Here is a 115,343-nt window from a genome sequence, read left to right as displayed (position 1 = left end):
GGCCGCTCTGCACCGATCTCCAGAGGAGGATTGGGAGCGCAACTGGACGTGTCCGCGCAACCTGTCAGGCCGGGTTCCGGTTCGGGTTCGGGTTCTACGTAAGGGGGTCCGTCACTGCCGTCACTACAAGCCGACAGCAACAACAACACTGCAATCCCCTGCAGGAGCTTGACGAAACCGGGCGCCCCCCACCGGGATTCGAGCTTCCGTTGTCCCCCAATTGGCTGATCTGCACTCACGACGCGTCCCCTGTGGCCAAGGCTACCGTTAGAAGGTAATGAATATCCTAGCAGGAGCCGGGCGCCCGGGACACGCTCGCCCGTGTCGTATTGCTGAGCACCGAACTCACTGGGACAGGTTACGCTGCGCCGGCAAGTCACTCAGGTACTGTACAAACTCGACCTCAAACCCGTTGGGATCAATGTAATAGACATTGCGCCGATGGGGTTCCTCGGCGCCGTCCTTGCTTATCGCAAAGCCGGCTTCCTGCAGCCTTGCCATCATTGCATCCAGGTTGGCGGTCACAAAAGCAAAGTGAGCGAGACCTGTCTGGTGTCCACCGAGGTCGCGATTGTCACCGACCCCGTTGTCATTGAAGGTGAGGTACTGGTAGTCATCGCCAAAATGCAGCCAGCGGCGGGGCTTGCCATTCCAGTCGCCCCGCCCCTCTTCGCGAATCCGCCAGTGGGGAAAGGCGGCGCGATAGAACGCCAGGCTGGCTTCGATATCCCTCACAACAAGCTTCAAATGTTCAAGCTGTATCATTTCCGTTCCTCCTGTAGTGAACGAAAACGAGTCTATGACCTCATGTTAACTTGAGGTAAAGGATTATTTTTCATCACCGGGCTTGCGGTACAGCGCCAGGGTAAAATCACAGGTCAGCAGCGGCGGAGGCGATGCCAGCAGTTCCGTCTTCGCAGCCGCACTGCCGTGGTGGGCGAAGGGCGTCATCGCCAGCACATCCTGCCAGGCCTCACTGTCATGTATGCCGGCGCTGTATTCGAGGCTCTTGCTGGCCATCGATTCAAAGCTCTCCGGTGATTTCGTCTCCGCGTAACTTCTGACCTCGCTGTAAATCGCCCGCTTGATTTCCAACAGGTGCCCCGGACCCGGGCCCACCACCAGCAGTGCACCGCCCGGTCGTACAATGCGTTCAATCTCGTCAAATTGCAGCGGCGAAAAAACGCTGACAACCACATCGACACTGGCATCTTCCAGGGGGATGTTCTTGCTGCTGGCACAGACATATTCGTGCTGACGATTCGATTTTGCCGCCATCAACACAGCATCTTTCGCGATATCAAATCCGCCAAAGTGCCAGCTACCCGGCAACTGTTCATCCAGCTCCCTCAAGTAGTAGCCCTCGCCGCAACCCGCGTCGAGTAGTGTTCGGGAAGAGGCACCGGGCGCTGCCTGCTCGCCTATGAGCTCAGCCATTGCACGGGCCAGGGGCTGGTAGAAGCCGCGCTGCAGAAAGCGCCGCCGGGCCTGCAACATGGCTTTGGCGTCACCCGGGTTTTTGCTGCGCTTGTGATGGGCGAGCAACAGGTTGACATGGCCCTGCCGGCTGATATCGAAGCAGTGATTGTTTTCACACAACCACTGCCGCTCACTGGCAGCCAGTGGCGACTGACAACTCGGGCATCGCCAGGCCAATTGCAAGGATTCAGCGCTCACCGGTTCACCATCATTTTCTCACTACATCCGACATCCCTGGGCAGCGCCTGCCCCCTCCAGAAGGTGCGACCATACACCATGAATCGGGCCGGCAAAACTTGCCACGGGGCTTACAGGGTAAAAGCATCGCGCGGGCCGCTGCCGGCCAGCACCTCACGCAACAAACCCAGGGACTGCTCGAGCTCTGCCACACTGGCCGGCGCGCTCGCGGCAATGCGAATGGCGGGGGGCGCTGGGTAGCCCGGCGGCGTAAACAGCTCGGCGGACTTCACGTCGAGACCGCGGGCCCGGGCCTGGATCAGGCATTCACTCAGGGGAAGTTCGTCGGGCAATTCGAGCCAGCCGTGGAAGCCCTGGGGGTGGAATCGCAGGCGGTAACCCGACAGGCACTGGGCCGCCCGCTCCCAGCGCGCCGTCATTTCCGATTGCACCGTTTGCAGCAACCGGTCGGCGGCGCCCTGCTCAATCAACAGCGCGGCCAGGGCCGTGAGCAGCGGGCTGATCATCCAGCTGTGATTCTGGATACCCGCCACCAGCGCTTCGCGATACACCCGCGGCGCCTGCAGATAGCCCAGGCGCAGGCCCGGCGCCAGTGTCTTACCGAGTCCACCCACGTGAATGACCCCCTCCGGATCACGGTTGACCAGTGGTGCCGGGTGTTGTCGGGGGAGCAGACCGTGCACGTCGTCCTCGAGGACCAGCACACCGTGCTCCCGGCATACAGTGATCAACGCATCGCGACGCGCATCACTCATGGTCGCGGTAGTGGGATTCTGGATTGTAGGGGTAACGTACAGCAGTCGCGGGTGGTGTTGCCGGCAGGCGGCATCGACGGCCTCTGGCAGCAGGCCTTCCTCGTCCATTTCCACCGGGCGGGCGTGCAGATGCTGCTGCCGCGCCAGGCTGAGCAAGCCGGGGTAGGTCAGTCGCTCGCAGAGCACGTTATCCCCCGGCCGGCACAAGGTCTGCAGAGCCAGCTGTACCCCGTGCTGGGCACCGGAAGTGAACAGCAGATGCTCAGGGTCCAGTTCGACACCCAGGCTGGCGAGCCACCCCGCCAGGCTGTGGCGATGTTCTCCGATGCCTTCCGGAGATTGATACAACATGAGCTGGTTGAGCGTGGGGCCATGCCCCGCCAGTTGCTGCAGCGCGCGCTGCAGCACTTCCGAGCGGTCGATGGCGGGTGGAATGTTGTAACCCAGGGTACGGGTGTTCTTGTCGTGCTGCTCAAAGCTCCAGCTCGGTGACTCGGGGCGCCGGACGTAGGTACCCGCCCCGACGCGGGCCTCCACCAGGCCGCGTCGCTCGGCCTCGGCATAGGCCCGGGTGACCGTGCCAATCGTGACACCCACCGCATCGGCCAGGGCCCGATGGGTCGGCAGGCGCTCCCCGGGGGCGAGCTCGCCGCTCCCTATGCGCTCCGCCAGGACATCCGCCAATTGTCGGTAGAGAGGCGTTTCGCCTTTGGTCAGTGAGATTTCCGCGATTGTCATGGTGACAATAAACCTTTTGCACCGGTATTGATTCCCTGATAGCGTCGATCATCCGGCTTTGAAGCCCAAAATTCAAGCGAATTTTCATATTGTATGGATACAATTTAGAGGTCAATGTTGTGGACACCACCACCCTGCAGCTGCTGCTTTCCATCGCCGTATTTGCCGCCGCCATGACCGGCACACCCGGCCCGAACAACATCATGTTGACCGCCTCGGGGGCCAACTTCGGCTTCACCCGCACCATACCCCACCTGGTGGGCGTTTCCCTGGGCGTCGCCAGCCTGATCGGGACGGTTGCCGGTGGCCTGGGGGTACTCTTTGAGACCTTCCCGGTGCTGCAACAGGGCCTGCGCCTGGTTGCCTGTGCCTACCTCCTCTACCTGGCCTGGCGCATAGGCACCGCACCGCCCCCTGCGCGCGATTCATTGCAGCCCGGGGAAAGCGAAGGTCGACCCATGCGTTTTCACGAGGCGCTGTTGTTCCAGTACGTGAATCCCAAGGCCTGGGCCATGGCCATCACTGCCGTGAGTTCCTTCACTGCCGCCGGTGAAGGCTACTGGGTGTCGGCCGCGCTGATCGTCGCCGTATTCTTGCTAGTCGGCTTTCCGCTCACCACCAGTTGGGCCGCCTTTGGTGTACTGCTCGGCCAGGTGCTGTCGTCGCCGCGAAGCTGGGTCTGGTTCAACCGCTGCATGGGAGTGCTCACGGCGAGCTGCCTTGCCTTCATGTGGTAACCGGCACGCCCGGCCGCGGCGGTTTTCACCCCGCTGGCCGGGCACTTCATCGCATCGATTGCCCCGCATGCTCCCCCTTGGCGTAGACTGTGCCGCTGGAGCGGTTCGACGCCAGGCGTCGCAACCCGCACGCAACTGTTCAGGGGGATGCATGACCTTTCCAACCGTGTCACGGCCGTCACGCTCATTGATGGCGCAATACACTCTGCTTTTCACGCTGGCCAGCGGTGTGCTGACGGCCACTACGGCTCAACAGGCTGACGCCAATACCGGGCGGAATACCAGCGGCGCCGAAAGCGCCGAAATGATCGACAAGCTCGCCGACCTCCAGTTCGACCAGCTCGGCCACCCGCAAATCAAGAGCGACTCGATCAAACCGGTATTGGCAGGCCACGAGCGGCCCCATCGCCTGCTGATCCTGCCGGTACAGTTCAGCGACAAGGGCTACGACCGCTACGCCGGTGACCCGCGGCAGGACGGCAAGAACCGGGAGTACTTCCAGGACCTCCTGTTCGCCGGCGGCGTCGAGCAACCGCGCCCAGGCACGCTTTCCCATTACTACTGGCATCAATCCCGCGGGCGTTACAACATTACGGGCGATATTGTGCCGGTAGTCCACCTGGAACACCCCCTGAGCTACTACGGGCGCCCGGTGCAAAACTCCGATGGCTCCTGGCGCAACGACGAGCGAGCCACAGGGCTGGTCATCGACGCCCTGCAGGCTGCCTACAAGGCCGACCCGGACTTCCCCTGGCAGGACTACGACCTGTGGGACCCCACTGACTTCGACGGCGACGGCGTGCGCGACGAGCCGGACGGCTACCTGGACCACTTCATCATGATTGTCGCGGGCAAGGGTCAGGCCTCGTGTCAGGGCCTCTACAAGCTCGATGAAAAACTGAATGTCACCGCCAGCAACGACGCCTTCGATAAACTGAATCCTGCAGAGCAGGCCTGTGCGGATCGCATCTGGCCCCACCGTTTCTCCCTCAGCCACAACCTGGGTAAAGGCCCCGAGGTAGAGGGCACCACCAACCCCCGGGGGGGCATCGATATCGGTAACGGCCTGTGGGTGCTGGATTACAATATGCAGTCCGAGTACACCGAGGTGTCCACCTTTATCCACGAGTTCGGGCACTCCCTGGGCCTGCCGGATATCTACGCCCGCCAGACCAGCAACTCGACCGGGAGCTGGGAGGCCATGTCGGCCACTGCCGGCCCCGAACCCCAGGAACTGAGCGCCTGGTCACGCATGGTCCTCGGCTGGCTTTCCCCCTGCGTGGTGCGCCCCGCTGCAAACGGGGGTACAGCGCAGGGCAGCCTGTTCCTGAAAACCATGAATGACTGGAGCGGCACTCCCGGCACGGCGGACAACGCCGGCGCCTGCGACGCAGCGATGGTCATCCTGCCCCCCAAACAGCGCAATATCGAACTGGGCCCATTGGCCGTGGGCAACGGTACACAGGCGGCCTACAGCGGCCAGGGCAATGACATGCTGCGCAGTCTCGGGCGCACCTTCGACCTGCGCGAGGCGGGCTCCGATGAACCGGTGCTGCTGGAGCTGGATGCCTGGTTTGAAATCGAAGCCGAGTGGGATTACCTGTACGTCGAAGCCGCGGCGCCTGGAGAGGAGTTCGAGCGCCTGCTGCCAACGGACAAGTCGGAGGTGGCAGACAAACAGAGCGTGATGCCCGCCAACAAGGGCCACGAGGGGCCCGGCTCCCGCCCGGGCTTTACCGGCCTCAGTGGTGACGCCGACGGCGACGGCAAGGTGGAGTCGGCTCCGGGCTGCGACCCGGGCGCGGCTCGGGTGATGGCCGAGGACCGCATCGGCCAGAGCGCTGACGACCCCTGCAGCGCCGCCCAGTGGGTGCACGCGCAGTTCGACCTGTCGCCCTGGCGCGGCCGGGAAGTCACCCTGCGCTTCAGCTACTTCACCGACGGTGCCGCAGTAGAGAATGGCGCCCTGCTCGACAATATCACCCTGGCTGCTATCGGCTTCAGTGAGAATTTCGAATCCGCCGCCATCGAGGGCTGGGACAACAAGGGCTTTACCCTCTCTGGCGGCAGCCATCACCTGGCGGTACCCCACTACTACCTGCTGGAGTACCGCGATCCCTACGCCGAGTTCGCCGCGGTGCGCAATTACGACGCCGCCCTCACCAAACCGGGCTTCAGCTTTTTCCCGCTGGGCGGAGAGGGCGAGGAGATGGGCGCGCTCAACGTGAACTACCGCCCGGGTGTGGTGATGTGGTACTACAACGGCGAATACCTGTGGAGCCAGAATGAGCCGGCTGAGACCGGCCCGGGCAATGGCTTTTTGCTGGTGGTGGACTCCACTCCCCGGGAATTCGCCCTCGACGCAATACCGCCGCAATACTTCCGGCAAGAGGACGGCTGGAGCTGGTGGGAGTTCGACGATGCCGCGCAACCCTTCCTCAAGCGCGGCTTCGTCGACACCATGTGCTTCCAGCGCCGGCTGGACTACTACGCCAGCGATGTTCCGCCGGCGGATAGCGAACACTGCCGGGACAGCCTGTCAGACGGGCTGCCGCCGATGGAGCAGCTAGGCTGGGAAGGACGATCGCTGATCTACGGCTACACCCTCATCAACGAACTGTTGCCCGGCCCCGAACGTGACGCCCGCAAGTCGGGCTCCACCCTGTTCGATTTGCGCATCCGCGACGGGGAGACCCAGTACCGGCTGTACGACCGGGCACTGCGCAACCTGCACTCCGCCGACGCGCCCTTCGCGCTCGAGCCTTTCCCCAATGGTGTGGAGATTTACCAGGCAGAGGACGGTAACATGGCGGTGCAGACAACGCGGCCACATAGCGCTGTCAGCCGGTTTACCGACGCCCGCCCCAATCGCTACCTCAACCCGCACCTGCCTTTCGGTGGCGCGGCAATTCCGGAAGCCGGTTTCAGCTATGCGCTCGAGCCCGTGGGTGACGAGGCGCCTGATGGCACTCGCGTGAAAGTAAATTACCATTGGCGCAAGCTCCCCGCAGGAGCACAAGACCACTGACAGGAGCACAACCGACATGCCCGAACTCATTCTTCACCATTACGAGATATCTCCTTTCTCGGCGAAGATCAGGGCCATGCTCGGTTACTGCGACCTTCCCTGGCAGTCGGCGCGCACTGCGCCGCTGCCACCCAGACCCGGCGTAGACACGCTGACTGGCGGTTATCGGCGCATTCCGGCGGCCCAGTTGGGCGCGGACGTATTCTGCGATTCGCGCCTTATTGGAGAAGAGGTTGCCGCCATGGCCGGCCGTCCCGAACTGTCCCTGGCACAGGCCGATGATGCCCAGCGTGAACTCGCAACGCGGGCGGAACTGGAGGTGTTCTTTGCCTGTGTCAGCAAGGCGGCCGGCTGGCCGCTGTTACGCCGTGTCATTGCTGACTACGGACCCGTCACCCTGTTTCGAACGCTGCGCGACCGCGCCGGCATGACCCGCTCCATGAACGAACCGCGTCTGCAGAAACGGGGGCCCGGTGGCGACGTCAACGGCTACCTCGACGACCTCGAGGCACTGCTCGTTGCAGATTTCCTGTTCGGCGATCAACCCACGATCGCTGATTTCGCCGCCTGGCACTGCCTCTGGTTTGCTACCGAGGTGGGAGGGCGCAACCTGGCTGCCAGGCTCCCCCGGGTACAGGCCTGGATGCAGACCGTCGCCGCATTCGAAACTGTCCCCACGGAAGAGTTGTCAGCTGACCAGGTACTAGCGATTGCCGGATCGTGCGAGCCGCGGGAACTGCCTGCAGACATCGGCGAAGATGACCTGCTGGGCAAGCCGGTCACGATTGGACCTGCCGACTACGCCACAGACACCGTCACCGGTATCCTGGTGGCCAGCCAGCCGGATCGTTTTATCCTCCGGCGCGATACGCTCACCACCGGTACCGTGCATGTCCATTTCCCGCGGGAGCGGTTTGCAGTCACGTCGGCCGCTGGCAGGTGAACCCCGCCGCTCCCAAACGCCCCCATCCCCTCGACCGTTTCGCCCGGGAGCTGGCCCCCGGGGAATTGACCTGGATCGGTCTGCGCACGGAGCGCAAGGGCCTGGTGCGTGCAGTCACCTCGGCCCGGGCGGTCGCCTCCCGCGGCCTGGAGGGAGATCATCGTCTGGGCAAAAGTCCCGGTTCCGCGCGGCAGGTGACCCTGATATCGGAGGAGTTTATCCGGCAGATCTGCCACTTCACCGGCCGGGACGAGATTGACCCGGCCCTACTGCGGCGCAATCTTGTTGTGCGCGGGATCAATCTCAATGCCCTGAGGCACCAGCGATTCGCTATTGGCGACGCCCTGTTCGAGGCCGCCGCCCTGTGCCACCCCTGCTCGCGGATGGAGTCCGCCCTCGGTAAAGGCGCCGTCGCGGCCATGATCGGGCACGGTGGCCTGTGCGCCCGAATCCTCAGAAGCGGGGCACTGCACGTTGGTGACGCGGTTATCGTGCGTCCCGAAGGGGAAAACCTCTCCCTGTTCTAACCGACCCAGGCAAAAAATAGTAATACGCCCTCCGCAACATGAACTAAAGTTAGCACTACCGACCGGTTTGATCTGGCTTGAATCACGCCGGTCGGCTCGCGGGAGCTAGCGCCCCGCACCGCAAGCCGCCCTGACCCGGCGGCGACAAACGAGACAGTGTCCCCTGGGCCGGATCGCCCGAGGACACTGTCTTTTTATTGCAGCGATACAAACCAACCGATACATTCAGGACATCGATCAACCCTGTCCCCGGCACGGAGAATCGCGTGGCTGAAAAATGCAGCGCCGGCAGATCATGGCATTCGTTGATTTGCGGCCTGGCGTGCTTCGTCGCGTTTACCGCCGGCAACAGCCCCGATACCAACGCCGCCGCCTGCCCCCCGGATTTCGGCAGTGTCGACCGCTGCACCTCCAATGACCTGCAACCGACCGGCGCCGAAGTCATCGCGGGGCCCGCCGCCTGCACCGAGGGCGAACTGGTCACCGCCACTGTCCGTATCTATTTCGAGAATGGGGGTGGCGCCAGCGAACGCTACAACGTGGGCTTCTTTGTGGGTGACAACGGCGAGTCACCCGTCGGTGGGTCCAGCTGTACCTTCGAGTCACTGCAGCCCATTGGCACCCCCACCGACCTGACCTCTGGCAGTGGCCCCTACCTGGAACTGAACGGGGACAACTGCGGCGATATCAGCCCCAGCACCCCCACCTACCGGGATATCCAGTCCACCCAGTTGCTGTGCAAGGATGACGACGGCGATGGCCGCCTGGACGTGGCTTATGTCATGAGCTGGGACAACAACGGCAACACCGCGAGTTGTGCCGACCCACTCGACCCCGCGGAGTTCACGCCCGACCCGCCCAAGTGTCGGGGGGACGTGGACGTCGAGCTGCCGATTACCGTGGAAACACCTCCCGAAATCACAGTGGCCAAGGCGGCGGTGCCGGAAACCCTGACCGCCCCGGGCGGTGAGGTCACCTACTATATCGCGGTGCACAACGACTCCTCGGGGACCGACCCGATCACCATCACCTCGCTGGTGGACGTCCCCTACGGCGACCTCAACGGGCGCGGCAACTGCGTGCTGCCGGCCACGATCGCTCCCGGGGAAATGCGCATATGCAGCTTTACCACGACTGTGTCGGGGCCAGCGGGTACTACCGTCACCGATACCGTCACCGCCGAGGGCACCGACAATGAGGGCAACCCCGTCGCCGGTAGCGCCAGCGCCACGGTAAGCATTGTAGGCATTGCACCCACGACGGGCCGCCTGGGCCTGTTCAAGACCGCCTTTCCCCGCCGGCTTCCCGAGCCCGGCGGCCCAGTACGCTACAGTGTGCTGGCATTTAATCTCTCCCTGGTGCCGGTGGAATTGCAAAGCCTGCAGGATGACCTCTACGGCAACCTGGATGGCCAGGGTAACTGCTCCCTCCCCCGGACCCTGCAGATCGGCAGCCCGGCCTACTTCTGCCAGTTCAGGGCGCCGGCCAGCGGCGTCCCCGGTGACGTGATCACCGACACCATCGACGCCACGGGCACCGACGCCAACGGCAATACGCTCCAGGCCCAGGCCAGCGCCAGCGTCACCATTACCGACCTGGGTTCCGAGATCAGCGTATTCAAAACACCGCGCCCCTCCCAGGTCCGCGAACCGGGGGGAGATGTCACCTTTGAAATCAGGGTGCGCAATCGCTCGGCGGTAGACGAAGTGACGCTGACCTCGCTGAACGACAGCATTTACGGCAACCTGGACGGCCAGGGCACCTGCGCGTTACCGCAAACCCTGGCCCCGGCGGGCGGCAACTACACCTGCAGCTTCACCGCTTTCGTCAGCGGTAGCGCCGGTGACATCGAAACCAATGAAGTCACCGCTGCCGGCGAGGACGACGACGGCCAACCCGTGGAAGACATCAACTCCGCCACGGTGCGCATCCTGAGTACCGCCTATCCACCGGCACAGATAGATATCCGCGTTATCAAGACCCCTTCGACCAACGTCATCACCGAACCCGGAGCCGGCGTCACCTTCACGCTTGAAGTGGTGAATGATTCACCGGTGGCTGCGGTCAGCATCACTTCGTTGGTGGACAGCATCTATGGCGACCTGAATGGCCAGGGCAATTGCGTCCTCCCCATTACCATCCCCGCTAGCGGCGCTTCGTATAGCTGTGCGTTCCAGGCCATGGTCATGGGCCAGGGCGGCACCGCCGAAACCAACGTGGTACGCGCTGAAGGCGAGGACTCCACAGGCAACAATAGCAAGCTGGTCTACGATATCGCCACGGTGGTGATCCGGGGCACCCCAGCCAGCCTCGAGGCGACCAAAACGCCGTCCCGGACCGAGATACCCGCCCCGGGCCAGGCCGTGCAGTTCACGGTGACTCTCAGCAACACCTCCGTCAGTGACACGGTGACGGTCGATGCCCTCGACGACTCCCGGTTCGGCGCGCTCGGCGGCCAGGGCACCTGTGTGCTGCCCCAGAGCCTGCCAGCGGGCGGGCAGTACACCTGTCGCTTTGCGGGACTGGTCAACGGCGCGGCGGGGGATGTTCACGTGAACCAGATCGTGGCCAGCGGCACCTCGGATGACGGCGAGCCTGTTGCCGCCCAGGCGGAAGCTGCGGTGAGCCTGATCGACGCCCTTATCGGCGTTGCCATTCCCCTTGCCGGCCCCGGGCTGCTGTTGCTTGCCGCCATCAGCCTTCTCACCGCGGGCGGACTGCGCCTGAGACAACGACGCCGGTAACACGGGCCACCACCCGGATAATGCTGGTAGAGCCACTTCCCGCTTGCTAATGTAATTCCCGATACAAGTTGAGAAGTGGCTCCTCAGGTGATGGCAGCAAGCGGCCAATACGCACCCGCTCCGGCGGCAGCAAAGCGCGATCCTCGACGCCTGCACAACCGGCTGGGCTGTGTAGTGGCAAGCCTCTTATGGATAACTGCTACTGCCAGCGCCGCTCCAGCCGACCCCAGCCCCTGGGCCAGGGAGATCCGTGACTACGCCGCCAACTCCCTGGACAACGCCGATGCCCTGAGCGTGGCCGCGGTGCCGCTCAACGGCCCGGGCGAGCCCCAGTTCGTCAACGCCGATACTCTGATGGTGCCCGGCTCCATCATGAAGGTGGTGACCACCTTCGCCGCCCTGGAGCTACTCGGCCCGAACTACACCTGGGATACCGACGTCCTGACCGACGGGCAACTGGAGGGCAGCACCCTCAAGGGCAACCTCTACCTGCGGTTTGGCGGCGACCCGAAACTGACCATCGAACGCCTGTGGACCAGCCTTGGTGAACTCCACGGCATGGGCATCGATACCATCGAAGGCAACCTGGTGCTGGATGGCAGTTATTTCCAACTGACACCCGAACAGCCAGTGTTCGATGACAAGGGCGGCAACCCCTACGCGCCCTTCCTGGTGCAGCCGTCACCCTTTCTCACCAACCTGAACCTGCAACAGTTTCACCTGCTCGCCGACGAGCGCGGCCTGCGCAGCTGGGCGACACCGCACCTGGACAGCGTGCGTATCGACAACCGGGTCATCATGACGGCGCCGGGGCGCTGTCCCGGGCGGGATGCGCTGGAGTGGGAGCCCATTTTCCAGGACAACGGCCAGGTGGTGTTGCGCATTTCCGGCAAGCTGCCAAAAGATTGCCGCACCAGTAACTATCTCTCTCTGCTACCGCCGCAACAGTACGCCTTCGAACTGGTACGCGGCCTGCTGGCAGAACGGGGTATTACTGTGAAGGGGAGCAATCAGCTGGCGGCGACGCCTGAGGATTCACGGCGCCTGGTTCGCACAACCTCGCCCGACCTCGCCACCATGGTCCGCGATATCAACAAGTGGAGCAGTAACGTGATGGCGCGGCAGATGCTGTTGTCCATCGGCGCAGAATTCAGGAGTGACAGCGATGACAGGGCGTCCGGCGTGCGCGGGGTGCGCAACTGGCTGACGAAGAAAGGCATCGACACTACCGGGCTGGTCATCGAGAACGGCGCCGGGCTGAGCCGGGACGGGCGCATGACAGCGCGCCAGGGCGTGCAATTGCTGCAGGAGGCCTGGCAAAGCCCCTACGCCGCCGACCTGATGGCCTCCATGCCCATCATCGCCCTGGACGGCACCATGGCGCGGCGGCTGCGCAATACCGGCCTGGTAGGCGAGGGCAGGATCAAGACCGGCTCCCTCGACAACGTCCGCTCTATCGCCGGTTTTACCCGGGACGAACACGGTACCACCTGGGCCGTACTGGCCATTGTCAACAACAAGCCCGCCTGGAACGGCAGGGCCGTGCTGGACCGGGTGCTGTACACCCTGTACTTCCGGCCACCACAGGGCACACCGGTCAGTCAGTTGGAACAATAACCTGCCGCAGCGTTTTCATTCCTGTTGTCATGAATATCATGTGCTTGCACTACCGCTAGTGTCTTGACCCAAAGTCCGTCCCATATTGTGTTGGGCCATTCACTCGACGAAGGGTTTTCATCTATCCTTGGGGCGCATCGCAGCGGCACCCCCGCCCTCCCAGCCAGCAACAACGGAACCACCATGAGCGCACACGCAACTATTCTGGAACTTCGCGAGCGACTGGCCGCCGGCATTATCGGCCAGGAAGAAGTCATCAATAATCTGCTGATCGCGCTGCTGGCCAACGGCCACGTGCTGCTGGAAGGCCTCCCTGGCCTCGCCAAGACCCGTACCATCAAGATGCTGGCGGCCAACCTGGAAAGCGAGTTCAGTCGCATTCAGTTCACCCCGGACCTGCTCCCGAGCGATATCACCGGCACCGAGATCTACATTGCCGAGGCCGTAGAGAACAAGTTCCAGTTCCAACCCGGGCCCATCTTCGGCAACCTGGTGCTGGCGGATGAAATCAACCGCGCCCCGGCGAAAGCCCAGGCAGCCCTGCTGGAGGCCATGGAGGAGCGCCAGGTGACAGTGGCCGGGCACTCCCATGTCCTGCCCGAGTTGTTCCTGGTGCTGGCCACCCAGAACCCCATCGAGCAGGAGGGCACCTATCCCCTGCCGGAAGCCCAGATGGACCGCTTCCTGCTGCATGTGACGGTTGACTATGCCAGCGACGAAGACGAACACAGAATCCTGCGCCTGGTACGCGGTGAAGAGGCCGGAAGCGCGGACAGCCGCCCGGCGCAAATTCCCGCCCAGGCGGTACTCGATGCCCGCCGCGAAGTGCTGGCGGTGGAGGTGTCCGATGCGGTGGAACGCTACATGGTTGCCCTGATCGCCGCGACCCGGCGACCGGCCGAGTACAACGACGCACCCTTCGCCGACTGGATCCAGGTGGGCGCCAGCCCCCGGGGCACCCTGGCCCTCGACCGCGCTGCCCGCGCCCATGCCTGGCTGGATGGCCGCAACGCCGTGACGCCTGACGACGTGAAAGCCATCGTGCCCTGCTGCCTGAGCCATCGCCTGATACTGACCTATGAGGCCGAAGCCGAGGGAATAACCCCAATGCAGGTACTGAGCAGCATCCTGCAGCACGTCGCGGTGGCCTGAGCGCGGACGGCCGATGCCTGGACAACCCCGCAACAAGCAAGCCGAGCCCGCCGCGCCCGCTGGCGCCTACGCCCGCATGGAGGACCTGCTGGCCATGCGCCACCGCGCCCGCGGCTTCAGCTTCCTGCCCCGCCAGCCAGTGCACTCCCTGCTGGCCGGACGCCACAATTCGCGGCTGCGCGGTCGCGGCCTCAATTTCGAGGAAATCCGCCGCTACCAGCCCGGCGACGATATCCGCCAAATCGACTGGAAGGTCACGGCGCGTACCCGCCGCACCCACAGCCGCGTGTTCACCGAGGAACGGGAACGCAGTACCCTGCTGCTGGTGGACCAGCGCATGAGCATGTTTTTCGGCAGCCGCAAGCGCATGAAATCGGTCACCGCCGCCGAGGCTGCAGCGCTGGCCGCCTGGCGAGTACTGGCCCAGCAGGACCGCGTTGGTGCCCTGGTATTCAACGACCATGAGCTGGTTGAAGTGCGCCCCCAGCGCAGTGCCGCCACCGTCATGCGCATCCTGCAGCACATCCTGAAGCAAAATCACGCCCTCTCCCTGCAGGCCGGCATTCGCGGCAATCCGGGCATGCTCAACGAAGCCCTGCGCCACTGCGACCGGCTGGCCAAGCACGATAACCTGGTGTGCATCATCAGTGACGGCGCCGGCCAGGACGAGGAAAGCCGCCACCTGCTCACCCGCATCTCCCACCGCAACGACGTGCTGTTCGGTTTTGTCCACGACCCGCTGGAAGCGGAGCTGCCGGCCGCCGGTCCGCTGGTATTCGAAGCCGCCGGCAATCAACTGGAGGTGGACACCCACCACCAGCCGTTGCGCGACCGTTACCGCGAGGACTTCGAGGCCAGCCGCGCCAGTGGTCGCCACTTCCTGCTGCAACGGGAAACCCCTGTCATCCCCCTCAGCACTGATGAGGATGTTGCCGATCAGGTGCGGCGGCGGCTGGGCGGAGTGCGCCGGCGATGAAGGACGACCCCGCCAGTCTCGCCAATCTGCACGACATCATCGTGCCCGGGCCTGTGCCCTTATGGCCACCGCCTCCAGGGTGGCTGTGGTTGCTCGGCATACTGGCACTGGCGCTGGTCGCCGTCCTGTTGCGCGCGCTGGTGCACTGGCAGCGCAATCACTATCGCCGCGAAGCGCTGGCGCAGCTGAAGCAGCTGAGCACTACGGTGACCGGGGCGCAGGCGACCGAGCGTGAACAACAACAGGGGCTGGCGCAGCTGAGCGTGCTGCTGAAACGCACTGCGCTCACCGCCTACCCGCGGGCCGAGGTGGCCGAGCTCACCGGGCGCGAGTGGTTCGCCTTTCTCGACCAACGTGGCAACACCCGCTTCTCGGGCAGCCTGGGGCAAGCCCTGGAGAACGCCACGTATTGCTCCTCAGGCTCACCCCTGGATGCGGAACAGCTCAGCAACCTGTTCGACCAGGCACGCCGGTGGATAAAGCACCACGCTCCCGCCCCCGAACACGTGGCCGGGGAGACACCGGCACAGTGAGTAACCTGACCCTGGCCTATCCCTGGCTGCTGCTGTTGCTGCCCCTGCCGCTCCTGGCCTGGTGGTTGCTGCCGCCGCACAGCGAACCGCGCCGCGGCCTGGTGGTGCCCTTTCTGACTCGGCTTGCCAGGGTGGCAGGCCAGCAACCGGGAAATGGCGCCGCCGTCGCGCGCGGCAGTGTGTGGCGCTCTCTGGTGGTGTCGCTGTGCTGGCTGTGCTGTGTCCTGGCCGTCGCCCGCCCCCAGGTCATCGAGCCGCCCGTCACCCGCGAACTGCCGGTGCGTGACCTGCTGCTGGCAGTGGATCTTTCGGGCTCAATGGCTACCCGCGACTTCCAGGATACCTCCGGGGAAACGGTGGACCGGCTCAGCGCCGTCAAAGCGGTGCTGGACGACTTCCTGGCACGCCGCCAGGGCGACCGGGTCGGACTGATCTTTTTTGGCAGCGCCGCCTTCGTACAGGCGCCCTTCACCGAGGACCTGCAGGTGTGTCGCGAGCTGCTGGGCGAGGCGCAGGTACGCATGGCCGGGCCGCAAACCGCGTTCGGCGACGCCCTGGGCCTGGCCATCAACGTGTTCGAGCGCAGCACGGTGCAAGAGCGCGTGCTGATTGCGCTGACCGACGGTAACGACACCGCCAGCCAGGTGCCGCCGGAGAAGGCCGCCCAGATTGCCGCTGACAAGGGTATCGTGATCCACACCGTGGCGGTGGGTGATCCCCATGCTGCGGGGGAGGATGCCCTGGATGAAGTCGCCCTGAAAAAAGTCTCCGCCGCCACTGACGGGCTGTACTCCCACGCCACTGATCGCCAGCAACTCGAGGCCATCTACGAACAGCTCGACGCCCTGGAGACCCGCAAGGTCGAAACCCTGTCCCACCGCCCCCGCCGGGACGTGTACTGGTGGCCACTGACACTTTCGCTGCTGGTTTCCATGGCCTATCTCGGGACCGGGCTGGCGCTGCGACGCCGCCTTGAGGCCCGCCGCAGCGGGGCCGCGACTCTGGCCGCGGCGGCCCCGATGGGCCTGGTGACAGCGCTGGCCCAGTTCCACTTTATCCGCCCCCTGTGGCTGCTGGCGCTGCTGCCGGCGCTGCTGTTGTGGTGGGCACTGCAGCGCCAGACCGACGCGGGCCGCGCCTGGCGGGGCATCATAGACCCCCACCTGCTGGAATTCCTCTGGGGCGGTGAGCGACGGCAGCGTCGCTTCGGGCCACTGGCGTGGATTGGCCTCAGCTGGCTGGTGCTGGTCGTGGCCATTGCGGGGCCCAGCTGGCACCACGAACCCTCCCCCTTTGCCGATGACACGGCGGCGCTGGCCATCGTGCTCAGGGTAGCGCCGTCGATGGAGACCGAGGATGTGCAACCCAGCCGCCAGGTGCGGGCTGCACTCAAAGTTCACGAGTTGCTGAAAGCCCGTGGCAATGCCAGGGCCTCACTGATCGCCTACGACGGCACCGCCCACGTGGTCATGCCCGCCACGGGTGACGCCGGCATTGTCGACAACTTTGCCCGGGCGCTGACGCCGGAAGTGATGCCCGAGAGCGGTGACGCTGCCGCCGAGGCCCTGGCACTCGCCGACCAGACCCTGGCGGCCGCCGGTGGTGGCTCGATTGTCTGGCTGACCGACAGCATCTCCCCGGAACAGACCACGGCAATTGCACAGTGGCGGAAGAACTCTGCCACCCCGGTACGTCTGTGGCCCCCCCTGCTCCCCGGCGGGGAGCGGGATGACCTTGAAGCGGCTGCCCGGGCGGTGCGCGCCAGTGTCCAGTACCTGACAGCAGACGATAGCGACGTGCAGTCACTGGCCAATGCCGCCCGTTTTGCCCCGGCCATCGCCACTGACGAGGACACACGGTGGGCCGAGAGCGGTTACTGGCTGACGCCTCTCATTGCCGCCATGATGCTGCTGTTCTTCCGTCGGGGGTGGATGATTCCCCGGGGGATCGGGACATGAACGCAATTTCCCGCAAACAGCGCGCCGTCCTGGTTGCGAGTACGGTGGCGGTGTTGATTCTCGCCGTGGGCAGTTGGCGCGACCCCGAGTTCTGGCGCAGCAACGACCAGCGCGGCGATGCACTTATGCGCGACAAGGCCTACCGGGAGGCGGCGCGGGTCTACACCGACCCCTGGCGGATTGGAGTCGCCCAGTACCGCAACGGTGATTTCGAGGAAGCCGCCCGTACCTTCGCGCGGGTTCCCGGGGCCACGGGCGCCTTCGACCAGGGCAACGCCCTGCTGATGCACGGGGCCTACGACGACGCCATCAAAAGCTACGACCGCGCCCTGGGTTTCCGCCCCGGCTGGGAAGAGGCCGAGGCTAACAAGGCGCTGGCGCTGGCGCGCAAACAAAAGATCGAGAACGCGGGCAAGAATCGCGACAAGGAGCAGACGGGCGCCTTCACCCCCGATGATGTGGTGTTCGACCAGAAGGGCGACAACCAGCAGGGCGAACCGGAACTCCTGAACAGCGAGGAACTCTCCGACGCGGAACTGCGCGCCACCTGGCTGCGCCGGGTGCAGACCTCACCGGGCGATTTCCTGCGGGCCAAGTTCGCCTACCAGGCGGCGCACCGCGGGCAGGACTCCGACACGGAGGAGGGCACGCAGCCATGAGCCCCTCGGAAACAGCCATGAGCCTCCTGGAAACAGCCATGAGCGCCGCGAAAACAGCCATGAGCTCCTGGAAAACCCACCCCGCACGCTGGCTGGGAACCTGGCTCGGGCTGATTTGCCTGCAGCCGTTTGCCGCCGCCGGGGAGGGCGCACAGGTACGCACCCACCTCCAGGCCAGCGACCCGATCTGGGCCGGCCAGCGCATCGCCCTGTTCGTAGAACTGTTGGCGCCAGGCTATTTTGCCAGTGCCGCCAACTTCGACCTGCCCGACCCACAGGGGCTGCTACTGATGCCCCCGGCGGATCACCCCATCGTCGACAGCGTGACCATCGACGGAACCCGCTACTCGGTCCAGCGCCACGAACTCAACGCCTGGGCCATGCGCGACGGCGAACTGCGAATCCCGCCTGTTCACGTGCGCTTCAGCTACAAGGCCAACCCGCTGGACAAGGAGGAAATGTCGGCGGCGGTGACCACCGACCCGGTGACGCTGCAGATCGAGCGACCTCCCGGCACCGAGGGCATGGGAATTGTCATCAGCGCGCGCAATCTCAGGGTGGAGGAAACCTGGCAGCCAGAACCGGGTACCGAGGCGGTGTTGGCGGGCACGGCGTTCAAACGCAGTATCCGGTTGAGTGCTGCGGACCTGCCCGGCATGGTATTTCCGACCTTTCCCGCCACCGAAATCGATGGCCTTGGCGTCTACAGCAAGCAGCAGGTACAGGACCGGATCAACCGCGGTACCCTGACCGGCATGCGCACCGACAACATCACCTACCTCGCCAAGCGCCCCGGGCAGTACACCATCGCTGCGGCACGCCTGCAGTGGTACGACCTGGATGCGCAGCAACTGAAATCGGTGGAATTCCCGGCCCGGACCCTGGACGTCATCGCCAACCCCGAACAGGCCGCTGCCGCCGGGAGTAGCCATTCCAGCTCCCGCGCTGACCGCGGTAGTGTGGCCATGGCGCTGGGGTTCGCCCTGTTGTCGGCGCTGGCGGGATGGCAGCTGTACCGCCGCCGGGAACAACTTATCGCCCCCTTCAGGCCCGTCCATCTCCAGCCCCTGAACCCCACCGAACGGGCATGGAACCGGAACAGACGCGACGCAGCTGGCAATTAATCCTCGCGCTGCTGGCCCTGGTCTGCAGACGGGGCAAACTCGATAATCGAACCATCGGCCATGGTCGCCAGGTAAAGCTGACCGTCTCGCAGGACGTAGGATCGAACAAAATCCAGTTCCTTGAGAAAGCGTCCATCGATCGACTCCGCCGCGCACATCTTGCGGGTGACCGCCAGCGGGCCAAAGCGCAACTGCCCCTGTGACGCCGACAGCCACTTGCCCATCCCCCGGTTACAGTGCACCTGCAGGGCCGCCCGACCATCGGCCTGGAAGCTGATGCTGAATACCGCGTCGGGGGCCGGCTCGGTCACGGTGTCATCCATGGATTGGATCCTGACCAGTTGCCATACGGTGCCGCTGAGATCGGCAACGGTTTCCGCAGCGGGCGTTTCGGTTTCCGCGGGGGTTGCGGAGGGTGCGGGAGGCGCCGGCTCGGGCGGCGGAGCGGGCTCAGTGGCGGCTGGCGCAGGCTTTGGCGCATTAGGGGGCGCAGCGGGGGCCGCAGCCCGTTCGCTGTCGCAGGCGGAAATCAACAGCGCAGCCATAATGACCATCAGGCCAGATAGTTGTCTCATGGGGAATCTCTCAAATCCGGACTCGTCGTGGGTGTGCATAGTTGTTTACACTGTAGGCCTGTCCGCAGCAAACGCCAAATCCGGCTGGTCTCAAGGCGAGTAAAACGCTCTCGGCGGACAACTGACACACCGGTGTCGCCCACAGGGTGCCACCAAAGACAGGAGGAAAGATTCGCAGGATGCGCCCTGTTCTGATTGCCAGTATCGCGACCATCGCACTGCTCTTGTGGCTGGCGGCCGACGCCGAGTTGCTGCAGGGCACAGGCCCCGCCTCCACCGAACACCGCTTTCACGCCGCCGACCTCAACCCCGCAACCGGGCGCCTGCATTCCCTGGGCAGCGACCGCTATCGCGTCACCCTCGACGGCAACGGCTTTGCCGTGCTCGAGTTGCGCACCGCCAACACCCGCATTGGCGATTTCGGGCAACTGGTTTTTCTGCTGCAGCCCGGACCGGGCCTGGTCCGCAGCGACTTTGTCTGGCGCACCCACGGGCGCCAGTTCCGCATGCTGGAACTGCCCATCAGCGATGGAGAGCGCAGCGTCGACCTCAACTCGCTCAATGATCTGCCGCCGGCCCTGGCTGCCGTTGCCCTGCGCTTCCAGGGCGATGCCGGCAGTACCCTGGAAATCTCGGGGCTGGCCCTGGAACCCGATACCTTCTCCGCAAAACTCGCCGCCACCGTGGGCAACTGGCTGAGCCCACTCGGCTGGAACCACGCCTCCATCAATGCCCACCTCGGGGTGGCCAACGCAGGCATCGCTTCGTGGCCGGTGCCGCTGACGGCCTGGTTGTGCGGCTTGCTCATTGCCGTGGTGGTACTGCTCATGGCCCTTGGGGTGCTTTCGGCACAGCAGGCACTGACCCTGGCCACCACGGTGTTCATTGGCGGCTGGCTGTTGCTGGACGCCCTGTGGCTGCGCCAGTTGCTGCACCGCGCAGACAGTGCCCTGCAGGCCTTCCGCGGACAACCCGAATACGCCCGCCGCGTGGCCATGGGCGACCAGTCGATGGCGGAGCTCAGCGCCCGCATCCAGCCCCTGATCGGCGAGTCCGGGCAGCGCATCTTTGTCAGCTCCGCCGGCGACTACCAGGGCATGCGGTTGGCCTGGTACCTCTACCCCCACAATGTGTACTGGCTGCGAGACGGGCCGGAGCTGCCCGGGCAGGAGTACCTGCACAAGGGCGACCTGGTGGCCGTGATCGCCCCTTCCACCCTGCGCTACCTGCCCGAGGAAGGGGTACTGGCCTGGCCCGGCCACTACCAGGTGGCTGCAACCCCGGTCGCCTCCACCTCTACCGGCGCGCTGTACAGGGTGCTGTAGATGATGGCATTGAAACTGGCCCTGGCCATTCTCATCCCCTGGATTGCCGGCGGCCTCTGGCTGCAGTGGCTGATGCCCCGGCCACAGCCGTGCCGCCCCTGGCTGGTCGCTGGCTACGGCCTGCTGCTGGGTCTGCTCGGCGCGACGCTCATCACCCGCCTGCTGGTCCCCCTCGGCCTGCCCCTGTCGCCCCTGGCCCTGTCACTGGTACTGGCGGTTGTCGCCCTGTTCCCCCTGCAGGCGCTGTGGCGCGGCCGCGACAACCGCCTGGCAGCAGGAACAGCCGGCAGGTCAATCCCGTTTACCGACAAGTGCGGCGTCGCGTTGCTGGCCATGCTGCTGCTGGCTCATCTGGTGCTGCTGTTACCGGACGTGTTGCTGCGCCCGATCTACCCCTTCGATGCCACCAGTGCCTGGGTCACCAAGGCGCGAGTGTGGTTTGACCAGGGGACACTGGTACCCTTTGTGGACAAAACCCTGTGGCTGGAAAACCGGGGGGCGCTGCAGTTTACCGACCACATGCCCGACTACCCCGTTACCACGCCGCTGCTGCAGCTGTGGATGGCGGTGTTTGCCGGCCAGTGGGACTCCAGCCTGATCAACCTTCCCTGGCTGTGCTGTCTGCTCGCCCTTGCCCTGATGCTCTACGGCCAACTGCGCGCCGCCGACCTCTCCGCGCTGGCGGCACTGGTGTTTGTCTACCTGCTGGTCTCGATGCCCCTGATCAACACTCACGTGGCGCTGGCGGGCTATGCCGACCTCTTCATGGGCACCTTTTTTGCCGCCGCCTTCATGGCCTTCTGCCGCTGGTGCGCCGAACGCGAACCGGGTCAGGCTGCGCTGGCCCTGGTGTTTGCCCTCGCCTGTCCGCTGATCAAGAACGAGGGCCTGTTCTGGGCCCTGAGCCTGGTGCCGGGGGTCATTGTCGCCACCCAGCCCTGGCGGCGGGCCGCGCTCATACTGTTGGCCCTGGGGCTGCTCGCCTGGGGACTGCTGCAGGTGTTTCCCACCGACATCGAGATCGCCGGCCACACCCTGGAGGCGCTTAACCTCGGCTTTCGCGCTGAGGTGCTCGGCAGCATCCTGCGCAGCTTCGCCGGCTTCGACAACTGGCACCTGTTCATCTACCTGCCGGCCCTGCTGGCGTTGGGGCTGTTCGGGGCCCGTCAACTGCCCTCGCAACTGGCGGCTCCGGGGGTGGCCCTGCTCGCGGCCACAGCCCTGCTGGTGTTTCTGTTCACTTACACCGGCTACGCCGGCGGTGCCACCGGATTTACCGCGGTGGGCCGCACCAGCATGGCCCTGGTGCCGGCCTGGCTGTACTATTGCGCCCTCCTCTACCGGGCGTTGCAATCGTCCGTAACCGGCGCCAAAAAGGTAAGTACTTGAAACTTTCCCTGTGCATGATCGTGCGCGACGAGGCTTTCTTCCTGCGCGACTGCCTCGCCGCAGCCGCGCCCCACGTGGACGAAATGGTCGTGGTCGACACCGGCTCCAGCGACGCAACCCCGGATATTGCCCGGGAATTCGGTGCCCGCCTGTTCCACTACACGTGGCACGACGACTACGCCGCTGCGCGCAACTTCTCCCTGCAGCAGGCCACCGGCGACTGGATCCTGGTGCTGGACGCCGACGAACTGATCACCGCCCAGGACTACAGAAAACTGCGCGAGCTGATCGCCGACACCGAGTTTGACGGCTTCTACCTGGAGCAGCGCAACTACACGGAGGAGCAGCGCAGCACCGGCTGGCAGCCCACCCCGCCGGACGCCCCCGGGCGCGGCTTCAGCGGCTACACCGTCAACCCGATTCTGAGACTGTTTCGCCGCCGCCCCGACATCCACTACCAGAGCCCGATTCACGAGATCGTCGACGGCACCATCGCCGAGGGCAAGCGCCAGAGGCTGGACATCCCCATCCATCACTACGTGGATGCCAACCCGGCGCGGCCCCGCGCCCAGCGTTCACTGCGCTACTTCGAGTTGATGGAACAGGCGCTGGAGAACGCGCCGGATGGCCGCCTGTTCAATATCGCCGCCTCCTCCGCCATGTACCAGACGGGCGACTTCCGCAAGGCGCACGAGTACTACCTGCAGTCGGCCCGCATGGGCTACGAGCCCGCCCGCAGCCTGGAGGGAGCCGCCGAGGCCAGCTATCGCCAGGGGGAATTCGGGGTGGCCCTGGACCACTACCAGCAGGCCTACGACAGCGGTCACCGATCGGCTTCCATGTGCCTCAATATGGCGAATATCCGGGTGCGCCTGGGTGAGCGGCGCCGGGCCATCGCCCTGCTGGAAGAAGCCCTGGCTGTCGGCGGCCTCGGCCCGGAGGTCACCGACGTGATCCGCAAGAACATCACCATGCTGAAGCAGCGGGAGGGCCTGGCCTGAGGCCCGGGAGGGCTCGCTTCAGAATTCCGGGCCGACCGTGATGTAGATCTGGAAGGCGTCCTCCGCGTCGTCCAGCGGAAAACCAAGATCCAGCCGCGCCAGCCCTACCGGGGAGCGCCAGCGCACCCCGAAACCAGTACCGACCTTGGCCTGGTAGTCCTCCCAGCGGTTGAAGGTGTTGCCGGCATCGACAAACACCGCGGCACTGAAGTTCGGCATGAACTCGTATTCGTACTCCACGCTGCCCACCAGCTGGTGTTTGCCGCCGGTGATCGCATCCTCCGGAAACAGGGTTTCGAAGCCATAACCGCGCACACTGCGTACGCCACCGGCGCGGAATTCGTAGTACTCGGGCATCGCGTTGAAATCCACCCCGAGGACTTCACTGCTTTCGGCGTCGCTATAACCCAGCGCCGTGCGCAGCAGCACCCGGTTGTGATCGCCGAAGGAGCGGATCTGCCAGCTGGAAAAACGCGCCTGCCAGAAGCTGATATTGGAACCGAGCGCTTCGTCGGTGCCCAGCAGGTACAGGTCGAAATAGTCGCCATCGCGGATATACAGGGTGTCGTCGCTGCGGCGCAGCTTGAACCGCAGGCCGGGCACCACCGCCTGGAAGTCCGGCGCGAGGGTGTCGTAGGCCTCCGGCCCGATGGAATCGATGATGGACTGCTGGGCGCCACTGCCGAGGTTGCCGAACAGGACTTCGAAGACATCGTAGGTCTCGTTGACCAGGTTGAGCTCGACCAGGGAATCCAGGGTAAAGTCACCCAGCGTGTGGGTGGGGCGCTGCCAGAGGGACGTGAGCAGGTTGGTGGCGATGCGGGTTTCGCCGCCTTCGTCGAGCTCGACGTCCTCGAAGGTCAGATCCTTGCTCTCGTGGCGGGCACCCACCACGATGCGGGTGCCCTCGAGCGGATCGAGCGGGATCTGGTAATTGAGATCACCTGCCAGACGGCGCCGCTCCTGCACCAGGCCCGTCCTGAAATTGAAATTCTGGCCGCGCCCGCCGAGGTAGCGACGGGTCCAGTCCAGCTGGGCACCGACACCGGTATCGGTCCCCCAGCCCAGGCGGCCACGATAGCGGTTGGGCAGGAGGGGGTCGAGGCTGACCACCAGCGGAACGGCATTGTCGACCGGGTCCTGGGGCTCGATCACCACCTCGCGAAAATAGCCGGCGCCGCTGTACAGCCGCCGCTGTTCAGCCAGCCTGGCGCTGTTATAGGCATCACCCGGCGCGAGGATGAGGTAGCGCTCGAGGAACTCCCGGTCGAACCGGGTATCGTCAAAACGGATCTCCCCCACCACGTAGCGCGGACCCGTCGCCACCTGCAGCAGGGCTCGCGCCTCATAGGCTTCCAGATCCACCTCTACCCGGTGCGCAATGAGACTGGCGTCGGTGTAGCCCAGCCGCTGCAACGAGGCCAGCAAGTCCCGTTTACTGCGCTCATAGGCGCGGTGATCCAGCACCGCGCCCTGTTGCAGCGGCAAACTGTCAGCGAGCTGCGCCAGATCAGTATCGCTCTCCCCCGGCCCCTCGAATACCAGGCTGAGTTCAGCCACCGGCAGCGCGGGCCCGGACTCGACGCGATAGCGCGCCTGCCACAGCTTGTCCCTTCCCGCCGGTCTCTCCAGCTCGGCGCTGATCACCGGCGCATAGAAACCGAAGGGTTGCAGGGCCCGGGCGATTGCCGCAGCGGCCCCGGCGTGGTCCTCGCGGATTATCGAGGGCCTTAATTCAGCGTCACTTTGGTGACGGGACAACGGAATCGCCGCCTGTACATTCTGACGGGCCTCTTTCAGCGCCACCGCCTCCAGGCCGGTGACCGTGACCGCAACCGTGTCTGCCCGGGCGACAGATCCCAGTAGCAGGAGCAGCAGTGAGACGCGTGACAACCAGTTAACGTTCATAAGTAATGGTCAGGTTGAGGTTGTTGTCGGCCTCACCGAGGTTGGCCTCGATGCCGTAGCGCGGCGTAATGGTGTAGAGCGCGTCGAACTCGCTGGTTTCCTCCAGCAGGTTATAACCGTAGCCCACGTACAGTTTGGGATGCAGGTAGGTGCCAATACCCAGAACCCGGTCGCTACCGGAGGCGGAGCTCCCGGTCAGCAGGTAGGACTGGATCTCCGTCGGGTCCATCAGCGGGCGCGAGAACAGGTCCATGCGCGGCTGGTCCAGGGTACCGATCACCTCGATCCCGGCCGCGCTGACCACCGGGTCGTTGTCGATCCAGCGCACCGCCCGCAGATTGATTTCGGGTTCGGTCACCGGCACCTTGTCGAAGCGTACCTCGCCCGTCTGGATCTCCAGGTCCTGGCCGAAGGCGCGGAAAGTCCCGTCCTCCAGCGCCAGCTGGCCGTCGGCGAGGGGCAGCAGGTCACGCTGCTCCGGCCGGTTGATAAAGCGCACACCGCCAGTTACGCCGGCCTTGAGGCCCACCGCATCGACCCGCACACGATCGCCCAGTACCAGCCGGAGGTCGCTGTCGAGGCGGAACGGCAGGGCCGGGCCGGCAGTGGAGGGGTCGTCCTCGGCACCGAGGACGACCACGTCCGGCGACGGTCCGATAACCTGCACGGTGGCCTGGATGTCTTCCTCCGTGGCCACCGCCCCACCGGCCGACAGGCTGGGGGTGATACTGATCTGGGGAGTCACACTGGCCCGCGGCACCAGGACCTCGCCGCGCAGGCGCAGGGTCTCGCCAGCCCAGTCGATTTGCAGGTCCGGGGATACCAGCGCCCGGCCATCGGCGGTATTGAACACTTCGAACTGCTGACCCTGCAAAGCGAGGCTGGCCTCGCCACTGCGCATACCCAGGGCGCCGCTCAGGGTCAGCTGCCCCGGCCCCGAGCGCAGGCCGCCATCGATAGCGAGCCAGCCGGGGCGCGCCGGATCATCGTTCAGGCGCAGCCCCAGCTCGCGCAGGGACAGGCCCGCGACCGGCACGTCCGCCGCGCCGTCGGCCAGGGCGATTTGCCCCTTGAACAGGGGCTCGGTCAGGGTACCCGACAGCAACAGGTCGGCATCAAACCGCCCCGCCACCGCCTGCAGCTGCGGCACCCAGGCCTGCAGGCCGCTGAGTTCTGGCAGGGTGGCCTGGAGGCTGCCTGACAGGGGCTGGGGCTGCGTCAGGGGCAAGCGGTCAAACGACGGCAAGGCGACGGTCAGGCCGACGTAACCGTTCTCCAGGGGGTACAGGCTGGCGAAAGCGGCCAGGCCCTCGGCGCCCACGTCTACCCGGACGCGGCCGCCGCCATGGGCCAGCACCTTCTGCCCGGAGGACGTTTCCACACGGACTTCACCGGGGCTCACCACAAAGTCTCCGAGCCCCTGCAGCGATCCGTCCACGGCCAGCAAACCGTCGAAATCCCCGGATAATTCAGCTTCGAGGTCGGGCAACCACTGGCCCAGCGGCAGGGAAGCGATATGGCCACGGGCCCGGCTGCCCTCTGTGGCAGACCAGCCTGCCGACAGACAGGCGCTGCCCTCGCTGTCGCCACTACCCCCCAGACAGGCGTCTGCAAGACTGGCCTGCTGCGCCGCCAGCACCAGGTCGGCGGGTTCCACCAGGCGCCACTGGCCCAGCCCCTCCGCTGCCACCTCGAGACTCGCAAGCTGCCCCTGCCACTGCTGGCTGTCATTCAAGCCACCTGCAAGGCGGGTTTGCAGTTGCTGCATTGCACCCTGCACAGCGAGTTGCAGCTCGTGCTGGGCCGTCGACCCCTGGGCGGTGAATTCCACGCTTTCCAGCAACACCATACCGTCCTGTTCGACCGGCCCGAGGGACAGCTTGACTGCCAGGGGCGCCGCGGGCGCCAGGCCCGCGCCGAGCTGCCCGTCAATCCCGGCCAAGGTGATGTCCTGCCAGTGCAGGGCACTGCCCTGCAACGTCGCCTCGATCACGGGAGCCTCGGCACTGCCGCGCAAACTGCCATTGGCATGCAGGTCTCCTGCGGCTTCCGGGACAATGTTCTCTGGGTGCGGCAGCGCCAGTGACCAGTCCAGCGCCAGCGCCTGGGGCGATAGCTTGCCCGCTGCCTGTATCCGGTTGCTGCCGTTGTCCACCGACAGGCCCTCCAGATTCAGCACGTCGCCGGCCAGTTGCGCCCTGGCCCGGGCGCTCAGGGGCCAGCCCCCGAGAAACCCGCGCAAATGCTCCAGCACCAGGTCCGCCTGCGGGCCGCCCTCTTCCAGACTGCCGGCACTGTGCAAGGCGAAGTCCATCTGGCCTGCCAACTGCGGTTGCCACGTTCCCGGCTGCAGGGCATCACCCGCTAACGCCATATCCCAGCGCACCTGTGGTGCCCAGCCGGCCTCACCCTGAATCACGACCTCACCCTCCAGGGTGGAACCACGCAATGCATCCAGCCGCAGCTGTTCGGCATCCCCTTCCGCTTCTGCCCGCCACTCACCCGGTGGTAGCTGGCTACCCGCCACAGCTGCGTCCAGCGCCAGTCGCCACTGCTGCAGACCACCCTGGACATGAAGTTCTCCGCGGGGGCTGGCAAACGCCGGCCCGGTTTCCTGTGGAGGTGCGGCCGGCTGAGGTGTGGCCGGCTGAGGTGTGGCCGGCTGAGGTGCGGCCGGCTGAGGTGCGGCCGGACCGGGCAGCGGCCAGGTTACCTGGCTCCACGCCAGGCGGGCATCCACTACCGGATCGGCATTCGCCGGCAAGTCGACGGTGCCCTGCAGGGCCAGCGTCAGCGGGGTCTGCGCCAACGCGAGGTCCAGCCCAGCGAGCTCGACCCGCTGGTCGAGGTAGCGGGCATTCAGCGAGCCACTGAGGTCAAGCTGCGGGGGTAGCTGGGGGTTGAGCTGATCGGCCTCCGCCACCAGCGCCGCCAGGGCGAGTTGCACGGAGACACCGTCGCGCCAGTCGATGGGTCCCTTCACCTCCAATTGGTAGGGGCCGCTGTCCAGGGTCAGGGGAGCCAGCAACAGTGACTCGCTGTTGCCACTGGCCTCCAGGGTGACCGTCACGGCCTCAGGAGCAAGGCCCGTCGCCCCGGTATTCAGGGCGAGCTCAAAGGCCTCCAGCGAACCGGTCGAACGGAACTGGCCGGCGGTAACGCGCGGGCCGTCCGCTGTGGCATCCACAGCCAACTCCGGCCAGGTCATCGATACAGTCCAACCGGCCTGTGTCAATACATCGCGCACTTGCGCCTGCAGGTTGATCGGTATGTCACCGGCACCCCGGTGGTCTATTTGCAGGGTGCGTAAATCGCCGCTAACCGCAAGCCGTCCGGCGACCTGGCGCTGATCGGGGAGCTGCCACTCCCAGTCCAGGGTAAGCGTCAGTGGCAAGTCCCGGGTGAGCTCCGCCCCTCCCTCTGCGGTAATACCACCCTGGGGAGCGACGACTACCAGTCGCTGCAGGTCAAAACGGGGCCCCGTCAGCCCCGCGTTTTCCAACTGCAGACGGTCAATACGTTGGGCTTCGCCGCCGACCGGCATGACGTCAACATCCTCCACCACCAGGTGCTGAATCAGCAGGTCGACCGGCAGATTCAGCGCTTCGGGGTCGAAAGGGGCAGAAGGTGATTCGGGCGTATCGGTCTCACTCAGGCTGGCGCGCAGGGTCTGCAACCGCAATTGTTCCACGAGCACCTGGGCACCCAGCAGACGCGACGGTTGCCACCGCAGATCGAGCAATGCCAGGCTCAGGGACAGGCCCGGTTGCTCCACGCTGAGACCGCGTAATCGCAGGTCCCCGAGCAAAGTCCCGTCCAGCGATTGCCAGTGGACGCCCTCGGGAATGAAGGGCTGGGCCCGCGCGACCAGCCAGCGCGTGCCCGCCTCCGTAGAACCCAGCCACAGCGCGCACACAGCAGCCAACAGTGGCAGCAGGAGCAGGCCCGCCAGGGGAAGGAACAGCCACTTTTTGGAGAATCGGGGCACTTTTTCCGGGTTTCCGTGGTCTATGCTGTTAGTGGTCCGCAGGCCGGCTGGTCGGCACGGCGGTCATAATTACGCCTGTCAGGCGATCATACAGTGAAAGGATAACGCTCATGAAACATCGCTTCCTCATCCCCGGCCTGCTGGCCCTGTGCACCGCCGGTGCCTACGCCATTGACCTCAACAAAGATGCCCTGAAAAAGATGCAGGAAGAAGGTCACAAAATCGCGGAAGGTGAGGGTAACTTCCGCTCGTTCGGTCTGCCGAACGGGCAGTGCCTGCAGGCCGCCGGCGACCCGTCCAAGGCCGGCGTGAATGTGGTGGTGCGCAAATGCAACGACAGCGCCAACAACCAGAAATGGCAGCTGGAGAACCAGCACCTCAAAAGCCACGGCAACCTGTGTGTTGCCGTGGGTAGTGAAGCCCAGAAACCCGGCAGCAATGTGGTACTGAAAGCCTGCGGTGGCGGCAAGGAACAGAAGTGGTCACTGGATGGCCAGGGCCGATTGAAAAACGGCTTCGAACATTGCCTGCAGGCCAACAATGGCAACGTGGTGACCGCGGCTTGCAGCGGCTCCGGCCAACAGAAGTTCGGCTGATCGCCGACCGGAGACCCGGGCGGCAGGGCTGACCGGCGTCAGCGCCGCCCACACCTTCAGGCGATATCGGCGGCGCTGTGCCGCTCGGGCACCCGCAGTTCCTCGGGGCCCCACACCCGGTTTACCCGCTCACCGCGCTGCACTGCGGGGCGTCCGGCTATGTCGTTCGCCCAGCGCTTGACATGGATGTAGCTGTCCACATCGAGGAATTCCTGGGCCTGGTAGATGTTGCCTATAACCACCTGTCCGTACCAAGGCCATGTGGCCATGTCGGCGATGGTGTACTCGTCGCCTGCGAGATAGCGACGCTCCGCCAGGTTGCGATCCAGTACATCCAGCTGCCGCTTCACCTCCATGGTGTAACGGTTGATGGGGTACTCGAATTTTTCCGGCGCATAGGCGTAGAAATGCCCGAAGCCGCCACCCAGGAAGGGGGCGCTGCCCATCTGCCAGAACAGCCACGACAGACACTCGGCCCGGGCCACCGCAGCCTCGGGCAGAAAGGCGCCGAACTTCTCTGCCAGATAGACCAGGATCGCACCGGACTCAAAAATGCGCACCGGTTCCGGGCCGCTGTAGTCCACCAGGGCGGGAATCTTGGAGTTGGGATTGGCATCGACGAAGCCGCTGCTGAACTGGTCGCCGTCGGAAATATTGATCAGCCAGGCGTCGTACTCGGCTGCGGTAATACCCTGCGCCAGCAATTCCTCCAACAGGACGGTGACCTTGACCCCGTTGGGCGTCGCCAGGGAGTAAAGCTGAAGTGGGTGCTCCCCGATCGGCAGGGCCTTGTCGTGGGTCGGCCCGGAAACCGGCCGATTGATATTGGTAAAGCGACCGCCGTCCTGCGCGTTCCACTCCCACACGCGGGGCGGAGTATAAGTGTTGCCGTTTTCTGACATAAATCGGGTTCCAGTGCTTGATTCGGCCACGCGAAAGACCAATGCCTGCGCAAGTGGTCGATTATCGCATTCCCCTTCACAGACCGCACAGGCCTGCTCGGGTTCCCCTAAGGGTAGTCGGTGTCGTCGGTGAAACGCGCCCGCAAACCGGGTTTGTCCACCTTGCCGGAGGCGTTGAGAGGCAGCGCAGGTACCCGCATCCAGCGCCTGGGCGTCTTGTAACCGGCCAGATGCTGACGACAGTAGTCGCTCAGTTCCGAATCGCTGGCCTCACCGGCCAGCTGGATCACCGCAGCCACCACTTCTCCCCAGCGGGCGTGGGGCAGGCCGATCACGGCACAGTCGCGCACCGCGGGATGCTGCCGCACCACCTCCTCCACCTCGCGGGACGCGACATTCTCGCCACCGCTGATAATCATGTCTTTCTTGCGATCCACCAGGTAGAGGTAGCCGGCCTCGTCCAGGCGACCGATGTCGCCGGTATGCAGCCAGCCACCGGCAAGTGTTGTTTCGGTGTCATCCGGCTGTTGCCAGTAGCCGAGCATGCACTGCTTCGCCTGCACCAGCACTTCTCCCGCCAGCCCTGGCGGGCAGTCGCTGCCGTCATCGGCCACGATGCGCACCCGGGCGGTGGGCAGGGGCCGCCCCACCGAACGCAACAACTCACCCTCACCGGCGGCGGCCCGGGCGTGATCCTCCGGCGTGAGGAAGGAGATACTCCCCGCCAGCTCAGTCATACCGTAACTCTGACAGAGTCCCACGCCGGTTTCGTCCAGTAGCCGGCGCAGGAGGGTCTGGGGCATGGCAGCGGCACCGTAGCCAATGGAGCGCACCGAGGCCAGGTCCTGCGGGGAAAAATCCGGATGCTCCAGCAGCATCGCAATCATGGTGGGCGCCAGCGACATCGTCGTTACCCCCAGGTCCCGGCAGGCACGCAGCGTATCGCCCGCGTCGAAGCTGCGAGCGAGCACCACCGCTGCGCCGTGGCGGTGCTGCAACAACACATTGTGGGCGGCGACATGGAACAGAGGGAACGGGTAATAGTAGCGGTCACCCGCCAGCACCGGGCGCCCCAGCGCCGCCGACTCCAGGCCCGCCAGAAAGGAGAGGTGGGACAGCACCGCCCCCTTGGGCCGTCCGGTGGAGCCGGAGGTGAACAGGATCCAGACCGGGTCTCCGGCTGCCAGCGTCGGCAGCTCACCCTGCAGCCCGGCGCTGCACCAGGACGCGAAGGCGGTGCCCAACGCGACCAGTTCCAGGCCCGGGGGCAGGTCCGGGTGCCCGCGGAGTTTGGTCAGCAACGCCTCGTCCCCGATCAGGGTCCTGACGCCGGCGCGCTGTAGCTGGTACAGCCATTCCGCCGGCGCCAGCCGCGCATTGAGCGGCACCAGTACCTGCGCGGCCAGCGGTACCGCATAGATCAGCTCGACAAATTCGGGACAGTTCCATGCCAGAACTCCCACCCGCTCGCCCGGCATTCCCCGGCCGGCCAGCACCCGCGCCAGCGCCTCGACCCGCGTTTGCAGCTGTCCATAGGTCCTGGCGTGGCCCTGCCACCACAGGGCCGGTGCATCGGGAGTCCGGCGGGCCTGGGCGGCCAGCAGTCCGGGCAGGGTCCGGGGCGACTCCCCGGGTTCAGGGTCGAACCCGTCATTCACTGGCGTATCCTCACTGGTAACCGATATTTCAAGGTGAGCGCAGGCTAACACGCCAGCCCCCTACCGGCACCAGAGCCCCGCCGGGGGAGGAATGCGTTTTTTTACACTTTTTAGCCAAAAAGACCTGTCGTTAGCGCCCCTTAGCAGTAAACTCGAAGTGAATTGTGGGCAATCAGGCGACACAGACACGGACGAGGCGGGCCCGTATGCTGACCACCATCAAGATTTACACCAGTGATCTGGAGATAGGCATGTTTGTCAGTGCGCTGGATCGCTCCTGGCTGGATACGCCTTTCGTCATCCAGGGCTTTCGCATCGAAACCCAGGACCAGATCGAAAAATTGCGCGAATACTGCGATTACGTACTGGTGGATAGTCGCAAGAGCCGGCAGGCCGAGAGCACCCTGCAGCGCAAGGTGCGCAAGGATCGCAAGCGGGTGGCCATCGCCGGCATCTTCCACGGCCGCGACCTCGCCCCCTACCGCGACGACAGCAATTTCGAGGATGAGCACCCCCGCGCAGAAGCGGCCCTGGAAATCCTGGTGGAGGACCTCTGGCAGGTTTTCGAGCAGGTCAGCGATGGCGGTCGAATCCGCGCCGCCCAGCTCAAGCGCTCGGTGGAACCCCTGATCGGCAGCGTCAGCCGCAACCCGGACGCCTGCCTGTGGATTACCCGCCTCAAGCACCACGACGAATACAGCTACCAGAAGGCCCTCAGCGCGGCTATCTGGGCCGTGTCACTGGGCCGGGAACTGGGCCTGCCGCGGCGCGACCTGCGGTCGCTGGCCATGGGCGCCATGCTGATGGATGTCGGCAAGCTGCGCATTGACCAGACGGTACTGCGGGCCAATCGCAGGCTCAGTACCGATGAGGAACTCGCAATGCGCCAGCACGTGGAGCACGGCCGCGAGATCCTGCAGGAGAGCGGTATCCTCAACCAGGACGTGATCGACATGGTGTCCCACCACCACGAGCGCTGCGACGGCTCCGGCTATCCAGCGGGCCTGCGCGGCGACGAAATTCCCGCTGTGGCACGGGTGGCAGGCATCATCGACACCTACGGTTCGCTCACCAGCGATCGCGCCTACGCACCCGCCATGAGCCCCTCGGGCGCCATCAAGACCCTCTACGAAATGCGCGACATCAAATTCCAGGCGGAACTGGTGGAAGCGTTCATCAAGGCCATCGGTGTCTACCCTGCCGGTACTCTGGTCGAACTGAGCTCGGGGGAAGTGGGCGTGGTGGTGGCAGAAAGCAGAACCAGGCGCCTGAAGCCCAAGGTCATGCTGCTGCTCGACGACGGCAAGCAACCCATGCTGCAACCGCGCGTGATCGACCTGCAGGAGGCGGCCGACAACGACGAACCCCTGCTGATTCGCCGCAGCCTGGAGCCCGGGGCCTACAGCATCGACCTGGCCGACGTCAGCATCCCCGGTATGTAGAGAGTCCACCCGCCGGGCCGGTTACACTAGCCGGCTCATGCCTTCGCGCCCGGACTTCCCATGCCCCGCCCGCCCTTTCGCCGCAAACGTCACCCTCCCCGCCAGCGCCTGGGGCGTTCACCCTGGGCCAGGGGCATCCGCAACCTGCTCCTGCTGGCGGTGGCGGCAAGCGCCCTGCAACTGCTGACCCGGGGCGAGATCACCTGGCCCGCAGTGCTCGCCGAGCGCGTTACCGCCACCCTTGGCCGGTCCGACAGCGGCTTGCGCCAGGCCACCGATGCCCTCGAGCAGCAGGGCCAGCGCCGGGAGGGCAATCCGCTACCCGCATTCGATATTCGCGGCCGCGTGGTGCGCGTGGCCGACGGCGACACCCTGTCGGTACTGGATAGTCGTGGCGAACAGCACAAGATCCGCCTGTACGGCATCGACAGCCCGGAACTGGACCAGGCGGGCGGTGGCGCTGCCAAAGGCGCCCTGTCAAAGCTGGCCTACCAGCAGCAGGCGGGGGTGGTTATGGTGGAGCGGGACGATTACGGACGGGTGGTGGGTACCGTGTACGTGGGCAATACCAACCTCAACCTGGCACAGGTCCGCGCCGGGCAGGCCTGGTGGTACCGCTACCACGCCCCCCATGAACGGGCACTGGAAGCGGCCGAGTCATCCGCACAGGAACAGCAAATCGGGTTGTGGGCACACGACAACCCCGTGCCGCCCTGGAACTGGCGGCGGGAACACCGACGCTAGCGTGGCCAGTTGGCTGAATCAGTCAGCCAGGGCCAGGCGCCAGCCGGGGTCCGCGCTGTCGCCCACAAAGACCAGTTGCAGCGTGTGCCGCTCGTCGCCGACCAACTCGCCGTTCAGCATCAGGTCGGAGCTGACCGGGTAAACGCCCTGCGGCAGCCCTTCGGGCAGGGTGAAACTGAACTCACCGGTGAAGCCGCCGCCCTTCTCGCCGGCCTCCTTGGTCATGCTCTTGAGAGCGACGGTGTTGTCTTCGTTGTCCCAGATGGTCAGGCGCTCCTCGAGGGTCACTGACTTGCCACTGCTGCCCTCCACTACCTCAATGTAGGATTTCACCCGCACCTTGGTACCGGGGCTCACCGCGGCGCCGGGCAGAATCTCCGTACGGTAGGCGGCAACCGTGGTATTGACCGGCCTGGAGCCCTGCTGCTTCTCGTAGTCCTTCGACACTTCTTCACTGGTGCGGGTCTGCTCCGAAGAGTAACCGATGATCATGCCGCGGATAATGTCCTGGGTGGCTTCCACCGCGAGCGCCTCGGCGGTGCGCTTGGCGGTATCCTCCACCGCATCCTTGAGCTGATCGAAAAATCCTGCGTGGGCGGTGCTCACCACTCCCGGAACCACCGCGCCAACCAGGCAAATCATTGCCAGCGGCTTGAGCTTTGACATAAGGCACCTCCCGTGACCACACGCACTCTTGCTACCCATTACTAACCATAGCTTACTCAATGGAAATATTCCTTTTCGCCTGCTGCTGGGCCTGCTGGGCCTGGTTGATCAGGCTGCGCGCCGGGGCGTAGCCGGGCACAATCGCCAGGGCCGACTCGGACTTGGCAATGGTACAGCTGTAATTCTTGCGCTCGAGGCAGTCGCGAGCCGCCTTGAGGAAGGTGTCGGCGGTCTGCTGGTTGAAACGCTGTTGCTCGCGCGCCGTGGCCACCGCCTGCTTCAGCTCCACCGCCCGGGTGTTGGTGCCATCCAGGGCCAGGACGTCGTCGGCGGCCTGCTCCACGCAGTCGTAGTCGCGCTGACGGTAGCAATCCTCCGCCCGGCTGCGCAGCGCGCTGAGCTGCTCGTCCAGGGCCGCCCGGTCAGCCGCCAGTTGCGCCTGCTGCGCCTCCACCTGCTGCCGCAGCGGGAACAACTCTGCCGCCGAGGCGCCGGCGGCCTCGGCGTCACTGAGGGCTTCCTGGGCACAGTCCAGCCGGCCCGCCGCCAGGCATTCGTTACCCCGTTGCAGGAAACCGCCAATTTTCAGCTGGCGACTGCCGCGGCTGGCGCTTTCCAGTAGCGAGGTTGCCCTCGGCTCGCCCGGTTGCAGGGCCAGCACCTCCTGCGCCTTGATCCGGGCGCAGGCGAAATCCTGCGCGTCGAGACAGGTCCGGGCCTCTTCGATACGGGTCTCGACCAGCACCTCGGCATCGCGCTCAGCCTGTTCTTTCCTCGCCACTTCGAGCAGGCGGGCCGCCTCCGGATTGTCGGGGGCCAGGTTCCTGGCCACCAGGGCGTTTTCTGCCGCGCAGGCATAGTCGCCATTGAAAAAGCAGTCCTGGGCCGTTTCCAGGCGCTGCTGAACCGCCTCGGCCTGGGCCTGCCCGGCCCGGTATTGCTGCCAGCCCAGCCAGCCGCCGCCGACCACAACTACCAGCCCGAGGGCCGCGAGCCCCTTGATGGCACTGCCCCGCCGCGGCGGGATCAGGGCGTCCCGGAACGCCGCGATCGTGGCCGGCCGCTTGGCCTTGTCCAGGCTGAGGGCCGCAGACAGGGCCTGCCACTCAGCGTTATTGAGGCACTCGGGGCGTGCCGCCTTGAGCTTGGCCTTGCGCGCATCGGCAGCGCTCTTGCGCTGGTAGGGATGCTCCCCGGTCAGCATCACGTAGAGCACACAGGCCAGCGCGTAGATATCGTCGCTGAAGCTGGGCGGCTCGCCGCGGACCATTTCCTCGGTAGCGTAGGCCGGCGTGAGGGCCCCCAGTTCGCCGGCGTCAAAATCGTGACTCAGGGCGTTCTTGTTGGCGGCCCTGGCGATGCCGAAATCAAGGATTTTGACCGTCCCCCCGGTGGTCACAAAAATGTTGCCCGGCTTGAAGTCCGAGTGCACCAGGTCCCGTTTGTGGGCGTACTCCAGGCCGGCACAGAGATCGCGGAAGTAGCGCAGCGCCACCTCCTTGCTGAAGGGGGCCTCGAGCTTGATCAGGGCATCCAGGGGGTCGCCCTTGAGCAGCTCCATGGTCATGTAGATGGTGTCGCCGTCGCGGTCGAAATCGTGCACCGTGACGATGTTGGGGTGGGCCAGCTTCTGTGACTTCACCGCCTCCTGCTGCAGGGACACAAAGGCCTGGGGGTGCTCTTTGAACTGCTGTCCCAGCACTTTGACGGCGATGTAGGGGTTGCGGTCCTCCGCCTCGACCTTGCGCAGATCGCGGGCCTTGTACACCAGCCCCATACCGCCACGGCCCAGCACGTCTTCCAGCACGAAACGGCCTTTGAGCAGGCGGCCCTGCTGGCTCTGTGCAGCTTTGGCCAACTCCGCAGCCCGGTCAAACCCGGTCGCGGTGGCGGTAGCCGTCACAGCGCCCTGGTCAACGTATTCGGTGGCGGCGATTTCGGAAGCACTCACCTCCGTCGCGTCACCCCCGGCTACCGTCGGCTCTTCACCCGGCTTGTTATTGTCCTGCTCTCCCACGCGGCTGCCCCTTGCCCATGCGGTCCGGAGAAGTTCCGGGCCGCCAGTCCGTGCACGTGATGCGGCCTGCGGCCGCTCCTTGAAAGAGTATAGGAGGTGCCAGTGGGCAAAAAAAGGGGCCTTGCGGCCCCAGGTCTCCTCTTGCAATCGATGCGCCGCGTTGCTCAGTGGCGGTGGCGGTCGTAACAGGCGCGGCCATCGTGATAGTGCCGCAGTGAGATATCCACGCCCGGAATCCCGAAATAAAGGCCGAAGTAGCGATCATCACCTCGCCATCCCGGGCGCTGGTAATACCTGCCGTGATGGTCGTGTTTCCAGTACGAGTGGCCGTAGTACTTCCGATGGTGCTTGCCATGGTGTTTGCGGTAGTGCTTGCTGTCGCGGTGATGGTCGCGATATTCGTGGTGCCCCCGACGATCGTGATCGCCGTGGCGGCGATCATCCGCCAGCAACTGGCCACTGCCGCTTGCCAGCAGGGCACCCAGGGTAAAAATGCCAAACAGTTTCTTCATGACGCGCTCCTCTGTACCGTAACGTCGCCCCCAAGGTAGGGGAGTGCGCATGAACACAAGCTGAACGGGAGCGAACCTGCGAGAAACCGCCATTCAGGCGCCATTCATCTGCACTCGCGCAAGCTGATGGCCGAAAGCGCTGAGACGGTATGAGCGAGTCGAAGATGACGCTAGTATCACGTCGAGAAGGCCAGACCAGCGTCCACTCAGATAACCAACGAAGGAAGAACCGACACCGAACCATGCTGCCAACCCGTTACCTTTCAAGCTTTGCCGCCCTGCTACTGACTGTCGCCATCGGCTCGACCCTGGGCGCACCGGAGGCGGCGGCTCAACGCGGCAAGAGCCAGGGCCAGCAGGGACAGGCCCAGCAGTCTGGCAGCCTGTCCCCGCAGCAGGCCGCGGCCAGAGCCCAGTCCCGGCACGGCGGCAAAGTGCTCAAAGTGACCCGCAAGGGCAAGGGCTACAGCGTCCGCCTGCTGCTTGATAACGGTCGCGTTATCACCGTCAACGTCAAGGACTGAAGCCATGCGCATGCTGATTGTGGAGGACGACGCCCAGCTGCGCGGGCAGTTGGCCAGGCACTTCCAGGCTGCCGGGTGGCGGGTCGAGGAGGCCGGCGATGGGCGCGAGGCCGACTACCTGGCGCGTGAATACCCCTTCGACCTCGCCCTGGTGGACCTGGGCTTGCCCCAGCGCTCGGGGATGGAACTGGTACGCAGCTGGCGCCGGGATGGCCTCACCCTGCCACTGCTGATTCTCACCGCGCGTTCCGACTGGCAGGACAAGGTAGAGGGACTGGAGGCCGGCGCAGACGATTACGTTACCAAGCCCTTTCACCTTCCGGAACTGGAGGCCCGCGCCCACGCGCTGGTGCGCCGGGCCGCCGGACGCGCCGACGATCGGGGGGAATTCGGGCCCCTGCAGATTGACTTTCGGGCGCACACGGTCAGCCGGGAGGGCGAGTTGGTCGAACTCACCCACTTCGAGTACGAAACCCTGGCTTACCTGGCCTGCCGCCCGGGGGAGGTCGTCAGCCGGGCCGAGCTGATCGAGCACCTGTACGATCAGGATTACGACCGCGACAGTAATGTGATCGAGGTCTTCGTCGGCCGCCTGCGGCGCAAGCTGGACCCGGATGGCGACCTCAAGCCCATCGAGACCGTGCGCGGCGCGGGCTATCGCTTCGCCCTCGCCCCCCAGTCCCCATGAGCAGGGCGTTGAACTCGCTATCGGCACGCATACTGGTGGCCAGTCTGCTGCTGGTGTTGATATTTATCGGCAGTAGCGGCCTCTATCTGGAGCGCAGCCACCGGCTCAGTATCGAAGCGGCCGAGGAGGAGCGGCTGCAATTGCAGGTACTCACCCTGCTCGCCCAGGCCGACTACGAACGCAGCCTGAGCATGCCGCTTGAAATGCTGGAGCCTCGTCTCAACCAGGCCAGTTCCGGGCTCTACGCCCGGGTCACCGGGGCTGGCGGACAGGTGCTCTGGCAGTCGCGCTCGGCACTGACGGTGGCCGCGCCCTGGAGCGGCGCGCCGCTGGCCCCGGGAGAGCGGCGCTTTGCCCGTCAGGATGATCTCTACCGACTCGACTACCAGGTGATCTGGGAGACCGAGGACGGGACTGAGGTACCCCTGCGCTTCACCGTGCTGGAAAGTGCCACGGCCGTGGACGCCGACCTGTCGACGTACCGCCGCCATCTCCTGTTCTGGCTGGGGGGCTCAACCTTGCTGCTGGGCCTGAGCCTCCCCGTCATCCTGTTCTGGGCCCTGGGGCCCCTGCGTAACCTGGCAGGCGATATTGCCGCGATCGAGCGCAGCGAGGCAGAGCAACTGGAGGGCTTCTATCCGGTTGAGGTACAGCCCCTCACTGCCAATCTCAACCGCCTGCTGAGGGGTGAGCAACAGCGCCGGGAGCGGGCGCGCAATACCCTGGCTGACCTGGCCCACAGCCTGAAGACACCCCTCGCCGTGATCTCCAGCGCCGACCCGGGGCGGAATGACTTCCCGGCCCTGGTGCGTGAGCAGGCCGCGCGGATGCAGGATATCGTCGACTACCAGTTGCAGCGTGGTATTGGCGGCGGACAAACCCTGCTGCAGACCGTCGATATTACGACCGTTGTCGAGCGGTTGCGCCACAGCCTGCTCAAGGTCTATGCGCAACAACAGCCGGTCATGGAGGTGTGCGTCGAGGGCCACCCGGCCTTCCGGGGTGACGAGCGCGACCTGCTGGAAATGCTGGGTAACCTGGTGGATAACGCCTGCAAGTACGGCGCGGGCCGGGTCCGGATCGAGGTCAGGCAAACACCGCAAGCACTGGAAATCGCGGTGGAGGACAACGGTCCCGGCATCGCACCGGAACTGCGTACCGCCGTGCGCCAACGCGGCACCCGGGCCGATAGCCAGGTTCCCGGGCAGGGTATCGGCCTGGCCGTGGCCAGCGATATTGCCACCAGCTACGGAGGCCACCTGCAGATAGAGGACAGCCCAGGCCTGGGCGGCGCCCGGTTGGGCCTGTATTTTCCCACCTGAGCCCGCGTATCTGCGCCCTGCCTCTTGTCCCGAGCTCGTCCAGGCAGTAAAATCCCCACTCGCGGTGTGGTCTTTTGCGACCCGCCCCCGAAATACCCCCGTCCTCCATCTATTGCCACCAAGAGCATCATCCGGGATGAAAACTGTCTTCGTCGACGGGCATGCTGTTGCGCCGTCGAAAATTGTCTGTGTGGGCCGCAATTACGTTGCCCACATTGCAGAGCTGGGCAATGAAGTCCCCGACGATATGGTGGTCTTCCTAAAGCCCAATTCGGCCCTCGGCACTGAGCTGCAGGCCAGCTTTGGCGAGCCCCTGCACTACGAGGGTGAGATCGCATTTGTGGTAAAGGACGGTGCTCTGGCGGCCGTCGGGTTTGGCCTGGACCTCACCCGCAGGCAGCTCCAGAGCCAGCTGAAAGCCAAGGGCCTGCCCTGGGAGCGGGCCAAGGCCTTCGACGGCGCGGCTGTATTCAGCGAATTTGTGGCCCTGCCGCCCGGGGCACCGGACGATCTCGGCCTGGTCCTTGAAGTCGACGGCGAGTTGCGCCAGCAGGGCGATGTGAGCCTGATGCTGTACCCCCCGCGGGTCATACTCGAGCAACTGGCCTCCTTTCTGACCCTGGAGGACGGCGACATCATCATGACCGGCACGCCCGCGGGGGTCGATGAGATCCATCCCGGCGAGACATTTGCCGGGCACATTATTCACGGAGGGCAACGCCTGGTCAGCGCCAGTTGGCGCGCCCGCTGAGGCTGGCGCTGACTGCCAAGCGAATGGCGCGGCCGGCAATACGATTTAACGGGCCTGTTCCCTACACTGATTCCAATAACCACTGAACTTTCAATCACTGAACTTTTAACCACTGAATTTTCCCAAGGAGACTGCAATGATCACCAGCTTCAAAACCAAACTGCGTATGGCGTCCATTGAAGACCGCCTGAGTCACGACCTGGGCCTGCGCCCCAGCACCGCCGTATGGTTGACCCGGATGGCCTGGGACGTCGCTGGCGAGCGCAACATCAACCTGATGGCCTACCGCGGCGAGCCCCTGCTGCAGCAGTGCCTGTCCCTGCTGGACGATTCCACCTACAGCTCCTTGCTGTGCATGACAGCCGGCACCAGCCCCAAATTTGCCGAGTTCCTGAACAGTCACCGCAGCAACAGCGCGGTCGATACAGCCCAGGCGGCATAATTCGACGCGGGCTTCCGCTCCGGAAGCCCGCTCTCTCCCCCCCTTCCCCCTGGCCATTCCTTCCCGGCCTGCCAAGACAGTGTAATTTTTCCGCACCAGTGTCATTTTCCGGTAATTGTTTCGCCGGGCGTTTTGCAGTAATTTTGATGAAACCCACTACGGTGGCAGCCCATGCAACCCATCCTGAAGCTGGATCTTGCGGGCCAACCCCGCGGTTGGATTACCGCACAAGAGGCGATTTCCGCCTACGCCAGAGGCGATGTCGTATACGGCGTCGGGGATCCCCTTCCCCCCGTTTTTGGGGGCGTCCAGCGCCTCTCCGGCCTGCGCTCACGTATTGACCTGCAACCCATCATCGCGCTGCAGGGCCGAATCGTCCCGGGCTTCAGCCTGCCGCTGTGTAATCGCACGCTGTTTCGCCGCGACGATCATCGCTGCCTCTACTGCGGGCGCCAGTTTACCCGGGCTGAACTCACCCGCGACCATGTCCTACCCACCTCCCGCGGTGGCCTCGACCGCTGGGAAAACGTGGTCGCCGCCTGCAAACGCTGCAACTGGGCCAAGGACAATCGCACACCGGAGGAGGCTGCCATGCCCCTGCTGGCAATTCCTTTCCGGCCCAATATCTGGGAGTGGCACTTCCTGGCCAAGGAGCGGATTCTGGCGGACCAGATGGACTACCTTTCCAAGCAATTCCACGCCGAGCGCGACTGGGCCAACTGAACCCCCGGGGACCGAGCTTCACTACTTGTGCCCGACTGCCAGAGCCGGATAATGGCGACTCTTTCCCACTGACACACCCGGCCACGGCCCTGGAATCATGAGCGACCCCAACCTCCCCCATACGATCAGCCTGATTGGCATGCCCGGCGCGGGTAAAAGCACCGTCGGGGTCATCCTCGCCAAGCTGACTGGACTGGCCTTCAGCGATACCGATCTCGCTATCCAGTTGCGGGAGGACGCCACCCTGCAGGAGATTGTGGACCAACGCGGCCACTTGGCGTTACGGCAGATCGAGGAGGAGGTGCTGCTGGAGGTCGACCTCGAGAAAGCGGTGATCTCGACGGGCGGCAGTGTGGTGTACAGCGATGCAATCATGTCCCGGCTGCGGGAAGCGGGCCCCGTGGTCTACATCCAGGTCGACCTGCCTGTACTGGAGGAACGCGTGGCAGCCAACCCGTTGCGCGGCATCGCCAGCGGTAGCGACCAGAGCTTCGCCGACATCTTTGCCGAACGCACCCCGCTCTACGAGCGCTATGCCGACGTCACCGTCGACGGCTGCGCCGGTAACGCCGACACCGTGGCGGCCCTGATTCTGGCCGCCCTCGGCCACTGACGGACACGTCCGTACCTGTCCGCGAATACCCTGCGGACGCCTCTCGAACCCTGCTACGGCCGTCCCGCGCGGTGGCACGGCTTTTGCCAGTCTCATTGAGGGGGCCAGCCGCGCCGGCACCACGGCAGGGACCACCGGACAATGCCCACTGTCCGGCTCGCGCAGGGACGCGCAGCCGCGCGGCTGGCCCCGCCCCCGCGCAAATTGACCCTTCTGCGCAGGGGCCAGATACCCGCACCACACGATTTACGACAATTTTTGTTTATCGTTGCAGTAAGAAAATTTTGATTTACTCACCCTCGGGCCTGAGTGATATTTGCGCCGAGATGACGTGGTAAAAATCATCTGGAGGCAAACCCCGATGGCTGACACAAATCAGGATACGACCAGCGAAGAGCTCGACGATTTTTTCGAGCCGGTTCTGGCTGATATGAGCGATAGCGACGACGATTTCCTGCCGGCGTCCAGCGAAAAGCAGCGCCTGGCGGAAAAACGCCGCCGCGCTGAGCAACGCCTGGAACAACGACGCCTGCGCGAAGAACTGGGTTACTACGACCTGGAACTGGACGACTTCTAGACGGCCGGAGGCCCCTCCGACCGCCTGCGCCCACGGCTGCCTTCGCAGCCGTCACGGGCATCCATCCCCGGCAGTAACGCACTGCCACCCATTACCGAACCTTCAGACCTTCACCCCGGAAAACCGGCGGGCGATACTTTCCGCGACGTCGCGTTGCGGCGAATCCGGGTGATAGACCAGCGATAACTGGCGGGTGTACACCGGCGCCCCGCGCACCGGATTGAGCCCCTGCTGCGCCAGCTCCTGGCGCCGGCTGGCCGGCAGATAGCAGGCGCCTCCCTCTGCCAGCACGCAGGCCAGGGCCAGGCTGTCGAGATTGGTTTGCAGGCGAGGCAGGGCCTGGTCGCCAAAATGGCGGGCGTGGAAACGGGCAAAGCCACCGCCCCAATCGAGGTAGACATAGGCCGCATCGATGGCCTTGCGCAGCGACAGGCGCCCGGCACTGCCGTAAAGGCGCAGGCTGAACTCCCCCACCGTTATATTTTCCAGTTCCGGCATCCCCGGCGGCTCACAGAGCAGGGCGCAGTCGAGTGATCGGTCCAGCAATTTGCGCAGGGCCTCCCCGGGCTCCAGGCTCGCCAGGTTGACGCAAAGCTCGGCATCACTTTCCCGCAGGCTGGAGAACTTCGACTGCAGTGCCCCGCCCCACAGGCCGCTGCGCACCCCCATCCGTACCTGTCGCTGCTCGGTGTCACCCAACTGCACTTCATGCCGGGCCCTGGCCAGGGCCAGCAGCACTGTCTCGGCGTGGGGCACCAGGCGCTCGCCCTCGGCACTGAGCTGGATATTGTTACGCGACCGGGTGAACAGCGCCGCACCCAGCGACTCCTCCAGCTGCTTGATGCGCGCACTCACCGCGGCCTGGGTAATACAGAGGTTTTCGGCAGCCCGGCCGAAATGGCGGGTGTTGCGGACTTCAAGAAAGGTTCTGAGCAGTTCGGTATCCAAGCCGGGACATCCTTTCGGGTTCCGCCACAGCTTAACCGTCGCACGCGGGTAATCAAGGCTGCTTTCGCCGCACGCAGAGTCGCGCTAGCATAGGCAGCCCAATTCAGGAGACGGACCTATGCCAGAAACCAAACGCGAAGTACGGCCGGTGGAAATCAATTATATCTGCGACGCCTGCGGTACAGGCATGATGACCCGCTGTGGCGAGATGGATCCGCAGAGCGGTGATATCGAACACCGCTGCCTGATCTGCGATCACCGCCAGTTCTTCCAGTGGCGGGAGTATCCCCGGGTCGAGCACATCGGGATGCACGACGAGGTATAAAAGGTAAAGTCAGTTCCTGCTCAGGCGGTGGTGGTTGCCGCCACCGCCTGCGCGTCTCCACCGCTGGTCTGGTGCTGCCACTCGAATACATTCATCTCGATGAAGATAAAGGCAAACAGCCACAGGGCGGCGTCCCAGAAATCCAGGAAATCACCAGCGTAGCCCCAGTAGGCAGCCGCCGCAAACAGCGTGAAATAGATGACGGCCTTGATCCAGGCCGTGCCCCGCATCACGCTCCGCGACAGGTTGCCGCGCAACTGCAGCCGCACTTCCACCTCCAGTACCACCACCACCAGGATCCACGCCCCGGCATTGATGACATCGGTCCAGGCCAGCCACTGTGCAGCCTGCAGGTGCCCGCTGTCGGCCACGATATCAAAGCCGTCCAGGCGCCAGAGCTCCTGGCCAAAGGCTGCGCAATTGGCAGCCTCCAGTGGCAGGTACTCATCCAGGTCCACCAGGACAGAATAGCCCTGTCCCAGCAGCTGGCAGGCATCGCTCACTGGCAATGAACTCACCTGGTAGAGAGTGTCCAGTTCCGCGTAATAGCCGGTAAAGGCGTAGACGATGGCCGCCGAGCAAACCAGGCGAATGCCGTGCAGGGTGACCTTCACCCAGCCGCGGATGCGGTCGTCATCCAGCACCGAGGTTTCCAGCTCGAACAGCAGCAACAGGATCACCCAGGCCGCCGTGTCGATGGTCGCCGCGAACACCTGCACCAGCTGGCCGAGTTCGAGGCCGTCGGTGAAGGTGTACTCCAGGCTGGTCATCTCCTCGTCGAGGAAGAGATAGACGTTAAAGCATAACAGGGCGTAGGTGAGGTACTTGACCGCCGTAAAGATGTGGAAGCGGCGATTGCTGCCGAGGAAGGTATTGTGTGCCGTCACGCCGCTCTCTCCATTCGCCCCGTCACACCTGCAACAGCAGGTGTTCGCGCTCCCAGGAACTGATCACGCGGTTGAATTCCTCGAACTCGTCGAGTTTCACCGCGGCATAGGCCCGCAGGAAGAGATCGCCAAAGATGTCCTGCAGCTCCGGGGTGTCGTGCAGCTTGCGCAGCCCCTCTTCCAGGGTCCGGGCCACTTCCACCTCGTCCTCGTTGGCCGTGCCCTGGTGGGGGTCGGACGGCTTGAGCCCCATCTTCATCCCGAGATAGCCGCTGGCCAGGGTCGCGGCGATGGCCAGATAAGGGTTGGCATCGGCACCGGGGAAACGGTTTTCCACCCGGGTGGCCGCTGGATTGTCGTGAGGCACACGGAAAGCGGTGGTGCGGTTGTCCATGCCCCAGTTCAGGTTGATGGGGGCAGAGATGTCCGGCGCCAGCCGGCGGTAGGAATTCACGTTGGGCGCGTACAGGCTGATCAGCTCTGGTGTAAAGCGCTGTAAACCACCGATGTAGCCCATGAAGGCGTCGGTGAAGTTGCCGTCCTTGTCGGCAAAAATGTTCTCGCCGTTGTCGGCGCGCACCACGCTCTGGTGAATGTGCATGGCACTGCCCGGCTCGCGCTGCATGGGCTTGGCCATGAAGGTGGCGTACATGCCGTACTTGTGTGCGGTTTCGCGCACCGTGCGCTTGAACACGAACACCTGGTCCGCCAGTTCCATGGCGTCGCCGTGGAGGAAGTTGATCTCCATCTGGGCGGCGCCGTTTTCGTGGATCAGGGTGTCGACCCGCAGCTCCTGGGCGTCGGCGTAGTCGTACATGTCCTCCACGAAGTCCTCGAACTCCGCCACCGCGTCGATGCTGTAGGACAGGCGCGCGGATTCGCGGCGACCGGAGCGCCCCTTGGGCGGCATCAGTTCGTAATCCGGGTCGGTGTTCTTGGCCACCAGGTAGAACTCCATCTCCGGCGCGACCACCGGCTGCAGGCCGTCCTTCGCATAGAGATCGAGAATGTGCCGCAGCACTGAGCGGGAGGAGAGCGGATGCAGCTCGCCGCTGGGCTTGTAGCAGTCGTGGATGATCTGGGCGGTGGGTTCCCGGGCCCAGGGGACAACCCGCAGGGTGGAGAGATCGGGCTTGAGAATCATGTCGGCGTCGGTCGGCTCGACGAAGTCCCAGTGATCGTCACAGTACTCGCCGGTGACGGTCTGGATCATGATGCTCTCGGGCAGCTTGGGATGACCCATGCCGAGGAACTGATTGGCGGGGATAAACTTGCCGCGGGCGTTGCCGGTCATGTCCGGGACCAGGCACTCCACTTCTGAAATGCGGTGCTCCCTGAGCCAGTCCTTGATCGCCTGTATGTCGGTGTCCATGGGGACTCCATAATGTGGAAAGCAATGAGTATCCTGTAGCCATCACAGGCCCGCAAGGGGGGCTACCCCTAACGTGGTATCCGTTCCCTGCGCGCGCAGCCGGTATAGTTCAACCATGACAAAACATCCCCAGAACCAAGCCCACGTCGACTCCTGGTACGCCGCCAGCGCCAACCGCCAGCTGGATTTTGCCCCCCTGCAGGGTGAAGTCGAGGCGGACGTCTGTATTATCGGTGGCGGCTACACCGGCCTGTCCTCTGCCATTCACCTGCGCAAGCTGGGCTACAGCGTCGCGCTACTGGAGGCCAACAAACTCGGCTGGGGCGCGTCGGGGCGCAACGGCGGCCACGTCGGCACCGGCCAGCGCGCCGACCAGCACGACCTGGAAAAATGGGTTGGCAAGGACGCGGCCCGCAGCCTGTGGCAGTTGGGGTTGGAGGCGGTGGACACCGTCTGCTCCCTGGTGGACGAGTTTGGCATCGACTGCGAACTCAAGCAGGGCAATCTGCACGTGGCCTCCAAGGCGGGCGACGCCACCGACCTGCGTGAACATGTCGATCACCTGCGCGGTGTCTACGGCTATGAGCAGATCCGCTATGTGGACAGGGACGAGCTCGCCGGGATGACCTCCGGCCAGGGCTTCCACGGCGCCACCCTGGACGAAGGCTGCCGGCACCTGCACCCGCTCAACTACGCCCTGGGCCTCGCGGCAGCAGCCGACCAACTCGGCGCCCGTCTATACGAGGGCAGCCGGGTGCTGTCCTACACCGAGGGTGACAAGGTACGGGTAAAAACCGACCGCGGCCAGGTCAATGCACGCTTCCTGGTGCTGGGCTGCAACGGCTACCTGGAGAAACTGGAGCCGCGCACCGCCGGGCGGATCATGCCTATCAACAACTACATGCTGGCCACGGAGCCCCTGTCGGAGGACCTGGCCCGCCAGTTGATTCGCGACGACACCTCCATGTCCGACACCCTGTTCGTGATCAACTACTGGAAGCTGTCGGCGGACAACCGCCTGCTGTTCGGTGGGGGGGAGTCCTACACCCGCCGCTTCCCGGCGGATATCGGCAGCTTCGTGCGCAAGTACATGCTGCGGATCTACCCGGAACTGGCCGATACCCGCATCGAGTACGGCTGGGGCGGCACCCTGGCCATTACCCTGAACCGGATGCCGGACTTCGGCCGCCTGTCCGACAAGGTGTTCTACGCCCACGGTTTTTCCGGTCATGGCGTGCCCACGGCAACCATGGCCGGCAAGCTGCTGGCGGAGGCGATCGACGGCAGCGCCGGGCGCTTTGACGTCATGGCTACGGTGCCATCCCACACCTTCCCCGGGGGTACCCTGTTGCGCTGGCCCGGACTGGTGGCGGGCATGTTATTCTATGCCCTTCGCGACCGGCTGGGCTGAGCCCCCGCCGGCTCCTCGCCAACCACCCGACACCCACCCGACACCAAGGCCTGACAGCACCCGACACCTCACCATGCACAATCCCCGACACCTGACGCCAGTCGCGCTGGATGCGGACTGGCGCGACCAGCTGCGCTCTGTCATCAGTGACGGCGCCTCCCTGCTCAAGGAGCTGCAGTTGAGCCCCGCCGATGTCGGGCTCAGTGAGGAAGCCTGCGCCGACTTTGCCCTGAAGGTCCCGCGCGCCTTCGTGCGCCGGATGCAGGCAGGAGACCCCCGCGACCCCCTGCTGCGCCAGGTGCTGGCGAGTACGGATGAACTGGTGGCGGCACCCGGCTTCGGTCCCGACCCCACCGGCGAGACGGGCAGCGCCAACCCCCGTGCTGGAATCATCCACAAATACCGCGGCCGCCTGTTACTGGTGGTGGCCAGCGGCTGCGCGGTGAACTGCCGCTACTGCTTCCGCCGCCACTTCCCCTACAGTGACAACCGCAACAGCCGCCGGGAATGGCAGGACGCCCTCGATTACGTACGCGACGACGCCAGCATCAGCGAAGTGATTCTCAGCGGGGGCGACCCCCTGGTCGCCGAGGACGACCACCTGGCAGCACTTTGCCAGGATATTGCCGCCATCCCCCACGTACAGCGCCTGCGTGTGCACAGCCGCATGCCGGTGGTACTGCCCGACCGGGTGACAGCGGATTTGCTGGATGCCCTCTCCCCTCCCGGGGTGCAGACGGTCATGGTGGTGCACAGCAATCACGCTAACGAGCTCGACCAGAGCGTGGGCCGCGCCTTCGGACGCATCCGCGAGCGCGGCATGACCCTGCTCAACCAGGCGGTGCTGCTGGCCGGTGTGAATGACTCCGAAGACGCCCTGGTGGCGCTGAGCGAGAGCCTGTTCGCCCACGGCGCCCTGCCCTATTACCTGCACCTGCTGGACCGGGTACAGGGTGCCGCCCACTTCGAAGTGGAGGCCCTCCGCGCGCGCGAGTTACACGCGGGTATCACAGCCCGCCTGCCAGGCTACCTGGTGCCGCGCCTGGTGCAGGAGATTGCCGGCGAAGCCGCCAAAACCACCCTGCCAGCCCTGCCCCGTAAAGCCTGAACAGCTACTGTACACGGCCTGAACCAGCCCCCGACCGGTCCCACTGGTGACGCCGAGGCAGCTCCCCTCCCCCCGCTGCGCTGTCGAAGTGCCTCGCGGGGGCGTGATTTTTACCACTTTTTCCCTTTCAAACCTGCCTGCCAGCGGCGTAGTTTAAAAACGGGTACGCCGACAACGGGTGCGGAGAGACCCGGGCGTCCGCCGGCAGGTGGAGTATGCCGCCTGCTAAAACTAATAACGCTAATAATCTGACAACAGGCAGGGATTTATACAATGCAGACTTTCAGACGCAGCAAGCTCAGCTGGGCCATCGCCGCACAGGTCGCTCTGACGGCCGGTTACTCGCAGGTGAGCAATGCCCAGGAGGAGACCGCTCTCGAAGAGGTCGTGGTGACCGGTACCCGCCGGGAGGCGCGCTCAGTCTTTGAATCGGCGGCGCCCATCGACGTACTGAGTGGAGATGAATTCCGCAACCAGGGGGCCTCAGACCTCACTACCCTGCTGCGCAATACCGTCCCGTCCTACAACGTCAACAGCCAGCCGATATCCGATGCCGCCACCGTGGTTCGCCCGGCCAACATGCGCGGCCTGGCGTCGGACCACACCCTGGTGCTGCTCAACGGCAAGCGCCGCCATCGCGCTTCGGTGATCTCCTGGCTGGGTAACGGCGTCAACGACGGAGCCCAGGGCCCGGATATCTCGGTGATTCCCGCCATCGCACTGAAACAGGTGGAAGTGCTGCGCGACGGTGCCGCCGCCCAGTACGGCTCCGACGCCATTGCCGGGGTGGTGAACTTCATTCTCAAGGACTACAGCGAGGGCGGCAGCCTCGAGGCCAAGTACGGCATGTACACCGAGGAGAGCGACGAGGCCATGTATTCCGTGGCGGGCAACATCGGACTGCCGTTCACTGCCAACGGTTTCATCAATGCCAGCTTCGAATACGGTGAATCCGACCCCACCAGCCGCAGTGTGCAGCGCGACGATGCCGCCGCACTGATCGCCGGCGGCAATACCCTGGTTGCCAACCCCGCCCAGGTGTGGGGGAATCCCGAAATAGAAGAAGACCTGAAAACGATCTTCAACCTGGGCCTGAACCTGAACGACAGCACCGAGGCCTACGCCTTCGGTAACTACGCCTCCAAGGAGGTGACCGGCGGCTTCTATTTCCGGAACCCCGATACCCGTTCCGGAGTGTTCAGCTCCGGCACCGACGCCGATGGCAACCAGATCCGGCTGGTGGGCGATGTCACCGAGGACCTGTCGGGCAACTGCCCCACCAATCTCAGGACCGATGACGCGGCGGGCCTGCAGGCGATTATCGATAACCCCGACTGCTTCGTCTTCAACGAAGTGTTCCCGGGCGGCTTTACCCCCAGCTTCGGCGCCGAAACAGAGGACTTTTCCCTGGTCGGCGGTGCCCGCGGCACCACTGACGGCGGCCTGTCCTGGGATGTCAGCGCCGGCATGGGCTACAACGATGCCGACTTCTTCATTATCAACACGGTGAACGCCTCCCTGGGGCCGCAGTCGCCCACCGCCTTCGACCCGGGCGCCTACACCCAGTTCGAGAAGAACTTCAACATCGACCTCTCCTACCCGGTGGATATCGGCCTGGCCTCAGACCTCAACATCGCCGGTGGCTTCGAGTGGCGCGACGAGGAGTTCGAGATCACCATCGGCGACCAGCCCTCCTGGGAGGTTGGACCGCTGGCGGACCAGGGCTTCAGCGCCGCCTCCAACGGTTTCCCCGGTTTTGGTCCGCTGGCGGCCGGTAAGTGGAGCCGCTCCAACATCGCGACCTATATCGACCTGGAGGCCGACGTCACCGACGACTGGCTGCTGGCGGTGGCCCTGCGCTGGGAGGACTTCGACGACTTCGGCTCCACCACCAACGGCAAGGTGGCCACTCACTTCCAGCTGACCGACAGCATCGGGCTGCGCGGTTCCTGGAGCACCGGCTTCCGGGCACCGACACCGGGGCAATCCAATGCCTATAACGTGTCCACCGAGTTCAACCTGGCCACCAATGAGCTGGAGAACAACGGCACCATCCCGGCCACCAGCCCGGTGGCCCAGCTGCGCGGTGGTGTGCCCCTCGACCCGGAAGAGTCCACCAACTACACCGCTGGCATCATCCTGGAGTTCGGCGGCCTCGCCGTCACCATCGACTACTTCAACATCGATGTGGACGACCGCTTGGGCACCTCGCAGAACTTCGCCCTGACTGACGCCGAGCGCGATGCACTGATCGCCCAGGGCGTAGCCGGTGCCAACAGTCTGTCTACCTTCCGCTTCTTCGCCAACGGCTTCGACACCAATACCGAAGGCTTTGACGTGGTGGCCACCTACAGCCTGGAAAGCGGCCTCGGGGTGACCGACTTCAACCTGGCCTTCAACCAGACCGAAACCACCGTGGAGGACTTCGTGCCCGGGCTGATCGACGACACCCGCATCCTGGAGCTGGAGGAGGCGCTGCCGGAGACCCGCTGGAACCTCATGGCCAACCACATGATGGGCGACTGGCGCTTTATGGCGCGGTACAGCTACTACGATGACTGGTACGACTCCGAGGATACCCTGGCCTACGACGGCTACGGCGTGGTCGACGCCGAAGTGGGCTACACCTTCGGCGCCCCCGGCTTCACCGTGGTGGTCGGCGCCGATAACCTGTTCGACGATCTGCCCGACGAGAACCCCAACGCAGCCGCAGGGGTGGGCAACCGCTACAGCCAGTGGTCACCGGGTGGCTTTAACGGCCGCTTCGCTTATCTGCGGGTCATGTACGACTTCTAGTCCCGCACCGGGGGGTGCGACCGGTGTCGCACCCCCCGCATCCTTCTATCCCTGCGCTTTGCAACTTCCCTATTTTGGGTAGTGGTCCCCTCCCGTTTACAGCGCCATCTCGCGTAATCTACAAGTCACTCCTTGGCTCGACCAAAAAGGTTTCGACAATGAAACAGATACAATCAGGGGAGCTTTGCATCCGCAGCGAGGGCGACAGCATGGTGTTCAGTATTGGCGAGGGCGCGGCCGCAACCAGCACCCGGGTCGCCGATGAAGACCTGCCCCTGATCGCCGAATTTATCCGGGCGCACAATGAAGCGCGCAGCAATCGCCGCCGCGGCTATCGCCTGGATCTGGATCAATTGCGCCCCGACGAACTGTCGCAGCTGCGCGTGACCGTCAGCAGCGCGGAGGGCACAGTGCAGGTGCTACCGGCGGATCTCAGCGTTACCGGCATCAGGGTGCAGTCCGACACCCTGGATGCGGACCCCGGCCTCAAGGCCAGTATCGAGCTCGCCTTCGAGGACAAGTACGTCAGCCTGCCCGCCGTGCTGGTACGACGCTACGACGACAACACCCGCTTCGCCTTCCACTTCCCGGAAATCTTCGGTGATGACGGCCGCCTCAAACCGCCGGCCGCGCTGACAGAGATTCTCTACGCGCTGGAATCCCTGTGGCTGGACAAGAACCTGGATTTGAAGTGGAACCTGGCCTGAGCCAGGCCCACTAGCCCGCAGACAGTTTGCCGCTATCCATCATCGAAATACAAAGCAATGACAGCCATCTTCATACAAAAGATGGGAATAGTACCGGGCGATCGCGTTCATGCATTTTCCTTCTCTGGAAATAACGCCCCCCCGGGGCCCAAACCAGCGACACTCCGCGCCAGCGCCACGCTACGTCGATGAACGAGGCGGGCACCTGGGGTTACACAACACAAAAACAGCACAACACCGCGCGTTGGACACTCACCCATGCAGTCTGATGAGGTTAGTACATATTAGCGAAATGTGAATTCTTCACCTCAGTGCCGCCGTGCGGGTGCGTCGGCGGCGCTATTGAATGGACGCATACAGCCCCACCAGCTTCCAGCTCAGCCCTTCGTAGATGTAGTTTTGCCTGAACTGGAACTGTTGCGGCTGGGTGGGGTAGTAGCCGGATATTTCCAGCACACCGTTTTCGTCAATCGTCGGCGCACTCGTGAAGACTGGGCTCACAGTCCGCAAGAGGGAAAAGTCTACATCCATGGCATAAAAGGGCGCGTAGGCTTCATCGAACTTGTCGACAGTGAACTGGTCTTGCCAGAGTCTGGAGACATGGTCGTAAAAGGTTTCCATGCTCCGCTCCTGCACCGACTGGACAAACACCTGCACCGAACCATCCACCAGGCGTACCAGTTCCTCCTCACCCGGCACCTGGGGCCCGCCACTCTCCTGCTGGATACCTGAGGCCGGCTTCTGGATCGTGTAGATGCGCCAACCCTCATCACCTTTTACGAACCCCAGCGTAACGGGAACAACACCACCGGCGTCCGTCGTAATCGAGCCCTTGAGATTGCCGCGGCCGCTCTCCACCGAACGCGCTCCCCAACTCGCCTCGCTCACCTGGTTCAGGCGGTTTTTTGCCAGGTACGCGGCAAGTTCGGCCTCGCTGGTCGATGCCTGGAAATCTTCCGACAAGTAGCTGTAGGCGGCTTTCATATCATCACGCTTCACCGCGGCAAAGAATTCATCGGCGGTCTCCACCATGCCCGCCGTGAAGAAAAACACGGCCCCGATCACCAGGCCAATGAAGCAGACCAGCCCCAGTGCGATCTTCAAAAACTTGTTCACGACTCCCCCCAGTACCTGCACCGGAAAAGCGGCACGGCGCACTCAAATAAAGAAAACTATAGGCGATGTGAGTCGTTTCGCCCGCGACCGCGCCCTCAGGCGACAAGAATTGCCCAGACTAACTTTCACTCGCAGCAGCAACAGCCCCGCCAGTGAACGAACCCGCGAGACACCAGCAACTTTGAAAACTGCCGGGGCGGAAACACACTGGTTCACATCTCTGTCGGCATGCTAACGTGAACCGACTTGCCCCAGCCGGAAGAAAGGAGCGCGATGAAAGCACCTGCGCAGAATTCGACTGTTTCGCCATCGAGAGGGTGGGTCAGGCAATGGGTGCATCGCCTGAAAGCCCGGCTGAGCAACTCACGAAAGACTTCCTCGGGGCTGAATGGACTGGTGTTTCGGCCGGTACTCGACCAGGAGGGCAATGAAATCGGGTTCGATGTGGTATCCCATCGCAGTCACGCACTGGTACCGGCAGACATGGATCTACCGGATTTTTTCAAGCCCCGGTCCGACCGCAAGAAGATGCGCACGACCCGTAACCAGTAGTGGCGGAAATAAAAGCACCCTGACCTGCGGCGCTTTTTGTGTGCTCTGATTTTTTGCTGCTGAACTGGGCGCGGTACTCCCTCGGCGTCATCCGTGTCCACCGCTTGAAAGCCTCCCGGAACCCGGCCTCGTCGCTGAAGCCACACTGCTCAGCTACCGTGCTGATAATGGCATCATCCCGCGCAAGCCCCTGCATCGCCACCTGCAACTGGTGGTCCTTCAGGATGCTGCGATAGTTCGTACCGGCGTCCCGCAGGCGCCGTCGCAGGGTCCGCGGACTCATTGCCAGTTGCTCCGCGAGCTGCTCGAGCCCGGGGGGAGGCGGCCCGGCGCTGGCGAGCAAACCACGTACCATCCCGGCAATGTCCCCTTGCTGTAACTGTTCAAGTCGGTTGAACTCGCGCTCGCACAACGCGGTCACCTGGCCCTCAGTAATGGGATTGGTAAGCGCCAGGGGCCGGGTCATGAGCTGCCTGGGTATCCACAGCCCGGACTCCTGACAGTCGAATTCGACCTCGCATCCGCAGTGCTCCCGGTAACTGCGCTGGTAACGGGGCGCGCTGTAATGGAGCTGAATACGACTGAAGCTGAACGGTTCGGCCAGAAGGTCACCGATCATGCTGGTCAGGGTTCCGATCAGCATCTCGTGGGCGAAGATCTCGTTCACGGGGAAACTCATCGTGTCGCGGCGCAGGATTTTTATCACCACGTAATCACCACGCTGCTCGGGCGGCAGGTCGAACCGGCTGTGTATCAACAAGCGGAAGCGCCCTGCAGTCCGCAGGGCCTCACGCAGGCTACCCGCACTGATCAGGGCCATGCTGAGCGAGCCCCAGCGAGACAGGTTGAGGGCCCGTCCGACTCGCAGGCCGATATCCGGATAACTGGAGAGGCGATATATGTTGCGGTAGACCGTGTTGAGTTGATTGAGCGAGACCACCGCCGCCGGATCCCTAGTCACGGCTTCCCCCAACCCGGTACCCAGTAACCACTGGCGTGGGCGTATGCCCTGCCCGGCCATGAAGCGGTCCATCAGGAACAGCTCCGAGGCGGGAAACAGTGCCTGGTCTTCAAAGCTCTGCATGCAGGTTCTCCGGGTCGCCCCTCGGGCACCTATTACGAAAACACAGTAAACGGGACAGTTTACGTGGATTTCAGGCCATTTTATCTCACGGTTATGGCCTTAATAAATGCTCACCGATAACGTTTGACCCTGCCACCAGACGCAAAGGCAGATAACTGCCATGCAGGTCTTTCGAAAAGAGGAGGGCAACGCAATGCATAAAGCGACCGAACAGCAACGCATCAAGGTCATTCAGGATACGATCCGGTCCCGGGGGCAGGAACTACGGCAGACCTACCCGATCCTGCAGCACCAGGATGCTATCGGGCTGGGCATTTTCCTGTTTGCCGTGGCTGGTGTTCTGGCCACCGGCTGGGCCTACTGGCACGGCCATATCAGTGCCTGGCTAACGATACCGCTGGTGGCGCTGTTTACATCACTGCTGCACGAGCTGGAACACGATCTCATCCACATCCAGTACTTCCGGCGGCAGAAGTGGGTGCAGAACCTCATGCTGATGACCGCCTGGATATTGCGGCCAGGTACCATCAATCCCTGGGTGCGTCGGAAGTTGCACTTCCTGCACCACAAGGTATCGGGTACCCCGGAAGACCTCGAGGAGCGCGGCATCGGCAACGGCCAGCGCTATGGGATTGTGCGCACAGCGCTAATGCTCGACACTTTCACCGGCAACCTCGTCAGGGCGCTGTTTGAAACACCCCGCGGCGGGAAAATGAAACACGCCCTGCGCATCCTGCGAGCCAATATGCCTGTGTCGGTTGCCTGTGCCGTGGTCTGGTACGGTTTCCTGGGGTTCCACGGCGCCAATGCTGCCGCCAGCGTCGTCGGGTCCAGCATTACCTGGTCCGACCTGACCCTGGCCAACATGGCCTGGATCAACAAACTGGTAGTCATACTGATCGCCCCCCATTACCTGCGTTCGTTCTGTATCAATTTCATCAGTTCCAGCATGCACTACTACGGGGGTGTGACCTCCGTGTTGCAGCAGACCCAGGTGCTTAACGCCTGGTTCCTGTGGCCGATGCAGCTTTTCTGCTTCAACTTTGGCAGTACTCACGGCATCCACCACTTCGTGGTCGGCGAGCCCTTCTACATCCGGCAACTCACGGCCCCCGTGGCCCACCGGGTAATGCGCGACAACGGTGTGCGCTTCAATGACCTGGGCACCTTTTCACGCGCCAACCATTTCCCAACCCGGGAGATAGAGGATCTGGCTGGCGGCCGCTCGGGTCAGCCCGCCTATTAGAGAACCCCGGCGTACTCTATCGACTGCCCGCTGGACGCCTGAGGTCGCCTGGCGGGCCGCCTTTTTACTAACGATAAGACACAGCAGGATGGGATCACCCATGGCGACCATCAAAAAAGAACGTTTGATCTTTGGCCTTTATCTCCTGGCACTCATTGTGGTGATTGAGCTGATTCTTCACCGATTTCACCTGCCTGCCTGGCCGGTCTTCCTGGTGATGATCTTGTTCTTCGAATGCCACATGGACCGGTCTCGTGCACCGCACCTTCTGCTTGGCGGCCTGGTGGGAATAGGTTGCTACATGCTCACCGTCGAATTCGTGCAACTGGCAGCCCCCTTGCTCGGTGTCGCAACCGCGCGCCTGGCGTTCATCTGCCTGGTCGTCTACACAATTGTGGCAGTGGGTGAGGCGATCCCGTGGTTGTTCAACAATTACGCGTTCATGTTTTTCCTGGTGAGCGGTCTGGCCGCCACCACGGAGGGCGCGGCGCCTGCGCCCCTGGCGTGGATGGGCGTGGAAGTGGTTGGCGGGATCTTTGTTCTTGTTGGCGTACTGGGAATTCGCGGGCTGCTCGCGCGAGGCACGGCCACCCAGTAGTCGAAAACTGGAAGCCGGACCCCAGCGTTGCCAGCTGCGGCCCTGTGCATTCTGATCGAGAGCTGGATTGGGGTGGAGTCGGTGGGGGAGAGCCCGTTTACTCCAAGAGTGTTACCTATGCGGCCGGTATACACCCGAGGGTATTTGGTCTGTGAGAGGATTCCAACCTCCGACCCCTTCCTCCCGAAGGAAGTGCGCTACCAGGCTGCGCTACACACCGATGATTTTCGAGGGGGCGCAAACATACCAGAGCGCCTGCCACGAACCAACCCCCCAGAGAAAGAGATTTATAGCGTCATCGGGGGCGGGCAACCCCTCACCAGTAGCCGGCCACTACCGCAGCCCTGACACTGGGGTGAACCTGCGGGGCGCACGTCGACTGGTCTGTACTAATGCGGGCCGGCCAATTACAGTAACCCTCCCGTTCCAGCCCAGTCCAGTACGCCCAAATGAGCCAACGTTCCTCCAGTGCCGACCAGCACATGGCCGAAGCCCGCTCCCTCGCCAGCAACGGTGAGGTGGAAGCGGCAATGCGAATTTACCACCAGATTCTCGCCCAGCAGCCCGGCAACAAGAAGGCGCGCAAGGCCCTGAAGGCTCTGCAGTCGCAGCCTGGTGGCCCGCTGACTCGGGATGACTTCGAACGAGTAACCCGCCTGATGGCTAGCGGCAAGCTGGAAGCGGCCCGGGCAGAGTGCAGCCAACTGGCGCGTCATCACCCGGAGCAACCGGCCCTGCACAACCTGCTGGGAGTCATCCACACCCGGATGGACCGGCCGGCAGCCGCGGTGGAAAACTACCGCCAGGCCCTGAGCCTGCAACCGGACTTCACCGACGCCATTAACAACCTCGGGGCCGCCTACAGCAAGCTGGGGCGTTTCGAGAACGCGGCACGCTGCTATCAGACTGTGCTGTCGAGCAACCCCCGGGACCCCGACAGTTGGTACAACCTCGGCAACAGCCAGCGCGGCCTGGGGCAGTTCAGGGAGGCGGTAGGCAGCTACCAGGCTTCCCTCAAGCTGCGCCCCTTGTCCGCCGAAACCTATCACAACCTGGGTAACACCTACGTGGATCTCGGTGACGCGGATAACGCCATCGCCGCCTATGAGAGTGCCCTGGGCATTCGCGATGATTTTCACGCCGCCCGGCGAGGCCTGGCCACAACGTATTTCAGCCAGGGCCGAATGGCCGATGCCGGAGGCTGTTACCAGCGCCTCGTGAGGGAGAACCCGAACGATGTTAGCGCGCTGCATGGACTGGCCGGGGTGCAAAGCAATATTGGCCAGTTTTCGGCGGCAGCCGAAAATTACTCCAAAGCGCTGGCCCTCAATCCGGGCGACATCAGCGCTCGCCACCGCCTGAACGCACTGCAGGACAGGACCAGTGAGCGCGCTCCGGAAGCCTACGTCCGCTCTGTGTTTGACGCTTACGCGGTGGGTTTTGAGAAACACCTCAGCGACTCCCTGGGCTATACCGCCCCCACCAAACTTCGAGCCCTGTATGACGAACTCAGCAGCGCGGAACAAGGTCTGGGGAATGGACTGGACATGGGTTGCGGCACCGGACTGGCCGGCGTGGCCTTCCGCGATACCGTCGCCAGCCTGACCGGTATCGACCTGTCGGCGCAAATGCTGCGCGAGGCGGAAAAGAAGGGTGTATACGATGAGCTGATCGAGGGCGACCTGCTAAGTACACTACCCCAACTGCAAACCCCTGCCGACCTGATCGTCTGCGCCGATACCCTGGTCTACCTGGGTCGCCTGGACCAACTCTTCCTCGCCGTCGCACATGTCGCGGCCGCCGGCGCCCACTTCCTGTTCACCACCGAACACCTGCTGGAGGGGGACTATAAGCTCCTGCGCAGCGCGCGCTATGCGCACAGCAAAGCGTACGTGGAAGCATGTGCCGAGCAGGCGGGACTGTCACTGCGGCACTTCGAAATCACCCCCTTGCGCATGGAACGCGGGGAGTGGCTTGACGGCGGGTTCTACTGCCTGGAGAAAGCAGCTCAGTAGACGCCGGCCCAGCGGGCCAGCAGCTGGCTGAACAGGCTCAGCCCCATCACAATTGCCACCAGTACCAACAGCAGGCGGAAGGGCCGAAAAGGCTTGCGCTCCACCGAGTTGACGCCGCGCTGGAGAAAGGCGTCAACTTTCGCCTGATCCTCCGCCTTGAGGCGTGGCCCGTCTTCTTCAGCGGGTGTGGGTGAGGGCGTGGGTATTGGCATCTGCGATTCGGCCATGGCAATAAAAAAAGGGACAACGCTCGCGCTATTGTCCCTCCTTCAAGGCCTCAAGTCACCCCGCCACTTACCGGCGGGGCATGGGCCGCCAACTCACTAGAAAGCAAACATCGCTTCCGGCAGTTGCATCAGGTTGTCCGCTCCGGACAACAGCGCCTGTTTGTGCGCCGCGGTGCGCGGCAGCAGGCGGTCGAAGTAGAACTGCGCGGTCATCAGCTTGGCCTCGTAGAACGAGGTGTCGCCCTCGGCGGCGGCGATTTTCGCCTGGGCCACTGCAGCCATTCGGGCCCAGAAATACGCCAGGGTGACGTAGCCGGAGTACATCAGGTAGTCCACCGCTGCAGCACCGGCCTCGTCCGGGTTCTTCATGGCAGCTTCGCCGATCTTCATCGACAGCTCGAGCCACTCGTCCTTGTACTTGCCGAGCGTCTCTACCAGGGGCGCAATCGCCTCGTCGGTGTTGGCGCCACAAAACTCCTCGATCAGGCTGGTAAAGCCCAGCAGCAACTGCCCACCAGAGCCCAGCACCTTGCGGCCGATCAGGTCCAGCGCCTGGATGCCGGTGGTGCCTTCGTACAGCATGGAGATACGGGCGTCGCGCACGATCTGCTCCATGCCCCACTCGCTGATAAAGCCGTGACCACCGAACACCTGCACGCCGTGGTTGGCAGACTCAAAGCCGGTCTCGGTGATGAAGGCCTTGGCAATCGGCGTCAACAGGGCCAGCAGGTCGTCGGCCTTCTTGGCGCGATCACCATCGGCAGCGTGGACAATGTCGCCCTGCTGGGCGAGGAAGTAGATGAATGCGCGGCTGCCTTCGGCCAGGGCTTTCTGGGTCAGCAGCATGCGGCGCACGTCGGCGTGCACGATGATCGGGTCGGCCGGGCCGTTCTCGTTCTTCGGGCCGCTCAGGCTGCGCATGGAGAGGCGGTCCTTGGCGTAGGCCAGGGCGCCCTGGTAGGACAGCTCACCGTGGGCCAGGCCCTGGATGGCGGTACCGATACGGGCGGTGTTCATAAAGGTGAACATGCAGGCCAGGCCCTTGTTGGGCGGGCCGATCAGGTAGCCTTTGGCGTTATCGAAGCTCATCACGCAGGTGGCGGACGCCTTGATACCCATCTTCTTCTCGATGGAGTCACAGTGCACCGCGTTGCGCTCGCCCAGGCTGCCGTCGGCATTCACGTTGAACTTGGGAACAATAAACAGGGAGATACCCTTGGTACCTTCCGGTGCGTCGGGCAGGCGGGCCAGAACGATGTGGACGATGTTCTCGGCCATGTCGTGCTCACCGGCACTGATAAAGATTTTGGTGCCGGAGATGGCGTAGCTGCCGTCAGCCTGGGGCTCGGCCTTGGTGCGCAGCAAGCCCAGGTCTGAACCGCAGTGGGACTCGGTCAGGCACATGGTGCCGGTCCAGGTGCCCTCGATCAGCCTGGTCAGGTACTTCTGCTTCTGCTCTTCGTCACCGTGGGCTTCCAGGGTGTTCACCGCGCCGTGGGACAGGCCGGGGTACATGCCCCAGGACCAGTTGGCGGTGCCAATCATTTCGCTCACGACACTGCCCAGGAAGGCGGGCATGCCCTGGCCACCGTAGTTGGGATCGGCGGGCAGCGCCGGCCAGCCATTTTCCACGTATTGCTGGTAGGCCGCGGCGAAGCCCTCGGGAGTTTTCACCTCGCCATCGGACCACTTGCAGCCTTCTTCGTCGCCGCTGTGGTTCAGCGGTGACAGCACGTTCTCAGCAAACTTCGCGCCCTCGTCGACAATCGCGTTCATCAGGTCGGCGGTGGCGTCCTCGTATCCGGGAAGGCTCTGGTACAGCGCTTCGGAATCCAGTACTTCGTGCATCACAAACTGCATATCGCGCAGCGGGGCCTTGTACTCAGGCATAGCTATTACCTCGTATCAGGTGTCAGTAGCGTAGTGGGGCCCCGGGATACATCTCGCGCGTGGCTTGCGAGGGGGGCCAATGTGTTCGGCGATCACATTCTGCGGAAAAATCGCGCTGTGTCAAATATCTTTTCAGTAGAACGGCGGGGGTCGGGCAGGAAAAGTGGTTATAAGATGATCAATCGGGTCTGCCCAGGAGCTACTAATGCAAGCGCTTACTTACCTATCAGGCTCGATATATCAAGGTGCTCGGCTGCCAGGCTCGCATCAAAGGGCGTTAGCCGGGGCACCTCCCCCAACAGGGGCGCGGGAAGCCAGCGCTGCAGGGTAGCGACATTCTCCTCGTGACAACTCATCCGCTCACCGCACTGGTTGGCTACCCAGCCGGCCAGTGTCAGCCCGTCGCGGGCGATGGCTTCGGCGGTCAGCAGGGCATGGTTGATGCAGCCGAGGCGCATGCCCACCACCAGGATCACACCGCCACCGAGCTCCCGGGCCAGGTCCGCCAGCGTCTCCCGGTCGTTGAGTGGCACACGCCAACCACCCGCCCCCTCGATCAGCACAACGTCGGCCGGGCCGCTGGACACGCCGCGGCACAGCCCCGCCAGGCGTGACGCCTGCAAGCGCCGCCCGGCCTGCGCCGCCGCGATATGCGGGGCCAGCGGCGGCGCAAGCGCCACCGGGTTCACCTGGGCATAGGGCAGGTCTTCTGTCATCGCCGCCTGCAGGGCCAAAGCGTCTTCATTGTGCCCCTGCTCATCGCACCCTGCCGCCACCGGTTTGACTGCGGCGGTGCGCAGGCCCCGGCGTGCAACCGCCTGCAGCAGGGCGCAGCTGATCGCGGTTTTGCCCACCTCGGTGTCGGTACCGGTCACGAACCAGGTCTTGCTCACGCCGCCTCCTCGCGGGCGCCGGAAGCCGACTTGCTCAGCAGGCCGTAGTAGACCTCGTAGGTGGCGGGGAGGAAGTCACCCTCCCGGAACGCTTCGTAGGCGGCCATCATCCCCGCCAGTGCCCGGCGGCCACCGAGGCCGGCGGAGCGCTCACTGTGCACGTTGTGGGCACCGATTCCCTTGAGCTCAGCGAACAGCTCACGGAGATGGCGGTACTGCAGGCACAGGGACTCGTGCTCCAGCTGCCAGTCCAGGCCCCCTTGCAACGCGAAAGCTGCCTGTGCCAGCGTTGTCGCCGGCAGAAAGTCGTTCACATGGCGCTCGCCATCTACCGCTGCCCAGGCACTGCGCAACTCGTGCAGGGTCGCCGGCCCCAGCGTACTGACCACGCAGACGCCACCGGGCCGCAAAACCCGCGCAAGTTCGGCAAACAGGGCCTCGGGGCGCTGACACCACTGAATCGCCAGGCTGGAGAACACCAGGTCCACCGAGTTGCTGGCCAGCGGCAGTTGTTCGGCGTCGCCCGCTACCCAGCAACCACTGCGACCGCGCTCCCGGCGGGCGTAATCGAGCATCCCGGTCGCCAGATCCAGGCCCAGGTAGCTCGCACCTGGAAATCGCTGTTCCAGGGCGGGCTGGAAGTACGCGGTACCGCAACCCAGGTCGAGGACCGTTTCCACCCGCCGCGCCTGCGGCGGAATGCGGGCCAGCAGTCGCTGCCCCACGTCACGCTGCAATGCCGCCACACTGTCGTAGGTACTGGCGGCACGGCCGAAGGAGGCGGCGATGGCCTGTTTATCGAGGACCGCCCCCCCCCCTGGCGAAGGCCGCAACAGGCCGCGCTCTTCCAGAAAAACCCGCAGCCGCTGCCCGATGGCGTCCGGGCACTGTAGAGGTAGCGCGTGGCCCGCTTGCGGCAGGCTCTCCACGCTGGCGTCCGCGGCGCCGGCAACGCAGTCGGCCAGGGCGCGCGCCAGCGCGGGTGGAATTAATGTGTCGTTAGTGCCCAGCAAGTGGAGTTGGGGCTGCACAAGGTCCGCCAACGCCTGCCGGGTGTCGAGTTGGCCCAGCCAGTCCAGCCCCGGGCCACAGGCCTCGGGCGTGCCGCGGCAGGCCGCCAGCGAGCGCCGCAGTCCGGCTGCGCCGCTCTGGCCCAGGGACTGCAGCGCCTCGAAGCGCTCCAGGTTGCGCCGCGGGTCGGCCCGGTGGGCAGCCATCATCTGCTGCAACTGAGCGGGATCCACCCCTGGCCAATCGCCCCTCGCGGTAAAATGCGGGTTGCTGGCCAGGGTAACCAGGGCATGGATACGCTCGGGGGCCTGTGCGGCCGCCAGGGTCGCGAGTTGCCCACCCAGCGACCAACCCACCAGTACCGCACCTTCGGGGCAGGCCTCGGCAACACGGGCGGCCAGTTCCGTGGCGCTAATCGCTGCGGCCTCGGCACCGAGACCGGGTAACTCCAGCAGGGAAACATTAGCCCAGGGCCTGACACTCGCCAGCAGGCCGCGCCAGCAATCCCGGCTGCTGCCCCAACCGTGCAACAGCACCAGTTCCGCGCGCGGCTCACCGTTGGCCCAGAGTCGCTCGCAGATCAGCTCAGGCCGCATGGCGGGCGGCTCCGGCGTTATCGAGAGCGTCCAGCAGCTGGTCCACCTGCGCTTCGGTGTGGCTGGCCGTCAGGGTAATGCGCAGTCTCGCGGTACCCGCCGGTACGGTGGGTGGCCGGATCGCGCCGACCAGCAGGCCGCGCTCGCGGAGTGCCTGGCTCAAGGCGAGGGCCTCATCCGCCGCGCCGATCAACAGCGGCTGGATGGGACCACCCACGTCCGCCAGCGGCAGGCCCAGCTGCCCCGCACCACGCCGAAACCGTGCGATGAGGTTTTGCAAATAGGCTCGCCGCCAGCCTTCTTCACTCAGCAGGTTCAACGCCGCCAATCCAGCCACGGCCAGGGCCGGCGGCATTGCCGTTGAATACACGTAATTGCGCGCAAACTGGACCAGGGACTCCACCAGCACCTCGCTGCCGGCAACGAAGGCACCGCTGCAGCCGAGGGCTTTGCCCAGGGTGGCCATCAACACCGGCACATCCTCGCAATCCAGGCCGGCCGCCTCCAGGCTACCGGCCCCGCGCTGCCCCAACACACCGAAGCCATGGGCATCATCCACCATGAGCCAGGCATCGTGGCGCCGGGTAAGCGCCGCCAGTTGCGCCAGTGGCGCGACGTCGCCGTCCATACTGAACACGCCGTCGACCACGACCATTGACGGGCCGGATACGGCGTTCAACTTGCGCTCCAGCGCCTCGACATCGTTGTGGGGGAAGCGACTCAGGCGTGCACCGCTGTGCAGGCCACCGTCCAACAGCGAAGCGTGGTTCAGGCGATCCTGTAGCACGGTGTCGCCGGCCTGCAGCAGCACCGAAAGCGCCGCGGTGTTGGCGGCAAATCCGCTGCCGAAGAGCAGCGCCCGGGGGCGGCCGGTGAACTCGGCCAGGGCTTCCTCGAGTGTATGGTGCGGCCGGCTGTGGCCACAGACCAGGTGGGAGGCACCGCTACCGGCACCGTATTCTTCGGCACCGCGCCGCAGGGCCTCGATTACCTTCGGATGGGCGGCAAGACCGAGGTAGTCATTACTGCAGAAGTTGAGCATCTCCCGCCCCGCCAGCCGAACCTGAGGCCCCTGGGACGATTCCAGCACCAGCCGCTCTCGATAGAGGTGCTGCTGCCGGCGCTCCTCAAGGGCACTGGCCAGGCGGTGGGCAAACTCGGACATCGTCAGAACAGGCGCGGATGCCGGCTCAGGCGCGTGCGCCGGCGGCCGCGTCGTAGAAGCGCGGGTCCGGCGAGGCCGGCTCGGCGTCGACCTGCCGTTGCTCGGGTCGAATGCCCAGGCGGCCAAACAGTTCCATGTCCTTGTTGGCCTGCGGGTTCGGGGTGGTCAGCAGTTTCTCGCCGTAGAAGATGGAATTGGCGCCGGCGAAGTACGCCAGGGCGTGCATCTGCTCGTTCATCTCTTCGCGGCCGGCGGACAGGCGAACGTGGGATGCCGGCATCATGATGCGGGCCACGGCGATGGTGCGAATGAAGTCGAAGGGGTCGAGGTCGGCCTCGTCCGCCAGGGGAGTGCCCTCCACCCGCACCAGCATGTTGATCGGCACGCTCTCGGGGTGCTGTGGCATGTTCGCCAGCTGCTGCAGCAGACCGGCGCGGTCACCGGCGTTCTCGCCCATGCCGACAATGCCGCCACTGCAGACCTTCATCCCGGCCTTGCGCACGTGGTCCAGGGTCTCCAGCCGATCCTGGTAGGTCCGGGTGGTGATGATCTCGCCGTAGTATTCCGGGGAGGTATCGAGGTTGTGGTTGTAGTAATCGAGGCCGGCCTCGGCCAGTTCCTGCGCCTGCTCGTCGGTGAGCATACCCAGGGTCATGCAGCTTTCCAGGCCCAACTCCTTGACCCCTCGCACCATGGCGGTGACATAGGGCATGTCCCGGTTCTTCGGCGAGCGCCAGGCGGCGCCCATACAGAAGCGGGTGGCACCGGAGGACTTCGCCGCCCGGGCCTGTTCCAGCACCTTTTCCACCTCCATCAGCTTTTCCACTTCCAGCCCGGTGTCGTAGCGGGTGCTCTGGGGGCAGTACTTGCAGTCCTCCGGGCAGGCGCCGGTTTTGATGGAAAGCAATGTGCTCACCTGCACTTCATTGGGGTCAAAATACTGGCGGTGCAGCGTTTGCGCCCGGAACAGCAGATCGTTGAACGGCAGGTCGAACAGGGCCTGCACCTCGGCGCGGGTCCAGTCGTGGCGGACAGCGGGCGCTTGCCCGGCGGCGGAATTCAGATCGGCAACCGACATAGGGGTATCCAGTGATCGTGACAGGAAGGAGGACCATGATAAATCGAACAGAACTGCTGTCAACCATGATAACCGCTAGTGGTTAACATCTCCCGGCGCAGCTGGGCGCAGCAATGTCTCGATGCCCTGCTACCCCAGTACTGCCTGCTCTGCGGTCTGCCGAGTCGGCAGGCCCTCCCCATGTGCCCTGCCTGCTGCAGCGAACTGCCCGTTAACGCGCACTGCTGCCGGCGCTGCGCATTGCCCCTGGCCAGCCCGACGGCCAGCCTGTGCGGGCCCTGCCTGCAGCGGCCTCCCATCATCGACCACGTGGTTGCACCCTATCGTTACGATCCCTGCATCGCCCTGCTGATCCAACGCTGGAAATACCAGCCGCTGCCGCGCCTGGGCATCACAGTGGCCGAGCTCTGGCGCAGTGCCGTCATCAAGCCACCACCGGTCGACCTGGTTACCTCCGTCCCCCTGCACTGGCGCCGGCGCTGGCGACGGGGCTTCAACCAGTCCAGCCAACTGGCCGAGCTGATTCACCGCGGCCACCCCGGGCTGGCAAACAGTACCTTGCAGCTCGGCCTGCTGCACCGGCAGCGTGCCACAGCAGTGCAGGCCGGGCTGAATGCCCGGGCCCGTTCGCGTAACCTGCGGGGCGCCTTTACATTGCGCGGGCGCTGTGAGAATTTGCGGGTCGCTGTGGTGGACGACGTCCTGACCACCGGAGCCACAGCCAACGAACTGGCCCGCTGCCTGAAGGCCGGCGGCGCGCGGGAAGTGCAGCTCTGGTGCCTGGCGCGCACACCCGCGCCCTGACATTGTGGGTCATAAAGCGGACTGACAAGGATTCCTGTGCGATCAACCTGGTTGCTGTGCCTCTTTATCACCCTCGCACCCCTGAACGGGTGGGCTGCGGAATCCCTGCGGATTGCCGTGGCCGCCAACTTTCGAGTGGTGCTGGAACAACTCGCCCCGGCCTACCAAAAAGCCACTGGCAACAACCTGACCCTGAGCAGCGCTTCCACCGGCGTACTCTACAACCAGATCCGCCATGGCGCGCCCTTCGATGTCCTGCTCGCGGCCGACAGCGCCACACCGGCCGCGCTGGCGGAACAGGGGCTCGGCTCCAGCCACCGTTGCTACGCGCTCGGTGAACTGGTGCTGGTGGGGGGCGAACTGGATGCCCTCGCCGACCCCGGCAAAAGCCTTGCCATCGCCAACCCCGCCACCGCACCCTACGGGCGTGCCGCCGAGGAAGTCCTGCAGCGGCCGGCCTTCGCGGCCGGCCACGGGCGGCACCTGGTGCGCGGTAACAACGCCGTACAGACCTGGCAGTTCTGGCACAGCGGCAGCGTCGAACTGGCATTGGTGCCCCGCTCCCTGGCGCAGGAAGCCGGCATTCCCATCCCCCGGGGCTGGTACTCCCCCTTGCAACAGGATGCCCTGATCCTCCAGCGCGCGGCGAACAACCCCGCCGCAGAAGGGTTTCTCGACTGGCTGCAGAGCCCGGCGATCCAGGCTGAACTCGGCCAGGCCGGCTACGGGCGCTGCCCTTGAGCCCGGCGGAACTCGATGCCATCTACCTCACTCTCGCACTGGCCGGGACGACCACGCTCATCCTGATACTACTTGGGACACCGCTCGCCTGGTGGCTGTCGCGGCGCAGCGGCAACCTGCCCGCCCTGGTCGAGGCGCTGGTGGCGATGCCGCTGATTCTGCCGCCGACCGTGCTCGGCTTTTACCTGTTGCTGATGCTGGCTCCCGACAGCGCCATCGGTCGACTCTGGCAGCAACTCACCGGCAACCAGTTGGCGTTCAGCTTCAGTGCGCTGGTAATTGGCTCGGTGATCTATTCCCTGCCCTTTGTCGTGCAACCACTGCAGGCTGCCTTCACCCGGGTACCCGCCTCTCTGCTGCAGGCGGCCGCCACCCTGGGCGCTCCACCACTGGACCAGTTTCGCTCTATCGTGCTGCCGCTGTGCCGGCGCAGCTTCCTGGTGGCCGCGTGCCTCGGATTCGCACACACCGTCGGTGAGTTCGGCGTAATCCTGATGATCGGCGGCAACATACCCGGGGAAACGCGGGTGGTCTCCGTGGCCCTTTACGATTATGTGGAATCCCTGCAGTTTGCCGAGGCGCACCGGCTGGCGGTGGGACTGGTGCTGTTTTCACTGGCGCTGCTGTTCCTGCTGTACCGCGGCAACGGCCGCGTCCGGGCGGTGGCGTCATGAGTCAACTGGCACTCAGGGTGCGCTGCCGGGGCGCCGACGACTTCCTGCTGGAGGTGTCCGAAAACCTGCCACTGCTCGGTGTCACCGCAATTTACGGGGCCAGCGGTAGCGGCAAGACCACCCTGCTGGAATGCATCGCGGGCCTGCGCAGCGCGGAACCCGGTAGCCAGATACACTTTGACACTACGCCCTGGCAGGACAACGCCACTCAGCTCCCTCCCTGGCAACGCGGTATCGGCTACGTGTTCCAGGATGCGCGCCTGTTCCCGCACCTCGATGTAGAGGGCAACCTGCATTACGGCCTGCAACGCCACCGTCACAGCAGCGGCCCCTCGGTGGCGGAGGTTTGCCACTGGCTGGGCCTCGAGCCCCTGTTGCACCGCCAGTGCGACACCCTGTCCGCAGGCCAGCGCCAGCGCGTGGCCATGGGCAGAGCCCTGCTGGCCGCACCGCGCCTGTTGCTGCTCGACGAACCCCTGGCCAACCTCGACGGCGACAGTCGCAGACAGTGCCTCGATGCCCTGAAACGGGCAATTTGCGCCAGCCAGGTACCCGCGCTGTATGTCAGCCACGATGCCGAGGAGGTCAGCCAGCTGGCCGATCGGCTACTGATCCTGGAGAGCGGCCAGGTCGTGCAGCACGGCTCCCTGCTGGCCCTGAGCAGCCGCATTGACTGTGCCCTGTCACGGGACGAGCAGGCCGCCGCGATCCTGCAGTGCGAACTGGCAGGTCACGACGAGGCCTTCGGCCTGAGCGAACTGCGGGCCGAAGGTCATTCACTGTGGGTAAACCACATGCCGGGCGCCCCCGGGGAACAACACCGCCTGCGCATCCCCGCCCGGGACGTGAGCCTGTGCCGGGAGCAACCCCGACAAACCAGTATCCTGAACGTGCTACCGGTGCAGGTGACTGAAATCGAAACCGGAGACAGCCCGCGGGCGCTGGTACGGCTCGCCGTGGGCGAGCAGTTCCTGCTGGCCCGTATCACCCGCAAGTCAGCAACTACACTACAATTGAAACCCGGCGATCACGTTTTTGCCCAGATCAAGAGCACCGCCCTGTTAACGGAGATCGCCGATCCCGCATGAACCAGCACCCCTATGACACCCTGACGCCAGATCTGGTCATCGATGCCGTCGAGTCCGCCGGTTTTCTCAGCGACGCTCGCCTGCTGGCGTTAAACAGCTACGAGAACCGTGTTTACCAGGTGGGCCTGGAAGAAGGCGATCCCCTGATCGCCAAGTTCTATCGTCCCGGGCGCTGGAGCGATGCCCAGATTCTCGAAGAGCACAGCTTCAGCCTGGAACTGGTGGAGGCGGACATCTCGGTGGTCGCACCGCTGTCGAATGCCGCTGGCGAAACCCTGCACGAACACGCGGGATTCCGCTTCGCCCTGTTCCCCCGCCGCGGCGGCTACCCGCCGGAACTGGACAACCCCGACAGCCAACTGGTGCTCGGCCGTACCCTGGGTCGCATCCACGCGGTGGGCGCAGCCCGGCCGTTCCAGCACCGGCTGTCACTGTCGGTGCAGACGATGCTGGCAGAACCCCGGGAATTCCTGATCGAGCACTTCATCCCGGCGGAATTGCGCCCGGCCTACGCCACGTTGACGGAGGATCTGCTGGAGATTGTGGAAAAGCTCTACGGGGAGCTACAGCCGGAGGACTGGATACGGGTCCACGGCGACTGCCATGTGGGCAATATTCTGTGGCGCGATGACACGGCGCATTTTGTCGACCTGGACGACTGCTGCATGGCACCGGCCATCCAGGATCTGTGGATGTTCCTGAGCGGTGAGCGCCATGAACGGGAACTGCAGCTCAGCGAGCTGATCGAGGGCTATTCGGAGTTCTTCGATTTCCACCCCCGCCAGCTGCGCTGGGTGGAAGCCCTGCGCTCGATGCGCCTGGTGAACTACGCCGCCTGGCTGGCCCGCCGCTGGGAGGACCCGGCCTTCCCCCGCAGCTTCACCTGGTTCAACACGGAACGCTACTGGGCGGAGCATATTCTGGAGTTGCGGGAGCAGTTGGGGGCGTTGCAGGAGGAGCCGCTGCGGTTGTTGTGATGGGCTGGTTGTGTGCTGCTAATACGTTCTTCTCTGGAAGCGGCCCCCTGGGTCGCCCCCATGCAGAGAACAAACCCGCTACCGCTTCGACCGCGGATAAACCACCCCCCACGCCCAGCGCCAGAAACTGTTCCCCCCCAGCACCTGCCGATCCACCTCGTCAAAAAACCGCTCCATCCCCGCCGGATCCGCAAAATAATCCATCCGGGTGGTAAACCCGTGCTCTGGATCCAGTTCTTTAACCACCTTCGCCGGATTCCCCGCCATCACCACATTGGCCGGCACATCGCGGGTCACCACCGCCCGGGCGGCCACCACCGAATTGTCGCCAATGGTCACCCCCTTCAGCACCGTCGCGTGATCACCCAGCCAGACATTGCGGCCAATGTGCACCGGGGTCACGCGCTCATCCCGCCTGGTGCGGTCGTAGATGCCATGCCAGTCCGAGTCAGTGACGTAGGCACCATTGGCGAACATGGTGCCGTCGCCGATGGTGACTTCATCCGAAGCGCTGATTCGGGAACCGGGGCTCATCAGCACACAGTCGCCGATCTCCACTCGGCCGGCGCCCTCCTCCCGGCCCCAGACACCAATTTCCACCCGGTGCATCGGCTCGCCGATGGCGGTAAAGCTGTGGCCGATACGGATGTTGGGGCCGGAGATGTTCACGTACCAGGGTTTCATCACCGTTTCGTGGGGGCCGAAGTACTCGCACTCGGGGCGGAGAAAATAGTCGGTATACCAGCGGCGAAACGAGAGGTAGGCTTTTTTCAGCCAGTAGGGACGGGTGTCCTTGCGCATGGGTTCTGTTCTTGTTTGGAAAGTGGCCGGCGGAGTTTGTCCAACGAGTTTGTTCAAATGAGCAGCGCCCGTTTACCATGGCGCGGATTGCACACACTGCCCGCGGCGGAGGTCGCCGGCCATCACTGTTACAGGAGCCCCCCCGTTTTGCAAGCCAACTCCCGCGCCGTCAACAGCAGCCAGGCCTGGACCCATCCCCGCCTGCCGGAACTGGTGCGCCGGCACCTGGCCGAGCCCTGGCGCAAACCGGTGGCACCGTTTAACCGGGAGGCCTTTGCCGCACTGGAACAACGGCTGGCAGCGGAGCCGCGGTCACTGGTACTGGACTCGTTCTGCGGCACGGGGCAGAGCACAGCACTCCTGGCAGCCCGCTATCCGAACCACCTGGTGGTCGGTGTGGACAAGTCCGCCCAGCGCCTGCAGCGCCACGCCGGCGGTGAATTCGACAATTACCTGCTGCTGCGTGCGGAATGTGAGGGTATCTGGCAACTGCTGCTGGAGCGGGGCTGTACGGTAGACCACCACTACCTTCTCTACCCCAACCCCTGGCCCAAGCCGGGGCACGTGCAGAGGCGCATCCACGGCCACGCCAGCCTGCCGCTGCTGTTGCAACTGGGGGGCCGGGTGGAACTTCGCTCCAACTGGCAACTCTATGTGGAGGAGTTCGGGCTCGCCATGACCCTGGCGGGTCGGCAGGGGCGCATCGAGCGCGTCAGTGGCGATCCGCCCCTGACACTTTTTGAAGAAAAGTACCGCAAAAGTGGACACCCGCTGTGGCGGTACCGCGGATGACGCCAGACGCGCTATGCTCTAGAGTAACTGGCCCGCAATGAGGTTAGAGACATGTCAGTAATCCAGAATGACCCGGTATGGGACCGCATCCGCGAGGAAACCCGCACCCAGGCCGCCGCCGAGCCGATGCTGGCGAGCTACCTGCACGCCACCATCCTCAACCACAACCACCTGGAGGATGCCCTGAGCTTCCACCTGGCCAACCAGCTGGACAGCCCGGCCGCCTCGGCGCTGCTGCTGCGCGAGGTCATGGATGAGGCCCTGGGTGACGACAGCTGCCTGCGTAAAACGGTGCGCGCCGACCTGTTGGCCGTGGAGGAGCGGGATTCCGCCTGCAATGAACTCTACATTCCGTTCCTGTATTTCAAGGGCTTCCACGCACTGCAGAGTTATCGCGTGGCGCACTGGCTGTGGAACAAGGGCCGCCGCTCACTGGCGCTGTTCTTCCAGAACCGGATGTCATCGGAGTTTGGCGTGGATATCCACCCCGCGGCCAAACTGGGCCACGGCCTGATGCTGGACCACGCTACTGGCCTGGTGATCGGCGAAACCGCCGTGGTGGGCAATAACGTATCGATCCTGCAGTCCGTCACCCTGGGCGGCACCGGCAAGGAAGATGGCGACCGCCACCCGAAAATCGGTAACGGCGTACTGATCAGTGCTGGCGCCAAGATTCTCGGCAATATCCGGGTAGGCGATGGCGCCAAGGTCGGCGCCGGCAGTGTGGTGCTGGAGGAAGTACCGCCCCACACGACCGTGGCCGGAGTACCCGCAAAGGTCGTCGGCCGCCCCGCCTCCGAGTCTCCCGCACTGGAAATGGAGCACGATTTCTGCTGCGACGAAGCGGCCGCAGCCAAGCAGCAGAAAGCCAGCTAAGGCCTGCGTAGGGTCCTCAGGCGTCGAAGATCTTCCCGGGGTTCATAATGCCCCGGGGGTCGAACGCCTGCTTGATCTGCCGCATCAATTCGATCTCCAGCGCTGAACGGCTGTAGCCCAGGTAATCCTTCTTCAACAGGCCTACCCCGTGCTCGGCGGACACGCTGCCGCCGTAGCGCTGGACAATCTCGCACACCCACTTGCTGACTTCGCCACACCGGGCCTTGAACTCGTCGACAGGTAGTGCATCCGGTTTGAGGATGTTGAGGTGCACGTTGCCATCACCAATATGGCCAAACCAGACAATCTCGAAATCCGGGTAGGCGCCGTTCACCACCTGCTCCACCTCTGCCAGAAAATCCGGGACCTTCGAGATCGTGGTGGAGATGTCGTTCTTGTAGGGGGTCCAGCGGGTGATGGTCTCGGAGATATCCTCCCGCAGGCGCCACAGGTTTTCCGCCTGGGCAACGCTCTGGCTGATCACCCCGTCGACGACCCAGCCCTGCTCCACACAGTGCTCGAACAACGCCATTGCCGTGTCCATGTCGGCCTCTGAGACCTGTTCGAACTCAAGCAGGGCGTAGTAGTCGGTCGGCGTTTCGAAGGGGCGCTGCAGGCCCTGGTGTTCGACCACCTTCTGCAGGGCCAGCTCGGAGAAGAACTCAAAGGCCTGCAGCTCCATCCTGCCCTGGTAGGCCGAGAGCACCTGCATGATGGCGCCCATGTCGGGCACTCCCAGCACCAGCACCGCCGGGTCTTTGGGCGGACGGGCCAGGGACATGGTCGCTTCCACTACCAGGCCCAGGGTACCTTCGGCGCCAATCACCAGCTGGCGCAGGTCGTAGCCGGCGTTGTTCTTCACCAGCCCGCGGTTCAGGTCCAGCAGTTCACCGGTGCCGGTGACCAGCTTCAGGCCGGCCACCCAGTCCCGGGTCATGCCGTGGCGAATCACCTTGATGCCCCCGGCATTAGTGGAGATGTTGCCGCCGATCTGGCTGGAACCGGCGGAGGCAAAGTCCACCGGGTAGAACAGGCCCTGCTCCTCGGCGAACTGCTGCAACTGCTCGGTGATCACGCCGGCGCCACAACGCACGGTACGCTCCACCGGGTTGAAGTCGCTGATGGTGTTGAGCCGGTCGAAGGCGACGACCAGTTCGCCGTTCAGGGCCACGGCACCGGCGCTGAGACCGGTGCGACCACCGGAAGGCACGATCGCCAGCTGCTCCTGCGCTGCCAGGCGCACAACCGCCTGCACTTCCTCAATGGAGCCCGGCAGGACTACCGCACTGGGAGCCGGGGTGTGGAATCGGGTCCAGTCACGCCCGTACTGCAGCAGGGAATCGGCATCGGTCAGTACGCGCTCGGCACCCACAATAGCCGCCAGGGCTGAGGCTGTCTCGGAACTCAGAGAGGGGGCGACCAGGTCGTTCACGGGGTGTCCTCGGGTAATTTTCACGGCACGCCAGCATCGGCGCTGATTTCAGGGCGGCGTATGGTACCATACGCGCCCCCCGGGACCCCCCGAATACCCAGTATTTATCACGGAGCCAGCACCCCATGGCGCAAGAGTCATTGGAAAAGAGCAAGATCAAATTCCTCCTGCTGGAGGGCGTTCACCCCTCCGCGGTGGAGACCCTGCGTCAGTCCGGCTACGAAAACATCGAACTGCACCAGAAAGCCCTGCCCACCGAGGAATTGAAGGCGGCCATCGCCAGCGCCCACTTCGTAGGTATCCGCTCGCGCACCCAGCTGACCGAAGACGTCTTCGAGGCGGCGAAAAAACTGGTAGCCGTGGGCTGCTTCTGCATCGGCACCAACCAGGTCGACCTGGCCGCAGCCACCCAGCGCGGCATCGCCGTGTTCAATGCGCCCTTCAGCAATACCCGCTCGGTGGCGGAACTGGTCATTGCCGAATCCATCCTGCTGTTGCGCGGTGTGGCGGAGAAAAACGCCGCCGCCCATAGGGGTAAATGGCAGAAATCTGCCGCCAACTCCTTCGAAATCCGCGGTAAAAAGCTCGGAATCATTGGCTACGGCAATATCGGCATGCAGCTGGGCGTGATCGCCGAGAGCCTGGGTATGCAGGTGCTGTTCTACGATGTGGTGAACAAACTGCCGCTGGGCAACGCCCGCCAGGTTCCCAGCCTGAATCAGTTGCTGTCCCAGGCCGACGTGGTGAGCCTGCACGTGCCGGAAACCGCCAGCACCCAGGACATGATCGGTGCCGAGCAACTGGGCCTCATGCAACCCGGCAGCATCCTGATCAATGCCTCCCGCGGTACCGTGGTCGATATCGAGGCCCTGGCCACCGCCCTGCGGGAAGAGAAACTGGCCGGTGCCGCCATCGACGTCTTCCCGGTAGAGCCGCGCTCCAATGAAGAGGAATTCGTCTCGCCCCTGCGCGAGTTCGACAACACCATTCTCACCCCTCACATCGGTGGCAGCACCGTAGAGGCCCAGGAAAACATCGGTATGGAAGTGGCGGAGAAGCTGGCCCGCTACAGCGACAACGGCACCACCACCTCCGCGGTCAACGTGCCCGAGGTAGCCCTGCCGAGCCATGCCGGCAGCCACCGACTGCTGCACATCCACCACAATGTGCCGGGTGTAATGAGCGCTATCAACACGATCTTCTCCGAAAATGCCATTAACGTGTCGGGCCAGTACCTGCAAACCAACGACAAGATCGGCTACGTTGTCATCGATATCGACGCCGAATACTCCGACATCGCCCTGCAGAAGCTGGCCGCCGTAGACGGTACGATCCGCACACGCGTACTATTCTGAACTAGCCTCAAGGCGCCCTGCACCGGGGCGCCGCCCGATGACAGAGACCACCGCGCCCTTGCCCGATTCCGCGAAAGACCAGTTCCTGTCCGAGATGGTGAACGAGCACCAACCGGCACTGGAAAAGTACCTCGCGCGCAAAATGGACAACCCCGACGATGCCGCCGAGGTCGCCCAGGAGGCGTTCCTGCGCCTGCACCGACTGGAGTCCCCGCAGACGCTGGACAACGCCCGCGCCTTTCTCTACCAGGTTGCCACCAACCTGGCGGTGGACCAGTTGCGCCGGCGCAAACTGCATTTCCGCTTCCTCAAGATCGAGGGCGGACAGGCCAGCGAAGGGGAAGCGGTTGACCTGAATGCCGGCGGCGCCTCGCCGGAACAGATCCTCGGGGCCAGGGAGAAACTCAGCGCCATTTACAGCGCCGTGGAGGAACTGCCCCTCAAAGTGCGCCAGGCCTTCCTGCTGCACCGGAAAAGCGGTCTGTCCTACAACGATATTTCGCGGGAGATGGGTGTATCCGTGTCCAGCGTGGAGAAGTACATACTGCAAGCCTTGCAACATTGCAGGAAGCGCCTGGCGAGTTATTATCCCGGCGAAGAAAATTCTCCGGAAAACTGATTTTTTATTGAGGGAACCGACGGCTGAACCGTCACACTAATACAAACAACAACCTTGTAGCCGAGTAGGGATTTACCGCTGCCTCCGCAAGGGTAACGGACGGTTACACAGGAAACCATAACGTAGTCGAAACGCATGGAAAAGTTCGAACAGGATTGTGACGCGGCGCTGAGCTGGATTGCCCGCTTCCGCTCCGGCCAGGTTGAAGAGGGCGACAGGCAGGCCTTCGCCCTGTGGCTGAGCGAGGACCCGGCCCACGGCCGGGCGATGGACTCCATGCAGGAACTCTGGGACGACCTCGGCAGCCTGCAACACATGCCGGAATTCCCCCAGGCCGAATCGCCCTCCCGCCGTCGCTGGATTGGCGCCTCGATGGCCGTTGCTGCCAGCGCGCTGGTGGCCATGGTCCTGCTGCCCCGCTTTGAGGCCAGCCAGCCAGAAGCGCAGTACTTCCAGACCGCGCTCGGTGAACAGCGCACGATCACCCTGGACGACGGCTCCCGACTCACCCTGAATACCGATACCCGGCTCTCCGCCAGCATGGGCGAGGAACTGCGCCATATCGAACTGCTGCGTGGCGAGGCCTTCTTTGAAGTCACCTCCAACAAGGAGCGGCCCTTCGAAGTCGATGCCGGCAGCACCCGGGTCACGGTGGTGGGCACCGCCTTCAACGTATTCCGCCGCAGTGAGACCACCAGTGAGATTACCGTCTCCGAGGGCGTGGTCAGGGTCAGCGAACAGGACACCCCCGCAAGCCGGGCTCCCGCTACTGAAATCCTGCATGCCGAACAGCGACTCGTCGCCAGCCAGGATGGCTTCAAGGCATCGGCCGCCGGCGACATCCGTCCGCAGCTGGCCTGGCGCGACGGCGAACTGGTCGCCCGCGAAATGCCGCTTTCACAGCTCGCCGCCGAGCTGGAGCGCTATCAGAAGACCCGCATTCTCATCGCCGATCCCTCGGTAGCCGCCCTCACTGTGTCGGGCGTATTCCAGCTCAATCAGCCGCTGGCAGTGCTGGATGCCCTCGAACGCAGCATGGAGATTCGGGTCGCCCGGATCGGCGCCGACACCCTGCAGTTGCTCCCCGCCGCACAGTAAGATATAACGTGCCCTTCGGGTCCAGACGTGGTCCCGAATATCCTGAAAATTCATAGGCTTGCATACAGAGGGCCTCAGGGGCAGCATGCTCGGCAATCGCGGGAGGTGGCACACTTGCACCCGGTCTGCCCTCTTGGGGCTGCTGGCGTGTGCCCGTCTGTCTTTCGCTGACGATGGCAGTGACAGCGAGCGCTTCCGCATCGATGCCGGCTCCCTCGCCGACGCCCTGATCCAGTACAGCCAGCAGAGCAACCGGGCGATCGTGTTCTCCGACCGCCTGACCCGCAATATGTCCGCCACCCCGCTTATCGGGCGCTATAGCCAGGAGCAGGCACTCGACACCCTGCTGGAAGGCTCGGGCCTCGGCTGGGAACTGGTGAATGATCGCATCATTGCCATCTACCCGCTGATGTGCGGCGGCCAGGACTGTGACGATGCCGCGGAGACGGCGGCCAATAATCCCGTCTTTGTGCCCGGCATCGAGGAAACCTATGTCTACGGCAACCGCCTGACCGGCTCCCGCATCCGCCGCAGCAACTACAGCGGCGCCGCCCCGGTCGACGTGTTCCGGGCACCCGAGATCGAACTCAGTGGCGCCCAGTCGCTGGGTGAACTGCTGAAATTTGTGCCCGCGGTGGTCGGTAACTCCACCAGCACCGCCATTGCCAATGGCGGCGACGGCACCGCCAGTGTCACCCTGCGGGGCCTGCCCGCCAGCAATACCCTGATCCTCATCAACGGCCGGCGGGTGGCCAACGACGGGCTCGCAGGCGAATCCGTGGACCTCAACAGTATTCCGCCGGCGGCGGTGGACCGCATCGAAATCCTCAAGGACAGCGCCTCGGCCATCTATGGCTCCGACGCGATCGCCGGCGTGGTCAATGTGATCATGAAGCAGGACTTTCGCGGCTTCCTGGCAGAGACCTTTTACGGGCAGACCGGCCGCGGCGACCTGCAGACCCGCACCAATACCCTGCAATACGGCAGTGCCCTGCCCAATGGGTCCCTGTTCCTGAGCGCCTCGCTTTATGAGCAGGACCCGATCTACAGCCGCGACCGGGACGTTTCCAGCAACGCCGACGCCCGCAACCTCGGCGGCTCCGACCAGCGCTCCAGCGCCACCCCCGACGCCAGGATCGTCCTCCCGGATGGCAGTACCGTGATTGCAGACGGCGGCGGTTATCGCCCCGCCGGCCCCGAAGACCTGTTCAATTACCAGGCCTTTACCACCGCAGTAGTGCCGCTCGAACGCAGAAGCCTCTACGGCAATGTCAGCTATGACTTTACCGAGCAGGTGACCGGGCTGCTTGAAATGACCTACCTGGAAACCGAGGCCGCCGCAGCGCTGGCCCCGACCCCGGTGTTCACGGCTTTTGAGCAGACCCCCATCATCTTGTCAGCTGACAACCCCTTCAACGATTTTGGTCAGGATATCAGCGACGTTCGGCGCCGATTGGTGGAGTTCCCCCTACGTCAACAACACAACGACTCCGAGGTCATGCGTTTCAATGCGGTGATGGAGGGGCTCTACGATAACTGGAACTGGGACGTGGGCTTCAACTGGAGCCGCTCCAAGGCCAGCGAAACCACCTCCAACCTGGTCAATGCGGATAACCTGCGGCGGGCCCTCGGCCCGGCAGCGGGGTGCCAGGGAATGGCTGTCGACGGCTGCGTCCCCGTGGACCTCGCCGGCCCGGTCGGCAGCATTAATGATGAGCAGATCGATTATCTGCTCGCCAATGGGACCGTCAGCGGCTATAGCAAGCTCAGCACCATCAGCATGAATTTCAGCAACGCCCTGCTGCGCCTGCCGACCGGCCGCGGGGATCTCGCCTTCGGCGTGGAGTACCGCCAGGAGTCGACAGCCAAGCGACCGGACGCCCTGCTGGCCAACACCGGCACCATCGGCGCCACCAATTTCGAGGCCACCTACGGAGAACGGCAGATCGCCGAAGTCTATGCGGAGACCGCACTGCCACTCTGGACGACTGACAACGGCCGCCGGTCCCTCTACCTGGATGGCGCCATTCGCTACTCCGACTACAGCGACTTCGGCGACAGCACCAACCCCAAACTGGGCTTGCGCCTGCAGCTGGGCCCGACACTGCTGCTGCGCACCGGTTACGCCATGGGCTTCCGGGCGCCCAGCCTCAACGAACTCTACGAGGGAGCGGCGGAGGAACAGGCCTTCATTGATGACCCCTGCACACAACCGGCGAATGCATCCCGACTTCCCGGTTGTCGCGGCCTGCAGGCGGACCCCACTCGCAACCAGTTCCTGACCGTCAAGGGTGGCAATCCCGAACTGGAGCCGGAAACGTCTGAGAGTTACAGCGCCGGGGCGGTGTGGTCGCCTTCTCTCCTGGACGGCCTGCGGCTCAGCGTCGATCTGTTCCAGATCGAGCAGGAGGATGTCGTCGCCTCCAGCGCCCAGTTCATCGTCAACCAGAACGCCCGCTTCGGCAGCTTCAGCGGTAACGTCACCCGGGACGCGGCCGGCAACCTGGTGCTGGTGACCGCCAACAATATCAACGTGGGGCGACGGCGGGTCCGCGGTGCCGACTTCGGCCTGACCTATCACCTGCCGCGGCAACGCTGGGGCCAGCTCTCGCTGACCGGAAGCGCCACTTACCTGCACGAGTACCTGGCGCGCCTCGATGCCTCCGCACCGGAACTCAATCTGGCGGGCACCTTCCGCGACGAGGCTTCCGAGGGCCTGGGTGGCATCCCTGACTGGAAGTGGCAACTGGGGCTGCGCTGGGACCACAAGCGCTGGCGGGCCAGCACCGACCTCCACCACGTCGCCAGCATGGAGGAACTGGTCCCTGGCAGCAATCGCACCCGGGACATCGACGCCTGGAGCGTCCTCGACCTGCAGCTCAGCTACACCTTCGACCTGCTCGCCGGGCTGCGCTGGTCACTCGGGGTGGACAACGCCCTGGATGAAGACGCCCCACTGGCGGCCTCGGCCTTCAATGACAATATCGACGGCCGCACCCACGAACTCAAGGGCCGGTTCTGGTACACCCGCCTGAGCCAGCGTTTCTGATCACCTCATCACTCTCTTCTGCAATGGAGGCCCCATGCGCCGACTGACCGTTATCTGCCTGCTCCTGGTGGCCGGCTCCGCTGGCGCCCAGGAAAAGGACTTTCCCGGCGTCGAAAAACTGATGTCCAGTGAAGACTACCGCGCTGCCGGCCTGCACAAACTCAACCCCGATGAAATCGAAGCCCTGAACCAGTGGCTGGTGTCCTACACCGCGGGTGAAGCCCAGGCCCTGCGCAACACCAGCGAGGAAGTGAAACAGGCGGAACAGGACATTCGCATCGAGGCCCGGATCAAGGGCGACTTTCGCGGCTGGAGTGGGGATACCCTGTTCTCGCTGGACAACGGCCAGGTCTGGCGCCAGCGCCTGGAGGGCCGTTTTGCCTACAATGGCGATGCCCGGGAAGTGGTGATCGAGAAGAACTTTTTTGGCTACTACCGCCTCACCCATGTCGCTACCGGTGCCTCCATCGGGGTCACCCGCATCAACTAGTAGCGACCAATAACTTCCGTACTGTCAGCAGCTTGCGGCCGCCTTTCAAGGCGACGAATTACGGTAATTTTGCGAGTTCCCGGCACAGAGTGTGAATATGTCACAAATGTGACCGGAACTTTGAGGAGAGCCCGCCGCAGTTCGTTTAATGTCCGTATCCAGTGGCACCAAGCCACGGGAAAAGCATGCTTAACATAAAGTACAGGGGTATTACTATGTTAGTGAAAAACCGTCTCACCATGGCAGTTTCTGCTGCCCTGGGCATGAGCGCGGCGGCCGTCCTGCCGTCTGTTGCCAACGCCCAGGATGAGCTGATGGTAGAAGAGGTTGTGGTTACGGGTTCCCGTATCCAGAAAGCCAACCTCGTCAGCACATCTCCCGTAACCCAGATCGACGCCGAAGCGTTCAAGTTCCAGGGCACCACCCGTGTCGAGGACCTGATCGCCGACCTGCCGGCTGTCTATCCCGGCAACTCCTCCGGTGACGCCAACGGCGCGACCGGTACTGCCACCATCGACCTGCGTAACCTCGGTGACAACCGTACCCTGGTGCTGATGAACGGCCGTCGTCTGCCGCCGGGTTCTCCCCAGGGTGGCGGCCAGGGTGCCGACATCAACCAGATCCCCGGCGCCCTGATCGAGCGCGTTGAGGTTCTGACCGGTGGTGCGTCTTCTACCTACGGTTCCGACGCCGTGGCCGGTGTTGTCAACTTCATCATGATTGACGACTTCGAAGGCGTGAAACTGGACGTTCAATACTCCGGTTACCAGCACGACAATGACAACAGCTTCGCCCAGGGCCTGAACGAAGACCGTGGTTTCGACTACCCTTCCGGCAGCGTCACCGACGGCGAGATCTCTGACATCTCCTTCGTGATCGGTGCCAACCTGGACGGCGGCCGCGGTAACGTTACCGCCTACGCCAGCTACCGTAACATTAACGCCCTGCGCCAGAGTGAGCGCGACTACTCCAACTGTGCCCTGGGTGGCGACGGTCCTGCAGATGCATCCTGCGGCGGTTCCTCCACTGTGCCCTGGGGTCGTTTCACCGACTTCGGCATCCTGGACGACGGCTTTGACTTCAGCGTCGGCGGCAACGGCAGCGAATTCGTGCCCTTCGACACGCTGTACAACTACGCGCCCGGCAACTTCTTCCAGCGCCCTGACGAGCGTTACACCGGCGGCGCCTTCGGCCGTTACACCATCAACGAGCACGTTGAAGTGTACTCCGAAGTGACCTTCATGGATGACCGCTCCAACGCCCAGATCGCGCCTTCCGGTGCGTTCTTCGTCACCAGCTCCCTGAGCTGTGGCAACCCCTTCCTGTCAGACCAGCAGTTCGACGCCATCTGTGGCAGCTACGGCCTGACCGAAGACGACCGCCAGACTGTGTTCATCGGCCGTCGTAACGTAGAAGGTGGTTTCCGTAACGACGACCTGCGTCACACCAACTTCCGCGGCGTATTCGGCGCGCGTGGTGACATCAACGACGTATGGCGCTACGACATCTACGGTCAGTACGCTGAAACCAGCTACGAGCAGACCTACAACAACGACCTGTCCAGCACCCGCGTAGCCCGTGCCCTGGACGCCACGGTTGACGCTGACGGCAACACCGTGTGTCAGTCCGTGATCGACGGTTCCGACCCGACCTGTGTGCCCTGGAACGTATTCCAGGAAGGCGCCGTGACCGACGAGATGCTGAACTACCTGTACCTGCCGCTGTACGCGCGCGGTACCGTAGATCAGAAAGTGATCTCCGGTTATGTTGCGGGTGACCTGGGTAACTACGGCATCCAGCTGCCTTCAGCCGATACCGGCCTGAACCTGGTAGTCGGTTCCGAGTACCGTTCCGAGAACCTGGACTACAACCCGGACAGCGGCTTCCAGAGCGGCGACGGTGCTGGCCAGGGCGGCCCGATCCTGGCGGTTAAAGGCGGTTACGACGTAACCGAGTTCTTCGCCGAGTTGAACATTCCGATTGTCGAGAACGCAGCCTTCGCCAAGGAACTGAGCCTGGACCTGGGTTATCGTTACTCTGACTACTCCACCGACATCACCACCGACACCTATAAGGTGGCAGGTGCGTGGGCCCCGACCGACAGCCTGAAGATGCGTGCCAGCTTCAACCGCGCTGTACGTCACGCCAACATTCGCGAGCTGTTCCGTCCGCAGTCTCTCGGCCTGTTCGACATGAGCGAAGACCCCTGTGCCGGCGCTAACCCGACGGCTACCTTCGAGCAGTGTGCCCGTACCGGCGTCACCCAGGCCCAGTACGGCAGCATCGCCGACTCCCCCGCGGGTCAGTACAACGAGATCACTGGTGGTAACCCCGAGCTCGCACCGGAAGAGTCCGACACCTACTCCGTGGGCATCATCTACAGCCCCGAGTTTGTTGAAGACCTGACCGTAACCGTCGACTACTTCGACATTGAGATCACCGGCGCCATCAGCTCCATCAGCTCCGGCACCATTCTCAATAACTGTCTGGAAACCGGCGACGCCCTCTACTGTGACGCGGTTAACCGCGGTGAGCAGACCGGTACCCTGTGGATCGGCACCGACAACGTCAGCTCCATCGACGAAAACATCGGTTTCTACAGCACCAAGGGCTTCGACATCCAGGTCGATTACACCCTGGGTCTGGGTGACATGGGTAGCCTGGCGTTCAATAACGTCGGTACCTACCTGACCGAGTGGGATCAGCAGGAGTTTGCTGGTGAGGCCGTAGAGGACTGTCTGGGCATCTGGAACAGCACTTCCTGTGGCCAGCCAATCTTCGAATTCCAGAACAACCTGCGGGCTACCTGGATGACTCCCTGGCAGATGTCTCTGAGTGCTCAGTGGCGTTATGTCGACTCCATCGAAGATGGTGACGGCGGCAACTGGGACTTCGACGACATGAACTACTTCGACCTGTCCGCCATCTGGGACGTGACTGACATGATGAGCCTGCGTGCCGGTGTCCAGAACGTGACCGATGAAGAACCGCCGATCGGCCCGGCTCCCGGCCCGTCCGTACGCGGTAACGGTAACACCTTCCCGGGCACCTACGACGCCCTGGGTCGTTACTGGTTCGTTGGTGCGACTGTCCAGTTCTAAGCTGGTTTAACACTCGCCGCGAAACAGGACCAGTCGCCTCCGGGCGGCTGGCTCCAACAACAAAGCGCGAGTTATTATCACGGCCAACTTATGTTGGCCGTTTTTTATTGTGCGGCGGAGTGGCTGCCGCACAATAAAAAACGGCCCGGAAAAATATCCCCATGACAAATACCCAGGATTGGCAGAGCTTCTGGCAGCAGGCCAGCTCCCAGGGCAAGGACGATAGCGGTATTCGCGACGCGGCCCTGCAACAACTTTGGGCCGACTGGCTGGGCGCCGAGCTGAAACGCCGGCCCGCCCCCGTCCGCGCGCTGGATCTCGCCTGCGGGGACGGCGCCCTCAGCCGGCAATTGATGACCATTGCCGGCGACCGCGCCCTGGAGTTGACCTGTGTCGATATTGCCGACGCGGCACTCGCCGCACTCGCGAAACACCTGCCCGGCGCACACACTGTGGTCGCCAGTGCTGCAGCAACCGGTCTCGACGCCGGCAGTTTCGATATGGTGATCAGTCAGTTCGGCGTCGAGTACGCCGGCTCGGAAGCCCTCAACGAAGTCGTTCGCCTGTTAGCTCCGGGGGGCAGCCTTGCCCTGCTGCAGCACAAGAAGGGGAGCGCCATCGACGCCGAAAGTGCGGCGGCGGTCGAGGCCATCACCCGGACACTGGAAAGCGGTCTGCTGGCTTCCTTCCGCTCCCTGCTGGAAAGGGCCCGTGCCCTGCAACTCGGGGAGGGCACGATGGAGAGCTGCGAGGAAGCCGACCGCGACCTGGGGCCGCGCGTCGCGCAGGTCGCCGGACTGCTAAAGGATAGCGCGCCCAATCCGGCCTCGGAGGTTATCCTGAAAATGTACCGGGACGTCGCCCGGATTTACCAGAACATGGGACATTACGCCCCCACGGAAGTCATTCCCTGGACCCACACCGTAGAGAGCGAACTGCGGGCGTTTGCCGGGCGCATGAGTTCCATGGTCGAGGCCGCCCTGTCGGAAGAAGCACTGCGGGCCAATGGACAGCGGCTGGAGGCCGCTGGTCTTGGCCTGGTGCGCTGCGAGGGTGTGGCGCTCAGTGACGGCCGTGATGGCGCCTGGCTGACGGTGGCTCAACTGCCGGGGTAGGCGTCTACCGCCAGCAGCAATTCCGAGACCCAATGACGTTCTTCCTCACTGAGCTCGGGCCGCCAGATATCAAACAGCAGCACCACGCGATCCTGCCCACTGCGATTGTGGGCCTCGTGCTCCATGCTGTCGTCGAAGATCAGTAACTCACCCTCTCGCCACTCGCTCTGCTCGTTGCCCACCCGGAGGTGACCGCAGTTCTCGGGCACGATCAGCGGCAGGTGGCAGATCAGGCGGGTATTCAGCACCCCGTGATGGGGCGGAATCACCGCGCCGGGGGCCAGCCGGGAGAACAGCGCGGACGGCGTCTGGCCCGACACTTTCGGCAGCGGCGCCGCCGCCAGGGCTGCAGCCGTTGCCGGACAGCGGTCCAGGTTCTCTTGCACGGGAGCACCATCGCGCCACAGGTAGAAGGCGCTCCAGTCCATATTGCCCAGTTGACTACTGTCGTTCAGTTGCGGCCCCTGCCCACCCGCTTCCAGGTAGGGGCTGAACTGCCCCTCTTCCTGCATGAGCGCAAGCAACTCGCTGCGGATGGCAGCGGTTTGCGCCTCCACTTCGGCAGCCCAGGGAAACTCCTCCCGATCGTAAAAATAGCGCTGCGGCAGGCCCGGGAAATAAAACCGGGTCGGCTGCTGGTAATGAACCGTCTTGCGTCCCAGGGCGATATCCAGGGATTCTGCAAAACGGCCACTGGCCTCGGCGTTATAACCCCGCGATTCGAGGCTTTGTAGAAGGTAGTCCTCGTACGCCTGTGCCGCCTTGTTGCTCACTGCCTGCGCCCGTTGCAGACCCTGCAAAACGTCCTGGGGGATCTCCCGCAGGCCGGCGGCCACTCGCAGAGCGCCCTCATAGAAACTCAGGGCGACACGGCTCTGCCCCATCCGGTCAAGGTGATCGGCCTTGAACAGCAGTGCGCGCAGGTTGCGCGGCTCCAGCATCAGGGCCTGGTCGACCGCCGCCAGCGCATCCTGGGCCTTGCCCTGGTTGACGCAGGCGAAGGCCAACGCCAGGCAAGTGGAGGCATCTGCCTGGCCACTGGACAGCACCTGTCGAAAAGCGGCTTCGGCCCCCGCCCCGTCACCCGCTCGCAGAGCGGCGAGACCCTGCTGCATCAATTGCTGGCTCACGCCGCGTCTCCCAGCGCCTCGCGCAGTGGGGCGAGGCACGCACCGAGGGCCTGTACCCGGTCGTTGGCATGGGTATAGATGGGCTCGCGTACCTGCACGGAACTGGCGGTACGCACCGCACGCTCGGTGAGTTCGGGATTGAGGCAGGCCGCCTCGCAATCCATACCCACGGCCTCCAGCAGGGCGGGAATCTGCTCCGCCGGACTGGCCACCAGCTGTTCATAGTCCAGATGGTAAATCCGCCCCGGCAGCACGGCATCCCAGTGAGCCATCAGTTCCTGGTATCGGCGGTAGTAGGCGCCAAGATCGCTGAGACTGTCGGCAAAGGTGTGTGGCTCGGAGAAGCGGGTACTGTAGATCGACCAGCAGTTGGCCAGCGCGTCACGACGGCAGTGAATAAACTTTGCCCTCGGGAACAGGGTGGCAAGCATACCCACGCAGAGGTAGTTCGCTGGCATTTTATCGACCACCCTGCGGGCGCGGGGGGCCAGTTTCCGCAGGCGACTTTCGAGGTCCCGAGCGACGCGGCGTCGGGTGCTGGCGTCAAGGCGGGCGAAGGCCGCGGCAAACACCTGCTGGGTCTGGCGCTCCATGTCGCCGCACAGGTTGCCGACCATGCGCAGCTCTCCGGCACCGTGGACGGCGCTGTGGCTGGCGAGGATCTGCTCGACCAGACTGGTGCCACTGCGGGGCAGACCAAACACGAATACCGGCAGCTCGCTGTCGTCGCCTGCGTCGGCATTGGCCTCGATAAACTCGCGACTGAACACCTGCTGGATAGCGTCAAAATAACGCGCCGCCGCATCGATACTGAAACGGCGGTCGCCACGCTGGATACGATGGGCCTCGCCGAGCAGCTCCATACACCGCTCCGCCTCACCACGCTGTTCCGCCGCCCGGGCCAGGCCCCAGGCCAGGTCCCGGCGCTCGGGAGAGCCGCTGCGGCTGCGGGCATAGGCCTGGCTCAGCGACTTGTACTCGGCCTCAAAGGCGTCCGGCTGGCGGTGGTCACGCAACTGCGCCAGCGCGCAGTGGGCCAGGGCGTAATCCGGGTCGAGCTTGATCGCCCGCTGATAGGACTGCGCTGCCTGTTCCAGCTGGCCCAGGTCGCGCTGGGTGTTGCCCAGGTCATTCCAGGCCGGCGCATTGCGGCTCTTCAGCTCCACGCTGCGCTGCAACTCGCGCAGGGAGAGGTCGAGGCGATCGGCCTGGTAGTAGAGAAAGCCCAGTGTATGATGGGCCGGCGCGTAATCCGGCCGGGTACGCAGTATGCTGAGGAATTGCTGTTCGGCTTCCTGGAGTTTGCCCTGGCGGTGCAGGGCCACACCCCGGGCCAGAGCCTGTTTGAGCGGGTCTTGTCGGTTTCGGGACATTGCGGCGTCTTGCAGCGGATAAAGGTTGCGATTCTACCAGAAGCGGACTGCAGACCGGGCGATCGGCGATCTAATAGTTGGCCAGCAGTTCCAGCTTGTGGTTGTAGCGCTCCAGGGCCTCGCCCTCCGCCAGCTCTGCCGCCTGGCGGAAGCGTTTTTCAGCCAGCCAGTAATCCCCGAGCTGCAGGTGAGTCAGCCCCAGTAAACGGTAGATCTCGTGATCCCGGGGGTGCCGACGCAGGGCGTTCAGCAACAGGTCCTCGGCCTCGTCATACTCGGCTCTGGCATAGGCCTCCTCCGCCAGGTGGAAGAGGTAGTAGGGGTTGCGGGTGCGGAACAGTTCCACCCGCTCCCGGTAATAGCGCGCCAGCTCATCCTCTCCCTGCCCGTCGTAGAGACGGGCCAGGTTGCTCGACGCGACCGGCTCGTCGTCGATCCCGATCGCAACGAGGTAGGCGGATTCCGCCGCCGTTTCCTGCTCCAGCCGGCGGAAAAGAGTGCCGAGATTGGTATAGAAGTAGCCCGTCCCCGGACGCAGTTGAATGGCCCGCTTGAACTGCATGAAGGCGCGCTCGTAATCGCCCTCGCCCATCCAGTGCACCCCCATATTGTTGTGGTAGCGGGCCAGCGCCTCCCGATCTGTCAGCTCCCGTCGGTGCAGGTCGCGGCTGTAGTCGTTCAGGTTGAAGTCCACCACCTGCTCGTACCCCGGCAGGTCGATCACCGCATTGATGTGCAGGTTCAACAACCAGGTATCACCACGGGCGGCCCAGCTCGGCGGCACCTCGACTTCCTGGAATTTGGCGTTCACACCGGCCTCCCGGGCAAGGGCGACGAACAGGTTGGTGAAGGACATGCAGTTGCCTTCCCGGGAATAGAACGCCTCCTCCGCCGTGAAGGTGAGGAAATTGTTGTAATTGAGGTTGAGGCCGTCATCGAGAATGGCGCGCAACAGGAGCTCGATCTTGCGCCGGTCGTTCACACCCATGTCCGGCACGTGCTGGTGGACAAAGGCCCGCATGTCGTCGTTCACCGCGAGCAGGTCGACCGCGGGAATCGGCTCCGGGTGCAGGCCGAACTGGCTGCCCTGCAGCAGTTGCTCCGGCGTGTAAGCCGGTGCACGGGCAATCGGTGACTGGCTGGCGCAGGCGGCCAGGGCAAAGATGACGAACACCGGGGTAAACAGGCGCACTAGCAGGCAGGTAATCATGGCGGGCCCTCGCGCTGTGTTATGTATTGGCCTTGGGAAAAGTCTAGCACTTTCCCCTGCGCCGCACAGTGCCCGGAGACTGTAACGCTGCTGTTACACTGGCCCGCATGCAATTGCTTCATAGGTGATGGCGGGCGACTTGTATATACTGCGCGGTTTTACCGCACACTTAACTGTCACCCTCTGGGCCACCCTGCCGTCAGGGTTTCACTCAACCAACTGGAGTCACGATGGATACCGTTTCCGCTTTTGTCACGCTGCTACTGGTGATGGACCCTGTGGGCAACGTGCCGGTGTTTCTGTCGGTACTCAAGGACGTGGACGCCAGGCGCCGCCAGTGGGTGATATTCCGGGAGCTGCTGATTGCCTTGCTGGTCCTGTTCATCTTCCTGTTTGCCGGCCCGACCCTGCTCCATGTGCTCGGCCTGCAGCAGGAATCCATCAGCATCGCCGGGGCCATTATCCTGTTCCTGATTGCGCTGCGAATGATCTTCCCCTCACCCTACGGGATGATGGGCGATACGCCGGACGGTGAGCCCTTTATCGTCCCGCTGGCGATTCCCCTGGTGGCGGGCCCCTCCTCCCTGGCCATTGCCATGCTGATGGTCAATACCGACCCCACGAGAATGCTGGACTGGAGCATCGCCCTGACCGGGGCCTGGGCGGTGTCTGCGGCACTGTTGATGGCCTCCCCGCTGTTGTTGCGCGCACTCGGTAACCGCGGGCTGATCGCCATGGAGCGCCTGATGGGCATGATCCTGGTGATTATCGCGGTACAGATGTTCTTCGACGGTGTGCGTGAATTCCTGCACATCCCGGCCTGATCAGGCGGGCTCGTAGCGGGCCTGAAGCCCCATATAGCGGTCGATCGCACGGTAATAGCGCTGGCGCAATCCGGCGCTCTCGTTAGCCAGGTGATGACCGGCCCCGGGCACCTGCTGGATATGGCAGCCAGGAAACAGGCGGCTCATCTGCGGCAGGTTGTACTGCCAGTCGACCGTGCCATCGCAGTCACCCTGAATGACCAGCGCCGGCCCCACCCCCAGATCTTCCAGCGGCAGCGTTGCCAGCCACGCCCGCAATGCGCCGACCCAGTTCACCGGAATGCGCCGGGGCTGAAGCGGGTCTTCCTGCAGAAAGGCCAGGAACTCTGCGTCGCTGGAATTCACGGCGAAGCGACGGGGCACGCTGTCGACAAAGCGATGCAGCAGCACATGGGCCAGCCGCACCTGGGCCCAGTGTGCCGGGCGCAGCAGGGGTGCAAGCAGTACCGTATCGTCGAAGGGCCAGGGATACCGCCTGGCGAAGTCGATCAGGGCGGCGGCCCCGGTGCTCTGGGCCATTACCCAGGTGGGCAGTTGCGACAGGTCGACGGCGCCAGTGACCGCAGCAATGCTGTCACCATAGTGAGCAAAAGCGTCGATCGCCGCGGGGCGGCCTGTGGACAAACCGTGGCCCGGCAGGTCGTAGGCGAGCACATTGCAGCCCCGGGACAGGCCGTAATCCACCAGTTTGCCGAACAAACCGACATGATCAAAATAGCCGTGTAACAGGAGCAGGTTGTGGCTGGCGCCGGCTTGTAGCCAGCACTGGGCGGCGAGAGTAAAGTCGCCGCTGGTGACGCTGCCGATGCTGTGATCCAGGCCATCGATACCCGGGAATTCCAGCTGGTAATAGCGCCGGTAACCATCCCAGTGCTGCGGCGCCGCCGCCTCATTGGAGAAGGGCTCCAGGGAATCGCGCAGCTGTTGTAGCTGTTCTGGCGTCAGCTTGGGCTCCCGGGCTTGTCGGGTAGAGAGTTAGGCGAGGTGGCCGAATGAATTCGGCCCTACAGGGGACAGTCCGCCACTCCTGTAGGGCCGGATTCATCCGGCCGCTGTTTCGCGCTCAGTTGATTTTCGGTTTCAGTTCACCCGCCTCATAGGCCTGGAACATGGACTCCAGAGAGCGCACCTTGATCTTGTCGGCGTTACCCGCCGTGCCGAATGCCTCGTAGCGCGCGACGCAAATGTCCTTCATCGCCTTGATGGTGGGAATAAGGAATTTGCGCGGGTCGAACTCGCTGGGGTTCTGGGCCAGGAAACGGCGGGCCGCGCCGGTGGAGGCCAGGCGCAGGTCGGTATCGATGTTCACCTTGCGCACGCCGTGCTTGATGCCTTCCTGAATCTGCTCGACGGGCACCCCGTAGGTTTCCGGCATGTCACCACCGAACTCGTTGATGATCGCCAGCCACTCCTGGGGCACCGAGGAGGAACCGTGCATCACCAGGTGCGTATTGGGAATGCGGGCGTGAATTTCCTTGATGCGGTCGATCGCCAGGATATCGCCCGTGGGCGGGCGGGTGAATTTGTAAGCCCCGTGGCTGGTACCACAGGCGATGGCCAGGGCATCCACCTCGGTGGCCTTGACGAAGTCCGCCGCTTCTTCCGGGTCGGTCAGCAGCTGGTCGTGGCTGAGGGTGCCCTCGGCGCCAATCCCGTCTTCTTCACCGGCCTGGCCGGTTTCCAGCGAGCCGAGACAGCCCAGTTCACCCTCCACCGACACGCCGCAGGCGTGGGCCATTTGCACCGCCCGGCGGGTGACATCGACGTTGTAGTCGTAATCCATCGGGGTCTTGCCGTCTTCGCCCAGGGAGCCATCCATCATCACCGAGGAAAAGCCGAGCTGGATGGAGCGCTGACAAACCGCGGGAGACACACCGTGATCCTGGTGCATCACCACCGGGATGTGCGGGAACTCCTCGATTGCCGCCAGAATCAGGTGGCGCAGGAAGGGCGCGCCGGCGTATTTGCGAGCGCCAGCGCTGGCCTGCATGATCACCGGCGAGTTGGTCTCGTCAGCGGCTTCCATGATGGCCCGGGTCTGCTCCAGGTTGTTAACGTTGAACGCCGGGACGCCGTAGCCATATTCTGCGGCGTGGTCCAGCAATTGCCGCATGCTGATGAGTGCCATGTGTGTTACCTCTGTGTCTCTGTGTCGGCGGTTTGGGCCTGTGACCAGGCCCTGTTTGTTGTTGCAGTATTACGCGGCGGACGGAGGCGGCTACGGCTGCTTCCCTCGCCCTGGCTCACGGCGCTCAACGCCGAGAGCAGGCCTGTCAGGCGTCTTGCGCCCGCTGTTCCAGCATGGCCACGGCGGGCAGGGTCTTGCCCTCTACATATTCGAGGAAGGCTCCGCCACCCGTGGAGATATACGAAACCTTATCGGCGATGCCAAATTTGTCAATTGCGGCCAGGGTGTCGCCCCCGCCTGCCAGGGAGAAAGCCGGGCTGTCGGCGATGGCGGCACTCAGCGCCTCGGTGCCACCGGCAAACTGGTCAAACTCGAACACCCCGACCGGACCGTTCCAGAGAATGGTTCCAGCGGCCTGCAGGATCTTCGCGATCTCGGCGGAGGCTTGGGGCCCGATATCAAAGATCATGTCATCTTCAGCCACGGCATCAGCGGATTTCAGTTCTGCCGCGGCGGATTCGGAAAACTCCTTCCCGGTGACCACATCGGCCGGCAGCGGAATGGCGGTCTTCGCCATCAGGGCCTGGGCGGCGGGGATCAGGTCCTGTTCGCACAGCGACTTGCCCACCGGCTTGCCGGCAGCTGCGAGGAAAGTGTTGGCGATGCCGCCACCCACGACCAGCTGGTCCACCTTGTCGGCCAGGGTTTCCAGTACGGTGAGCTTGGTGGACACTTTGGAGCCACCGACGATCGCGACCATCGGCCGGGCCGGCTCGCTCAGCGCCTTCTCCAGGGCATTCAGTTCACCGGCCAGCAGGGGGCCGGCGCAGGCGATGGGGGCAAACCGGGCAACCCCGTGAGTGGAAGCCTGGGCCCGGTGTGCAGTGCCAAAGGCATCCATCACAAACACGTCGCAGAGCGTGGCGTAGGCTTTGGCCAGCGCTTCGTCATCTTTCTTTTCGCCCGGGTTGAAACGCACGTTTTCCAGCAGGGCGACTTCGCCCTCGGCCAGTTCCACCCCATCGCGCCAGTCGTTCACCAGGCTTACCGGCTGGCCCAGCAGCCCGGACAGGTGCGCGGCCACCGGGGCCAGCGAAAAGGCGTTGTCGAACTCGCCTTCCGTGGGGCGCCCCAGGTGGGACATCAACAGCACCTTGGCGCCCGCCTCGACCGCCGCCCTGATCGTCGGCAGGGCAGCGCGAATGCGGGCGTCACTGGCGACCTTGCCATCCTTCAGGGGGACATTCAGGTCTTCACGGATCAGCACCCGCTTGCCTGAAAGGTCCAGTTCACTCATCAGTTTGACTTGCAGGCTCACGTTGCTCTCCTTTCACTGTTACTCAGGCCGGCACCGGCGACCCCGGCGTCATTCCCGCTATGGCGGGCGTCCATTCTAGCTGTTTACAGGCCCTGTGAATTCCCGCCTGTGCGACTATCGCAACGGAGGGAATCACCAGCCGGGCCCGGATGACTCAAACTGGTCACTGACGGCGCGGCTCTTGCTGGTCGTCAATTTCCAGCGCCGCCCAGCAGGCAGCCACGTCCAGCATCCGGTTGGCGTAGCCCCACTCGTTATCGAACCAGGTCAGCACCTTGGCCAGGCGCTTGCCGCTGACCCGGGTCTGGCTCGCGTCCACAATACTGGAGCGGGGGTCACGATTGAAATCACAGGACGCCAGGGGCTCGGTAGTGAAACCGAGAACACCATTGAAGCGATTCACCGCGGCTTCCCGCAGTGCGGCATTGACTGTTGCTGTATCAGCATCACATTCCAGCTGGACGGTCAAATCCATGGCTGAGACGTTCAATGTGGGCACCCGCAGGGCCTGGGCGGTAAAGCGCCCGGCCAGGTTGGGCAGGATACGTTCGATCCCCAGCGCCAATGCGGTGTCCACCGGAATGATCGACTGGTAAGCAGCCCGGGTCTTGCGCAGGTCCGTGTGGTGATAGGCATCCAGTACCGGCTGGTCATTCATGGCTGAGTGAATGGTGGTAATGGTGCCGCTCTCGATACCCAGGGCGTCATCCAGCGCCTTGATCACCGGTACGATGCCATTGGTCGTGCAGGAAGCGGCAGACACAATGGTATGGTCTGTACGCAGGCCATCCTCGTTGATACCAAAGACGACAGTGGCGTCCACGTCGGACTGGGCCGGCTGGGAAAACAGGACCCGGCGGGCGCCGCTGGCCAGGTGCAGTTCGGCCGTCTCCCGATCGCTGAAGGCGCCGGTACACTCCAGCACCATATCCACCCCCAGGTCCGACCAGGGCAGGTGGAGGATTTCCGGCTGGCGCAGGAGGGTGATGCGGTCGCCGTCAACGACGAGCTCGTGCTCGTCACCCTGCAGCGGCAGCGGGAAGCGGCCGTGGGTGGAGTCGTAGCGGGTGAGATGCTGCACGGTGCGGGCGTCGGCGATCTCGTTGATCGCCACCACACTCAGCTGTTGCCGTAACGGGCTCTCATAGAGAGCCCTCAGCACGCTGCGGCCGATTCGCCCGTAACCATTAATGGCAAGGCGCAGCATGCCTCAGTCCTCGAAGACCACCTCTTCCACGGCGGCCACGACATTGTCGACAGTGATACCGAACTCCTTGTACAGCTCCCCCGCGGGGGCGGACTCACCAAAGGTGGTCATGCCGATCACGCGGCCGTCGAGACCGACGAACTTGTACCAGTAGTCCACGTGGCCAGCCTCAACGGCTACACGGGCCAGTACATCCGAGGGCAGCACCGCTTCGCGGTAGGCTGCATCCTGGGCACAGAACACCTCGGCGCTGGGCATGGAGACCACGCGCACGGCCTTGCCGCGGGTGGCCAGCTCGACAGCGGCGTCCACGGCCAGCTGCACTTCGGATCCGGTGCCGATGATGATCGCGTCGGGCTGGCCGTCGCAATCCTTGAGCACGTATGCACCGCGGGCGATGTCTGCCACCTGGGCTTCATCGCGCGGCTGGTGGGGCAGGCCCTGGCGGGAGAAGATCAGGGCGCTGGGGCCGTCGACACGCTCGATGGCCGCCTTCCAGGCCACTGCCGACTCGACCGTGTCACAGGGGCGCCAGGTCTGCAGGTTGGGGGTGCTGCGCAGGGCAGTGAGCTGCTCTACCGGCTGGTGGGTCGGGCCATCTTCACCGAGACCAATGGAGTCGTGGGTGTACACAAAGAGGCTGCGCTGCTTCATCAGCGCCGCCATGCGCACGGCGTTGCGCGCGTATTCCATGAACATCAGGAAGGTGGCGCCATAGGGTACAAAGCCACCGTGCAGGGCGATGCCGTTCATGATGGCGGACATGCCGAACTCACGCACCCCGTAGTAGAGATAGTTGCCGCTGGCGTCATCGGCGCTCACGCCCTTCGAGCCGCTCCAGATGGTCAGGTTGGAGCCGGCCAGGTCGGCGGAGCCGCCCAGCAGTTCCGGCAGCAGGGGGCCGTAGGCATTGAGGCAGTTCTGCGAAGCCTTGCGGGAGGCCACGACCTCGCCCTCGGCCTGGCATTTGGCGATGTAGGCATCGGCCTGCTCGGCAAAATCTGCGGGCAGTTCACCCGCCAGGCGGCGGCGCAGTTCCGCGGCCAGCTCCGGGTGGGCGTCGGCGTAGGCCGCCATGGACTGCTCCCAGGCCTGCTCGCGCTCGGCGCCGGCGGCTTTCGCATCCCAGCCAGCGTAGACGTTGTCGGGAATCACGAAGGGCTCGTAAGCCCAGCCGATCGCTTCGCGGGTAGCGGCGATTTCGTCATCACCCAGCGGCGCGCCGTGGCAGGACTCGGTACCACCCTTGTTCGGCGCACCTTTGCCGATCACGGTACGGCAGCAGATCAGGGTGGGCTTGCCGGTCTCGGCACGGGCTGCCTCGATGGCCGCCTTGACCGCTTCCGGGTCGTGACCGTCAACTGCCGGAATCACATGCCAGTTGTAGGCTTCGAAGCGCTTCGGGGTGTCGTCGGTAAACCAGCCTTCCACCTCACCGTCGATGGAGATGCCGTTATCGTCGTAGAACGCAACCAGCTTACCGAGGCCCAGGGTACCCGCCAGAGAGCAGGCTTCGTGGGAAATGCCTTCCATCAGGCAGCCGTCGCCGAGGAATACATAGGTGTGGTGGTCGACCACTTCGTGTCCGGGGCGGTTGAACTGGGCAGCCAGTACCTTTTCCGCAATTGCCATACCCACGCCGTTGGTGACGCCCTGGCCCAGCGGGCCGGTGGTGGTCTCAACGCCGGGGGCGTAGCCGTATTCCGGGTGACCGGGAGTCGCACTGTGCAGCTGACGGAAGTTCTTCAACTCTTCCATCGGCAGGTCGTAGCCGGAGAGATGCAGCAGGGAGTAGATCAGCATCGAGCCGTGGCCGTTGGACAGCACGAAGCGGTCGCGGTTGGGCCAGCCCGGGTTGGCCGGGTTGTGCTGCAGGAAATCGTTCCACAGGACTTCAGCGATGTCCGCCATCCCCATCGGGGCACCGGGGTGGCCACTCTTGGCGCGCTGGACAGCATCCATACTCAGGGCGCGAATGGCATTGGCAAGCTCGGTACGAGAAGACATTCAATTCTCCAGAAAGGTAGGTAGGCGGGGGCCGAGTAAAAACGGGGCGGTATTTTCGCGTAAGCGGGGGGCAACGGCAAATAAATGGGCAATATTTGGGCAAAATTTGCGCGGGAGCGTTGCCAACGGGGTCAGAGCCCTTTTTCTTTTCAACAGAAAAAGGGCTCTGACCCCATAAACCACAATTCTATATCAAAATATTTTGATATAGGTGCGGGTCCCTGCTAGACTCCCGGCCCATGTTAGCTGTGGATACTCCCGAGCAGGCTGCCGCCGAGCAGCAGATCGACGCCCTCGCCACCCTTTGCAAGGCGAGCGCCGATCCCCTGCGCCTGCAGGTTTTGCGGGTGCTGAGCAGGGACTCCTTCGGCGTCTCCGAGCTGTGCAACCTGTTCGACATGCGCCAGCCCGCACTGTCCCACCACCTGAAGGTGCTGGCTGGCGCCGGCCTGGTGGCGACCCGCCGGGAGGGCAACTCCATTTTTTACCGCCGCAGCGAACTGGGTCAGCGCCCCGAACTGGAAGCGCTGCAGCAACAGATCTTTCGCACCGTGGACCAGGTGGAGCTGCCCGAGGCCCTGCGCGACAATCTCAGCGCCCTGCAGCGCCAGCGGGAAGAGAACTCCCGCACCTTCTTCCACCACAACGCCCACAAATTCCGGGAACAACAGGACCTGATCGCCAGCTACGAGCAGTACGCCGACACCGTGGCCCAGGTCCTGCGCGACGCCCCCCTGCAGCGCTTTGACAGCGCGCTCGAGGTGGGCCCCGGGGACGGCGCCTTCCTGCGCGAACTGGCGCCGCGCTTCCAGCGCGTCATCGCCCTGGACAATGCCGCCGCCATGCTGGAGCGGGCGCAGACCACCGCCGCCAAAGCCGACCTCGACAACATCCGCTTCATTCACGGCGACACCGGCAGTAGTGAACTGGACGGACTGCAGGCGGACTGCATCGTCATCAACATGGTGCTACACCACACCCCCGAGCCCCGCCAGATCCTGCAGGACGTGGCCCGCTACCTGGCGCCCGGCGGTGTACTGCTGCTCACCGACCTGTGCCAGCACGACCAGGGCTGGGCGCGGGAAAACTGCGGTGACCTGTGGCTGGGCTTCGAACCGGCCGACCTTACCGCCTGGGCCCGCAGCGCGGGTCTCGACGACATCGCCAGCGTGTTCCTGGCGCAACGCAACGGATTCCAGATACAGGTGCGCCTGTTTGGCCGCCACTGATTTAACTCCAAGGACTACATCATGAGCGAATACGCAATCTTCACTTCGGAATCCGTTTCCGAAGGCCACCCGGACAAAATGGCTGACCAGATTTCCGACGCCATCCTGGACGCGATCCTGAAAGACGACGTCAACGCCCGCGTGGCCGTGGAGACCCTGGTGAAAACCGGCATGGTCGTGGTGGCCGGCGAAGTCACCACCGACACCTACGTCGACCTGGAAGACGTGGTCCGCGAAGTGGTGCTGGATATCGGCTACAACTCCTCCAAAGTCGGCTTCGACGGCGCCTCCTGCGCCGTGCTGAACGCCATTGGCAAACAGTCTCCCGACATCGCCCAGGGCGTGGACGAGGGCGAGGCCAAGGAACAGGGCGCCGGCGACCAGGGCCTGATGTTCGGCTACGCCACCAACGAGACCGAGGTGCTGATGCCGGCACCGATCTACTACTCCCACCGCCTGGTGGAAAAGCAGGCCCAGTTGCGCAAGGACAAGGTCCTGCCCTGGCTGCGCCCCGACGCCAAGAGCCAGGTGACCCTGCGCTACGACAACGGCAAGCCGGTGGCTATCGACGCGGTAGTCCTGTCCACCCAGCACGATGAAGAGATCAGCCAGTCTGACATTCATGAAGCGGTGATGGACCTGATCATCAAGGAAACCCTGCCCGCGGAATGGCTGCACGCCGACACCCGCTACCACATCAACCCCACCGGCAATTTCGTGATTGGCGGCCCGGTTGGTGACTGTGGCCTCACCGGCCGCAAGATCATCGTCGACACCTACGGCGGCATGGCCCGCCACGGCGGCGGCGCGTTCTCCGGCAAGGACCCGTCCAAGGTGGACCGCTCGGCGGCTTATGCGGGGCGCTATGTGGCCAAGAATATTGTGGCGGCCGGCCTCGCCGACCGCTGTGAGATCCAGGTGTCCTACGCGATCGGCGTAGCGGAGCCGACTTCGATCTCCATCAACACGTTCGGAACGGGCAAGGTCTCTGACGATGTGATCGCGGACCTGGTACGCGAACACTTCGACCTGCGCCCGAAAGGCCTGATCGAGATGCTGGACCTGAAGCGTCCGATCTACCGGCCGACGGCGGCTTACGGGCACTTCGGGCGGGAGCTGCCAGAGTTTACCTGGGAGAAGACGGACAAGGCTGAGGCGCTGAAGGCGGCACTTTGATACGACGGAGGCCGGTGGACCATTCGGAGTCCGCACGACAACCAAAAGCGGCTCCGTAGTGCCGGGCCACACTCTCCGGGAGGGGTTCCGAGACTCGCCGTGAACCCGTCCATGGGGGCTCGACAGCGGCATCCATGCCGCTGACGGTCTCTCCACCCCTCCCGAAGACTGCGACCCTGTTCAGGCGCTGAAACGAAAAGCCTGGAGCACTGACCACCGGCGGTCGTCAGAGCTCAAAGCCGAAGCCACAGAGCAGGGCTTCGCTACCGGGAGGCCCTGGACGGACTCTATGAGGCAGGACGCCGAATAGAAGCGTACATGGACGTATTCACAGCGTGTCCGGGAAGGGCCTCCCGGTAGCGAAGCCCGAACCAGAACCGAAGCCCCAAAGAATTACGTACAGAACAACCAACACACATTGCAACACGGGCAAGAGAAAGCCCGATGAGGACCAAACCATGAGCACAGCTGAACAACTCGACAGCAAGCAGGACTACAAAGTCGCCGACATCTCCCTCGCAGACTGGGGCCGCCGCGAACTGGACATCGCCGAGGGTGAAATGCCCGCGCTGATGGCCATGCGCGAAAAATACAGCGCCAGCAAGCCCCTGGCCGGCGCCAAAATCCTGGGCTGCATCCACATGACCATCCAGACCGGCGTGCTCATCGAAACCCTCATCGAACTGGGCGCCGAAGTGCGCTGGTCCTCGTGCAACATCTTCTCCACCCAGGACCATGCCGCCGCAGCGATCGCCGCCGCCGGCATTCCCGTGTTCGCCTGGAAAGGCGAAACCGAAGAAGAGTACGAGTGGTGCATCGAGCAGACCATCCTCAAGGACGGCCAGCCCTGGGACGCCAACATGGTTCTCGACGACGGCGGTGACCTCACCGGCATGCTGCACGACAAGTATCCCGCCATGCTGGAAAACATCCACGGCATCACCGAAGAAACCACCACCGGCGTGCACCGCCTGCAGGAAATGCTGGAGAAAGGCACCCTGAAAGTGCCCGCGGTGAACGTGAACGACTCCGTGACCAAATCCAAGAACGACAACAAGTACGGCTGCCGCCACAGCCTGAACGACGCCATCAAGCGCGGCACCGACCACCTGATGGCGGGCAAGAAAGCGCTGGTGATCGGCTACGGCGACGTGGGCAAGGGCTCCGCCCAGTCCCTGCGCCAGGAAGGCATGATCGTCCGCGTCACCGAGATCGACCCGATTTGCGCGATGCAGGCCTGCATGGATGGCTACGAGGTGGTGTCTCCCTACATTAACGGCGTCAACGACGGCACCGCCGCCAGCGTCGACCGCAACCTGCTGCAGACCATCGACCTGCTGGTGACCACCACCGGTAACTACAATGTCTGTGACGAGCACATGCTGGCCGCCCTGAAGAGCGGCGCAGTAGTGTGCAACATCGGCCACTTCGACAACGAGATCGACACGGCCTTCATGCGCCGCAACTGGGAGTGGGAAGAGGTGAAGCCGCAGGTGCACAAGGTGTACCGCAACCAGGCGGAAAACGACCACCTGATCCTGCTCTCCGAAGGCCGCCTGGTGAACCTGGGCAACGCCACAGGCCACCCCAGCCGCATCATGGACGGTTCGTTCTCCAATCAGGTGCTGGCGCAGATTTATCTGTACGAGCGCAAGTTCGCCAACCTGGAGCCGGAGATGAAGGAAGCGGCGCTGAAGGTGGAAGTGCTTCCGAAGAAGCTGGACGAGGAAGTAGCGGCGCACATGGTGCGCGGGTTTGGCGGCGTGGTTACGCGCCTGACCAAGGAGCAGGCGGAGTACATCAACGTGAAGGTGGATGGTCCGTTCAAGCCGGATAGCTATAAGTACTGATCGCGCCTTTTGTGTGCTCAGAGTGCCGGGGTATTTGGCACTCTGTAGTGCCGGAGCGCGCCCGCGGTGAAGCCCTCCGGGACACGCCGTGAACCCGTCCATGGGGGCTTGTGCTCGGCATCCATGCCTCACACAGTCCCTTCGGGCTTCCCCGCGATCACACTCCTGCTTCGGCAGTTCCGGGGAGTCTCCCGCATCTTCGAACGTCTACGATTCGGGGGTCAGAAAAGGGGCAGACTCTGAAGCTAGCTCGAAGGAGTCCGGGGGTCGGGAGGCCCGGAGCGGACTCTATGAGGCATGGATGCCGAATAGAAGCGTACATGGACGTATTCACAGCGTGTCCGTGTAGGGCCTCGCGGCCGCCGGACTCCGAACTACCTGACGAAGCACGATACAGCCAGCAGAAAAAACATTAGAGTCAAAATCATGGCCAAACAAAAACCCAGAATCAGTTTCGAGTACTTCCCCCCGAAAACAGCCGAGGGTAAAAGCAAGCTGCTCGAAGAGACCACCCCTGCCCTGCAGGCCCTCAACCCCGAGTTCTTCTCCGTCACCTACGGTGCCGGCGGTACCACCCGCGACAGTACTCGCGGCGTGGTCAGCAGCATCCGCGCGGCCGGCATCGACGTCGCGCCCCACCTGTCCTTTGGCGGCGACGACGAGAACGCCGTCGGCGAGTTGCTCGATACCTATGTCGAGCGCGGCATCAACCGCCTGGTGGCCCTGCGCGGCGACATGCCCTCCGGTATGGGAGCCAGCACCCAGCTCGTGTACGCCAACGAACTCGTGGAATTCGTGCGCAAGCGCACCGGCGATCACTTCCAGATCGAGGTGGCGGCGTACCCGGAAATCCATCCCGAGTCCGAAAGTTACGACAGCGACATCCACTTCCTGAAGCAGAAACTGGACGCCGGTGCCAACAGCGCGATTACCCAGTACTTCTACAACGTCGAGTCCTACTTCTACTTCCTCGACCAGTGTGCGGCCGCCGGGATCGACAAGCCGATCTACGCCGGGATCATGCCGATCACCAACTTCGCCAACCTGGCGCGCTTCTCCCGCAACTGCGGCGCTGAGATTCCGCGCTGGATCTGCCAGCGGGTCGAGGGCTACGGCAAGGATACCGACAGCGTGCGCAAGTTCGGCATCGAAGTGGTGACCCAGTTGTGCCAGACCCTGCTGGAGTCGGGGGCGCCCGGCATTCACTTCTACACCATGAACCAGGTCGAGCCAACGCGTACAATCCACGCTAATCTGGGACTGTAAACACGGGCAGGGGCCGCCATGCGCATCCCGCGGATACATACTGAACAGGCGCTGGGTGAAGGTCTGGCACTGGCGCTGGAGAGCGGCCCGGCCAATCACGTAGCGCGGGTACTACGCATGGGCGAAGGCGATGCGCTGGTACTGTTCAACGGCGACGGCCTGGAGTACCCGGCCACCATCACCCATGCCGACAAGCGGGCGGTGGAGTTACAGCTGGACGCACCGCGCGAGAACGATCTTGAGTCGCCACTGGCGGTAGAACTGGGTATCGGCATCTCCCGGGGCGATCGCATGGACTGGGTCCTGCAGAAGGCGACGGAGCTGGGCGTCAGTGCCGTGGTACCCCTGTTCACCGAGCGCTGCGAGGTGAAACTGAAGGGCGAGCGGCTGGAAAAGAAACTGCTGCACTGGCGCCAGGTGATTGTGAGCGCCTGTGAACAGTGCGGGCGCAATCGCCTGCCCCGGCTCGGTGCCCCAATCGCACTGGAACAGTGGCTGGGCGACTGCTCCGCTGAACGGCGCTTTGTACTGCACCACCGCGCCACACCGGCAACCGGACGCGAGGCACCCGCCAGTGTGGCGCTGGCGGTGGGCCCGGAGGGCGGCCTCAGCGACCAGGAAATCGAGACATGCGCAGCGGCAGGTTTTGAGCCACTGACCCTCGGGCCGCGTGTCCTGCGCACGGAAACGGCACCACTGGCGGCACTGGCTATCCTCCAGGCCCAGTGGGGCGACATGGCAGCCCAACGGTAGAGGAATCCCATGAATATCATTCAGCACCAGATGCACGGCAATCACTGCTTTGGTTGCAGTCCGGACAACCCCCACGGCCATCACATCCAGAGCGATTGGGACGGCGAGCTCGCCACCTGTGACTTCCAGCCACAACCCTGGCACTGCGCCGGTTCGCCCCACTATGTCTACGGCGGCCTGATCGCCTCGGTCATCGACTGCCACAGTATCTGTACCGCGATCGCGGAAGCCTATCAGCGGGAAGGCCGCGCCATCGGCAGTGGTGACAACATTCTCTACGTGACCGGGCGGCTGGACATCCGCTATGTCAGCGCGGCGCCCATCCAGGGGCCGCTGCGGCTGGAAGCGACCGTCACCGAAGCGGGGGAGCGCAAGTCGCTGGTCTCCTGCCAGTTGAAGGTGGGGGAACAAATCTGCGCCGAGGCGGAACTTGTCGCCGTGAGAGTCCCTCCAAGTTGGGGTGACGCCTGAGGCTTCAGGACGTCATTCCAATGCGCTTGCAGCCCCCGCGGTGTTTGCGTAGTTTAGCGCTCAGTCTTCGCCCCACACACTCACTTACGACAGTCACGTACCACAGCCACGGACCATTGCCATGACCATCAAACTCGGCGTTGTCATGGATCCCATCGACCGGATCCAGTACAAGAAAGACACTACCCTGGGCCTGCTGTGGGCAGCCCAGGCTCGCGACTGGCACCTGTACTACATGGAGCCCCGGCACCTGTACATGGAACAGGGTGAACCCCGCGCCAGCATGGCGCCGCTCACGGTGTTTCACGACCCCGAGGGCTGGTACCAGCTGGAAGACAGCGAAGACCGGCCCCTGGCGGACCTGGATGTGATCCTGATGCGCAAGGATCCGCCCTTTGATAATGAATTCATTTACGACACCTACGTTCTCGAGGCGGCGGAGAGCCAGGGCACCCTGGTGGTCAACCGCTGTGCCAGCCTGCGCGACTGTAATGAGAAGGTCTTCGCCACCCGTTTCCCCCAGTGCTGCCCGCCGGTCCTGGTGAGCGGGGACGCCGCCCGCCTCAAGGCTTTTCACGCCAGGCATGGGGACGTGATCTTCAAACCCCTCGACGGGATGGGGGGCAGCTCCATCTTCCGGGTGAAGCAGGACGATCCCAACCTGAACGTGATCCTCGAAACCCTGACCGAATTCGGCAAGCGCACCATCATGGCCCAGCGCTACATTCCGGAGATCGTCGACGGCGACAAGCGCATCCTGATGATCAACGGCGAGCCCGTCGACTACTGCCTGGCCCGGGTTCCCTCCCAGGGCGAAACCCGCGGCAACCTCGCGGCCGGGGGCACCGGGCGCGCCCAGCCCCTTTCAGATCGCGACCGCTGGATTGCGGAGCAGGTCGGTCCCAGCCTGCGCGAACGCGGCCTGCTGTTCGTCGGCCTGGATGTCATCGGCGACTACCTCACCGAAATCAATGTCACCAGCCCCACCTGCCTGCGTGAGCTGAATGACCAGTGCGATCTGGACATTGGCAGCGACCTGATGGATTGTATAGAGGGACAACTGAACAGGGGATAGACGCCGGGCATGCAGGCGATCGCGAGCAACGGTATCGACCAGCCGATGAAGCTGGCGCTGGGGGTCGCGCTGGCATTGCATGTGGCCCTGCTGCTGGGGGTGTCCTTCGACGCCGTCACTGACGACGAGCACTACCGCCCCCAGATCGACGTCACCCTGGCCCGTCGCCCTGCCGAGCAGGCCCCAGACGACGCCACCCACGTCGCCCAGGTTAATCAACTGGGCAGCGGCGAGACGAGCGAACGCGCCGAGATCAGCTCCCAGGCCAGCCCTACGCTGTTCAATCCCGAACCCGCCCAGCAGGCCCTGAGTCCCCGTGAGCTGCGCGAACAACGCAACCAGCACGAACGCCAACTGGCTACAATCGCCGAGGCGGAGCGCCGGCTGGCGGAGGCCCAGGCGGCGGAGGAACAGATGGATAGCGCCATGCTCGGCATCAGCCCGGAAGTGGACGAACTGACCCGGGAACTGGCCAATCTCGAAGCGACCCGGGACAAGCAGGCCGCCAACTACTCGAATATGCCGCGAGTCCGGCGCCTCACCTCCCTGTCGACCCGGGAATCCATCGACGCCGCCTACCTGCACGACTGGCGCCAGCGGGTGGAAGCGGTGGGCAACCAGTATTACCCCGAGGCTTCGATACGCTACGGCATCTACGGCAGCCTGCGGCTGCTGGTGGTGATCGACCACAGCGGCCACCTGGAGGATATCCGGGTACTCTCCTCCTCCGGCTACGCACTGCTCGATGAGGCAGCGATCAAGATCGTGCGCATGGCCTCGCCCTACGCGCCCTTCCCCCCGGAGTTGCGCGCAACAACGGACAAGCTGGAAATTATCCGCACGTGGCAATTCCAGGAAAACCGGCTAAGCTCAGGCTAAAGGCCCCCTCTCTTGCAAGGAAGACACGCCGGACACATGCCCGCTCACGTAAGCGCCAACACTTCCCGTAGCGGCGATAGTCTCCGCGACCACTTCCTGTTGGCCATGCCCTCGCTCTCGGAGGGTATTTTTTCCCACAGCATTACCTACGTTTGCGAGCACGGTGAAAGCGGCGCCATGGGCATTGTCATCAACCAGCCCCTGGATCTCAGTCTGGCAGAAATTTTTGAACACCTGGATATCGACATCGAAGCCGAAGATGATTTCAGCCACCTGCCGGTCATGGCAGGCGGCCCGGTCCAGATAGATCACGGCTTCGTCCTGCACCGGGACCCGGCCAGCCGCTGGGAAGCCAGCCTGAAGATCACCGAGCGTATCTCCCTCACCACTTCCCGGGATATCCTGCGCGCCATTGCCGCCGGCGGTGGCCCCCGGGAGTATCTGATCGCACTCGGCTACGCCGGCTGGTCAGCCGGGCAACTGGAGCAGGAACTGGCGGATAACGCCTGGCTGACCCTGCCCGCCAGCAGCGAGATTATCTTCGGTACACCGCATCACCAGCGCCTCAGCGCCGCCGCGGCACAGCTCGGCATCGATATGAACCTGATCTCCAATCAGGCCGGTCACGCCTGAACCCGACCAGTAACGGGATCGCCTTGTCTCAACGCTCACCCCAGTCCGTGATGGCTTTCGACTTCGGCTTGCGCCAGATTGGCGTCGCCACCGGTAATTGTGTGCTGGCCACCTGCCAGCCACTCACGGTGCTCAACGCACGGGATGGCATACCGGACTGGGTAGCGGTGGAAAAACTGGTAAAGGAGTGGCAACCGGATGTGCTGGTGGTTGGGTTACCCCTCAACATGGATGGCAGCGAGAGCGAATTGAGCCGGCGGGCGAAGAAGTTTGCCCGCCGCCTGCACGGGCGCCTGGGCTTGCCGGTGGAGATGGCCGATGAGCGCCTGTCCAGCTTTGAAGCCAAGTCGCAACAGCGGGAGCAGGGACACCGGGGTGACTACAAGGCCCGTCCGGTCGACAGCGAGGCCGCGGCGCTGATTCTCAATACCTGGCTGGCGGAGCGGGAACGCTCCTACTGACTCAGTTCCTGGGCCTGAATCAGTTCTTGGACCAGTCGCGCCCGAGGAACTGGCCGCGGCTGTCGGCCTCGTCGTAACTCAGGCCCTGGCCCTCGTCCAGGGTCAACTTGCCCTTCTCGTGCATCTTGATCATCAGGCGCACATCGTTGCCGGAGTCGGCGTAGCGAACGGCGTCGTCCTGGGAGATGCGGCCCTCCTTGTAGGCGTTGAACAGGGCCTGGTCCAGGGTCTGCATTCCGAGTTCGGTGGACTTGGCCATCACCTCCTTGATCAGGTGGACCTGCCCCTTGCGGATATAGTCCTGGATCAATGGGGAATTCAGCAGTACTTCCACCACCGGGGTGCGGCCCTTGCCGCTCTTGGAGGGAATCAGCTGCTGGGCCACCATGGACTTGAGGTTGAGCGACAGGTCCATCCACACCTGCGAGTGCAGCTCCGCCGGGAAGAAACTCTGGATGCGGTCGAGCGCCTGGTTGGCGTTGTTGGCGTGCAGGGTGCACAGGCAGAGGTGGCCGGTTTCGGCAAAGGCCAGGGCCTGCTGCATGGTTTCGGCGGAGCGCACCTCCCCGATCAGGATCACGTCGGGCGCCTGGCGCAGGGTGTTCTTCAGTGCCACATCGAAGGACTCGGTATCCATGCCCACTTCGCGCTGGGTGACGATGCAGCCGGCATGTTCATGGATAAATTCGATCGGGTCCTCGATGCTGATGATGTGGCCGCGGCTGTTCTGGTTGCGATAACCCACCATCGCCGCCAGCGAAGTGGATTTACCAGTACCGGTGGCGCCCACAAAAATCACCAGGCCGCGCTTGGTCATGGCCAGCTCGCGAATGATGGGCGGCAGGCCCAGGTCCTCAATCGCCGGAATCCGGGTCTCGATACGGCGCATCACCAGGCCGCAGCGACCGCGCTGGACAAAGGCGCTCACCCGGAAGCGGCCGAGTTCCTCATCGGCCAGGGCGAAGTTGGCCTCGTGGTGCTTGCGGAACTCTTCCTGCAACTGGGGACGCATGGTCGACAGCACGAGGGCTTCCGCTTCCTCCTCGCTGAGCACCCGGTCCATCATCGGATAGATCTGGCCGTCGACCTTGATGCTCGGCGCGGCATAGGCAGAAATAAACCCGTCCGAAGCGCCTTCCTTGACGATGCGTTCCAGCATGTCTGAGATTTTCATGACCTTCTTCCCTCCGCGCCGGCGGGCACTCGCCCCGGACTGCTGTTAGAAGTTTTCCGGCATGCGCGCCTTCTCGCGGGCAATGTCCCGGGTGATGATTCGCTTGTCGACCAGCTCGTGCAGGCACTGGTCCATGGTCTGCATGCCGAGGGCCTGGCCGGTCTGGATGGCCGAGTACATCTGCGCCACCTTGTCCTCGCGGATCAGGTTACGGATGGCCGAGGTGCCGCGCATGATCTCGTGGGCCGCTACCCGCCCCCCGGTAGCGCGCTTCATCAGGGTCTGTGATATCACCGCCTGTAACGATTCCGAAAGCATCGAGCGCACCATGGACTTTTCCGCCGCCGGGAACACATCCACCACCCGGTCGATGGTCTTGGCGGCCGAGGTGGTGTGCAGGGTACCGAACACCAGGTGGCCGGTTTCCGCGGCGGTCAGCGCCAGGCGGATGGTTTCCAGGTCGCGCATCTCCCCCACCAGGATGATGTCCGGGTCCTCACGCAGGGCCGAGCGCAAAGCCTCGGCGAAGCCGAGGGTGTCCCGGTGCACCTCACGCTGGTTAACCAGGCACTTTTTGCTCTCGTGGACGAATTCTATCGGGTCCTCGATGGTGAGAACGTGCTCGTACTTGTTGTCGTTGATGTAGTCCATCATCGCCGCCAGCGTAGTGGACTTGCCGGAACCGGTGGGCCCGGTCACCAGCACCAGACCCCGCGGCATCATGGAAATGTCGCGGAACACCTGCCCCATGCCGAGGTCTTCCATGGTCAGGACCTTGGAGGGAATGGTCCGGAACACTGCGCCGGAACCGCGGTTCTGGTTGAACGCATTGACCCGGAAACGGGCCACGCCAGGCACTTCGAAGGAGAAGTCGGTTTCCAGGAACTCCTCGTAGTCCTTGCGCTGTTTGTCGTTCATGATGTCGTAGATGAGATCGTGCACCTGCTTGTGCTCCATCGGCGGCAGGTTGATGCGACGTACGTCGCCATCGACACGAATCATGGGCGGGAGGCCCGCAGAAAGGTGCAAATCCGATGCGCCCTGTTTGGCGCTGAACGCGAGCAATTCTGTAATATCCACCGTTCCCCTCCCCTGGCGGACCGGATCGGCGGCGGAAACCGGGCCAGTCCGGTTGGCGTGCGCGAGCCGCTACAACAACCCGCGCATGTTATTCTTGCGTTGCCGCACCGGGCTTCCTGGCCCGGCGCCCCTGCACCCTTAGCAATACCCAGGCCAATACCCAGGAAAGCCCTGATGAGTGAGCGACAACTTCCCGACAATATAACAAACCTGCTTGCCAGAGTAAGCAGCGCAGTGGAGAAAAGCCAACGTAATCCGCAGGATGTGAACATTCTCGCAGTCAGCAAGACCCGACCCGCCGGCGACATCCGCGAGGCAGCGGCGCTGGGGTTGACCGACTTCGGGGAGAATTACCTGCAGGAAGCCCTCGACAAAATGGCCGAGCTGCAGGATCTCGAACTGTGCTGGCATTTCATCGGCCCGATCCAGTCCAACAAAACCCGCCCCATCGCCGAACATTTCGACTGGGTTCACAGCGTGGACAGGCTCAAGATTGCCCGCCGCCTGAGCGAACAGCGCCCCCCGGAAAAACCACCGTTGCAGATCTGCCTGCAGGTCAATATCTCCGAGGAGGAGAGCAAGTCCGGTGTCACGCTGGCGGAATTGCCGGCACTGGCCCAGGCAGTGAGCGCGCTGCCCGGGCTGACGCTGCGTGGACTGATGGCCATTCCCGCTGCCACCGCTGATACAGAGCAACAGCACCGTGCCTTCGCCGCGCTGCGCAAGGCACTCGAAGCGCTCGATATGCCCCACCTGGACACCCTGTCGATGGGTATGTCCGGAGACCTCGAAGCCGCTATTGCCGAGGGTTCGACCCTGGTGCGGGTTGGGACGGATATCTTCGGCCCCCGCGGGTGATCTGGCCCGGGGCCGGCGTGTATACTGCCGCTTCATTTTTACCGTGCTGGAGCAGATTGTGAGCACTCCAACCATCGCCTTTATTGGCGCCGGCAACATGGCCCGCAGCATCATCGGTGGGCTGCTGGAAAGCGGGCACCCGGCGCAGTCCCTGCGCGCCGCCGACCCGTTCCCGGCCAGCCTGGAACAGCTGCAGGCGCTGGGGCCGATACCGACCTTTGCCGACAATGCCGAGGCAGCGAGCGGAGCCGATGTGGTGATCCTCGCCGTCAAGCCCCAGGTGATGGCCGAAGCACTGGGCTCCATTGCCAGCCACGTGGCCGAAAACCGCGCCCTGGTTATCTCGATTGCCGCCGGCATTACCATCGACAGCATGCGTGCTCGCCTCGGTGAGCAGGCCGCCATCGTCCGCTGCATGCCCAACACTCCCGCCCTGCTGGGCTGTGGGGCCAGCGGCCTCTATGCCACCGAACAGGTCGGCCAGGCACAGCGCGGCTACGCCGAGGCCATCCTCGGGGCCATAGGGCTGGTGGAGTGGGTACCGGGCGAATCCGCCCTGGACGCCATTACCGCGTTGTCCGGCAGTGGTCCCGCCTACTTCTTCCTGTTCATGGAGGCGATGATCGACGCCGGCTGTGAACTCGGCCTCGAGCGCAGTACGGCAACCGCCATGGCCCAGCAAACGGCCCTCGGCGCCGCCCGGATGGCCATCGAGGGCGATGTGGACCTGGTCGAGCTGCGGCGTCGCGTCACCAGCCCTGGCGGCACTACCCAGGCAGCGGTGGAAAGTTTTGAACACAGCGGGCTGCGGGAAACCATCGCCCGCGCCATGCGCGCAGCCAATGACCGGGCCCAGGAGATGGCCCGGGAACTGGGCTAGGCCCCGCACCCCCAATTTGAAAGGAGACTCTCCCCTGTGAGTGCCATCAACGAAATTTTCGTGTACCTGCTGCAAACCGCCCTCAGCCTCTACCTGGTGGCGATGTTGCTGCGTTTTCTGCTGCAACTGGTACGCGCCGATTTCTACAACCCGATCAGCCAGTTCCTGGTGAAGATCACCAACCCGCTGGTGGTACCCCTGCGCCGGATCGTGCCGGGTCTGGGCGGTTTAGACCTCTCCTCCCTTATCCTAGCCCTGGTACTGCAGATACTGGGCATCATCGTGATGATTCTGCTGTACGGGCTGGCGGTACCCAATATCGCCGTACTGTTGGTATGGGGTGTGCTCGGCCTGGCGGCCCTGCTGGTGAACCTGTACTTTTTCGCCCTGCTGGCAGTCATCATCCTGAGCTGGGTGGCACCGGGCAGTAACAATCCCGCTCTCTACCTGCTGTACCAGATCACCGAGCCGGTGATGGCGCCCTTCCGCAAACTGTTGCCGGCCATGGGCGGGATCGACTTCTCACCCATCCTGGTATTTATCGCGATCAATGTCCTGCAAATCGTCCTGCGCCATCTGGCGGCCGGTGTCGGGCTGCACCCGGCATTGGTGATTGGCCTGTAGATGCCCAACCCGGACAGCCAAGCTCCCGGCACTGCAGGGCCCGATGCCCCGGGGTCTGATTCCGTCGGGATCGTCACGCCACAGACAGCCCGCTTCGAGGAGCCGCTGCTGCTGGCCTGCGGCCGCGAACTGGTGCCTTATGAGCTGGTCTATGAAACCTACGGCGAACTGAATAGCAGCCGCAGCAATGCCGTACTGGTTTGCCACGCCCTGTCGGGCCATCACCACGCCGCGGGCTACCACAGCGCCGACGACCGCAAACCCGGCTGGTGGAACGAGTACATCGGGCCCGGCAAGCCCATCGATACCAACCGTTTTTTTGTGGTGAGCCTGAACAACCTCGGCGGCTGTCACGGCTCCACCGGCCCCACCTCCATCAACCCGGCCAGCGGCAAACCCTGGGGTCCGGATTTCCCGCCCCTGCGTGCCAGGGACTGGGTACACAGCCAGCGCCACCTGGCAGACCGGCTGGGCATCGCCTGCTGGGCGGCGGTGATCGGTGGCAGCCTCGGCGGCATGCAGGCCATGCGCTGGGCCCTGGAGTACCCGGAGCGGGTAAAGCACTGCGTGGTGATTGCCTCGGCAATGAAACTCAGCGCCCAGAACATCGCCTTCAACGAGATCGCCCGTCACGCCATCCAGAGTGATCCGGACTTCGCTGAAGGTCGCTACCTTGAAGCAGAAACCATTCCCGGCCGGGGCCTGGCCCTGGCCCGCATGGTGGGTCACATCACCTACCTGTCCGACGACGCGATGGCCACCAAGTTCGGCCGCGACCTGCGCTCGGGCTCCCTGGAGCAGGGTGTCGAGGGGAGCGTGGAGTTCCAGGTCCAGAGTTACCTGCACTACCAGGGCAGCCAGTTTTCCGGCAGCTTCGACGCCAATACCTACATTCTGATGACCCGGGCGCTGGACTACTTCGACCTGGCGCGGGAGTACGGGGACGATCCGGTAGCCGCCTTCCGCCACGCCCGCTGCAGTTTCCTGGTGATTTCCTTCTCTACCGACTGGCGCTTCTCCCCGGCCCGTTCGCGGGAGATTGTGGACGCCCTGATCGCAGCCGACCGCCCGGTGACCTATGCCGAAATTGACGCCAAGGAAGGCCACGACGCCTTCCTGATGCCGATTCCCCGCTACCGCGACCTGTTTGCCGCCTACATGCAGCGGGTAGGGACTGACTGATGCGCCTCGACCTGACACGTATCCAGCCGTGGATCGCCCCCGGTTCCCGGGTACTGGACCTCGGCTGCGGCAACGGCGAATTCCTGCGCCGCCTGCAGCAGGAGCGCCAGGTGCGCGGTATGGGGCTGGAGATCGACCCGGACAACATTACTGCCGCGGTGGGCCGCGGACTTAACGTGGTCGAGCAGAACATGGACGAGGGCCTGGCCAACTTCCCCGACCAGAGCTTCGACACCGTGGTCATGGCCCACGCCCTGCAGGCGGTGCACTACCCGGACCGGGTACTGGAGGAGATGCTGCGCATCGGCCGCGAGAGCATCGTGACCTTCCCCAATTTCGGCCACTGGCGCTGCCGGCTGTATCTCGGCAGCCGCGGCCGCATGCCGGTGTCGAAATTCATGCCCTACACCTGGTACGACACGCCCAATATCCACTTCTGTACGGTGCGGGACTTCGAGGCTTTATGCGCCGAGAAAGGCATCCGCATTCTCGACCGGGAGATGGTCGGCAACACCGACCGCCAGCCGGTGCTCGCCAGCGCCTGGCCCAACCTGTTTGCCCTGACCGCCATCTACCGCCTGTCACGCTGATGAAGAATCCCGCTGTCCAATTGCTACTTGTCCTGGTTGCCGGGCTCCTGGCCGCCACCGCCCAGGCCCAGCAATCCGAACGCTTCGGCCCCTATGAACTGCACTACAGCGTGGTAAACACCACCTTCCTGTCGCCCGAGGTGGCCGCCGAGTACGGGATCGTGCGCGGCGAGAAGCGCGGTATCGTCAACCTGGCGGTGCGCGAGCACCTCGCCGACGGCACAGCGGTGAACCGCGCCGCCCTGCTCAAAGGCCGCAGCTGGGACCTGATCCAGGGCCAGGACCTGGATTTCCAGAAAATCCAGGAAGGCCCGGCCATCTACTACATTGCGCCCTTCAAGTTCATCAACCGGGAGTGGCGCCATTTCGAAGTGCACTTCCGCCCGGAAGGGGCAGAGAAAACCTATACTTTCAAATTCAAGCACCAGCTGTATGTCCACTGATATGAGCGACCCACTTTCCAGCAGTTCCGCCTCCAACACCGTCGTGCTGGCCAGCGGCAACGCCGGCAAGCTGAAGGAGCTCGGAGGCATCCTGGCGCCACTGGGGATGGACCTGCGCTCCCAGGCGGAATTCGACGTGCCCGAGGTACCGGAAGACGGCCTCACCTTCGTCGAGAACGCCCTGATCAAGGCCCGGGCCGCGGCCCGCCACACCGGCCTACCCGCCATTGCCGACGATTCAGGCCTGGAGGTGGACGCGCTGCAGGGCGCGCCCGGCATTCATTCCGCCCGCTACTCGGGGGAAGGCGACGCGGGCAACAACCGCAAACTGCTGGCGGCCCTCGCAGGCCTGCCACGGGAGCAGCGCCGCGCCCGCTTTCAGTGCGTACTGGTGTTCCTGCGCCACGCCGATGACCCGACCCCACTGATCTGCCAGGGCAGCTGGGAAGGTTTTATCCTCGATGCACCCGCGGGCGAACAGGGCTTTGGTTACGACCCGGTGTTCTATGTGCCCGACCACGACCGCAGCGCTGCGGAACTGCCACGCGAGGTGAAGAACCAGGTCAGCCACCGCGCCCGGGCCTGCGCGCAACTGGCAGAGGCGCTCGCACGCCGCCCGGGATGAGCACCCAACTGCCACCACTCGGCCTTTATATCCACCTGCCCTGGTGCGAGCGCAAATGCCCCTATTGCGACTTCAACTCCCACGAGCGTCACGACCTGCCCGAGCAGGCCTACATCGATGCCCTGCTGCGAGACCTTGAAGGCGAGCTGCCCCGGCTGCAGGGCCGCAGCGTCTCCACCCTGTTTATCGGCGGGGGCACCCCCAGCCTGTTCAGCGCCGGGGCCATTGCCCGGCTGATGTCTGGCATCGCCGAGCGGCTGCCACTCGAGGCAGACCTGGAAGCGACCATGGAAGCCAACCCCGGCAGCGCCGAAGCCGAGAAGTTTGCGGGTTTTCGTGCCGCGGGTATCAACCGCCTGTCGCTGGGTATCCAGTCCTTCGAAAATGAACAACTCAGTGCGCTGGGCCGCGTGCACAGCGCCGAACAGGCCTACGCCGCCATCGGCATGGCCAGGGCCGCGGGATTCGACAACTTCAATATCGACCTGATGCACGGCCTGCCCGGAGGGACCCGCGAACAGGCCGCGAAAGACCTGCGCCAGGCGCTGGGTTACGAGCCCCCTCACCTGTCCTGGTACCAGCTCACCATCGAGCCGAACACCGTGTTTCACAAGCGCCCACCGCTCCTGCCCGTGGAGGACACCCTGGCGGACATCCAGGAGGCGGGGGAATCCCTGTTGCGTGAAGGCGGCCTGGACAGCTACGAAGTCTCCGCCTGGTCGCAGCCGGGTCGCGAGTGCCGCCACAACCTCAACTACTGGTCTTTCGGCGACTACCTGGCCATCGGCGCCGGCGCCCACGGCAAGGCGACGCATGCCAACGGGCGCATCGAGCGCTACGCCAAGCGGCGGCAGCCGGACGACTACCTGGCAGCGGCAGCGGGCGGGTTTGAAGTCGGCCAGCGCTGGCTGGATGAAAGCGAGCTGCCGGGCGAGTACATGCTCAACACCCTGCGCCTGGCAGGCGGTGCGCCGTTGGCCAATTTTCCCCGCTATACGGGGTTGGATACCGCGGTGATACAGCCGACGCTGGACAGTCTTTGTGAGCGGGGGCTGGTAGAGCTCACGTCAGACAGACGGGTGCGCTGCACTGTGGTTGGCTGGCGGTTTCTGGATAGTGTGGTGGGGGAGTTTTTCTAGATGTACGCAGATTGGCCAGACAGTCGTGTGCGTCTGCCCAGTCATTGAAACGCTCGCGCATTACAACCGTGCGTGCGGCACCCGGGGCCCTTCCGGGACACGCCGTGAACCCGTATATGGTCTCCTCCCCCGATGCAAGGCTGGAACTCGGTGTCAGGGACAGGTTGCTGCCATATATCCGGCCTGTTTG

102 protein-coding genes (1 of these 102 running past the window's edge) are annotated in these 115,343 nt (G+C 64.0%); 67 read left to right on the top strand and 35 right to left on the bottom strand.

Annotated features, from left to right (window positions below):
• The 4 genes from FV139_RS17395 to FV139_RS17380 all read right to left on the bottom strand — a co-directional run.
• Positions 1–239 carry the beginning of an alpha/beta hydrolase family esterase gene (locus FV139_RS17395; RefSeq protein WP_187276610.1) on the bottom strand. It extends 808 nt beyond the left edge of the window, so 239 of the gene's 1,047 nt are visible here — the first part of the coding sequence; the start codon lies at positions 237–239; the stop codon falls past the left edge of the window.
• A 106-nt stretch (positions 240–345) separates the two neighbouring features.
• Positions 346–765 (bottom strand): VOC family protein, encoded by a 420-nt coding sequence (locus tag FV139_RS17390; protein WP_148069753.1) that lies wholly within the window; start codon positions 763–765, stop codon positions 346–348.
• 63 nt (positions 766–828) lie between these two features.
• A complete protein-coding gene (locus tag FV139_RS17385; protein ID WP_148069752.1) occupies positions 829–1,677 on the bottom strand; it encodes a putative RNA methyltransferase in 849 nt (282 codons plus the stop codon).
• A 110-nt stretch (positions 1,678–1,787) separates the two neighbouring features.
• A complete protein-coding gene (locus FV139_RS17380) occupies positions 1,788–3,170 on the bottom strand; it encodes an aminotransferase-like domain-containing protein (RefSeq protein ID WP_148069751.1) in 1,383 nt (460 codons plus the stop codon).
• A 119-nt stretch (positions 3,171–3,289) separates the two neighbouring features.
• Here FV139_RS17380 and FV139_RS17375 point away from each other — a divergent pair, with 119 nt between their 5' ends.
• From FV139_RS17375 to FV139_RS17320, 12 genes are all read left to right on the top strand, one after another.
• Complete coding sequence (locus FV139_RS17375) at positions 3,290–3,907, top strand: LysE family translocator (protein ID WP_213004149.1); 618 nt, start codon at positions 3,290–3,292, stop codon at positions 3,905–3,907.
• Positions 3,908–4,058: 151 nt separating this feature from the next.
• The gene (locus FV139_RS17370) at positions 4,059–6,935 is read left to right on the top strand and encodes a M6 family metalloprotease domain-containing protein (protein ID WP_235898706.1); all 2,877 of its coding nucleotides are present in this window, start codon (positions 4,059–4,061) and stop codon (positions 6,933–6,935) included.
• 16 nt (positions 6,936–6,951) lie between these two features.
• The gene (locus tag FV139_RS17365) at positions 6,952–7,878 is read left to right on the top strand and encodes a glutathione S-transferase family protein (protein ID WP_148069750.1); all 927 of its coding nucleotides are present in this window, start codon (positions 6,952–6,954) and stop codon (positions 7,876–7,878) included.
• On the top strand, positions 7,875–8,405 hold the full coding sequence (locus FV139_RS17360) for an MOSC domain-containing protein (RefSeq protein WP_148069749.1): 531 nt from the start codon (positions 7,875–7,877) through the stop codon (positions 8,403–8,405). Before FV139_RS17365 ends, FV139_RS17360 begins: the two co-directional genes overlap by 4 nt.
• A 266-nt stretch (positions 8,406–8,671) precedes the next feature.
• Complete coding sequence (locus tag FV139_RS17355) at positions 8,672–11,149, top strand: hypothetical protein (RefSeq protein ID WP_148069748.1); 2,478 nt, start codon at positions 8,672–8,674, stop codon at positions 11,147–11,149.
• Between the two features lie 174 nt (positions 11,150–11,323).
• On the top strand, positions 11,324–12,766 hold the full coding sequence (dacB, locus tag FV139_RS17350; protein ID WP_213004148.1) for a D-alanyl-D-alanine carboxypeptidase/D-alanyl-D-alanine endopeptidase: 1,443 nt from the start codon (positions 11,324–11,326) through the stop codon (positions 12,764–12,766).
• Positions 12,767–12,949: 183 nt separating this feature from the next.
• Entirely contained in the window at positions 12,950–13,918 is a 969-nt protein-coding gene (locus tag FV139_RS17345; RefSeq protein WP_148069746.1) for an AAA family ATPase, read from the top strand.
• A gap of 13 nt (positions 13,919–13,931) precedes the next feature.
• A complete protein-coding gene (locus FV139_RS17340) occupies positions 13,932–14,894 on the top strand; it encodes a DUF58 domain-containing protein (RefSeq protein WP_148069745.1) in 963 nt (320 codons plus the stop codon).
• Positions 14,891–15,427, top strand: coding sequence for a DUF4381 domain-containing protein (locus FV139_RS17335; protein WP_148069744.1), 537 nt, complete (start codon positions 14,891–14,893; stop codon positions 15,425–15,427). Before FV139_RS17340 ends, FV139_RS17335 begins: the two co-directional genes overlap by 4 nt.
• Entirely contained in the window at positions 15,424–17,385 is a 1,962-nt protein-coding gene (locus tag FV139_RS17330; RefSeq protein ID WP_148069743.1) for a VWA domain-containing protein, read from the top strand. The genes FV139_RS17335 and FV139_RS17330 overlap by 4 nt, the downstream gene beginning before the upstream one ends.
• Complete coding sequence (locus FV139_RS17325) at positions 17,382–18,044, top strand: tetratricopeptide repeat protein (RefSeq protein ID WP_148069742.1); 663 nt, start codon at positions 17,382–17,384, stop codon at positions 18,042–18,044. The genes FV139_RS17330 and FV139_RS17325 overlap by 4 nt, the downstream gene beginning before the upstream one ends.
• Before the next feature lie 17 nt (positions 18,045–18,061).
• The gene (locus tag FV139_RS17320) at positions 18,062–19,168 is read left to right on the top strand and encodes a BatD family protein (protein WP_187276609.1); all 1,107 of its coding nucleotides are present in this window, start codon (positions 18,062–18,064) and stop codon (positions 19,166–19,168) included.
• Here the strand turns inward: FV139_RS17320 and FV139_RS17315 are convergent.
• A complete protein-coding gene (locus FV139_RS17315) occupies positions 19,165–19,743 on the bottom strand; it encodes an META domain-containing protein (protein WP_187276608.1) in 579 nt (192 codons plus the stop codon). The genes FV139_RS17320 and FV139_RS17315 overlap by 4 nt on opposite strands.
• 179 nt (positions 19,744–19,922) lie before the next feature.
• Here FV139_RS17315 and FV139_RS17310 point away from each other — a divergent pair, with 179 nt between their 5' ends.
• The 3 genes from FV139_RS17310 to FV139_RS17300 are packed head-to-tail and all read left to right on the top strand — an operon-like array spanning position 19,923 to position 23,458.
• Positions 19,923–21,068 (top strand): hypothetical protein, encoded by a 1,146-nt coding sequence (locus FV139_RS17310; protein WP_148069739.1) that lies wholly within the window; start codon positions 19,923–19,925, stop codon positions 21,066–21,068.
• Positions 21,069–22,457, top strand: coding sequence for a hypothetical protein (locus FV139_RS17305; RefSeq protein WP_148069738.1), 1,389 nt, complete (start codon positions 21,069–21,071; stop codon positions 22,455–22,457).
• Positions 22,454–23,458 carry a glycosyltransferase gene (locus tag FV139_RS17300; protein ID WP_148069737.1) on the top strand — a complete coding sequence of 335 codons (1,005 nt, stop codon included), beginning with the start codon at positions 22,454–22,456 and terminating at the stop codon, positions 23,456–23,458. Before FV139_RS17305 ends, FV139_RS17300 begins: the two co-directional genes overlap by 4 nt.
• Positions 23,459–23,476: 18 nt before the next feature.
• On the opposite strand, the gene FV139_RS17295 is transcribed toward FV139_RS17300, so the two are convergent.
• Both FV139_RS17295 and FV139_RS17290 read right to left on the bottom strand, forming a co-directional pair.
• On the bottom strand, positions 23,477–25,366 hold the full coding sequence (locus FV139_RS17295; protein ID WP_148069736.1) for an autotransporter assembly complex protein TamA: 1,890 nt from the start codon (positions 25,364–25,366) through the stop codon (positions 23,477–23,479).
• Entirely contained in the window at positions 25,356–29,354 is a 3,999-nt protein-coding gene (locus FV139_RS17290) for a translocation/assembly module TamB domain-containing protein (protein ID WP_148069735.1), read from the bottom strand. Before FV139_RS17290 ends, FV139_RS17295 begins: the two co-directional genes overlap by 11 nt.
• A gap of 110 nt (positions 29,355–29,464) precedes the next feature.
• On the opposite strand from FV139_RS17290, the gene FV139_RS17285 reads away from it, so the two are divergent.
• Positions 29,465–29,950 (top strand): RICIN domain-containing protein, encoded by a 486-nt coding sequence (locus tag FV139_RS17285; protein ID WP_148069734.1) that lies wholly within the window; start codon positions 29,465–29,467, stop codon positions 29,948–29,950.
• A gap of 56 nt (positions 29,951–30,006) precedes the next feature.
• On the opposite strand, the gene yghU is transcribed toward FV139_RS17285, so the two are convergent.
• Together yghU and FV139_RS17275 are read right to left on the bottom strand one after the other, a co-directional pair.
• Positions 30,007–30,852, bottom strand: a complete 846-nt coding sequence (gene yghU / locus FV139_RS17280; RefSeq protein ID WP_148069733.1) for a glutathione-dependent disulfide-bond oxidoreductase — start codon at positions 30,850–30,852, stop codon at positions 30,007–30,009.
• Positions 30,853–30,959: 107 nt separating this feature from the next.
• The gene (locus FV139_RS17275) at positions 30,960–32,510 is read right to left on the bottom strand and encodes a class I adenylate-forming enzyme family protein (protein WP_187276607.1); all 1,551 of its coding nucleotides are present in this window, start codon (positions 32,508–32,510) and stop codon (positions 30,960–30,962) included.
• Between the two features lie 206 nt (positions 32,511–32,716).
• Here FV139_RS17275 and FV139_RS17270 point away from each other — a divergent pair, with 206 nt between their 5' ends.
• Both FV139_RS17270 and FV139_RS17265 read left to right on the top strand, forming a co-directional pair.
• On the top strand, positions 32,717–33,952 hold the full coding sequence (locus tag FV139_RS17270; protein WP_148069731.1) for an HD-GYP domain-containing protein: 1,236 nt from the start codon (positions 32,717–32,719) through the stop codon (positions 33,950–33,952).
• Between the two features lie 60 nt (positions 33,953–34,012).
• Positions 34,013–34,696 carry a thermonuclease family protein gene (locus FV139_RS17265; RefSeq protein WP_148069730.1) on the top strand — a complete coding sequence of 228 codons (684 nt, stop codon included), beginning with the start codon at positions 34,013–34,015 and terminating at the stop codon, positions 34,694–34,696.
• A gap of 18 nt (positions 34,697–34,714) precedes the next feature.
• Here FV139_RS17265 and FV139_RS17260 read toward each other — a convergent pair whose 3' ends face one another.
• From FV139_RS17260 to FV139_RS17250, 3 genes are all read right to left on the bottom strand, one after another.
• A complete protein-coding gene (locus FV139_RS17260) occupies positions 34,715–35,362 on the bottom strand; it encodes a hypothetical protein (protein ID WP_148069729.1) in 648 nt (215 codons plus the stop codon).
• A gap of 52 nt (positions 35,363–35,414) precedes the next feature.
• The gene (locus FV139_RS17255; RefSeq protein WP_148069728.1) at positions 35,415–37,379 is read right to left on the bottom strand and encodes a serine/threonine-protein kinase; all 1,965 of its coding nucleotides are present in this window, start codon (positions 37,377–37,379) and stop codon (positions 35,415–35,417) included.
• A 164-nt stretch (positions 37,380–37,543) separates the two neighbouring features.
• On the bottom strand, positions 37,544–37,891 hold the full coding sequence (locus tag FV139_RS17250; RefSeq protein WP_148069727.1) for a hypothetical protein: 348 nt from the start codon (positions 37,889–37,891) through the stop codon (positions 37,544–37,546).
• 242 nt (positions 37,892–38,133) lie between these two features.
• On the opposite strand from FV139_RS17250, the gene FV139_RS17245 reads away from it, so the two are divergent.
• The 8 genes from FV139_RS17245 (at position 38,134) to FV139_RS17210 (ending at position 43,531) form a co-directional block, all read left to right on the top strand.
• Positions 38,134–38,415 (top strand): PepSY domain-containing protein, encoded by a 282-nt coding sequence (locus FV139_RS17245; protein ID WP_148069726.1) that lies wholly within the window; start codon positions 38,134–38,136, stop codon positions 38,413–38,415.
• Between the two features lie 4 nt (positions 38,416–38,419).
• Complete coding sequence (locus tag FV139_RS17240) at positions 38,420–39,103, top strand: response regulator transcription factor (protein WP_148069725.1); 684 nt, start codon at positions 38,420–38,422, stop codon at positions 39,101–39,103.
• Positions 39,100–40,425, top strand: a complete 1,326-nt coding sequence (locus FV139_RS17235; RefSeq protein ID WP_148069724.1) for an ATP-binding protein — start codon at positions 39,100–39,102, stop codon at positions 40,423–40,425. Before FV139_RS17240 ends, FV139_RS17235 begins: the two co-directional genes overlap by 4 nt.
• Before the next feature lie 136 nt (positions 40,426–40,561).
• Positions 40,562–41,176, top strand: a complete 615-nt coding sequence (locus tag FV139_RS17230; protein WP_148069723.1) for a fumarylacetoacetate hydrolase family protein — start codon at positions 40,562–40,564, stop codon at positions 41,174–41,176.
• 136 nt (positions 41,177–41,312) lie between these two features.
• Positions 41,313–41,618: a hypothetical protein gene (locus FV139_RS17225; protein WP_148069722.1), complete on the top strand. Its 306-nt coding sequence runs from the start codon at positions 41,313–41,315 to the stop codon at positions 41,616–41,618.
• A 171-nt stretch (positions 41,619–41,789) separates the two neighbouring features.
• The gene (locus tag FV139_RS17220; RefSeq protein ID WP_148069721.1) at positions 41,790–42,341 is read left to right on the top strand and encodes an HNH endonuclease; all 552 of its coding nucleotides are present in this window, start codon (positions 41,790–41,792) and stop codon (positions 42,339–42,341) included.
• A 97-nt stretch (positions 42,342–42,438) separates the two neighbouring features.
• Positions 42,439–42,954, top strand: coding sequence for a shikimate kinase (locus tag FV139_RS17215; protein WP_148069720.1), 516 nt, complete (start codon positions 42,439–42,441; stop codon positions 42,952–42,954).
• A 361-nt stretch (positions 42,955–43,315) separates the two neighbouring features.
• The gene (locus FV139_RS17210; RefSeq protein ID WP_148069719.1) at positions 43,316–43,531 is read left to right on the top strand and encodes a PA3496 family putative envelope integrity protein; all 216 of its coding nucleotides are present in this window, start codon (positions 43,316–43,318) and stop codon (positions 43,529–43,531) included.
• A 102-nt stretch (positions 43,532–43,633) separates the two neighbouring features.
• Here FV139_RS17210 and FV139_RS17205 read toward each other — a convergent pair whose 3' ends face one another.
• Positions 43,634–44,479 (bottom strand): LysR family transcriptional regulator, encoded by an 846-nt coding sequence (locus tag FV139_RS17205; protein ID WP_148069718.1) that lies wholly within the window; start codon positions 44,477–44,479, stop codon positions 43,634–43,636.
• Between the two features lie 118 nt (positions 44,480–44,597).
• Between FV139_RS17205 and FV139_RS17200 the strand changes: the two genes are divergently transcribed.
• On the top strand, positions 44,598–44,804 hold the full coding sequence (locus FV139_RS17200; protein WP_148069717.1) for a type II citrate synthase: 207 nt from the start codon (positions 44,598–44,600) through the stop codon (positions 44,802–44,804).
• 20 nt (positions 44,805–44,824) lie between these two features.
• Here FV139_RS17200 and FV139_RS17195 read toward each other — a convergent pair whose 3' ends face one another.
• Positions 44,825–45,691, bottom strand: a complete 867-nt coding sequence (locus FV139_RS17195) for a hypothetical protein (RefSeq protein ID WP_148069716.1) — start codon at positions 45,689–45,691, stop codon at positions 44,825–44,827.
• A 22-nt stretch (positions 45,692–45,713) separates the two neighbouring features.
• Positions 45,714–47,063 (bottom strand): glutamine synthetase family protein, encoded by a 1,350-nt coding sequence (locus FV139_RS17190; protein ID WP_148069715.1) that lies wholly within the window; start codon positions 47,061–47,063, stop codon positions 45,714–45,716.
• A gap of 115 nt (positions 47,064–47,178) precedes the next feature.
• On the opposite strand from FV139_RS17190, the gene FV139_RS17185 reads away from it, so the two are divergent.
• From FV139_RS17185 to FV139_RS17170, 4 genes are all read left to right on the top strand, one after another.
• Positions 47,179–48,474: an NAD(P)/FAD-dependent oxidoreductase gene (locus tag FV139_RS17185; RefSeq protein ID WP_148069714.1), complete on the top strand. Its 1,296-nt coding sequence runs from the start codon at positions 47,179–47,181 to the stop codon at positions 48,472–48,474.
• 73 nt (positions 48,475–48,547) lie between these two features.
• Positions 48,548–49,582 carry an EF-P beta-lysylation protein EpmB gene (gene epmB / locus FV139_RS17180; protein ID WP_148069713.1) on the top strand — a complete coding sequence of 345 codons (1,035 nt, stop codon included), beginning with the start codon at positions 48,548–48,550 and terminating at the stop codon, positions 49,580–49,582.
• 273 nt (positions 49,583–49,855) lie between these two features.
• Entirely contained in the window at positions 49,856–52,378 is a 2,523-nt protein-coding gene (locus FV139_RS17175) for a TonB-dependent receptor plug domain-containing protein (protein ID WP_148069712.1), read from the top strand.
• A 158-nt stretch (positions 52,379–52,536) separates the two neighbouring features.
• Entirely contained in the window at positions 52,537–53,085 is a 549-nt protein-coding gene (locus tag FV139_RS17170) for a PilZ domain-containing protein (RefSeq protein ID WP_148069711.1), read from the top strand.
• 339 nt (positions 53,086–53,424) lie between these two features.
• On the opposite strand, the gene FV139_RS17165 is transcribed toward FV139_RS17170, so the two are convergent.
• A complete protein-coding gene (locus FV139_RS17165; protein ID WP_148069710.1) occupies positions 53,425–54,201 on the bottom strand; it encodes a hypothetical protein in 777 nt (258 codons plus the stop codon).
• Between the two features lie 502 nt (positions 54,202–54,703).
• Entirely contained in the window at positions 54,704–55,837 is a 1,134-nt protein-coding gene (locus FV139_RS17160; protein ID WP_148069709.1) for an AraC family transcriptional regulator, read from the bottom strand.
• A 193-nt stretch (positions 55,838–56,030) separates the two neighbouring features.
• Between FV139_RS17160 and FV139_RS17155 the strand changes: the two genes are divergently transcribed.
• From FV139_RS17155 to FV139_RS17145, 3 genes are all read left to right on the top strand, one after another.
• Positions 56,031–57,083 (top strand): fatty acid desaturase, encoded by a 1,053-nt coding sequence (locus FV139_RS17155; RefSeq protein WP_148069708.1) that lies wholly within the window; start codon positions 56,031–56,033, stop codon positions 57,081–57,083.
• A gap of 100 nt (positions 57,084–57,183) precedes the next feature.
• Positions 57,184–57,681 carry a hypothetical protein gene (locus FV139_RS17150; protein WP_148069707.1) on the top strand — a complete coding sequence of 166 codons (498 nt, stop codon included), beginning with the start codon at positions 57,184–57,186 and terminating at the stop codon, positions 57,679–57,681.
• A 449-nt stretch (positions 57,682–58,130) separates the two neighbouring features.
• On the top strand, positions 58,131–59,696 hold the full coding sequence (locus FV139_RS17145) for a tetratricopeptide repeat protein (RefSeq protein WP_148069706.1): 1,566 nt from the start codon (positions 58,131–58,133) through the stop codon (positions 59,694–59,696).
• Here the strand turns inward: FV139_RS17145 and FV139_RS17140 are convergent.
• The 6 genes from FV139_RS17140 to bioB form a co-directional block, all read right to left on the bottom strand.
• Positions 59,690–59,908 carry a DUF3094 family protein gene (locus FV139_RS17140; RefSeq protein WP_187276606.1) on the bottom strand — a complete coding sequence of 73 codons (219 nt, stop codon included), beginning with the start codon at positions 59,906–59,908 and terminating at the stop codon, positions 59,690–59,692. The two genes, FV139_RS17145 and FV139_RS17140, sit on opposite strands and share 7 nt — an antisense overlap.
• 111 nt (positions 59,909–60,019) lie before the next feature.
• Positions 60,020–61,813 carry an acyl-CoA dehydrogenase C-terminal domain-containing protein gene (locus FV139_RS17135; RefSeq protein ID WP_148069704.1) on the bottom strand — a complete coding sequence of 598 codons (1,794 nt, stop codon included), beginning with the start codon at positions 61,811–61,813 and terminating at the stop codon, positions 60,020–60,022.
• Between the two features lie 215 nt (positions 61,814–62,028).
• Entirely contained in the window at positions 62,029–62,706 is a 678-nt protein-coding gene (bioD, locus tag FV139_RS17130; RefSeq protein WP_148069703.1) for a dethiobiotin synthase, read from the bottom strand.
• Positions 62,703–64,313, bottom strand: coding sequence for a malonyl-ACP O-methyltransferase BioC (gene bioC, locus FV139_RS17125; protein WP_148069702.1), 1,611 nt, complete (start codon positions 64,311–64,313; stop codon positions 62,703–62,705). Before bioC ends, bioD begins: the two co-directional genes overlap by 4 nt.
• On the bottom strand, positions 64,303–65,478 hold the full coding sequence (gene bioF, locus FV139_RS17120; protein WP_148069701.1) for an 8-amino-7-oxononanoate synthase: 1,176 nt from the start codon (positions 65,476–65,478) through the stop codon (positions 64,303–64,305). The genes bioC and bioF overlap by 11 nt, the downstream gene beginning before the upstream one ends.
• A gap of 25 nt (positions 65,479–65,503) precedes the next feature.
• Positions 65,504–66,556, bottom strand: a complete 1,053-nt coding sequence (gene bioB, locus FV139_RS17115; protein ID WP_148069700.1) for a biotin synthase BioB — start codon at positions 66,554–66,556, stop codon at positions 65,504–65,506.
• Positions 66,557–66,634: 78 nt separating this feature from the next.
• Here bioB and FV139_RS17110 point away from each other — a divergent pair, with 78 nt between their 5' ends.
• The 5 genes from FV139_RS17110 to FV139_RS17090 are packed head-to-tail and all read left to right on the top strand — an operon-like array spanning position 66,635 to position 70,840.
• Complete coding sequence (locus FV139_RS17110) at positions 66,635–67,360, top strand: ComF family protein (RefSeq protein WP_148069699.1); 726 nt, start codon at positions 66,635–66,637, stop codon at positions 67,358–67,360.
• 36 nt (positions 67,361–67,396) lie between these two features.
• The gene (gene modA / locus FV139_RS17105; RefSeq protein WP_187276605.1) at positions 67,397–68,101 is read left to right on the top strand and encodes a molybdate ABC transporter substrate-binding protein; all 705 of its coding nucleotides are present in this window, start codon (positions 67,397–67,399) and stop codon (positions 68,099–68,101) included.
• Positions 68,092–68,775 (top strand): molybdate ABC transporter permease subunit, encoded by a 684-nt coding sequence (gene modB / locus FV139_RS17100; protein ID WP_148069697.1) that lies wholly within the window; start codon positions 68,092–68,094, stop codon positions 68,773–68,775. The genes modA and modB overlap by 10 nt, the downstream gene beginning before the upstream one ends.
• The gene (gene modC / locus FV139_RS17095; protein WP_148069696.1) at positions 68,772–69,863 is read left to right on the top strand and encodes a molybdenum ABC transporter ATP-binding protein; all 1,092 of its coding nucleotides are present in this window, start codon (positions 68,772–68,774) and stop codon (positions 69,861–69,863) included. Before modB ends, modC begins: the two co-directional genes overlap by 4 nt.
• The gene (locus tag FV139_RS17090) at positions 69,860–70,840 is read left to right on the top strand and encodes a serine/threonine protein kinase (protein ID WP_148069695.1); all 981 of its coding nucleotides are present in this window, start codon (positions 69,860–69,862) and stop codon (positions 70,838–70,840) included. The genes modC and FV139_RS17090 overlap by 4 nt, the downstream gene beginning before the upstream one ends.
• Positions 70,841–70,918: 78 nt before the next feature.
• Here the strand turns inward: FV139_RS17090 and FV139_RS17085 are convergent, their stop codons facing one another.
• Positions 70,919–71,641, bottom strand: coding sequence for an acyltransferase (locus FV139_RS17085; protein WP_148069694.1), 723 nt, complete (start codon positions 71,639–71,641; stop codon positions 70,919–70,921).
• Positions 71,642–71,788: 147 nt separating this feature from the next.
• Here FV139_RS17085 and trmB point away from each other — a divergent pair, with 147 nt between their 5' ends.
• Both trmB and cysE read left to right on the top strand, forming a co-directional pair.
• Positions 71,789–72,433 carry a tRNA (guanine(46)-N(7))-methyltransferase TrmB gene (gene trmB, locus FV139_RS17080; protein ID WP_148069693.1) on the top strand — a complete coding sequence of 215 codons (645 nt, stop codon included), beginning with the start codon at positions 71,789–71,791 and terminating at the stop codon, positions 72,431–72,433.
• A 51-nt stretch (positions 72,434–72,484) separates the two neighbouring features.
• Positions 72,485–73,309 carry a serine O-acetyltransferase gene (gene cysE / locus FV139_RS17075; protein ID WP_148069692.1) on the top strand — a complete coding sequence of 275 codons (825 nt, stop codon included), beginning with the start codon at positions 72,485–72,487 and terminating at the stop codon, positions 73,307–73,309.
• 16 nt (positions 73,310–73,325) lie between these two features.
• Here cysE and FV139_RS17070 read toward each other — a convergent pair whose 3' ends face one another.
• Positions 73,326–74,741 (bottom strand): FAD-binding oxidoreductase, encoded by a 1,416-nt coding sequence (locus FV139_RS17070; RefSeq protein WP_235898705.1) that lies wholly within the window; start codon positions 74,739–74,741, stop codon positions 73,326–73,328.
• A gap of 125 nt (positions 74,742–74,866) precedes the next feature.
• Between FV139_RS17070 and serA the strand changes: the two genes are divergently transcribed.
• From serA to FV139_RS17035, 7 genes are all read left to right on the top strand, one after another.
• Positions 74,867–76,096, top strand: a complete 1,230-nt coding sequence (gene serA, locus FV139_RS17065) for a phosphoglycerate dehydrogenase (protein WP_148069691.1) — start codon at positions 74,867–74,869, stop codon at positions 76,094–76,096.
• Positions 76,097–76,133: 37 nt separating this feature from the next.
• Positions 76,134–76,715 (top strand): RNA polymerase sigma factor, encoded by a 582-nt coding sequence (locus FV139_RS17060; RefSeq protein WP_148069690.1) that lies wholly within the window; start codon positions 76,134–76,136, stop codon positions 76,713–76,715.
• Positions 76,716–76,850: 135 nt separating this feature from the next.
• Complete coding sequence (locus FV139_RS17055) at positions 76,851–77,813, top strand: FecR family protein (RefSeq protein ID WP_148069689.1); 963 nt, start codon at positions 76,851–76,853, stop codon at positions 77,811–77,813.
• Between the two features lie 133 nt (positions 77,814–77,946).
• Positions 77,947–80,862 (top strand): TonB-dependent receptor, encoded by a 2,916-nt coding sequence (locus FV139_RS17050; RefSeq protein ID WP_187276604.1) that lies wholly within the window; start codon positions 77,947–77,949, stop codon positions 80,860–80,862.
• 34 nt (positions 80,863–80,896) lie between these two features.
• Entirely contained in the window at positions 80,897–81,352 is a 456-nt protein-coding gene (locus FV139_RS17045) for a hypothetical protein (RefSeq protein ID WP_148069687.1), read from the top strand.
• Positions 81,353–81,567: 215 nt separating this feature from the next.
• Positions 81,568–84,453 (top strand): TonB-dependent receptor plug domain-containing protein, encoded by a 2,886-nt coding sequence (locus FV139_RS17040; RefSeq protein WP_148069686.1) that lies wholly within the window; start codon positions 81,568–81,570, stop codon positions 84,451–84,453.
• A gap of 161 nt (positions 84,454–84,614) precedes the next feature.
• The gene (locus FV139_RS17035; protein WP_148069685.1) at positions 84,615–85,568 is read left to right on the top strand and encodes a class I SAM-dependent methyltransferase; all 954 of its coding nucleotides are present in this window, start codon (positions 84,615–84,617) and stop codon (positions 85,566–85,568) included.
• On the opposite strand, the gene FV139_RS17030 is transcribed toward FV139_RS17035, so the two are convergent.
• The 3 genes from FV139_RS17030 to FV139_RS17020 all read right to left on the bottom strand — a co-directional run bounded on the left by FV139_RS17030 (position 85,553) and on the right by FV139_RS17020 (position 89,281).
• Positions 85,553–86,698 (bottom strand): aspartyl/asparaginyl beta-hydroxylase domain-containing protein, encoded by a 1,146-nt coding sequence (locus FV139_RS17030; RefSeq protein ID WP_148069684.1) that lies wholly within the window; start codon positions 86,696–86,698, stop codon positions 85,553–85,555. The two genes, FV139_RS17035 and FV139_RS17030, sit on opposite strands and share 16 nt — an antisense overlap.
• Entirely contained in the window at positions 86,695–88,071 is a 1,377-nt protein-coding gene (locus FV139_RS17025; RefSeq protein WP_148069683.1) for a tetratricopeptide repeat-containing sulfotransferase family protein, read from the bottom strand. Before FV139_RS17025 ends, FV139_RS17030 begins: the two co-directional genes overlap by 4 nt.
• Positions 88,072–88,141: 70 nt before the next feature.
• Positions 88,142–89,281: a tetratricopeptide repeat protein gene (locus tag FV139_RS17020; RefSeq protein WP_148069682.1), complete on the bottom strand. Its 1,140-nt coding sequence runs from the start codon at positions 89,279–89,281 to the stop codon at positions 88,142–88,144.
• Between the two features lie 230 nt (positions 89,282–89,511).
• Here FV139_RS17020 and FV139_RS17015 point away from each other — a divergent pair, with 230 nt between their 5' ends.
• Positions 89,512–90,105, top strand: coding sequence for a YhgN family NAAT transporter (locus FV139_RS17015; RefSeq protein WP_148069681.1), 594 nt, complete (start codon positions 89,512–89,514; stop codon positions 90,103–90,105).
• Here FV139_RS17015 and FV139_RS17010 read toward each other — a convergent pair whose 3' ends face one another.
• The 5 genes from FV139_RS17010 to tkt form a co-directional block, all read right to left on the bottom strand.
• On the bottom strand, positions 90,106–90,834 hold the full coding sequence (locus FV139_RS17010; protein WP_268939970.1) for an alpha/beta hydrolase: 729 nt from the start codon (positions 90,832–90,834) through the stop codon (positions 90,106–90,108).
• 334 nt (positions 90,835–91,168) lie between these two features.
• Complete coding sequence (gene fba, locus FV139_RS17005; RefSeq protein ID WP_148069679.1) at positions 91,169–92,233, bottom strand: class II fructose-bisphosphate aldolase; 1,065 nt, start codon at positions 92,231–92,233, stop codon at positions 91,169–91,171.
• Between the two features lie 145 nt (positions 92,234–92,378).
• Entirely contained in the window at positions 92,379–93,545 is a 1,167-nt protein-coding gene (locus FV139_RS17000; protein ID WP_148069869.1) for a phosphoglycerate kinase, read from the bottom strand.
• Between the two features lie 169 nt (positions 93,546–93,714).
• The gene (locus FV139_RS16995) at positions 93,715–94,758 is read right to left on the bottom strand and encodes a glyceraldehyde 3-phosphate dehydrogenase NAD-binding domain-containing protein (RefSeq protein ID WP_148069678.1); all 1,044 of its coding nucleotides are present in this window, start codon (positions 94,756–94,758) and stop codon (positions 93,715–93,717) included.
• A gap of 3 nt (positions 94,759–94,761) precedes the next feature.
• Entirely contained in the window at positions 94,762–96,765 is a 2,004-nt protein-coding gene (tkt, locus tag FV139_RS16990) for a transketolase (protein ID WP_148069677.1), read from the bottom strand.
• A 239-nt stretch (positions 96,766–97,004) separates the two neighbouring features.
• Here tkt and FV139_RS16985 point away from each other — a divergent pair, with 239 nt between their 5' ends.
• From FV139_RS16985 to ruvX, 10 genes are all read left to right on the top strand, one after another.
• Positions 97,005–97,994, top strand: a complete 990-nt coding sequence (locus FV139_RS16985) for an ArsR/SmtB family transcription factor (protein WP_148069676.1) — start codon at positions 97,005–97,007, stop codon at positions 97,992–97,994.
• Between the two features lie 21 nt (positions 97,995–98,015).
• Positions 98,016–99,170 carry a methionine adenosyltransferase gene (metK, locus tag FV139_RS16980; protein ID WP_148069675.1) on the top strand — a complete coding sequence of 385 codons (1,155 nt, stop codon included), beginning with the start codon at positions 98,016–98,018 and terminating at the stop codon, positions 99,168–99,170.
• A gap of 458 nt (positions 99,171–99,628) precedes the next feature.
• The gene (gene ahcY, locus FV139_RS16975; RefSeq protein WP_148069674.1) at positions 99,629–101,020 is read left to right on the top strand and encodes an adenosylhomocysteinase; all 1,392 of its coding nucleotides are present in this window, start codon (positions 99,629–99,631) and stop codon (positions 101,018–101,020) included.
• Positions 101,021–101,446: 426 nt separating this feature from the next.
• A complete protein-coding gene (metF, locus tag FV139_RS16970) occupies positions 101,447–102,286 on the top strand; it encodes a methylenetetrahydrofolate reductase [NAD(P)H] (protein WP_148069673.1) in 840 nt (279 codons plus the stop codon).
• Between the two features lie 18 nt (positions 102,287–102,304).
• Complete coding sequence (locus tag FV139_RS16965; protein ID WP_148069672.1) at positions 102,305–103,039, top strand: 16S rRNA (uracil(1498)-N(3))-methyltransferase; 735 nt, start codon at positions 102,305–102,307, stop codon at positions 103,037–103,039.
• A 9-nt stretch (positions 103,040–103,048) separates the two neighbouring features.
• A complete protein-coding gene (locus tag FV139_RS16960) occupies positions 103,049–103,510 on the top strand; it encodes a PaaI family thioesterase (RefSeq protein ID WP_148069671.1) in 462 nt (153 codons plus the stop codon).
• A 121-nt stretch (positions 103,511–103,631) separates the two neighbouring features.
• Positions 103,632–104,585: a glutathione synthase gene (gene gshB, locus FV139_RS16955; protein WP_148069670.1), complete on the top strand. Its 954-nt coding sequence runs from the start codon at positions 103,632–103,634 to the stop codon at positions 104,583–104,585.
• 9 nt (positions 104,586–104,594) lie between these two features.
• The gene (locus FV139_RS16950) at positions 104,595–105,464 is read left to right on the top strand and encodes an energy transducer TonB (protein WP_148069669.1); all 870 of its coding nucleotides are present in this window, start codon (positions 104,595–104,597) and stop codon (positions 105,462–105,464) included.
• Positions 105,465–105,500: 36 nt separating this feature from the next.
• Positions 105,501–106,097: a YqgE/AlgH family protein gene (locus tag FV139_RS16945; RefSeq protein ID WP_148069668.1), complete on the top strand. Its 597-nt coding sequence runs from the start codon at positions 105,501–105,503 to the stop codon at positions 106,095–106,097.
• Positions 106,098–106,147: 50 nt separating this feature from the next.
• On the top strand, positions 106,148–106,558 hold the full coding sequence (gene ruvX, locus FV139_RS16940) for a Holliday junction resolvase RuvX (RefSeq protein WP_213004159.1): 411 nt from the start codon (positions 106,148–106,150) through the stop codon (positions 106,556–106,558).
• 19 nt (positions 106,559–106,577) lie between these two features.
• On the opposite strand, the gene FV139_RS16935 is transcribed toward ruvX, so the two are convergent.
• Complete coding sequence (locus tag FV139_RS16935; protein ID WP_148069666.1) at positions 106,578–107,732, bottom strand: PilT/PilU family type 4a pilus ATPase; 1,155 nt, start codon at positions 107,730–107,732, stop codon at positions 106,578–106,580.
• 45 nt (positions 107,733–107,777) lie between these two features.
• Positions 107,778–108,812, bottom strand: a complete 1,035-nt coding sequence (locus FV139_RS16930; RefSeq protein ID WP_148069665.1) for a type IV pilus twitching motility protein PilT — start codon at positions 108,810–108,812, stop codon at positions 107,778–107,780.
• A 174-nt stretch (positions 108,813–108,986) separates the two neighbouring features.
• On the opposite strand from FV139_RS16930, the gene FV139_RS16925 reads away from it, so the two are divergent.
• From FV139_RS16925 to hemW, 8 genes are read left to right on the top strand one after another with little or no spacing between them, the layout of a single operon-like run.
• On the top strand, positions 108,987–109,670 hold the full coding sequence (locus tag FV139_RS16925) for a YggS family pyridoxal phosphate-dependent enzyme (RefSeq protein ID WP_148069664.1): 684 nt from the start codon (positions 108,987–108,989) through the stop codon (positions 109,668–109,670).
• A 58-nt stretch (positions 109,671–109,728) separates the two neighbouring features.
• Positions 109,729–110,550, top strand: coding sequence for a pyrroline-5-carboxylate reductase (gene proC, locus FV139_RS16920; RefSeq protein ID WP_148069663.1), 822 nt, complete (start codon positions 109,729–109,731; stop codon positions 110,548–110,550).
• A gap of 36 nt (positions 110,551–110,586) precedes the next feature.
• The gene (locus tag FV139_RS16915) at positions 110,587–111,174 is read left to right on the top strand and encodes a YggT family protein (protein ID WP_148069662.1); all 588 of its coding nucleotides are present in this window, start codon (positions 110,587–110,589) and stop codon (positions 111,172–111,174) included.
• Positions 111,175–112,356 carry a homoserine O-succinyltransferase MetX gene (gene metX / locus FV139_RS16910; protein ID WP_148069661.1) on the top strand — a complete coding sequence of 394 codons (1,182 nt, stop codon included), beginning with the start codon at positions 111,175–111,177 and terminating at the stop codon, positions 112,354–112,356.
• Positions 112,356–112,946, top strand: a complete 591-nt coding sequence (gene metW, locus FV139_RS16905) for a methionine biosynthesis protein MetW (protein ID WP_148069660.1) — start codon at positions 112,356–112,358, stop codon at positions 112,944–112,946. The genes metX and metW overlap by 1 nt, the downstream gene beginning before the upstream one ends.
• Positions 112,946–113,389 carry a DUF4426 domain-containing protein gene (locus tag FV139_RS16900; RefSeq protein ID WP_148069659.1) on the top strand — a complete coding sequence of 148 codons (444 nt, stop codon included), beginning with the start codon at positions 112,946–112,948 and terminating at the stop codon, positions 113,387–113,389. Before metW ends, FV139_RS16900 begins: the two co-directional genes overlap by 1 nt.
• 1 nt (position 113,390) lies before the next feature.
• Positions 113,391–114,014 (top strand): RdgB/HAM1 family non-canonical purine NTP pyrophosphatase, encoded by a 624-nt coding sequence (gene rdgB, locus FV139_RS16895; protein WP_148069658.1) that lies wholly within the window; start codon positions 113,391–113,393, stop codon positions 114,012–114,014.
• Positions 114,011–115,153: a radical SAM family heme chaperone HemW gene (gene hemW / locus FV139_RS16890; protein ID WP_148069657.1), complete on the top strand. Its 1,143-nt coding sequence runs from the start codon at positions 114,011–114,013 to the stop codon at positions 115,151–115,153. Before rdgB ends, hemW begins: the two co-directional genes overlap by 4 nt.
• Positions 115,154–115,343: the final 190 nt, after the last annotated feature.

The organism is Parahaliea maris (genome assembly GCF_008064665.1).
In the GTDB taxonomy this organism is placed as follows: Bacteria; Pseudomonadota; Gammaproteobacteria; order Pseudomonadales; family Halieaceae; genus Parahaliea; species Parahaliea maris.
Note: the sequence above shows the minus strand (reverse complement) of the source record. Positions and strands in the feature narration are given on the sequence as shown.

What these genes read in the sequence shown, in the direction of transcription:
- bioF (WP_148069701.1), bottom strand. Translation starts at nt 65,478, where the DNA reads ATGTCCGAGTTTGCCCACCGCCTGGCCAGTGCCCTTGAGGAGCGCCGG.
- metK (WP_148069675.1), top strand. Translation starts at nt 98,016, where the DNA reads ATGAGCGAATACGCAATCTTCACTTCGGAATCCGTTTCCGAAGGCCAC.
- ruvX (WP_213004159.1), top strand. Translation starts at nt 106,148, where the DNA reads ATGGCTTTCGACTTCGGCTTGCGCCAGATTGGCGTCGCCACCGGTAAT.
- FV139_RS16925 (WP_148069664.1), top strand. Translation starts at nt 108,987, where the DNA reads ATGAGTGAGCGACAACTTCCCGACAATATAACAAACCTGCTTGCCAGA.
- FV139_RS17035 (WP_148069685.1), top strand. Translation starts at nt 84,615, where the DNA reads ATGACAAATACCCAGGATTGGCAGAGCTTCTGGCAGCAGGCCAGCTCC.
- FV139_RS17200 (WP_148069717.1), top strand. Translation starts at nt 44,598, where the DNA reads ATGCCAGAAACCAAACGCGAAGTACGGCCGGTGGAAATCAATTATATC.
- FV139_RS17340 (WP_148069745.1), top strand. Translation starts at nt 13,932, where the DNA reads ATGCCTGGACAACCCCGCAACAAGCAAGCCGAGCCCGCCGCGCCCGCT.
- FV139_RS17315 (WP_187276608.1), bottom strand. Translation starts at nt 19,743, where the DNA reads ATGAGACAACTATCTGGCCTGATGGTCATTATGGCTGCGCTGTTGATT.
- FV139_RS17150 (WP_148069707.1), top strand. Translation starts at nt 57,184, where the DNA reads ATGGCGACCATCAAAAAAGAACGTTTGATCTTTGGCCTTTATCTCCTG.
- yghU (WP_148069733.1), bottom strand. Translation starts at nt 30,852, where the DNA reads ATGTCAGAAAACGGCAACACTTATACTCCGCCCCGCGTGTGGGAGTGG.
- FV139_RS17230 (WP_148069723.1), top strand. Translation starts at nt 40,562, where the DNA reads ATGAAAACTGTCTTCGTCGACGGGCATGCTGTTGCGCCGTCGAAAATT.
- FV139_RS17310 (WP_148069739.1), top strand. Translation starts at nt 19,923, where the DNA reads ATGCGCCCTGTTCTGATTGCCAGTATCGCGACCATCGCACTGCTCTTG.
- FV139_RS17185 (WP_148069714.1), top strand. Translation starts at nt 47,179, where the DNA reads ATGACAAAACATCCCCAGAACCAAGCCCACGTCGACTCCTGGTACGCC.
- FV139_RS17260 (WP_148069729.1), bottom strand. Translation starts at nt 35,362, where the DNA reads ATGTCAAAGCTCAAGCCGCTGGCAATGATTTGCCTGGTTGGCGCGGTG.
- metW (WP_148069660.1), top strand. Translation starts at nt 112,356, where the DNA reads ATGCGCCTCGACCTGACACGTATCCAGCCGTGGATCGCCCCCGGTTCC.
- FV139_RS17090 (WP_148069695.1), top strand. Translation starts at nt 69,860, where the DNA reads ATGAACCAGCACCCCTATGACACCCTGACGCCAGATCTGGTCATCGAT.
- FV139_RS17145 (WP_148069706.1), top strand. Translation starts at nt 58,131, where the DNA reads ATGAGCCAACGTTCCTCCAGTGCCGACCAGCACATGGCCGAAGCCCGC.
- FV139_RS17135 (WP_148069704.1), bottom strand. Translation starts at nt 61,813, where the DNA reads ATGCCTGAGTACAAGGCCCCGCTGCGCGATATGCAGTTTGTGATGCAC.
- modC (WP_148069696.1), top strand. Translation starts at nt 68,772, where the DNA reads ATGAGTCAACTGGCACTCAGGGTGCGCTGCCGGGGCGCCGACGACTTC.
- FV139_RS17285 (WP_148069734.1), top strand. Translation starts at nt 29,465, where the DNA reads ATGAAACATCGCTTCCTCATCCCCGGCCTGCTGGCCCTGTGCACCGCC.
- bioC (WP_148069702.1), bottom strand. Translation starts at nt 64,313, where the DNA reads ATGCGGCCTGAGCTGATCTGCGAGCGACTCTGGGCCAACGGTGAGCCG.
- FV139_RS17040 (WP_148069686.1), top strand. Translation starts at nt 81,568, where the DNA reads ATGTTAGTGAAAAACCGTCTCACCATGGCAGTTTCTGCTGCCCTGGGC.
- FV139_RS16900 (WP_148069659.1), top strand. Translation starts at nt 112,946, where the DNA reads ATGAAGAATCCCGCTGTCCAATTGCTACTTGTCCTGGTTGCCGGGCTC.
- FV139_RS16965 (WP_148069672.1), top strand. Translation starts at nt 102,305, where the DNA reads ATGCGCATCCCGCGGATACATACTGAACAGGCGCTGGGTGAAGGTCTG.
- FV139_RS17250 (WP_148069727.1), bottom strand. Translation starts at nt 37,891, where the DNA reads ATGAAGAAACTGTTTGGCATTTTTACCCTGGGTGCCCTGCTGGCAAGC.
- epmB (WP_148069713.1), top strand. Translation starts at nt 48,548, where the DNA reads ATGCACAATCCCCGACACCTGACGCCAGTCGCGCTGGATGCGGACTGG.
- FV139_RS17305 (WP_148069738.1), top strand. Translation starts at nt 21,069, where the DNA reads ATGATGGCATTGAAACTGGCCCTGGCCATTCTCATCCCCTGGATTGCC.
- FV139_RS17235 (WP_148069724.1), top strand. Translation starts at nt 39,100, where the DNA reads ATGAGCAGGGCGTTGAACTCGCTATCGGCACGCATACTGGTGGCCAGT.
- FV139_RS17045 (WP_148069687.1), top strand. Translation starts at nt 80,897, where the DNA reads ATGCGCCGACTGACCGTTATCTGCCTGCTCCTGGTGGCCGGCTCCGCT.
- tkt (WP_148069677.1), bottom strand. Translation starts at nt 96,765, where the DNA reads ATGTCTTCTCGTACCGAGCTTGCCAATGCCATTCGCGCCCTGAGTATG.
- FV139_RS17320 (WP_187276609.1), top strand. Translation starts at nt 18,062, where the DNA reads ATGAGCCTCCTGGAAACAGCCATGAGCGCCGCGAAAACAGCCATGAGC.
- bioB (WP_148069700.1), bottom strand. Translation starts at nt 66,556, where the DNA reads ATGTCGGTTGCCGATCTGAATTCCGCCGCCGGGCAAGCGCCCGCTGTC.
- metF (WP_148069673.1), top strand. Translation starts at nt 101,447, where the DNA reads ATGGCCAAACAAAAACCCAGAATCAGTTTCGAGTACTTCCCCCCGAAA.
- FV139_RS17060 (WP_148069690.1), top strand. Translation starts at nt 76,134, where the DNA reads ATGACAGAGACCACCGCGCCCTTGCCCGATTCCGCGAAAGACCAGTTC.
- FV139_RS17265 (WP_148069730.1), top strand. Translation starts at nt 34,013, where the DNA reads ATGCCCCGCCCGCCCTTTCGCCGCAAACGTCACCCTCCCCGCCAGCGC.
- FV139_RS17215 (WP_148069720.1), top strand. Translation starts at nt 42,439, where the DNA reads ATGAGCGACCCCAACCTCCCCCATACGATCAGCCTGATTGGCATGCCC.
- cysE (WP_148069692.1), top strand. Translation starts at nt 72,485, where the DNA reads ATGTCAGTAATCCAGAATGACCCGGTATGGGACCGCATCCGCGAGGAA.
- FV139_RS17155 (WP_148069708.1), top strand. Translation starts at nt 56,031, where the DNA reads ATGCATAAAGCGACCGAACAGCAACGCATCAAGGTCATTCAGGATACG.
- FV139_RS17245 (WP_148069726.1), top strand. Translation starts at nt 38,134, where the DNA reads ATGCTGCCAACCCGTTACCTTTCAAGCTTTGCCGCCCTGCTACTGACT.
- FV139_RS17365 (WP_148069750.1), top strand. Translation starts at nt 6,952, where the DNA reads ATGCCCGAACTCATTCTTCACCATTACGAGATATCTCCTTTCTCGGCG.
- FV139_RS17210 (WP_148069719.1), top strand. Translation starts at nt 43,316, where the DNA reads ATGGCTGACACAAATCAGGATACGACCAGCGAAGAGCTCGACGATTTT.
- FV139_RS17170 (WP_148069711.1), top strand. Translation starts at nt 52,537, where the DNA reads ATGAAACAGATACAATCAGGGGAGCTTTGCATCCGCAGCGAGGGCGAC.
- metX (WP_148069661.1), top strand. Translation starts at nt 111,175, where the DNA reads ATGCCCAACCCGGACAGCCAAGCTCCCGGCACTGCAGGGCCCGATGCC.
- rdgB (WP_148069658.1), top strand. Translation starts at nt 113,391, where the DNA reads ATGAGCGACCCACTTTCCAGCAGTTCCGCCTCCAACACCGTCGTGCTG.
- FV139_RS16960 (WP_148069671.1), top strand. Translation starts at nt 103,049, where the DNA reads ATGAATATCATTCAGCACCAGATGCACGGCAATCACTGCTTTGGTTGC.
- FV139_RS16995 (WP_148069678.1), bottom strand. Translation starts at nt 94,758, where the DNA reads ATGCTGCGCCTTGCCATTAATGGTTACGGGCGAATCGGCCGCAGCGTG.
- FV139_RS17190 (WP_148069715.1), bottom strand. Translation starts at nt 47,063, where the DNA reads ATGGACACCGACATACAGGCGATCAAGGACTGGCTCAGGGAGCACCGC.
- FV139_RS16935 (WP_148069666.1), bottom strand. Translation starts at nt 107,732, where the DNA reads ATGAAAATCTCAGACATGCTGGAACGCATCGTCAAGGAAGGCGCTTCG.
- FV139_RS17020 (WP_148069682.1), bottom strand. Translation starts at nt 89,281, where the DNA reads ATGATTACCTGCCTGCTAGTGCGCCTGTTTACCCCGGTGTTCGTCATC.
- gshB (WP_148069670.1), top strand. Translation starts at nt 103,632, where the DNA reads ATGACCATCAAACTCGGCGTTGTCATGGATCCCATCGACCGGATCCAG.
- FV139_RS17160 (WP_148069709.1), bottom strand. Translation starts at nt 55,837, where the DNA reads ATGCAGAGCTTTGAAGACCAGGCACTGTTTCCCGCCTCGGAGCTGTTC.
- FV139_RS17085 (WP_148069694.1), bottom strand. Translation starts at nt 71,641, where the DNA reads ATGCGCAAGGACACCCGTCCCTACTGGCTGAAAAAAGCCTACCTCTCG.
- FV139_RS17015 (WP_148069681.1), top strand. Translation starts at nt 89,512, where the DNA reads ATGGATACCGTTTCCGCTTTTGTCACGCTGCTACTGGTGATGGACCCT.
- FV139_RS17140 (WP_187276606.1), bottom strand. Translation starts at nt 59,908, where the DNA reads ATGCCAATACCCACGCCCTCACCCACACCCGCTGAAGAAGACGGGCCA.
- FV139_RS17175 (WP_148069712.1), top strand. Translation starts at nt 49,856, where the DNA reads ATGCAGACTTTCAGACGCAGCAAGCTCAGCTGGGCCATCGCCGCACAG.
- ahcY (WP_148069674.1), top strand. Translation starts at nt 99,629, where the DNA reads ATGAGCACAGCTGAACAACTCGACAGCAAGCAGGACTACAAAGTCGCC.
- FV139_RS17225 (WP_148069722.1), top strand. Translation starts at nt 41,313, where the DNA reads ATGATCACCAGCTTCAAAACCAAACTGCGTATGGCGTCCATTGAAGAC.
- serA (WP_148069691.1), top strand. Translation starts at nt 74,867, where the DNA reads ATGGCGCAAGAGTCATTGGAAAAGAGCAAGATCAAATTCCTCCTGCTG.
- FV139_RS17270 (WP_148069731.1), top strand. Translation starts at nt 32,717, where the DNA reads ATGCTGACCACCATCAAGATTTACACCAGTGATCTGGAGATAGGCATG.
- hemW (WP_148069657.1), top strand. Translation starts at nt 114,011, where the DNA reads ATGAGCACCCAACTGCCACCACTCGGCCTTTATATCCACCTGCCCTGG.
- FV139_RS17220 (WP_148069721.1), top strand. Translation starts at nt 41,790, where the DNA reads ATGCAACCCATCCTGAAGCTGGATCTTGCGGGCCAACCCCGCGGTTGG.
- FV139_RS17370 (WP_235898706.1), top strand. Translation starts at nt 4,059, where the DNA reads ATGACCTTTCCAACCGTGTCACGGCCGTCACGCTCATTGATGGCGCAA.
- FV139_RS17055 (WP_148069689.1), top strand. Translation starts at nt 76,851, where the DNA reads ATGGAAAAGTTCGAACAGGATTGTGACGCGGCGCTGAGCTGGATTGCC.
- FV139_RS16950 (WP_148069669.1), top strand. Translation starts at nt 104,595, where the DNA reads ATGCAGGCGATCGCGAGCAACGGTATCGACCAGCCGATGAAGCTGGCG.
- FV139_RS17295 (WP_148069736.1), bottom strand. Translation starts at nt 25,366, where the DNA reads ATGAACGTTAACTGGTTGTCACGCGTCTCACTGCTGCTCCTGCTACTG.
- FV139_RS17025 (WP_148069683.1), bottom strand. Translation starts at nt 88,071, where the DNA reads ATGTCCCGAAACCGACAAGACCCGCTCAAACAGGCTCTGGCCCGGGGT.
- FV139_RS17345 (WP_148069746.1), top strand. Translation starts at nt 12,950, where the DNA reads ATGAGCGCACACGCAACTATTCTGGAACTTCGCGAGCGACTGGCCGCC.
- FV139_RS16945 (WP_148069668.1), top strand. Translation starts at nt 105,501, where the DNA reads ATGCCCGCTCACGTAAGCGCCAACACTTCCCGTAGCGGCGATAGTCTC.
- FV139_RS17325 (WP_148069742.1), top strand. Translation starts at nt 17,382, where the DNA reads ATGAACGCAATTTCCCGCAAACAGCGCGCCGTCCTGGTTGCGAGTACG.
- FV139_RS17335 (WP_148069744.1), top strand. Translation starts at nt 14,891, where the DNA reads ATGAAGGACGACCCCGCCAGTCTCGCCAATCTGCACGACATCATCGTG.
- FV139_RS16985 (WP_148069676.1), top strand. Translation starts at nt 97,005, where the DNA reads ATGTTAGCTGTGGATACTCCCGAGCAGGCTGCCGCCGAGCAGCAGATC.
- FV139_RS17380 (WP_148069751.1), bottom strand. Translation starts at nt 3,170, where the DNA reads ATGACAATCGCGGAAATCTCACTGACCAAAGGCGAAACGCCTCTCTAC.
- FV139_RS17390 (WP_148069753.1), bottom strand. Translation starts at nt 765, where the DNA reads ATGATACAGCTTGAACATTTGAAGCTTGTTGTGAGGGATATCGAAGCC.
- fba (WP_148069679.1), bottom strand. Translation starts at nt 92,233, where the DNA reads ATGGCACTCATCAGCATGCGGCAATTGCTGGACCACGCCGCAGAATAT.
- FV139_RS17240 (WP_148069725.1), top strand. Translation starts at nt 38,420, where the DNA reads ATGCGCATGCTGATTGTGGAGGACGACGCCCAGCTGCGCGGGCAGTTG.